This window comes from uncultured Pontibacter sp., assembly GCF_947502515.1.
Taxonomy (GTDB): Bacteria; Bacteroidota; Bacteroidia; order Cytophagales; family Hymenobacteraceae; genus Pontibacter.
Genome location: NZ_CANNAI010000004.1, coordinates 173,014 through 288,356, shown reverse-complemented (window position 1 = coordinate 288,356; position 115,343 = coordinate 173,014). Strand labels below are relative to the sequence as shown.

Sequence of the window (115,343 nt, the reverse complement as noted above, 5' to 3'; positions counted from 1 at the left end):
GAGCTCAACAGCTGCCGAAGAGGAACTAGAATATTACCGATTGGATACGATTGACTACTAATTCACACATGAAAAGATTGCCCTTTATTTTACTTCTTTTTTGCGCATTCACGTTTGGCACCACGGCAGCCATGGCACAGACGGGCCGCCCGCAGGACAAAAACGTGGAAGCCGCCAAAGTGGCCTTTCTGACTGACAAGATGGAACTGACCGCCGAACAATCGCAAAAGTTCTGGCCGCTCTACAACGAGTATGAAACCAAGCGCCGTGAACTGGTGCGCTCCTACCGCAGCGGCTACCGCGAAGACGTAGACCAACTGAGTGATCAGGAAGCGAAAGCTCGTCTGGATGGTATGTTCAGCACCCGCGAAAGAGAACTGGAGTTGGAGAAGGAGTATGTGGCGCGTTACCAGCGTGTGATCTCTTCTAACCAGATCATCAAACTCTACCGCAGTGAGCGCGAGTTTACAAAGCTCCTCCTCAAAAAGCTGGAGGCCAACAACAAAGCACAGTAGTTTTTTTGAATAGATAATTATAGTGAGAACAGCAAAAGGACCTGGCATTTTGCCTTGTTTTTTTCAGCAAAAAGCCCCTGCTAATGGTATAGCAGGGGCTTTGCATTTTTACCGGGCTTGTGCTTAGTAAGCCTCCAGCAGAAAGCTGATATCATCGGTCGGCTTAAACTCCATTGCCGGTTTCCCCTGCAGGAAGATGCGCGCAGCGTGTGGGCCCAGCAGGTTTATCTTCTCCCCTTTTATACGCAGCATGCTGCCTTCCCGCAAACCGACTACAGGCTGACGATTGTGCACATGAAACTCCTGAATGCGGGTCTCACGGGTCTCGCCCATGTGTGTCGAGTCAGGCAGTGGATCAAGGTAGTGCGGATTGATATTGAATGGCACGAGTTGCAGCGCATCAAATGATTTCGGGAACACGATCGGCATATCGTTGGTCGTACCGATTGTTTTGCCTGCCACATTGGTGCCAGCACTGGTGCCCATGTAAGGCATCCCTTGCTCTACCCGCTTCTGTAATGGCTCGATTAATTTATTGGCGTAGAGTTGGCGCAGCAGCAGAAAAGTGTTGCCTCCCCCTATAAACACGGCCTCCGCCTGCTCTACCGCTACAACCGCATTCTCCGACTCATGCACACCACTTAAACTGATGCCCATCGCTTCAAATGCTTCGCGTGCTTTGGCGGTATAATCGGTATGGGAAATGCCACCCGGACGGGCATAAGGTATAAACAGGATGCTCTTGCGGTCACCCAGCAATTCTTTTATCTCACTCTGGCAGTGCTCCAGGTAGCCGGTGCCGTGGGTGGTTGATGTGCTGATTAACAGAATATCTTTCTTTGGTAGGGCTTTTTTCATTTGTCTGTATTTTAGGTGATACGGGTCGCGTATACCTACAAAAGTATCAAATTCCGGCGAACCCCTCTCCTTTCAGCTTTTATTCAGTTGCTATACCTGCCCGGATCAGCTGTATAAACAAAGCATACCTACACCTATTCTTGCTGCTATACCTGTTATCAGGTCTTCACTCTTAACTTGATTGTTTCCAGGTAAGGATCCAGGGAGGCTTTATTGGTAAGGGCGCGCACCAGACCAATGGTTTTGAGATCGTACAGGAACCACACCTCCACATAGTAATTATGAAACCAGTACAAATCAATTTTACACCATCCGCGGATGATGTGATGCAGATATCGCCCTTGCTCCAACACCAATGCGGCTTGCTCCCGGGGCGAAAGCGAATTAAACTCAGAAATATTCAACATAAATCTACTCCATACCTTTGGCAATGAAAAAAGGCTGCCGGGGCAGCCTTTTGGTTAACGAAAATATCAGCGGTTTTGATATTAATTCAAATGTAGGGTGTATAACTCAAACCTGGTGGAGGCAAAACTCCAGTGCGAAGATGACGGATGAATCTCGACGCCGTCCTCATCCATGATTGTCACGGCAAAGCCGTCACCCTGGTTGAGGGGCTCGGTAAAGTGCTTCACAGGATACACTCTCCCTTCCTCGATCCATTCTTCCGGTTCGAAAGCCGGCATCGACGCATCCACACACTTCGCGTAGACAGCCATATAGCTTGGGGGAACAAATAAATTTACCATGTGTATGTAACGTTTTCAGAAAGATAAATAATTCCTGCCAATCAGGAAACATTGCCCACATTAAATTTAGTGAAGGCCTGCATAGAATTAAACACAAAAAGTGTGCCTTTGTTTTTACACGCCGCCGCCATCAGCAGCAAGAAATTTTATGCCACCATATTGTCAGCAAAAGCAGCCGGCTGACGCGTCAATTGTGGCAGTTGACCATGCAGAGGCCTAATCTGGCGGTTTACTGCAGCCAAATATGGCGGCAGCCGTACTATAGTATTCCGCCCGTAATATCATTTCACAAACAAAAAATGGTGCATGCCTATGGAAACTACTTATCGTACCTCAACACACGAAAGCAAACAGGCTTTTCCAGTTGCTCCGGGAGTTTGGGGACTTAAGACCGTCTTTGTCAATCTCTTCTTTATCACCTCCCCGGATGGTTCCTGGGTATTGGTAGATGCCGGCGTGTACGGCGCCGCTCCCAAGATCAGGAGTGTGGTGGAGGAACTGTTTGGCGGGGAGCGTCCCAAAGCCATTCTGCTCACGCACGGCCACTTCGATCACATTGGGGCTCTAAAAGAGCTGGCGCACGACTGGGATGTGCCGGTCTATGCTCACCCCCTCGAAATGCCCTACCTGAATGGCAAGTCGTCTTATCCACCACCAGACCCAAGTGTAGGAGGTGGCGGCATGGCCTACATGTCATTCCTATACCCTAAAAAGCCAATAGACATACACGAGAACCTCGAGCTACTGCCAACCGACGGCTCCGTGCCCGGTCTGCCTGGCTGGCGCTGGATCCATACACCGGGCCACACAGCCGGACATGTCTCCTTCTTCCGTGAAAGTGACCGCGTGCTGCTGGCGGGCGATGCCTTCATAACGCGGCACGGCGAATCGATGCTGGCGGTGATGACGCAGAAACGTGAAGTGCATGGGCCGCCCAAATACTATACCTCCGACTGGGGCGCGGCGCATCATTCCGTGGAAAAGCTGATGGAGCTGAATCCGAGTGTGGCTGCCACAGGGCATGGTTTGCCTATGGAGGGTGCGCAGCTAATGCAGCAGCTTGAAAGCCTGGTAAAGGATTTCTGGTCTGTGGCTGTACCCGGGCATGGCCGCTACGTGCACGAGCCCGCTATTGCTGATGAGCAAGGGGTGCTCTCTGTGCCGCCCGCCCCGGACAACACCATCCCCAAGGTACTGGCAGCTACTGGCATTGTCGCCCTGGCAGGTGTAGCACTGGTCGCGTACTCACGCCGTAATAACAAAACTAACAGAGGGAAGCATACATCGCCTGATATGAGAGAGCGGCCTTTCTCCCACAATAGGCCACTGCAAGGTATACCACCTACAGTGCCGGCCTCTCTGGAGGAGGATGATCCGCATGCACATACCAACAATTACCCATAGACGGGAAAGGCCGGGAGCAAACGCTTCCGGCCTTTCTTCTATACCTTTTAAATTCGAATTAATTACTTGCCTCTTCCGGAGCCGCTTTTCTTACCGCCTCCGTCCTGCTTGTTTACAGTAGCCCAGGCTCGCTTCTCAGCTTCGTCGTGGCTCACGCCCTTCTTTTCATAGCTTTCCTCGATGTGCTCTGCTTTGCGTTTTTGCTTATCTGTGTAAGATGATTTATCTCCTTGTGGCATTTGATCCTCCTTTTTAAAGTTCAACATATAAAGCCGGTCTATTTACCAGCCTTCCATTTTTATACGCAAGGCGGGCAGGCAAGTATAAATGACATTGGTGGATTACTGCAGCGATTGAGCCTTTTTCACGTTATGATAGAGAAACGATAAGCTATGGAACAGGTACAGTATAACTTTCAGGACAAGGTGGCGCTTATAACTGGTGGCACATCAGGTATAGGACTGGCCACCGCCCAACTGCTGGTAAAGTCAGGTGCGCAGGTTATTGTGACAGGTCGCGATAAAGAACGAGGAGACACTGCACTGGCAGCTCTCCCTTCGTCCACGCTTCAACCCATTTACATACAGACTGACAACAGCAATAACGACACGATCTTTGCTCTCTTTCACGAGATCCAGAACAGGTTTGGCCGCCTGGACATAGCCGTCAACAATGCAGCCCAGGAGTCAGGTATAGGTAAGCCCCTGCATGAGTTTGAACCACATGAGTATGAGGATGCCATGGGGGCCAACTTGCGTGGAGTGTGGCTTTGCATGAAACAGGAAATAAAGCTGATGCTCGAACGGAAACCCTCTGGAGGAGCCATTGTCAACGTAGCCAGTGTCAATGGACTGGGAGGAGCTGCCATGGGATCGCTTTACTCAGCAGCCAAGGCGGCAATCATTGCGCTTGCAAAATCAGCCGCTCAGGAAGTGGCAACGGCTAATATCCGGATCAACGTGCTCGCCCCTGGCGCCCACCGCACGCCTATGCTGCAGAAGGCTTTTGAATCGCAGGTAAACGGAGACCTGTCTAAAGTGCCGGAAATTGAGCAGATGTACCTTTCATATATTCCTCAAAAAAGAGTTGCAGACCCGCAGGAAGCAGCTGCCGCCATACTCTGGCTTTGCTCAGACGCCGCAAGTTATATCACAGGTCAAACCACTATAGTGGACGGAGGTATGAGTGCCATGCTGCGATAGCTTCCAAAATTGCCTACCTTTGCGGCATGGTATCATTGAGACAGCTGTTTTTGCAGCATCAGGCACAGACAAGCGACTTTCCGCTGATGATCGAAGTGGAGAAGGCAGAGGGGATTTACATGTATGGCAGCGAAGGCCATCGCTACATTGACCTCATTTCAGGTATAGGCGTAAGCAACGTGGGGCACCGGCACCCGAAGGTACTGCGGGCCATACACGACCAGCTGGACCGCTACATGCACCTGATGGTATACGGGGAGTTTGTGCAGGCGCCACAGGTGCAGCTGGCTCACGCCCTCAGCGGCACACTGCCTGATCGACTCAACAACACCTATCTGCTCAACTCCGGAGCGGAGGCTGTCGAAGGTGCCCTGAAACTGGCCAAACGCTACACAGGCCGCACCGAGCTGATCTCCTGCTATAACGCCTACCACGGCTCTACACAGGGTGCCCTTTCCATGAACGGCAGCGAAAGTTTTAAGAATGCTTTTCGCCCGCTCCTGCCTGACGTGCGCCATATTCATTACAATAGCATCGCTGACCTGGAACAAATTACGAAGCGCACGGCCGCAGTTTTGATAGAGACTGTGCAGGGTGAGGCTGGTGTTCGTGTGCCGGATCAGGATTATCTGAAGAGACTAAGGGAGCGCTGCAACCAAACGGGCACGTTGCTGATTCTGGATGAGATACAATGTGGCTTCGGCAGAACCGGTACCTTCTGGGCCTTTGAACAGTTCGGCATAGAGCCTGATATTTTGGTATGCGCCAAAGGGATGGGAGGCGGTATGCCGATCGGTGCTTTCATCGCACCACAGGAAATCATGGCCGCTTTCAAGACTGATCCGATCCTGGGCCACTGCTCTACCTTTGGCGGACATCCGGTCAGCTGCGCTGCCTCCCTTGCAACACTACAGGTGATTCAGGAAGAAAACCTGCTGGAAGGCGTCGCACAGAAAGCCGAGCTGATTAAGCAGTTGCTCGTGCACCCGCGTATCAAACAGATCCGCAACCAGGGGCTGATGATGGCCGCAGAGTTTGAGTCGTTTGAGGTACTCAAAGCGGTGATTGATCAGGCCATCCTCAACGGTGTTCTGACTGACTGGTTCCTGTTCTGTGACAACTCCATGCGCATTGCGCCGCCGCTTACCATCACAGAGGAGCAGATTCATGAAGCTTGCCAGATCATCCTGAGGTCTATTGATGAAGCATTGGCTTAGTTTTCCATACCTGGCAGGTATACCAGCAGACTGCCCTGATCAGGTGTAAGCAAAGGAAGGCGTAAATATTTTCTTCTGAGTGACTATCGGGAGCGGCTTTGTCACGTAAAAGCCGTTGCTACACCTTATATCCGGTGTGACTTCCCAATTATCCTCTATGGAAATAGCCATTGTACTGACCTTGCTGGTGATAGCGGTTGTGCTGTTCGCGACCGAAAAGGTGTCTGTTGAGCTGGTCACCCTGCTCATACTTATCATCCTGGCGGGTTTGCGCATCATCAGCCCCGAAGAGGCCTTTGCCGGCTTCAGCAGCGACTTTATCATCATCATCGCCTCCATCTTTATACTCAGTGCCGCCCTTGAAGAAACAGGTATCCTTGACTTTGCAGTGGTGCGGCTCGTGCGGCTGGCCCAGCAGAGCAATAACCTGATGCTGCTGACCATTATGCTGGTGACAGGGGTGGTTTCGGCTTTCATGAACAATACCACCGTTACGGCTATGTTCATCACACCACTTATTGGTCTTTCAAAGCGGATCAACATGAGTGCCTCCAAACTACTCATGCCACTGGCTTATGCCGCCATCCTGGGGGGTACCTGCACCCTGATCGGCACTTCCACCAACGTAGCCGTGAGCGGCTACATTGCCAAGGCAGGCCTGGAGCCGATCGGGTTGTTTGAGATATCAGGTATAGGCTTCATCATTTTCGCGGTGGGCATGGTCTATATGATGACCGTGGGGCAGCGCATGCTGCCAAGCCACGTAGACCAGGAACTGGCCGAAGAGTACAAGCTGCAGAAGTATGTCACCGAGGTGGTGGTGCTACCTGACTCGCCACTCGTCGGACAGCTGGTGTTTGCCTCTGACCTGACCACCCTGAACCTGCGCATGCTCAATGTTATCCGTGCTCAGGAGAACTTCCTCCCCGACTTCCGTACCCGTATCCGTGCCAACGATATTTTGCTGGTGGAAGGAGATGTGGACACGCTGATGAAGGTAAAAGAGACCAAGGGGCTGCAGATCATGGCCGATGCACTTATCTCCAAAGACCTTGAAACAGAAAACATCCGGCTGGCAGAGATCATGATCACACGACAGTCCAACCTGATCAACCGCACCATTAAGGAGTCGGAGTTCTTACGGCGCTTCGGCTTGGTGGTGCTGGCCGTGTCGCGGCATGGCGAAACGCTGCGCAGCAAGATAGGCAGCATCAGGCTGCGCATGGCCGATGTACTGCTGGTACAGGGCGCGCCAGAGCGCTTCGAACAAGTCCGCAACTCAAACCACATTGCCGTGCTCGACGAATTTGAGCCGGTGCTCTACAAAAAGAAGAAGGGCCTCATTGTGATCATCAGCTTTGCCTTGGCTATACTGGCAGGTACGTTGCAAGTGCTCCCACTCTCCATCGCTTTTCTGTCCGCGGCAGTCGTGAGTATCCTGCTGCGGGCGATCAGTACCGAGAAGGCCTACAATGCCATCGACTGGCGCTTGCTTATTCTGATAGGAGGTATGACGGCTTTCGGGGCAGCCATGGAAAATTCCGGTGCAGCCGAATTTCTGGCGCAGGGCATTGTGCAGGTGATGGAGCCTATCGGTGGCAGAACAGGTATATTGGCGGGCTTTGTGATTCTGACCGTGCTGCTGACACAGCCTATGTCCAATGCGGCGGCGGCGCTGGTGGTCATACCGGTGGCCTTGCGAGCCGCCATGGAGCTTGGCGCCGATCCACGTTCCTTTGCCATTGCCATCATGCTGGGTGCCTCGGTATCATTGGTAACGCCTTTTGAGCCGGCCTGTATCCTGGTTTACAGCCCGGGCAAGTACCGCTTCTGGGATTTTATCAGGATCGGCTCGCCGCTTACCTTACTGCTGGTGATCGTGATACTGATGCTGGTGCCTGTGTTCTGGCCTATGTAGAATTACTCCTGCAGTCCGCTGAGCGTCACGATGACTACTGCGAATAGGGCTGCAGAGAGTCCCATAGCCAGAATCAATTTACCGGCCTGCATGGCCACGACTTTTTCAGGACGGGGCAGCCAGAGGTAGTTCAGGCTCAGGTTGAGCAGGTATACCATGATTGTCAGCAGAAAGCTGATAAACCAGAAGGCAAAAAAACGCAGAATGAAATCTTCGGAAAGTAAGGTAGCCTCGTAGGAAATAAGGTGTAGCTCGTGGGCAAAAAAGAAGTAAGCAAGTAGTAACAGTGCCATGGCATAAGCAGCCAAAATAGCCCCGTTCCACACACGCAGATTTTTCATGCGATCATTATTTAGTAATTCAGGAAGGCTTGCGCATCCTGCCGTATCTCCTCACGGGAAAGGCCGTCTTTTACTCCAATGGAGATCTTGCGCACCAGCACCCCTACGATGGATTTCTTAAAACCGAGCCGCACAGCCATGTTGACGCAGAACTCCATTTCACTTTCATCGACTATGCCATCGGCCAGCATCATCTCCACCAGGTCGTAGATCTGGTCGAAGCGCTCCGTGTCATTAGAGGGCAATTGAGGTTTTACAGCTTGCACGTTCGAAAGCAGGTCACGCACTTCACTGGATTTCATGCCATGGCGCTCACCGATGGCAATTATAAAATCCATTTCGGTGGGATCCACATGACCATCCGCCTTGGCTAGAGCACCGAGATTGGTGATGTGGCTCTTTAATTTTTTCTCTGCCTCGCTTTCAAAAAAACTAAACATACAATTCCCTTTTTGACTTGTTTACTATTTCATAACAAATTAATAACGAATGCAATAAGTATGGCTATACCCTGCCGGTTATTTTTACAGCACCTATAGTAGAAACGCTTTTTTCTTGTTTGCAGTCTGCAAGCGATGATGCTTTTACATACGGTTTTTACTATCTTATTAGTTATGCTTTTGTATTCTTTTTTTATTTCCACTTAAATTAACAAATGTATACCTTGCAGATTCATAAAATCGCACACGTGTACTGTAGCGATCAATCGAAAGAGGCCGGAACCGGGCCTCGACAGGGAACCCATTAAAAAGCAACTCTTTATGAAGAGGATTGGAGTATTTACATCAGGAGGCGACGCGCCGGGCATGAACGCATGCATCCGGGCGATTGTACGGACAGCCGTATATTACGGATTGGAAGTTTACGGTATCAGAAGAGGATACAGCGGCATGATCAAGGGCGACATCTTTAAGATGGAGTCCATAACTGTGAGCAATATCATACAGAAAGGCGGCACCCTGCTTAAGTCGGCACGCAGCAAAGAGTTTCTGACAAAGGAAGGCAGACAGGCAGCTTACGAACAGCTCAAGGCCCATGGCATTGAGGGACTGGTGGCCATCGGCGGTGACGGCACCTTTACCGGGGCCAACATCTTTTACGAGGAGTACGGCATCCCGACCATCGGAGCACCAGGCACGATCGACAACGACCTTTATGGCACGGACTATACCATTGGCTACGACACAGCCGTGAATACAGCCCTCGACGCCATTGACAAGATACGGGACACAGCTGACAGCCACGAGCGTGTGTTTTTTGTGGAGGTGATGGGCCGTGACTCAGGCTATATTGCTATACCTTGCGCTATTGGCGGCGGTGCTGAGATCGTGATGATCCCGGAAACTGACACGTCCATTGATTTTGTGATAGAGCAGTTGAGAGCTGGCTGGAGCCGTTCCAAGACTTCCTTTATCGTGATTGTGGCAGAGGGCGACGAAGAAGGCAGCGCCACCGAGATCGCAGCGAAGGTATCGCAGCAGATACCGAACATGGATGCCCGCGTGACGATACTGGGCCATGTGCAACGCGGCGGGGCGCCCACTGCGGCCGACCGTATGCTGGCCAGTCAACTTGGTATCGCTTGTGTGGAAGGCCTGATGGCAGGTCGCACCAACGAAATGGCCGGTATCATCAATCGCGAGCTGGTATACACGCCTTTCATCGAGACCATTACCAAGCAGAAACTGATCAACCCGAACTTCACCAAAATGGTGGATATACTGTCGGTATAACCAGGCTATACCTGAAAACGGCGCGGCCGGCTATTGCAATAGCCGGCCGCGCCGTTTCTATACCTTCCCTTGTGCTGCCTCCTGCATCTGCTGCCTGATAAAACGTAGTATCTCATCCCACTGCCCCGGATGAAACCAGGTATAGTCGGCATGTTTGTGAAACCAGGTGAGTTGCCGCTTGGCGTAGCGGCGGCTGTTGCGTTTGAGCAGGCGCACCGCTTCCTCCCAGTCATACTGCCCCTCCAGGTAATCAAATATCTCTTTGTAGCCCACTGTTTGCAGCGCATTGTGCGCACGGTATGGGTATAGGCTTCTGGCTTCTTCCAGCAGGCCTTGCTCCAGCATCAGGTCCATGCGACGGTCGATGCGCTCGTACAGTTCCTGTCGGTCGCGCGTCAACCCAATTTTGATAATATGAAAAGGCCGCTCCTGGGTACCTGCTTTCCGGAAAGCCGAGTAAGGTTGTCCGCTTGAAAGGCATACCTCCAGTGCGCGTATAACACGCTGCGGATTGGCCTTATCTACCCGCTCATAATACGTGGGATCAAGCTCCTGCAACTGCTCCAGCAATGGCTGTAGTCCCTCCTGCTGGTGACGGGCGGTCAGGTTTTCGCGCACGGCAGGATCTGTCTCAGGCATTTCGTCCATCCCGTCGGTCACCGCTCGCACGTACAGTCCTGAGCCACCTGTCAGGATCACGGCCTCGTGCTGCTGAAACAGCTGCCCGGCCAGGGCCAGCACATCCTGCTCATAAGCGCCTGCATTGTAGGTTTCCGTGATCGGGTGCGAGTCCACAAAATGATGCCGTATACCCTGCTGCTCCTCCTGGGTGGGTTTGGCCGTGCCGACCGACATCTCCTGGTAGAACTGGCGGGAGTCAGCCGAAATGATCTCGGTGCCGAAATGCTGCGCCAGGCGCACGCAGAGGTCGGTTTTACCCACGGCAGTAGGACCAACAACTACGATCAGAAAATGGGGGGATGGCGTTGCAGACATGGGCGGGACAGACAATATACTTCGTGTTTATGCCACAAATTAACTCCCTTTCTTGTTATTCAGGAAGCAAAAGTGCCATTGCTTTTGTTTTTTTACTAATTTATGGGTTTAAACGACAACGGAACCACACCAGATGCCACTGATACCTAGCCAACAAACTACTGAAAGCCTGACAATGCTTGCTGAGAACCTGCTCCAGGTGCTTAGTCAGCTCTATCCTGCTGACCATGCCCTGCTTGTTGCTTCCGCTGCAGGGGAGCTGCTTGCTGCCAACCCCAAAGCCGAAACCATACTCCCTGTAGAGCAGGGTACAGCTATACGTCCGCTGGTTGGCCTGGCTGATGAAGATGATTTTGCGGCCTTTAAGGTTTCACTGGCTCAAAAAGATAAAGCGACGGGCAAAATAAAAGACCGTCAGGACAACCTAAGCACCTTCCACTGTCAGCAACTGCAGTTTCAGGGGCAGACTTTCCTGTGCTTTGACATCCCGGAGAATGCAGCCACAGAAGCTGATGACGCAAGTTATCATAACCTGTTTGACGATAGCGCAGAACCTCTGTTTGTCCTCGACCACGATGGCATTTTCATCGACATTAACCAGAGCGCTTCGGACCTGGTGCAGTTGAGGAAAGAGGAGATCATTGGAAAATCTCTGTTCAAGCAGTTTGAACTCAACCTGTTTGAGCGGGTAGCCCTGCGCAACCAGTTGCAGACTACCCTGAAAGGGGAACCACAGCGCTTTGAGTGGTGGCTTCGTGAAACAGAGCAGGAACTGATGCCAGTTGAGATCTCTCTGAAGAAGGGCAGCTTCAATGGCCAGACCGTCATCTTTGGATCAGCCAAGAATCTGTACGAAGCAGTTGGTGCGGAACGCAATGTGCGCTTCCGCAATCACCAGCTCGAATTCGTCAACCACCTGATTACGAATCTGTCGGGCTCCGAGAGCCGCGAAGATGTGCTGCGCTATACCTTGAACGAATTGCTGGACAAGACCGATGTTATCGGTGGTGCCGTCTATACCTACGATGCTACCTCTGGCAAAGCACTTCTTTCCTATAACACAGGCGAAACGCCATCCGGCTACCTCCCGACCTCTATTCCGTTGCCGGTGACGCAGGCTGAGCAGCTTGCCAAACCTGAACGCCGCAAAGCCCTGCAAGACACCGTTCAGCAAATGGAAGATTTGCTGGGTCAGCACCTGACTGTGCTGCCTGTCAGTTCAGAGGCCGGCCTAACGGCACTCCTGCTGGTATGGCCAGGGCATGATGCCAAAATCACCCAGTCGTTTATGTCGCTGCTCGACTTTATCGGGGGCGCCATTGGCAACTACATCGCCAAGCACGATCTGCAGCTCAAGCTCTCCCATACCGAGGACAAGTACAAGATCATGTTTGAGTCTACTTACGACGCCATTCTGCTATTCCGTGACGGTATTGTGGTAGACTGCAACGAGAAGGCACTGGAGTACTTTAGGTGCAACCGCGAAGACCTGGTAGGCAAAACACCGAATGATTACTCGCCGGAGTATCAGCCGGACGGCATGCGCTCGACAGAGAAAACGGCCATGTTGATCGAGCAGCTGATGGCGAACGGGAAACCGATCACTGTTGATTGGAAGAACATCCGTAAAGATGGCACCACCATGGACACGGAGCTCAATCTCAACCGCGTGATGATCGACGGCGCTTACCACATTCTGGTGTTCAAGCGCGACATTACCCAACGCAAGCAGGTGCAGAACTCCAAGCGACGCGAGGAAATCGCCCGCGAGTCGATGGCCCATTTCCGCAGCTTCCTGGAGAAAGTAAACCTGATCTATTACAGCCTCGACAAAAACGGCAACATCGCCTACGCCAACGATTACTTCCTGACTTATGTGGAGTACTCACGCGAGGAGCTGATCGGGCAGAATTTCTACGAGTTGCTGGTGCCTGAGTCTGACCGCGAGACACGCTTTAATGACTTCAAGCGATCCATCGAAACCAGGCAGCTGAACTCATACTATGAGCGTGACCTGATCACCAAGTCTGGCCAGGTGAAAACCGTGCGCTGGAACTGCATGTTTGAGTACGGTCCCGAAGGTGACCTGATTGGCCTGACCAGCGTGGGCAAGGACATGACCGATAAGCGTATTGCCATGGAGGCTCTGAAAGACAATAAGATCCGTCTGCAGGACCTCTTCGACAATGCGCACGACCTGATCCAGAATATCTCGGTAGACAATAAGTTCATCTTCGTGAACAAAGCCTGGAAAGACCGCCTGGGCTATACCGATCATGATATTGAGTCACTCACGCTCAACGACATCGTGCACCCTTATTACAAGGCCAAGTTGATCTACCAGCTGCGCAATCTGTACAAGGGTGAGAATGTAAACAAGATGGAAACCGTGTTCCTGACCAAGGCCGGCAAGCCCGTACACCTGATCGGCTCCATTACCTGCAGCTGGCAGGACGGTCGTCCGGTGGCAACGCGCGCCATCCTGCACGATATCACCGACCGCATCAAGGCCGAGCGCCTGCAGAAGGTATACTACAGTATTGCAAACCTGGCGATCAGCAGCAAGGACCTTAACTCACTTTACTCGGCTATTCACCGCGAACTGAGCAAGATCATTGAGACGCGCAACATCTACATTGCGCTCTGCGATAACGATCACCGCCACCTGCATTTTGCCTACCTGGTCGATCAGTTTGTGGACAAATCGTCCAAGACGCAAATGCGTCGGCAGTTCTCACACGGTCTGTCAGAGTATATCATCGAGACAGGCAAGCCGCTTTACATGCAGAAGTCGGAACTGCTGGACCTAGCCCGGGAGCAGGACATCACCATACATGGCGCTATACCAGAGGTCATCCTCTGCTCCCCGCTAGCCATCGGCGATCGCATCATTGGGGTGATCACGCTGCAGGACTACCAGGACCCGAATGCCTATGTGCATACCGACATCGAGATCCTGCACTTTATCTCGAACCAGGTGGCGCTTGCCATTGAGCGTAAGCGCAACGAAGAGCAGATCAACAACCAGAACGCCCGCCTCAACGCCATCTTTGAATCCGGTACGCACCACATGTGGTCGCTCAATCGAGAGTTGGAGCTCACCTCATTCAATCAAAACTTTGCGACAGCCTTCTTCAACAGAAGCGGGCAGGAACTGGAGCTTTACACCAGGCTCAACGACAACAATGTGGTGAACTTCCACGAGAACTCCTTTGAGTTCTGGAAAGAGAAGTACGTACTCGCCTTCAATGGGCAACCGCAGCATTTTGAAGTGCACCTACACAATCCGGAGAGCTGGCGTGAGGTATACCTGAACCCGATCTACCTGGAAGACGGAAGCTTTGAGGAGATATCAGGTATAGCCCTTGACATCACAGACAAGAAACGCTCACAGCTGGCACTGGCCCAGAGTGAGGTGAAGTTCCGTAGCATATTCGAGTCCTTCCAGGACGTGTATTACCGCACGACCATGGGTGGTGCCTTTGAGCTGGTCAGCCCTTCAGTGTACAGCTTACTGGGGTATAATGAACAGGAAGTCCAGCGTATTTCATCAGAGCAACTGTATGCCAATGCAGCTGATCGGGTGCTGGTAAAAGAGCGGGTACTGGAACAGGAGAGCATCCGTGACTTCGAGATAGAAATGGTCTGCAAAGACGGCTCCATTAAAACCGTACTGCTCGATGCACGCCTCAACTACGACCAGCAAGGACAGCCTGCCGGTATGGAAGGTGTGCTGCGCGATGTGTCCGAACTGAAGCGCACGCAGGTCGCGCTGCTTAAAGCCAAAGAAGAAGCAGAGAACCTGCTCAAGGTGAAAACACAGTTCCTGGCCAACATGAGCCACGAACTGCGCACACCTATGAACGGAATCATCGGCATGATTGACCTGCTGAGTCAGATCGTGAACGACGAGGAGCAGAAGGAGTATATCGATACGCTGCGCAAGTCTTCGGATGCCCTGCTGGCGATCCTGAACGACATCCTCGACCTGTCGAAGATGCAGGCTGGCAAACTGGTGCTGCACGAGAGCGGCATGGACCTGCACGACACGCTCAACAAGATACACTCGCTCTTCGCGAATCGGGCCCAGCAAAAGGACCTGCACTTTACCTACACGATAACGCCGGAGACACCACGCTATGTGCTCACCGACGAAACACGCTTCCTGCAGGTACTTTCCAACCTGACTTCCAACGCCATTAAGTTTACGAACGAAGGCGAAGTGAGTATACACGTAGATGCTGAACCACTGAAGAAGGGTCAGGAGTATATGCTGAAAGTGCGTGTGAAGGACTCAGGTATAGGTATAACCGACGAAGACCAGAAACTGCTCTTCACTGACTTCACCCAACTTGATAACTCGTCTACCAAGACCTTTGGCGGCACCGGTCTCGGACTGGCCATTTCGAAGCAGCTCACCCACCTGCTTGGTGGTGACATCGGGGTGGAATCGATACCGAATGATGGCAGTACCTTCTGGTTCACGATAAAAGTGAAGAAAGCCAACAGCGAAGAAGTGGAAGCACAGCTACAGCGCATGCAATTGCAAAACGCCGAAGCCGAGGTGCTGGACTTCACACCTTATGTACTGCTGGTAGATGACAACCAGATCAATCAGAAAGTGGCCTTCAAGCTGCTGGAGCGACTGGGATGCCGCACCGATGTGGCATCCAACGGATACGAAGCCATAGACAGGGCGCTTAACAATGGCTACGACATGGTGTTCATGGACATTCAGATGCCAGAAATGGACGGCGTGACGGCTACTTCAATTATCCAGGAGAAGTTGGGCAATGACAGTCCGCCGGTAGTGGCCATGACCGCCTACTCTATGCGCGAAGATGCCGAGAAGTTTATGAGTCAGGGTATGGATGATTATATCTCCAAGCCGGTGAAAAGTTCAGACCTCTACAAAGTGATCATGAGATGGCATGAGCTGAACTGGAAGCGCGACAAAGCCGGTGGGCTTACTGCTGCCATAGACGATGATTCGGAGGCCGATGCTATACCTGTGATCGACCTATCCATAACAGAGCAACTCAAAGAGATTGGAGGGGCGGAATTTGCACGCCAGTTGTATGTGGAATTTGAACAGGAAGCTGGTGAATTGCTCGAAGAGGCCAAAAAAGAGCTGGAGGCACAACAATACAAAAGTATTTTAAGTACATTGCACCAACTTAAGGGGACCGGCTTTACACTTGGCATCAACCAGGTGGCCGAGCTAGCCAAAATCCTGGAGCATGACATAAAACATGACCAGTACGATAACGTAAGAAATAACTTCGCAAAGCTGCTGGCCCAATACGAAAACTACCGCAAAACTTATAAAGAGATCATTTTATAGTTTATTAAACCCATGGCAGACAACAAAACCATCCTGATTGCAGAAGACAGCTCTGTGATCCTGAACCTGACGAAGAAAATTCTCGAGCTTCAGAACTACAAGATCCTGACCGCCAAGAACGGTAGTGAGGTGATCAAGCAGGTAGAAAACAATAAGATCGACGCCATCCTGATGGACCTCAACATTCCGATCAAAAACGGTATGGAGTGCTCTAAGGAAATCCGTGCGCACAAAGATGAGCAGATCTCCAACATTCCGATCATTGCGGTAACAGGCAACGCCAACAACTATACCATGGAAGACTTCAAGGAAGTGGGCATCAACGAGTACCTGCCGAAGCCGCTTGATTTCGACATGCTGGTACAGACCGTAAAGAAGCACACCGGAGAGTTGTAAATGGAACTGAAGTACACGCGGCCATTTTTAAATAAGCTGGAGGATATTTTTGCGGAGTCAGATTTTGTACTGCGCTACGAGAAGGGGAATTTTAAAGCAGGCTACTGTGTGCTCAAAGACATGAAAGTAGCTGTCGTGAATAAGTACTTCAGCCTTGAAGGAAAAATCAATTGCCTGTACGACATTCTGAGAACCATTACAGTGGATGAGAACCTGCTGAGCGAGAAGAACCGACAGCTCTATCAGGATATCCGCAATCAGGAAAGAACCAATTGAAAGTAACGCTTTTAGGCACGGGCACTTCGCAGGGCGTACCGGTAATCGGTTGCTCCTGCGAAGTGTGTCGTTCTGTTGATTACAGGGACAAACGCCTGCGTGTATCGGTACATTTGCAGGTAGGCGGCAAGAGCATCATCATCGACTCTGGTCCCGACTTCCGCCAGCAGGTGCTGCGCGAGCGCATTCGCACGCTCGATGCCCTGGTGTTTACCCACGAGCACAAAGACCATACTGCCGGCCTCGACGACATCCGCGCCTATAATTTCTCGCAGCACAAGGACATGCCGCTTTACGGCGAGCAGCGTGTGCTGGAGCAGCTCAAGCGGGAGTTTGCCTACATCTTCTCAGGTATACAATACCCCGGCATTCCCCGTGTGGAGTTGCACCCTATTACCGAAGAACCTTTTGAGATCGAAGGCGTTCCTTTCATCCCAATCCGGGTAAAGCACTATAAACTGCCCGTGCTGGGCTATCGTGTCGGAGATTTCACCTACATCACCGATGCCAATTACATCTCGGAAGCCGAAAAGGAAAAGGTACGCGGCTCGAAGGTGATCGTGCTCAACGCCCTGCGCCAGGAGCCGCACATTTCGCACTTCTCATTACAGGAGGCTGTTGAGCTGCTCGAGGACCTGCAGCCGGAGCGCGCCTACCTGACGCACATCAGCCACTTGCTGGGTCTCCACCGCGAGGTAGAGCTCACCCTCCCCGACTTTATCCGACTAGGCTACGACGGCCTGCAGATTGAGGTATAAATGCACCAGAATTACTACTTTTTAAGGCAACTATCCGAGCAGCTGCGCAGCCGGCTGGTTGGGATGGAGCTTGTCACCTGCTTCAGTCAGAACAAGGACGAACTGGTGATAGGCTTTGCTGATGGGGAGCGCGAGTTATATATCCGTGCCTCACTGACAGCCCACTTTTCATCGCTTTCTTTTCCGACAGAGTTTAAACGGGCCAAGGCCAATACGATCAACCTTTTTGGGGAGCTGTCAGGGCAAACCGTACAGGATGTGGTGCAGCACCTGAACGAGCGCAGCTTTAACCTGACGCTGAGCAATGGCTATACCTTGCTGTTCAAGCTTTTTGGCAACCGCTCCAACATCGTGCTGTTTCAGGATGAAGAGCCGCTCAAGCTTTTCCACAAAAAATTCGGCGCTGACCTGGAGCTGAATCCACTGCAGATGGACAGACCTATCCGCCAAAACTTCGAGGCCTTTGCTGCGGCTGATGGTAATCTGAAGAAGGTATACCCTACTTTCGGCGATTTGCCCGCCCTGTACCTGGAGCAGCGTGGGTTTAGCGATGCTACACTCGAAGAGAAATGGGAACTGGTACAGACCATGCTCGAGCTACTCGAAGCACCTGCGGCCTATTATCTGATCAGGCTGAACGGAAAGCTGCGGCTCTCGCTTATACAGTTGGGAGAAGTGCTGCAGGTATACGACAATCCGATGGAAGCCCTAAACGGCTTTACCCGCAGTTATCTGAGCGAAACCGGCTTTGAACGCATCTTTGAGCAGACACAGCAACAACTTCTTAAGAAGCAACGCGCCACACAGGCGATACTGGAGCAAACAGAGGCTCGACTACACGAGTTGCGCCATGGCCGCTCCTACTCCCAGATTGCCGACATCATCATGGCCAACCTGACCAATATTCCGCCCCGAGCCACCGAAGTAGAGCTTTATGACTTCTATACCGACCGCCAGCGCAAGTTCAAGCTCAAGGCCACCGAAACGCCCCAGAAGCAAGCCGAACGCCTGTACCGCAAAGCCAAAAAGCAACACGTAGAAATCAGTCAACTAGAGGAGCGGCAGGAGCGAAAACTCGAGGAAGCCATTGTGCTGGAAGACGCTTTGCAAGCGCTGGAGGAAGCCAAGACCTATAAGGCGCTCAAGCTATACCTGAAAGAGCACGCCCACCTGCTCACCACGAAGCAGCAGGCCCAGCAGGAAGCACCTTTCCGTTTGTTTGAGACCGAAGGCTTTAAGATACTGGTCGGCAAAAGCGCCCAGAACAACGACTTGCTCACGCAGCGCCATACCTACAAAGAAGACATCTGGCTGCACGCTAAGGACGTGTCAGGTTCGCATGTGGTGATCAAGCACCAGGCCGGCAAAACCGTGCCCACCTCCGTTCTCGAGAAAGCCGCCCAACTGGCCGCCTACTATAGCAAGCGCAAAAGCGATTCCCTTTGTCCGGTGCTCTATACCCCAAAAAAGTGGGTGCGCAAACCCAAAGGCGCCCCTGCGGGTGCCGTGGTAGTAGAGCGGGAGCAGGTGATGCTGGTGAAGCCGGAGAACCCGTTTGAACGGAAGGTATAGGAATGGAACCGCTGGATTAGAAAAGACACTACCAGGCCTTTACTAATCTTGATTCATCGCACCTCTCAAAAGCATTCCTATAGAAGACATATCATTACAAAATCATCTTGATCAATTACTTACAAGCAATTGAGTGACCCAGATCACCTAAAGATTCTAGGTCACCGAATAGGTCACTAAGATATGGGCTAAAGAGAGCTTAAAACAGCCCCTAAAAACAAAAAAGCCCCGTTCAGTTAAGAACAGAGCTTTTGATGTGCGCGCGGGGAGATTCGAACTCCCACACCCGAAGGCACCACCCCCTCAAGATGGCGTGTCTACCAGTTTCACCACGTGCGCAGCTGATTAGGTTTGCAAAAGTATATCGAAGAGTTGAGAATTGCAACAGCCATCCATGCTCAAAACTGATTTTTTGCGGCTATTTTCCTGCAAATCCTGTCACTTAACTCGAACTACACTCAAACTGTTCACACAGTCAAACACTTAACTCACTGCGGCAAAGTATAGCGAACGCCCATGAAAAACCGCCGCCCCTGCATAGGTGCATAATTATACTCCGTGTCGAAGCTGTAGCCATACGGATTATTCACTTCCACCTGCCTGTCAAATGGGTCGAAGGGGCGCATGAGCGGGTGCTTGGGCATGAAGTTCAGCAGGTTTTTAACGCCGCCGTACAGTTCCAAGCCCTCTCCCATCGCTTTGGTGACTTGCAGGTTTTGCAGACTAAACAAAGGTGACTTTTCCGGTCTGAAGTCATTCTCCTGAACCGGCAGGTACATCGGGCCTTTCACACTGCCTGTGTAGTCCAGCGTGACACCAAGTTGCCTGAACTGGTACGATGCAGTAAAGGTGCCCGAGAACCGGGGTGCGTGCAACTGCGGAATGCGCTCTCTCCGCCCCTCACCACTATCTTGCACCTGGTATACATCCATCAGCGTAATACCGGTGTGCAGGCGCAGCGGAAAGGTAAAAGCCAGCTCCGTATTCAAGGCTATACCTTTGGAAATGGCATGGCCGCTCAGGTTGTCGTAAATGATCTGCGTGTTGTTGGTCAGGAAATCAGCGATGATCTTGTTCGTGAAATAGGTATAGAACGCCGCTCCCTCCAGATTCAGAAAGCCACTGCCAAGCGGAATGTAGCGCTGGTAGTTCAGGTTGACGTTATAGGACTGCTCTGGCTTCAGTTCATTCCGAATAACAACTTCACGGGCGCCAGTGAGGGCGGCGTGGTCTTCGGTGAACAGGTTGACCACACGATAGCCATTGCCCATACTCAGGCGGAAGGTATTATCTTCGTTTGGAGCCCAGCGCATGCTTAGCCGCGGAGAAAAGATACCCCCATGTGCCGAATGGTAATCGTAGCGCAAGCCAGAGAGCACGGTGAACTTATCAGAGGCTTTGTACTCGTGCTGTGCAAAGGCCCCGGGCAACGAAATGCGGTCTGGCCGGTTCCGGGCAGACTCTCCCTCTCCCGACTCAGTGGCAGGAGTGTTGTCATCATACCAGGTATAGCGGTAAGTGGCTCCCAGCAACAGCTTCTGTCTGGCTCCCAGATCACGATCCCAAACCAGTTGCCCGAAGCCCACCCGCTGATGTCCTTTGTAAACGGTTTCACCGTAAGCGGCATTCTGCTGGTGATCGTTGTAAGAGAAGCTGAACAACAGATTTTCAGGCACAGGCAGTTGGTAGCTTCCCAGCACTTCATAGCGACTTGTGTAGACTGATTCTCCGTATACCTGGTCGCCGCCCCTGTTTACGGGTTGCCACTGCATTTCCCCACCAAAGCGATCTTCATAGTAGTAACGGGCCGCCAGGTTGGCCACCCGGTTTTCCGGTCGGTTCAGGCTCCACTTATTAAATACGGAAAAGCGATGCTGCAGCGGAATATCCGTAAAATTGTCGTGGTTCACGTCCCGTCGGTCGGCAAACCGGAAATAGTTTGTGCTTAGCATAGTCGATGCCCGGTTCCAGCGCTTGCTATACCCAATGTCGGCGTTCAGTTCCCGGTGGGAGGTATAGAACAGGTCAGCGGAGAGACGTGGAGCCGTTGCAGGACTTTTGGTGATGATGTTGATGAGCCCCGCCACCGCTTCTGATCCATACAAGGTAGAGGCCGGTCCTTTTACCACCTCTACCCGTTCGATTAAGCTATTCGGGATGCCACTCAACCCATAAACCGTAGACAGGGCACTCACGACCGGCATACCATCGATCAGCACCATGGTATAAGCGCCTTCCATGCCATTGATGTGGATGTCGCCGGTACCGCACACGCTGCAGTTGATCTGCGGCTGTACCCCATTCACCATCTCAAGTGCTTCGAAAATAGCCGGTGTCGGGTTCTTCTGAAAATATTTGGGAGTATAGACCTCAACCGGCACAGGCGACTCCAGCAGGTATGTCTCCCGCATGGTGCCTGATACCACCACTTCGCGTAAACGGGCATCCTGAGGCTGTAAAGTTAGTTTTACTGTGCTCACTTCGCCTGCCTTTACAGTCACTGACTGCTCCTGCGTCCTGTATCCGATAGCAGAAACATTAAGTTTATATGTACCTGCCAGCACTTGCCCTATCTCAAAGTTCCCATGTTCATCGGCAGTCGTGCCGATACTGCTTCCAGCCAGGCCTATACTGGCGTAAGCAGCAGGTTTGTCTCCCGCAAGTGCCAGTCCTCTGATTTTTCCGGTTTGCGCACTAACCAGATAGGGAATTGTCAAAAACACATAAATCAGGTATAGGTACTTCATTTTTATTATCAAAGCTTTTCATCCTTATTACGAGACAAACTTAAATAAAAGTTTAGATTTACTTACATTATATTTTAGATTCGTCTAAAGAACATAAATACAGTTCTCCTGTTGATGCTATATAATTATGGCAAAGTTTTGGCTCTTAAAGGCTTGCGCGACTGCTATCAAAAAAACGCAAAACATTTGAGAAACGCCGAAACCTTATGCATAGCTACCAATGTTGCTTTAGCACAGAAACGCATAAGATTTTAGGGATGCCGATGGCATTTAGCTTAAGTTTCGCACATAAAGTTTGGACTATTTCGGGGGTATAACTAAATTTATACTTCTATACAAAATAGTTATATTACTATATTTAGCCAGGGGAAGAATATGAGCATCGAGATAAAAGGACTATCGAAAGCGTATGGCAACAAATATGTGTTGCAATCGCTTGACCTGACAGTAGAACAAGGCCAGTGCTATTGCCTGCTTGGCAAAAACGGCGTCGGTAAAAGCACTTTCCTCAACAGTATTCTCGACCTCATTAAACCTGACGATGGCACTATATCGCTATATGGCAAGGACTACCTGAGCAATGCACTGGAAGTGAAGCAGGACCTTGGCGCTTTGTGCGAAGACAACCCCCTGATCGAAGAATTCACTGGTCTAGAGTATCTCAACTTTATAGCAAAGCTTTACAAATTGCCTGAAGAAGAGGCGCAGCAGCGTATCAATAGCCTGACCAATTACTTCTTCACCGAGCGTGAGTCGCTGCACAAAAACATTGCGGGCTACTCTACCGGTATGAAAAAGAAAGTGGGTATTGTGGCCGCCATCCTGCACAAACCGCGCGTGCTCATCCTGGATGAGCCTTTCACAGGCCTTGATCCAATCGCAGCGCAGTTGCTGGTGAAGTTGATCCGCAACTACAGCACGCCAAACCGGGTAGTGCTTATCTCGTCGCATGACCTGAACTATGTAGAGCGTGTTGCCACACACATCGGGGTGCTAAACGACGGCCAGCTGATGTACAATGGCTCGGTACAGGATTTCACCATGAATGGTGAAGCCCTGATCGACCAGGCCCTGTTCCAGCTCCTACAGCCACACCACACTACTACCGACGCCGACATCGACTGGATGTTGAATTAGTTAGAGCGTTTTAGAGTTTAGGAGTTTGAGATTGTAGAGCACTCCTAAATTCCCTGACTCTCCAACTCCTAAACTCTATTACATGGATCTGATTTTATATTCCTGCAAGGCAAGACTGAATAGCTATTTCCGGCACAAGAAGATGCAGCGGGTGCTCCTGCTTGCGCTCGGCATTGTGCTGTCGGCTTTTTATGCCTGGCTGTTTACGTATCTGCTTCAGCAGGCCCGTGATGGCGGACTGAATATGGACGTCAGCCAGATGCTGGGCTATACCAACCTGCTGCTGCTGGCCTTCACAATATTGCGTGGCTTTTTTCCGGCCTACATCCCCAAAGCAGACTTCATTAACCGCATTTACCCTGTCAAACCGCTCAAGCGCTTCTGGACGGAGCTGGTAGTGGAGCTGGTATCGCCATTCTACTTCGTGCTGCTCAATTTCCTGCTTCTGCTCTTCATGATGTCATCTGACTATACCGTGCTGCATCTGGCGCAGAGTTTCCTGGTGTTCCTGACAGCGCATATTACAAGGCGATCACTGCAGGTGTTTATTGAGCGTCGCATCAACTGGCGCAGCAGTGCATTCTGGGGTGCCGTGATCATGGCAGGTGCATTTATAGCTTTGGAAGCGCGTGCGCCTATGTTTGAGCCTGTGAATTCGGTGATGATGCTGGTGGTACACCTGGCGTCGCTGACTTCGTTTCTGATAGCGAATTACTTGCTCGAGCAAGCGGCCTTCGAACCAAAGCGCCGCACCGTGAACTACAGCCACAATGCCCGGCGCAGCCTGGGCTGGCGCCTGTTCAAGAACCACAAAATGGCGAAACAACTGCTCATGTTTGGCTTGGGCTTTAAAGTGCTCATGCTCGGCATCGACGCGACCGTGTACACAGCCAAGGGTATCCATATGCTGGACAAGAACGCAACACTCTGGTTTTTTGTGGGTCCGCTTGTGATCTATACCTATGTGTTCAACAACGTGTGGGGCTTTTATAAAAACCTGTGGCTGACGACGGAGCGTGCTACAGGAAGCTACAAGGAATTTCTAAAGGCCAGCCTATTGCCCTTGCGCATGCCTATTCTGATAGATGCGGCCCTTGTGGTGCTGTATGTGGCCTTCTTCAACCACGAACAGGCAACTTTTATTTTGCTGATGTATGCTGCTGCCGTGATGGTCCTGACGCCAATCGGAATCATAGCATCGTTCACCAGTCCTAAGATGGTAAAAGGCGGTATTCTGAGTTTCAGTGCCAAGACCTCGTACCTCTACAGTTTCTTATCTATGTTGCTGTTAGGTCTGCTGTTTTTGCCGCTCCTGCACCCGATGCTGTACATGGTATACCCTGTTGTGATTGCTCTGACCTTGTTCGCCATGGTCGCAGTGCTGCAGGAGTACAAGCAGTTTAAATACAAGCTGTTTGAAACGCTTTATAAAACTGAGTAAAACTCGCATACCCTATACCTGAAAGCCCCTGACTACGCAAGTAGCCGGGGGCTTTTTGTTTGTTGGGGGTAAGTTTATGTCACTGCGTTGGTGATGGGCCATACCCGTGCGGAAGGTATGCTGAACGCAACTAACCTTGAGACAAAAATGAAGAGAGGGCTAAAAGTAAAAGAGGCTGCTTACTTGCGTAAACAGCCTCTTTCTTTTCAGTGATCCCGCTGGGATTCGAACCCAGGACCCATACATTAAAAGTGTATTGCTCTACCAGCTGAGCTACAGAATCAGTACTCGTATTTCCCCGTGTTGGGAGTGCAAAAGTAGGGCTTTTTCCTTAATTGCCAAAACCCACTGATACTATTCACGCTTCCAAAGGTATCTGTATAGAACGAACCGACACCTTTTTGGTTTAATCTTCCTAAGCATCAACCCTTTAACAGAACAAGAAAAAATTATTTTAAGATGAAAAAAAATATAGCTGCTATACCTGTATTCATCTCTTCCTGGATAGTTTGGCGCAGGTTAGGCAGGCAGCAATTCGCTTAGGTCAAACACATCTACTTCCACTTTTGCCTGCACCTCCAGGTTCAGGAACAACTGGTTTGATTTTGGCATGATGTCCTGCACACGCACCTCTTCTACAGCGCCTGTGAGCTTTAACCCTTTCAGTTCCATACCCGCTTCCAGCATCCCGTTAGCCTTCGTCAGTTCGCCCAAGATGATTTCAGACAGATTTACTCTTGCCTTCTGAATGATCTGATTATAGGCTACTTTATTGACCAGCACTTCGAGCGAAGAATTATAAAAACGGCTGGAGGTCTGGGCCTGCATGTTGAACCTGCGGATGTATACCTGCTGCGTGGCATTGTCGTAGGCTGGCGTAGCCTGCACATACAGGTCCACATTATCGCGCTTGAGTATGGTCCTTAAAATCCGTATCCTGACTTTGAGGATGATGTCGCCGGCGCCTGCACTGCTGCCTGCCAGGCCAACGTCCAGAATCTGTGCGTAGGGGTTTGAATCCGTATCTTCGGAAGGCTTCGGTATGTATTCGCCCACCAGTTGCTTTTGGAGTACGCTTTCCAAAGCAGGGTAAGAAATAGTTACCGGCACCTGAATCTTGACAAAGTTTTCCATTGATCGACTTTAGGTAAGCTATGGCATTTAAACTCGAAACAGCCCAAAGGGTTTGGAATTGGCAACAGGGGAAATAAAAAAGCCCCAAACATAGGTTTGAGGCTTTCTTGAAGTGATCCCGCTGGGATTCGAACCCAGGACCCATACATTAAAAGTGTATTGCTCTACCAGCTGAGCTACAGAATCGGTAATAAGTTAGTGAAGAAAAGCACCTCCTTACCTATAGAAGGGAGGTGCTTTTTGTGATCCCGCTGGGATTCGAACCCAGGACCCATACATTAAAAGTGTATTGCTCTACCAGCTGAGCTACAGAATCTTTTTACTAACTTGCATTCTCAAGGGCGATTCCCTTAATTGCGTTGCAAAAGTAATATCTATCTGTTTAAATGCAAAATCTTTGGTTCAAAATCTCTGGTTTTTTGCTCCTTTTTTTGGCGCTAAACACCGAACCAGTTTATAGTCAGACAGATAATAAAGCCCTATCCCAAGCTGATTCTCTCTTTAACAGCCTGCAGTACACTGAGGCTTTCACGCTCTACGATTCGTTGCTGCAGCACCAGCAGGTATACACGCCGCAGATGCTCCTCAAGATGGCCTACATCAAGGAAAGCGTGCGTGACTATACCGGAGCCATGTACTACCTGCACCTCTTCTACAAAAAACAGCCTAGTCGCTCAGTTCTCAAAAAGATGGAGGAACTCGGGCAGACGCATCGCCTGAGCGGCTACGAGTACAACGACCTGCAGTTCTTCAAAACCCAGTTCAGCAAGCACTACATGCGCATTCTGGAACTGCTGTTGCTTGTGGCTGTGGTGACCGTGACGGTGATGTTTGTGAGCTGGCGCAAAGGGCACCGCTTCAGCCAGACATTTAAAGTAGGCTTTGTGGTATACCTGCTCTTCATCCTGTATTACATCAATTTTCTTGACCTGGGTGACGAAGGCATCATCCGTAACGACCAGGTGGCGATCATGTCGGCACCCTCAGCCGGTGCTACCTGGCTGGCTACTGTTTCACAGGGACACAAGGTACCTATTACAGGGGAGCAGGACATCTGGTACGAGATCCGTTGGAAAGGCGAAAAAGCTTACGTGCGCAAGCACAATCTGCTGGAACTGCCGTAGTTTTTTGGCTAAAGGAAAATGCCCTTTTGAAAAGAGAACTTTGTGCTAGACATCAATGAAAAGAGAAGCCCGAAAGCTTCTCTTTTATATTTTTTCACACTATCAAAAGCCCTTTGAACAAAGTATTTACTTCTTTAATGGTGAGTCTTTTTCCTTCGCCATCACGTTGTACACCAGCTTATCGGCCAGACTAGGGAAGAGTTTGTTGACCCATACCGCCATCTTGCCCTGGGTGGTCATCACGAGGTCACGCTTGCGTTTGATAGTCGCCTGCAGGATGCGATCAGCTACTTCTTCGGCACTCATCATTTTCTGCTCGTCACGCGGAGTCTCCCCCTGCTGTTGTCCGTCCGCAGCCAGGGCCGTGTTGCGGATGTTGGAGGCCGTGAAACCCGGGCAGGCAATCAGGACGTGCACGCCAGAGTGAAGCAGCTCGGTGCGGAGCGTTTCCAGAAAGCCGTGCATCGCAAACTTAGAAGCCGAGTATCCTGTGCGTGCAGGCAGGCCACGGTAGCCGGCGATAGACGAAATGCCAATGATGGAGCCTTTCGCCGCTTGTATGTAAGGCAGCGCAAACTTGGTGCTGTATACCGTGCCCCAGAAATTGATGTCCATCACTTTGCGCAGCACGTCGAGGTCGAGGTCTTCAAAAAGCGCCCGCATCGAGATGCCGGCATTGTTGATCAAAATGTCCAGTTTCCCGAACTTACTAACAGTCTCCGCTACCATACGCTCGCAGTCGGCTTCCACACTCACATCTGCGTTGATCGCCAGGTTGTCTATACCTGCCGCCGTCAGTTCCTGTGCGGTCTGGTCGAGGTTCTGTTGGTTACGCCCGGAGTAGGCTACCTTCGCTCCTGCCTTGCCAAACGCAAACACCAGCGCCTTGCCTATACCTGACGTACCGCCCGTTACGAGTACTACTTTATTTTTCATCTTTGTCAAATCAGCTTATACATTGTCCGCTTTGCCAGGCAGACAAATATTCGGATAGCTTCCCACTCTTTGCAGGAACCAGTTACAAAACTACTATTTCTAAGGTAAATATCGTGCAGTAATTCCGTGATGGGTGGATTACTCCTATACCTTATAAATTGCGTACCTTTGCAGGTATAAAGCAGAAACAAGATGAGCAACTATACCTCACTAAGTGAATTAGGCGAGTTTGGCCTGATCAAGCGCCTGAACGAAAAGATTGAGCTCACGCAGCCTTCTACTATCAAAGGCATCGGTGATGATGCAGCCATTCTGGAGCCGGGCGAAAAACAGATTGTGGTAACGAGCGACATGCTGCTGGAGGGTGTGCACTTTGACCTCACCTTCTGCCCCCTGAAGCACCTGGGTTACAAAGCGGTAGCCGTGAATGTATCGGATATTGCAGCCATGTACGCCAAACCAACTCAGATCACAGTGAACATCGCACTGGGAGCTAAGTATACTGTGGAGGCCGTAGAGGAACTCTACGAAGGGATGCGCCTGGCCTGCGAGAACTACGGTGTGGACCTGGTGGGCGGTGATACTACCTCTTCCCGCACCGGTCTAGTGATCAGTATCACGGCTATCGGTGAGGTGGCCAAAGGCAATGCGGTGCTGCGTAGCGGTGCTAAAGAAAACGACCTGATCTGCGTGACCGGTGACCTGGGCGCGGCCTACCTCGGACTCCAGATTCTGGAGCGCGAAAAGCAGGCATTCATGGCTGACCCGGAGATGCAACCGCAACTTGAAGACAGGCAATACATCGTGGGTCGCCAGCTCCGTCCGGAGGCACGCATGGATGTGATCCATGACATGAAGGAGCGTGACATTAAGCCAACTGCCATGATCGACGTGTCAGACGGACTGGCCTCAGAGCTCTTCCATATCTGTGCGCAGTCCGGTGTGGGTGCCACGATTTACAAAGACAACCTGCCCGTAGATGAGCAGACATTGGAAGCTGCCATGGAGTTTAAACTCGACCCGATCACCTGCATCCTCAACGGTGGCGAAGACTACGAACTGCTGTTCACGGTGCCAATTTCAGATTACGACAAGGTGAAGAACCACCCCGACATCAGCATCATCGGTAAGATCACCGACAAGAGTGAAGGTATCAATCTGGCCAACAAACACGGACAGTCCTTCCCGCTCCAGGCACAGGGCTGGCAGCATTTTTAGATCTGCGTATCAAGTATCTATCATGACCTTGAAAACAAAAAAGGAAAGCTGCCTAGCTTTCCTTTTTTGTTGGGTATGAGTTACTCCTGCTGCTGATTAATTCCTTTTATTTTTATCAATATCAGTAACATAACTTAGTCGTGTTACTGATACTTGTGCGTCAGGATACGAAATTTGCAACGCAAGTTTAATCCTCCGGATAAGGTATGAACACAAAGTTGGTGAAGTTCTCTCCGTCTACCACAAAGAGGCAGCAAAACTCGTCCGGGTCTTTGTAGGCTGCCACGAAGTCTTCTATTTTCTCCGGGTCCACCAGGCGGTGTTTGATAAAGTCCTCCAGGTAAGAAGCGTTAATATTCCACTCCAGCGCCAGCTCTTCTTTGGCCAGGAAAAGTGAGCCAATGGGTACCTCCGTTCGGGCAAAAACAAAGATCGGGTATTTGGAGATATGGCGTTTGCGCACCTGGTACGATGCCTCACGCAGGGTCTCAGCCACCACCACAAAGTCTTTGGAAATGGTGCCGAGGTATTTACCGTTTAATTCAGGATCGTTTTGCATTCGCTTTTATTTAGCTGTTAACAGAACAATATTTTCAACGTGGTGCGTCTGTGGGAACATATCCACCGGCTGCACACGTGTTACATCATACTTCTCAGAGAGCAGTTCCAGGTCACGGGCTTGTGTGGCCGGGTTGCAGCTCACATATACAATGCGATTCGCATGCACCTGCAGAAGCTTCGCTACCACCTTCTCGTCCATACCTGCACGCGGTGGATCCGTGATCACCACGTCCGGCCTACCATGGCGCTCGATCAGTTCATCTGACAGGATGTCTTTCATGTCGCCTGCATAGAAGGTCGTGTTGGTAATGTCATTGATCTGCGAGTTGATCTTGGCATCTTCAATGGCGCTTGGCACATACTCTATACCGATGACCTCACGTGACTGACGGGCCACGAAGTTAGCGATCGTTCCGGCTCCGGTGTAGAGGTCATACACCAGTTCATTCCCGGTCAAACCGGCAAACTCGCGGGTGAGTTTATAAAGCTCGTAGGCTTGGTCACCGTTGGTCTGGTAAAAGGATTTCGGTCCAACCCTAAAGCGTATACCTTCCATTTCCTCGTGAATGTAAGGCAAGCCCTTGTAGCACACTACTTCCAGGTCATGGAAAGTCTCGTTGCCTTTGCCGTTCACCACATACTGAAGCGAAGTGATCTCAGGGAAAGTTGTAGCCAAATGATCTAGTAAGCCTGTCAAAGCTTCCTCGTCCTCGTGGTATACCTGCACGATCACCATCAGTTCGCCGGTATTAGCTGTGCGGATGATCAGGTTGCGCAACCAGCCGTTCATGCGGAGCTTGTCAAAAAACACCAGCCCATTGGCGCGGGCGTAGTCGCGCACGGCCAGTCGGATGCTATTGGAAGGCTCAGGCTGCAGGTAACAGTTCTGGATGTCAAGAATCTTGTCGAAGCGGCCCGGCATGTGGAAGCCCAACGCCCGGCGCTCGTGCTCCTCCCCTGACTTGATCTGCTCGTTGGTCAGCCAGCCGTAGTTGGAGAAGGTGAACTCCAGTTTGTTGCGGTAGAACTTGTCTTTGGCAGAGCCCAGGATCGGGTCGAAAGACGGAAGTGCCACCTTGCCGATGCGCTCCAGGTTATCCTGAACCTGCTTTTGCTTGTAGTACAACTGCGTGTCGTAGCCAATGTGCTGCCACTTGCAACCGCCGCAGGTACCGAAGTGCTCACAGAATGGCTGTACCCGCACCTCAGAGTAGCTGTGGAAGTTGATGGCCTCCGCCTCCATGAAGCTCTTCTTCTTGCGGGTGATGCGCAGGTCTACCACGTCGCCGGGAGCCACACCGCCCACAAACACTACCATATTATCGTGGCGCGCCAGGCACTTGCCCTCCGCTACCATCTCCTCGATTCGAATGTTCTCGAGTACTTCGAAATTAGTCTTCTTCTTATGCTTTCTCACAATACTGCAAAATTAGCTAAAATTCGGGAGATGTGGGAATGAACAAAAAAAGGCCGCTCCTTCCTGGGAGCGGCCTCTCTGTACCTAATCAATTTGCAGCTTAATAAGGCTTCGCTTTGTGAGACTTCTTTTTAGCGTCCTGCACACCTTCTTCGCCGGTTACATTACCTGACGGGCCATCCATGCCTTCGATTTTCTTATGCTCCATCATCATCTTCTTCATCTCCTTCGTAGCACGGTCGATGCTTTCTCGCACTCTGCGGCCATAGTCTTCGTCGGCCTGCGTGAAGTACTCCAGCATCTTGTCCTGTATGCGGCTATCGCATTTGGCCAGGTCGTTGCCCAGGTTGTTGATCAGCTCGTCACGCTCCCAGTCTTCGAAATTGCGGTAGGTCTCACCAGCCTGCCCGAACGGGTTCGGTCGGTCGATTGGCTGACGCACCAGGTTCGCTTCGTAACGCGGAGAATACTCCTTCGGCTTTTCAGCCTGCTGCAATCCTCCCAGTATGGACGGCTCGTAGTTTACGTGGATGTTCTGCCCTTCTGCAAAGTCTGTGTCGAAGGCCATTTGTCCGCCGCGCTGGTTAGTGGCCACATGGGTCTTCGGTGCATTGATCGGCAGCTGCAAGTAGTTGGCTCCAACACGGTAACGCTGCGTATCGGAGTAGGAGAAGGTACGGCCCTGCAGCATTTTATCGTCCGAGAAGTCCAGTCCATCTACCAGTACACCCGTACCGAAGGCGGAAAGCTCTACCTCGTTGAAGTAGTCCACAGGGTTGCGGTTCAGGGTCATCTTACCTACCGGATGCCAAGGAATTTGGTCTTTCGGCCACAGCTTGGTGTCGTCCAGCGGATCAAAGTCCAGCTCCGGATGATCGTCGTCGCTCAGAATCTGCACGTTCAGTTCCCACTCCGGGTAGTCGCCGCGCTCGATCGCCTCATACAGGTCCTGCGTGGCGTGGTTGAAGTTCTTACCCTGTATCTCCTGCGCTTCTTTCTGGGTCAGGTTGCGGATACCCTGTTTCATCGGCTCCCAGTGGTATTTCACCAGCACCGCCTCGCCATCTTCGTTTACCCACTTGTAGGTGTTCACACCCGAGCCCTGCATCTGACGGTAGTTGGCAGGTATACCCCAGGGCGAATACAGGAAGGTAACCATATGAGTTGCCTCCGGTGTACCGGAGAAGAAGTCGAAGATACGCTCGGCACTTTGTATATTGGTTACCGGATCTGGCTTCTGGGAGTGGATCAGATCCGGGAATTTCATGGCATCGCGGATGAAGAAGATCTTAAGGTTGTTGCCTACCAGGTCCCAGTTACCGTCTTCGGTATAAAACTTCACGGCAAAGCCGCGTGGGTCACGCAGCGTCTCAGGTGAGTGCGTACCATGGCCTACGGTAGAGAAGCGCACAAACACGGGCGTTTCTTTTCCTTTCTTAAACACCTTGGCGCGGGTAAATTTTTCAATAGGATCATTGCCTACTGTACCATACGATTGGAACACACCGTGTGCTCCGGCACCACGAGCATGCACTACGCGCTCCGGCACGCGCTCACGGTCAAAATGCGATATCTTTTCTATGAAGTGGTAGTTCTCCATGGTAGCCGGACCACGGTTGCCTACTGTTCTAATATTCTGATTGTCAGTGACAGGGTGCCCCTGGCGGGTAGTGAGGGTTGTGCCTTTGCTGGCGTTACGGGATTTTTCGGCTTTGGAGTACTTTGACTTATCCTGTCCATTGCCTTTCATGCTTTCTTTTTCTTTCATGACCTGTTGATTTTGGTAGATTTACAGATAGTATTTAACGAAACCAATAATGAAGAGTTGGTTTAAATTCGTCTAAATAGGTATCTCCCCTCTAAATGTCCTCTGTTATTTATTCTCGTATATCTCTTAAGTAAGTACCACTCCCTGAGACAATCTGATGAAAATAATTTCTGTTGAACTGCACACCCGCCAGCCTGAAGAGCTAAAAGCTTTTTATACCGAAACCCTGGGGCTACCTCTGCTGTCAGAAGAGCAGCAGGCTTTCAGTGTGCAGGTGGGGCACAGCACCCTGACTTTCCGTACAAACCGGGAGCGGCCAGTAGGTGGCTACCATCTTGCTTTTAATTTACCAGGCAACCGGATTGCGGAAGCAGGCAAATGGCTGCAGGATCGTGTGGCTTTTCTGTATGCACCCGGTTCCACTTCGCCTGTCGTATACCACGAGGCATGGCAAGCCCAGGCACTTTATTTTTATGATCCGGAGCTCAACCTGCTGGAGTTCATTTCACACCGCACAGCCCCAGCCAGCCTGGCACCCTTTGGACCAAAGCAGCTTATAGGTGTGGCAGAGGTGGGCTTGCCTGTGCGTGATGTAGCATCCTTTGCGCAGGAACTGCGCGAGAAGCTGCAACTGACCCGCTGGAAATCGGCCAATGCGCTGTTCGAAGCTGTAGGAGGCCCAGAGGGTATGTTCATTGTGGTGCAGGAGCAGAGGCCCTGGTTCCCTACCCAAAACCCCTCCCAGGCACTGCCGCTGCGTCTGTCCGTACAGGCACCGGGCAAAGGGCGCATTGAGCACGCTCTTTTCGAGATCAGCCCAGCAGCAGCGACTCCTCAGGTATAGCCTGGCTTTTATACTTCGTCCTTTCCATACTGTACCGAGTTGAATCACCACTTGAGCGTATGCAAATGATGCCTTAACCAAACACTGCGGCTTGATGCTCGTTTAAAAAGCATAGTTGAACATGAATCTATAAAACATAAAACTATGAGACATAACGAAGATTTTGGTAGAAGCTACCGTGAGCAAGGAAGACGATCCGGCGACAGGTATAACCAATCAAGCAATCTATCTAACTACCAGTCGCGCTACGAAAACCGCGGCAACTACTACGGTATGCCGGACCAGCACCACGAGTACCGAAACGTAAGCAGCCAGGGCAGCACAAGCTATGGCAGTAGTGGCCCGGTGGGTGGCTATGGCGCCAGCAGCTGGCGCAGCAACCGCGATCAGGATGACCGCCATACGCAGGGGCAGATGCACCAGAATGAATGGGGTGGCAGTGGCAGCAACCAGTACAGCAATCGCGACAGAGACAACTACAACTACGGCTCTGGCAGCGGCAGTTCACAGGGCGACCACTACCGCTACGGCGACCCGAACCCATACATGAACTACGAGCGGCAGGGCGGCTATGAGAAAACCCGTGGCACCGGCTGGCGAAGAGAAAGCGATGTGGACCATACCAACCGCCGCTATGACCGCCAGGAGAACAGCTACCGCCATACCGGCCATGGACGCCGCTTCGACCAGTACGGCCAGGACGAGCGCTATAATTATGCGCATGGCCGGCAGGACGGACGCCGAAGCATAGAAGATTCAGAAAGCCTGGACGACCGCTACTACGACCGTGGTGAGCACCGCAGCAGCAGCAGCGACAATGACTACGGTCGCCAGTATGGCAGCAACTACGATCACCGCAATCAGGATCGTGAAGGCCGCAATGACAACTATGAAACACGTCGCTTCCGTGACCGTGACCATGATGACTCTCCAAGTCGCAGCCCACGTGGCTATGGTTACCGATCGGGTCCGGATTATTCGGCCGACTCTCCTATTTCGAGTTACGGCCGAAGCGTACGCGGCTACCAGAAGTAAAATCTAAAAGCGAAGTCCACCTCCCGGGTGGACTTCCTGCTTTAGGGTGCCATGCTACCTAATTCCGGTCTTATGCGTATGCAATTCCATACCTGGACAAGGCATCCGATAAACTTATGCCCTTAATGAAAGACACTATGAAAAATATGGTACGCACCAGTTGGCTCTTACTACTACTCCTGTGCCTGAACGCCTGTAACCTTGGCGAGAAGAACAGACAGTACGGCGTTGAAGGAGACACAGAGCTGAAGAGCTCTTACTGGATTCTGCTCTCTTTGCAGGATCAGCAGTTTCAGGATAATCCTGAAAACCGAACCGCTTACATCCGCTTTGAAGCTGGCGAAAATGAGCTAAAAGGGTACACAGGCTGCAACCGGTTGATGGGCAGGTATAGCGTTAATAACGGCTCTCTGAAGCTGACTAACCTTGGCACCACACGGGCCATGTGCCCCATCATTGAGCAGGAGAACCTCCTGATGGCTGTACTCGAAAAAGCAGACTCCTACCGCATTGCCGGCGAAATCCTCACCCTTTTCTACCAGAACAGAGCCATCGCTACATTCAGAGCAGGCGCAGAACCCAACATGCCTCCCAATCCCTGAGCAAATAACTGCCAGATTATAACCCTATTACCTGTGATGCAGTATGCTAAAGGCACTGGCACCCATATATAGTCAAACAAATTAAAACCACTTATACCTATGGCAACAACTAAATGGATCGTAGACCCGGCACACAGTGAGGTGCAATTCAAAGTACGCCACCTGATGATTACAACCGTGACCGGCTATTTCGAAAAATTCAATGTAGAAGTGGAAACAGAAGGCGAAGATTTTCACAACACCAAGAGCATTGTATTCACGGCAGATGTTGACTCCATCAGCACTAACAACGAGCAGCGTGACACGCACCTGAAGTCAGCTGACTTTTTTGATGCCGAGAACCATGAGCAAATCAGATTTGAAGGCAAAGACTACGAAGAGCTGAAACCCGGTTTTGAAAAACTGAACGGAGAACTCACCATTCGTGGCACCACACGGCCCATTACACTCAATGTGGAGTATCACGGTACCGTGGTGGACCCTTATGGACAAACCAAGGCAGGATTCAGCGTGGAAGGCAAGGTCAACCGTAAAGAATTCGGATTGATGTGGGACGCAGTAACCGAGGCCGGCAGTGTAGTTGTGAGCGATGAGATACGCCTGCACTGCGAGATACAGCTCGTGAAACAATAATAAGTTAACTGCGCTGGTCTGCGACACCCGGCCCGGCGCAGCTATTTTACTTCCCTTAACACCTTAACAGAATACTCCCGTTCGCTTAGCCCCTCACCACGGGCAAGCGCCTCTACCGGTATTTCCTTTCCGGTAACCTTGCTCCTGCTTCAACCGGCTGTATGACCGTCCTACAAATCAGGCATGCCTGTTTGTATGAACCTTCTATTAATATGCAAAAGAAAAGCGCCAGAAAAGCAATTAAAGACACCTTAAATATTGAGCTGAGTGACAAGGCGGCTCAGGAGTTATACCTGAATATCTGCAACTTTCTGCTTCACAACGATGACAAGTGTTACATCAGTGTCATCAGGTATAAGTACCTGCTGCTGTGCGATGAGATCAGCACAGCTGTTAGCGATTACCTGGTCATGGAACAACTTTTAGAGCAGATGCAGGCCAAGCACCCGCTGGTGCTCTCGGCCATTGCTTACATCGCACGCTACAAGTCCTGACACAAAAAAAGGTATAGCTTACCGTTGTTCTGGCAGGCTATACCTTCTATTCGATTGCGCAGGCAGGCTATTGTTTCAGCAGCTTTTGATAGTCCGGATTTTTGTGAATAAACTTTTTCACGACCGGACAGGTAGCGATCACTTTCTTCCCGTTTTCTTCTGCGTAGCACAGACCTTCTTCTATCAGTTTGTTGGCTACTCCTTTACCTCGTGCCGACTCAGGCACGAATGTGTGTGTAAAATCTATTACTTCCTCTGAAGGTGTGGCATAGGCCAGTTCAGCATCTTCATTACCCATGTTGGCGGTAAATTGCTGGTATTTTTTATCGTGTTTTATATCCAATTCCATTTCTGTTTTATTTTAAGTGACATAATCAGCTCACCAATTGTCCTGCCGGGTGATGCAACAGCACAACTGAGCGACTTCCGATGCGTATAGTCTCGCCAGCCTCCACGGTAGGTCCTTCATCCTTGATCTTCGTGTTGTGGGTATCCAGTATTTTGGTCCACTGGGTGCCGTATTTAGCCTCCGGCATAGTATAGTCCATGTCTTCGTGGTGAGCGTTGAAGATCAGGTAGAAACTATCGTCAATGATCTGCTCTCCTTTAGGGCCGACAGAATGCAGGCCACGACCATTCAGAAACACCCCCAGTGACTTGGCAAAGTCGTGGTTCCAATGCTCTTCCGTCATCTCCGAGCCATCCGGCTGAAACCAGGCAATATCCTCTACGCCCACCCCTTTGATCGGCTGCCCCTGGAACCAGCGACGACGACAGAATACCGGGTGGTTGCGACGCAGTTCAATCAGTTTTTGGGTAAAAGCCAGCAATGATTTGTCAGCGTTTATCCAGTTGATCCAGGATATTTCGTTATCCTGGCAGTAGGCGTTGTTATTGCCCTGCTGCGTTCTGCTTATTTCGTCGCCGGCTACCAGCATGGGCACTCCCTGCGACAGAAACAGCGTGGTAAGAAAGTTGCGCTTCTGCCTTTCGCGCAGCTCAATCACCTTTTTGTCTTCCGTTATACCTTCTGCCCCGCAGTTCCAGGAGCGGTTGTGACTTTCGCCGTCGTTGTTGTCTTCGCCGTTAGCCTCGTTGTGCTTTTCGTTGTAAGACACCAGGTCGTTCAGCGTGAAGCCATCGTGCGCCGTGATGAAATTGATACTGGCAGTAGGGCGACGCCAATCGTCGCGATAGAGATCGGAGCTGCCTGTAAAGCGTTCCGCAAACTCACCCAGCATACTTTCGGCACCGCGCCAGTAGTCGCGTATGCAGTCCCGGTACTTGCCGTTCCACTCGGCCCAACCCGGCGGAAACTTGCCCACCAGGTAGCCGCCTTCCCCAATGTCCCAGGGCTCAGCAATCAGCTTCACCTGCGAGATAACCGGGTCTTGGTGGATGATGTCGAAGAAAGAGCCGAGTCGGTCTACCTCGTGCAGCTCTCGGGCCAGGGTGGCTGCCAAGTCGAAACGGAAGCCGTCGACGTGCATCTCCAGAATCCAGTAGCGCAGGCTGTCCATGATCAGGCGCAGCACCGGTGGCATCATGGCGTTAAGCGTGTTACCTGTGCCGGTATAGTCCATGTAAAAGCGCTTGTCTTCCTCTACCATGCGGTAGTAAGACGAATTGTCCACACCGCGGAATGACAGCGTCGGGCCCATATGGTTCCCCTCTCCGGTATGGTTATACACCACATCCAGAATCACTTCTATACCTGCCCGGTGCAGCGCTTTCACCATGTTTTTAAACTCCACCACCTGCTCTCCCAGCGTGCCACTGCTTGAGTAGCGCACATCAGGCGCAAAGAAACCGATGGAGTTGTAGCCCCAGTAATTGGTCAGGCCCTGGTCGGCCAGGTGCCGGTCGGTGATGAAATGATGTACCGGCATGAGCTCGATGGCGGTAATGCCCAGCTCCTGCAGGTACTTGATGGTAACCGGATGACCGATGGCTGCATAGGTTCCGCGTATCTCCTCCGGTATATCCGGGTGCAGTTTGGTCAGCCCTTTGACGTGCGCTTCGTAGATGACCGACCTGTGGTATGGGATCTTGGGTTGCTTCACACCTTCCCAATCATAGTTCGGGTCCACCACCACGCTACAAGGTATAAAAGGAGCACTGTCGAGTGTGCTCATCTTGAGGTCTTCTTCAGGACCGCCTATTTCGTAGCCGAAGAGGGAGTCGTGCCAGTTTATCGTACCTGAAATAGCTTTGGCATACGGATCAATCAGGAGCTTATTCGGATTGAAACGATGGCCGTTGGATGGCTCGTACGGCCCGTACACCCGATAGCCGTACAGCTGCCCCGGCCTGATCTCGGGCAGGTAGGCGTGCCATACCTGGTGGGTACGCTCGGTCATCTTTATCTTTACCGATTCACTCTCGTCTTCGGTCGTGTTAAAAAGGCATAGCTCTACGCCAGTCGCATTGTCGGCGTACAGGGCGAAATTAACGCCTTCACCATCCCATGTGGCACCCAGCGGGTAGGGATTGCCAGGGTATACGGTAATATTCATAAGGATTTTGTAACTTAGGTATCTGATATGTCCTTTTCAGGACTTCTTCATCTACGCAGAAAGCTTATAAAGAGTCACGCCATACCTTATTTATTGTCAACTGCTGGTCAGGCCGGGACGGTGACCCCGTCATCTTTGAATGGCACCTGTCCGTACTACCACTAAAAAGACCTGGAATGAACGCCCTTGATCTTCTTCTCACCCTTATTGTGCTGTTCAGCGCCTACATGGGCTGGCGCCGTGGCTTTGCCTTCAGCCTGCTCGACCTGGTGCGCTGGGTGGGTACCCTGATTCTGAGCTTCCGGCTATACCCTTCCCTCGCCGACTGGCTCAGCCGCGCCACTGACTGGAGTGTCTACTGGATCCCGCCCATCTCTTTTTTTATCATCGCGGTCTTATCAAGTATGCTCATACAGTTCGTAGGGTCGCTCATACTGGATCAGTTCTCGGACGAACTGCATGAGCACCACGTGAACAAAGCACTTGGCACCATGCCAGGACTGATGAGCGGCATCATTACCATCGCAATCATTTCGATTCTGCTGCTGTCTTTTCCCTTTCCGGAGCGTTTTCAGAGCTATGTGCAGGAAAGCAGTATTGCTGGCAGATTCGGAACCTATACCCACCTGGCAGAAGATGAACTGGCCCCTGTGTTTGACCGGGTAGTGAAGCGCACCCTCAACAAACTTACCATTGCGCCGGAGTCGGGGCAGTATATCGAGTTGCCCTTCACAGCCGATGACTACCAGCCGAAGCCAGCCCTAGAGGCCCGCATGCTGGAGCTTGTGAACCAGGAGCGTATCGCCATGGGCTTGCAACCCCTGCAAGCGGACACTGCGCTCACAACCGTCGCCCGCCGGCATGCAGCCGATATGTTCACGCGCGGCTATTTCTCACACATAACGCCTGAGGGAGCCAGTGCCGCTGACAGGATCCGGGCGGCCAATATTCCGTTCAGGGCAGCCGGCGAAAACCTGGCCCTGGCTCCTACCCTGACCATTGCCCACAAAGGGCTGATGGAGTCGCCGGGTCACCGGGCTAACATCCTGCATGTGCGCTTCGGGCGGGTAGGTATAGGCGTGCTGCAAAGCAGGAGGCATGGCCTGATGATCACACAGAAGTTTAGAAACTAACGTATACCTGAGCAGATCAAGGTATAGCCATGCAGCACGTGAACAGCGACTTTTTAACCATACAGCTTGGCAGCGACAAAACGCCTGCCGTCTTTGTGGTGGATGTCAGCAAACTGTGCTTTGCCTACTTCAAACCAGAGACTGAGCAGCAGACCGCTAAACTTGTGCTTGACTTTGGATCCTCTCAGAAAATATTCGAAAAACAGGACGCAGAGCAGGTATACCTGGCGCTTTCCCATCATCCCTCTTTCAAGGTATAGGTATAGCTACAGCGTTGTTGCAGCGCAGGCAATTTCGTCTCTTCCTATTTCGCCTATACCCACTTAAGCTCCCCTTCCTCCCTTAGGTATGCGAATTACTCAAGTACCTGATTATAAGCTTATATATCCTTCACTAAATATTTTTTTAAAATAATTTGGTATTGATAAAACAATATCTACATTTGTAGTGTACTATGTAACTAATACACTAAAACAAACGGATATGATACAGATCAATAACCTCAGCTTTGGGTATAGCCGCAAGTCGCTGCTGTTCCGAAACCTGAACCTGAAGCTACGGGAGGGCCACATTTATGGACTGCTGGGCAAAAACGGTGCAGGCAAGTCTACCCTGCTCAAAAACATGGCGGGACTCGTTTTCCCGTTGGAGGGTAGCTGCCAGGTAAACGGCTTTGAGGCTGGTAAGCGCTATCCTGCCATGCTTGAGGACCTGTATTTTATACCTGAAGAGATTTACATGCCTTCGCTTACAGCCAGGCAGTTTGTAGCGAACACCGCCCCTTTTTACCCCCTCTTCGACGAAGGAGCTTTTTACCGCTACCTTTCGGAGTTTGATGTGCCGCAGGATGCCGTTTTCAACAAAATGTCGTTTGGGCAGCAAAAGAAAGCCATTATTGCTTTCGGTCTGGCTACCAACACCAGCGTGCTGATCATGGACGAACCGACCAACGGCCTGGATATACCTTCCAAGGTACAGTTTCGCCGCATCATCGCTTCTGCCCTTACGGAGCACCGCTGTATCATCATCTCCACGCACCAGGTACGTGACCTCGACAGCCTGATAGACACACTGGTGGTCGTACATGACCGGGAAATCGTGCTGAACGAGTCGCTTGATGCGATCAGTGAGCGTCTCACTTTTACCACCCTTTCTGAAACGGAAGCACAAAGTGCGCTTTACGCAGAAGACGCGCTGCGTGGCAAGCAGGCCATACTGCCTAACCTGATGGGCAACTACAGCAAAGTGGACATGGAGCTGCTTTTCAACGCCATTACCAGTGGCAACACATCTGTAACCGAAATCCTTCAAAGACCTCACTATGAACAATCACTTTAATCTGAGTCGCTTTGCCCTGCTGTTCCGCAAACACACCGTGGAGCAATACAAGACCTACCTACTGTCGCTAGGGGTACTATTGGGCGCCATGTTCATCATCATGGGCACGGCCAGTTACCTGGCTGCAACACCTATGGAGTCTGAAGAGCAATCCATCTTCTTCATGTTTTTTTTGATAGGGGCAGGTATGGTGTTTTCGAGCACTGTGTTTGCGCAACTGGGCGACAAAAAGAAGGCTATCGCATTTCTGACCCTGCCCGCCTCGCAGCTCGAAAAATACCTGGTGGGTTGGCTTTACGCGTTTCCGATTTACCTGCTGCTGTTTATACCTTCCTTTTACCTGATCCTCACCATAGTGCTCAGCATTGATCCGCGGGTTGGTTCTGATCCGGAAATGCTAAACATTCTGACTTCTGATCCGCGACTACACATTTTGTTGATCTTCTATGCCTTGTTCAATGCCTTGATGCTAGTGGGCTCAGCTTATTTCAACAAGCATCATTTTATCAAAACGGCTTTTGCTGGCTTTGTAGGCATCCTTCTGTTTTACAACCTAAACAAGCTTTGGGTACAGGCCATGCTCGGGCGCGACCTCGTATCGGCGGGGCCTTTTTCAGCGGCCTATTTTATGGAAAACGAAAAGCGATTTGACGTGGGTGCCTATGAGGGAAATGAACTACTCATCGTCTTGCTGCTGGTCGTGCTGGCCCTGATCAGTTGGGTAGTAGCTTATTTTAAAATAAAGGAGAAGCAAGTTTAGTAGGGAGGAGACAATATGGAATTTAAAGAAAACGAACCCATCTACCTGCAGATCGCGGCGCACGTGTGCGACCAGATCCTACTGGGCAAGTGGGCATCAGAAGACAAAATACCCTCTGTGCGCGACCTGGCGGTGAGCTTTCAGGTAAACCCCAACACGGTGATGCGCACTTACGAGCAGCTGCAGAACCAGGAGGTAATCTACAACAAGCGCGGCATCGGCTTTTTTGTGACGCCCGATGCTGTCAGGAAAGTGAAGGCACAGCGTAAGGAGCGCTTTCTGCAGCAGGACCTGCCCGCGTTTTTCCGCAACCTCTTTTTGCTGGAGATAGACCTGGAAGAGATCCAGCAGCGCTACGAAGCTTTTAAAACAGAAAATTACGAATCAGAAATCGAGCAGAAACCATGAAAACCAGCAATAAACTTTTACTCTTCGCCTTTTTTGTGCTCTTGAGCGCACTGGCTACCTACAACATTGCGCTGAAAGCGGAGTACAACACGAAGTCCTATCAGGACCCATATCGCAACTACATCGCCATGGACTTCAATGGCTTTGAGGAGATTGAGGTAAATGCGGGCGATATGCTCAGTGTGGTGATAGAGCCAGGCGACGAGCATGCGGTATACCTTTACAAAGGCAATGACGAAGTGGTACAGATCAGCCAGGAAGCCAGCACGCTGCAGATTGACGTGACGACCCATGATAAACAAAAAGGCGTACGCGGCTGGGGCTCTCCACACCTGATCATCAAAACCCCGATGCTGCACACGCTGCGCGCCAATGCAACACATACCTTAAATGGTGAACCGGTGACAAACGTGCAGCGACAGAATACGGCCAATTGGCTGAACACAACATTGAAAGGATTTAAACAAGACAGCATCAGGCTGGAGTTGGACAATGGTGTAATGGTGCGACTGGACGGCAACGAGTTACAGCGCCTGTATGCCGTCACTGGCACCAGCCCAGGAAGCGAGTCCAAGCTGCTCATTTATCCAGACAATAAAATACAGCAGGCAAACCTGGAGATCGGCAACCGCAGTCATCTGGCTTTGATCAATGTGTCTATACCTGCGCTGCATTACAATTTATCTGAACAAGCACAGGTAGAGCTTTCCGGCGAAGCACTGGCAGTATTGCGCAAATAATCCTTTACAGCTATGAAAAAAACAGGATTGATCTTTTTAGGCGGGCTTCTCCTAGTAAGTCTTTTCTACAGCAGCGATAGCAGGTGTACCGTGGAGCTGTGCTACCCGACCTATGAAACTGCTCCTCATATAGAGCCACCAATTACAACAGCATCATTAACTGAAAGTGCGATGCCGGAGCATGTAGAAGAGCAGCAGGTGGCGCTCACAAACAGGTTGCTGCAATTGGTGGATGCATTTGGAAAGCTTGTGATGGTAATATAAGAAGCTAACCTGCTCGGGAGAAGGCCTGGTTTTAAGACCGGGCCTTTTGTTTGCATACCTGCTTACAAGGTATAGCTCAGCCCTAGCATAGAGGTAACCGTGTGCATCGGTTGTTTCAAAGTGCTTTTCCCTCCTTGCGCATCCATAACTTCGAAAGTAGGTCGGGTGCCGAGCACGCCAACCTCCACGGTGAGAAGGAAACGGCCCTGCTGTATAGCGAATCCGCTTGCAAGGCCATAAGCCAGTGCTGCAGCCGAATCAGAGGTACGGCGGATCGGGCCGAAGGAGGTATCGACCTGTACCTCGGGTGATTTATTGTAAGCAGCACCCAAAGAACCTTTCACGAAGCCAAACAAAGAAGAGGAAGGGCTTTGCAGGTATAGATCAGCCAGTGCATAGGTACTTTTCCAGCCGCTTGCCTCCCGGCGTAGTACTAGCACATCGTCAGGTGATGCAAAGGCGTTCAGGTCAAAGCTGTTGAAACGGAAGCCCGCTGTTGCACCTATTGCCAGATAAGGCTTCACCTCCACCCGATAAGCTGCCTGCACGTTCACCCCTCTCCTGGCCATGGGCGGGTACTCGTCTTCAAAACGGTCGTGCTTAAAATTCCCAATTGGAGTAGCGGCTCCCACATGCAAGCCTACACGTTTAACCAGCTGCGCCTGAGCCATAGTAGAAAGCCCCAACAGAAAAGCAAGAAAGATAAAAATACGGTGTAGCGTATAAGGCATAGAGCTTGGCATTTTAGGGAGGTACAGCCACCTGAGCAGGTGCTTTAGTCGATCAGAAAATTGTGCGTGAAGGTTGTATCGCGCTTCAGCTCATCCCAATACAAGGTATAGCTTTGACAATTCACCTGGCTGCAACCTCTTCCCTGAGGCGCTACCTCAATGTGCCCCTCCTCCATTTCATCATCGCGCAGCAGGAAGCGCAAGGTATAGTTCCCGCTGTCATCAGTATAAGCTACAGCCTTTTTTCGAATAATGCCGCCTCCGCCTCCTTTGAATGGTCGCAGGTTTTGCCAGGTCACAAGCAATTGCATGTTTTTGATGGGCTGCCCACTGCCTCGCAGCACCTGTCCACTTACCTCTGTGCAGGAACCGGGGCAGTATTTACTGATGTAGTCATCCTCTTCTTTGGTGCAGCTGCTTAGCAAGCAGACGAGAGCCAACAGCAAAGCATAAGGGTATATCTTTGTTTTCATATTCTGGCGGGGTTATACATCAAGATAATAAAAAACCACTATACTTCAACCACTTGCTATACCTGCTTCACCATTTTGATATGGTCGATACCGTCCTCGTCGTATACCTCGCTTGACTGCTCAAAGCCGAAGCGTTCGTAAAACTTTCTGGCATAAAGCTGTGCCCCGATCCGGATCGGGCCTTTCCCAAATAAGCGGTAGCACTCCTCAATCGACATCTCAACTAGCTCTTTGCCTACTCCTGTGCCTCGCACCAGTTGGCTCGTCACTATGCGGCCGATCGACATCATATCAGGATAAGAAACTCCGGCTGGCACTAAGCGGGAAGTGGCTATCAATACCTTCTCCTCATTGTAAAACAGCACATGATGGCATAGCTGATCCTTGTCATCCATATCGAGGAACACACAGGTCTGCTCCACCACAAAGACTTCGCTGCGTAGTCGCAGCATGTCATACAGCTCGTTCGGGGTCAGTTCGTGAAAGGCTTTGCAGATTTTGGTTAGGGCCATAAAGCAAGGAGGTCTTAAGTTATTCGTATTGTTTAGACCCAAAGATACTGCTGCCTGTCATTTATACCTATCTTTGCAACATACCCAACAAAATAGAGCAGTACCCATGGCTAATGACATCCTCGAGATACTTTTCAATATCATTCCATTGGCGTTATTTCTATACCTGTCCCTAACGCTTATGGGCGTCATCAAGTACAACCAGCATACGGCCTTTCTCTCCAACGCCTCTCCCATCACTAAATTTGCCGTGTATGGCGGCACCGTTGCCTTCGCTATCATGGCGATAGCTGACCTTACAAAATAATTAAAGCCTTACTCCCTGCCCCCATTTACCTTCTCATACTTCTCTGCAATTTCGGAAGGCTCCACTTTACGTCCGTGGTTGTTGGCGTAAGCTTTGGTGACTTCAGCACCAAGCATCAGGATAACAGAGGAGTAGAATACCCAAAGCAAAACCACAACAAACGATCCTGCAGCAGCATAGAAGCCAACCACTTTTACACTGCTCAGAATATAATCAATAACCTCTTTGCCGATCAGAAACAGGATGGAGGTGATGATGCCTCCTGCCAGTGCGTCGCGCCACTGTACTTTGGCGTCAGGAAGTATCTTGTGTATGGCCGTAAAAAAAGTGAGCACAACCAGAATTGAAAAAGCAGTCTTGATCAGTTTTATGGCTGAGGTCAGGTGCTCCTCCAGCAAGTCGTAAAGCTCCTCGTTGAACACCATCAGCGCAGCATCCAGTATCAGACTCGTCATTAGCAGGAATCCCAGCCCTGCTACGATGCCCAGTGTCACAAGGCGATGGCGAAGCAGCTTCAGGTAGTTGACATCATGTTTCACCCTGATCTGCCAGACTGAGTTCAGGGCTTTCTGCATGATGAAGAAAATAATAGTAGCGCTTTTCACGACCACGGCCACCCCGATCAGGACGCTCCAGAACCCAATGGGTATCTGTGTCACATTATCCAGCAAGTCACTTACCTGCTTGCCAACCTCTTCACTCATCAGATCTTCCATTTGATTGACGATCTCTGCCTGAACAGTCTCTTCGGAGAAGAAGATAGAGCCGGCCAGCGTCAGCACAATCAAAATAGCAGGGAGAGAGAAGATCGTGAAAAAAGCAATGGCCGCACTGTACACAATAGGCTCGTCCCGCTGAAAGTTCTTGTATGAGTCCTTCAGTATCTCTTTTATCTTTACCCAAAAGCTTTGTTTTTGCTCCATGTTTAGTAATAGCGTTTGGCTTGTTTTAAGTTAACGACCAGGCCTCGCTTTGGTTAAAAGGAGCTAACTGCAGAATTGTTCAGAACACAATGATCAGGCGGCCTTTTTGATACCTCATGAATCAACAGACATAAAAAAAGCCTGTCCTTTGCAGAACAGGCTTTTGATACAAAATATAGTAGTGGTTAGTAAGCGCGTACAGCCTTATTCTCCACAAAGTTCATGAAGGCGCGGTTTACGACACGGGTTCCTCCCGGAGTCGGGTAGTTGCCAGTAAAGTACCAGTCACCTTTGTGGTTCGGGCAGGCCAGGTGCAGGTCTTCGATGCGTTGATAGATCACCTGTACTTCGGCGTTCACCTCTGGCGCTTTTACGATCTCCGATACTTTTGCCGAGAGTTCATCATGTGTGAACAGGTCGAAAAGTTCTTGCACATAGTTGGTCTCCATAATAGCTGGCGTACCCTGCACGGCCTGTATCTTGTCGTATACCTCGTCTACTTTGTAGTACATGTCTCTGTCTTTCAGGAGAGCCAGCATGGCACGGAAAGCAACGAACTCCTTCACACGCGACATATCAATACCGTAGCAGTCCGGGTAGCGGATCTGCGGTGCGCAGGACACAATAATGATCTTCTTCGGCTCCAGTTTGTCCAGCATCTTGATGATACTTTTCTCCAGCGTCGTGCCGCGTACAATGGAGTCGTCGAGCACTACCAGTGTGTCGATGCCCTTCTTAACCACCTCATAAGTCGTGTCGTACACGTGCGTTACCAGATCGTCGCGGCTGTCGTTGTCCGTGATGAAGGTACGCAGCTTCACGTCTTTGATCACAAGCTTTTCGGCACGCGGTTTAAACTGCAGAATCTCGTCGAGCTGCTCTTCACTAAGCTCCTGGTTCAGGATAGCTTGCTTGCGGTAGGCGCGCAGGTGATCCTCTATTCCTTTCATCATCCCCAGCCAAGAGGTTTCAGCTGTGTTCGGGATGTAAGAGAACACCGTGTTTTTCAGGTCGTAGTCAATTGCTTCCAGAATCTGCGGACACAGACGGCGACCCATGTTCTTGCGCTCTTCATAGATCTCAGGGTCGTTGCCACGAGAGAAGTAGATGCGCTCAAAACTGCAGGATTTTTTCTCGAGCTGTGGCAGGATCTCTTTCAGGTCCGCGTTACCGGCCTTGTCTACGATCAGGGCGTGACCCGGCGTGATCTCCCGGATCTCACTGTACTCTATATCAAAAGCGGTCTTGATGGCTGGCTTTTCAGAAGCCACCACGATCACCTCGTCATCCATATAATAGTAAGCCGGGCGGATACCGTTCGGGTCGCGTACCACAAAAGAAGCGCCATAGCCCGTAAGGCCTGCCATAGCATAGCCGCCGTCAAAGTCCTTGCAGGCACGCTTGAGTACACGCTGCAGGCTCAGGTTATCTTCGATCAGGGAAGTGATCTCCTTATTGGAATATTCGTCTTTGTAAGACTCGAACAGCATCTGGTTTTCCTCATCCAGGAAGTGGCCGATCTTTTCGAGCACCGTGATGGTGTCAGACTTTTGCTTCGGATGCTGGCCCAGTTCGATCAGTTTGTGGAACTGCTCGTCCACATTGGTCATGTTGAAGTTACCGGCCACGGCCAGGCTTCGGCTGCGCCAGTTGTTTTCGCGCACCATCGGGTGGCAGTTGTCCACGCTGTTGATGCCGTGCGTACCGTAGCGCAAGTGGCCCAGGTATACATCACCGAGAAAAGGCAGGTTTTCCCATACCCAATTTGTATCAAGCGCTTTCTCAGGCTTATCTTCTTTCAGCTTCTTGAACTCCTTGCCGATCTTCCCGAAAATACTGTCGATGGCACGGGTCTTTACAGAGCGGAAACGGCTGATATACTCCATGCCGGGACCGGCATCTATCTTAATGCTGGCTACCCCTGCCCCGTCCTGTCCGCGGTTGTGCTGCTTTTGCATCAGCAGGTATAGCTTGTTGACACCGTACATGGGAGTGCCATACTTTTCAACGTAATATTCGATTGGTTTTCGGAGCCTGATCAGGGCTATACCGCATTCGTGCTTAATTGAATCGCTCATAGGGTTGTAAAAGTATCTAGGCCAGTAGTTTCTCTATCCAGTGCAGCAACAGGTCCGGCTTAAAGAAGAAGACCAGTAGCGGCAAAGCAAATAAAACCAGCAGCAGCTTATTTGACAGTGAAATAACTAAATTTTCGTCAGTATGATTCCTTTTCAGGAAAAGGTAATATGGTATTTTGATATAGTAGAACAAAGCCACCCCTGTGAGCAGGATGCCCGCTACGAGCAGTACCAGCAGCATGGGCTGCCCGGTGGCGGTATAAGCTTCCCAAACATTGCTAAAAACAAGCAGCTTGCCCATGAATCCGGCCAATGGCGGAAGTCCCGTGAGCGACAGCAGGTATAGCAGCGCCAGAACGCCGGCAAACGGAATACGGGCTCCCATCCCCTGAAAATCCTCCAGCGTGCGCACCTGCCAGTTTTCCTCGGCCATCTGCAGAAACAGAAACATGCCGAAGTTCATAAACACCAACACGGTCATATAAAACAGCACGCTCACGGTATAGTCGCTGCCAAAAGCCAGCAGTGCCATCAGCAGAAAACCAGCATGCGACACCGACGAAAAAGCCATCAGTCGACGTGGCGTGCGCTGCCAAAGTGCCGTGAAGTTACCGACCGCCAGCGTTGCGAGAGCGGCTATACCTAAAAACAGCTGCACATCAGAGAAGGCACTGGCAATATTCGGGTCTGCAAAGGCGGCCACAAAGCGCAAGATCACGATAATGCCCGCCATCTTAGGACCGGTGGAAAAGAGTGCTACTATCGGCATGGGAGCGCCCTGGTAGACATCCGGCGTCCAGAAGTGGAAAGGAGCAGCTGATATTTTGAATAGGAAACCCGCAAACACCAGTATCGCCGCCACCGTCACCATCAGCGGACTGGCATCGAGTAAACTGCGCCAAAACGAAACCAAGGTATAGTCCAACGAACCGGTGAGTCCGTAGAAAAAGGACATGCCATAAAGCATCACCCCGGCTGACAGCGTACCGTAAAGCACATACTTCAGACCCGCCTCTACGGCTCTTTTCTCTTCTTTGAGCGTAAGGGTAAGAATGTAGGAAGCAATAGAAACGACCTCGATCGCCAGGAAAACCATCAATAGGTTTACGGACTTTGCCATCAGGTTGAGACCCAACACCAGCATCAGGATCAGGGCATAGTACTCGCCACGACCCTCGCCCTGTTTGCGCTTTTCTATTTTCGGGTTTTGCAGCGAGAGCAGGATCGTGAAGATGCCTGTCAAACTGAAGAGTATACCTGCGTAGCGGGCAATACCATCGGAGCGCAGCAGATTCAGAAACTGCACCTCCGCCAGATTACGATCCAGTACTAGCAGCACCAGCACCGAGAACAAGCCGGTGAGTGCCACCCAAGGCAGCAGTCGTTTAATCGTTTTGGATTTGAACAGGTCGAGCGTAACCAGCAGCAGGAAGAAAATGGCCAGCAGCAGTTCGGGCAGCAGTGAGCCTGCTCCAGCTAATATGCTGTCGATGGCCTGGGTGAGGTATGCTGCCTGTTCTTCCACGTGTAGGTATAAGGTATTAAGTCAAGGCGCCTGAAGGGACATCCCGCCAGGCGCATCTTTTATCTGTGTAAAATCGCTTGCAAAATGTTCAGCTGTTCCTGTCCGTTTCGCAGCACCAGCTCCGTGAAGCCGGTCACCGACATACCTGTTTTGTCGAGCAGCAGGTGCGGGAAAATGCCGAAGAGCAGCGCCAGTATAGCCAAAGGCACCAGCATCAGGTATTCGCGTTTGGTCAGGTCTGAAATAATGGCCTTTTCGCGCAGTTCCGGGAAGATCCAGTACTTGCCGAAGAACATGCGCTGCAGCGCCCACAGGTAATAGGCCGCCGATAGCAGCAGACCGATCACGGCTACCACTGCCATCCAGCGCGGTAGCATGCCCGTTGCCTCCGGTGCACTGAAACTACCCAGCAGCACCAGCAACTCGGCGATAAAACCCGAGAAGCCCGGCAGACCAAGTGAGGCAAAAAATGCGATGACGACAAAGGCCGTATAAGCCGGCATCCGCTTAGCAAGCCCCCGGAAATTCAAGATCATGCGGTCGTGCGCGCGGTCGTAGATCACGCCCACCACCAGGAAAAGCATTGCTGAAATAAGGCCATGGCTGAACATCATGTAAATCGCGCCGTTCACGCCTTCATTCGTCAACGAGGCCAGCCCCAGCAGCACAAAACCCATGTGCGACACAGAGGAGTAAGCGATCAGCTTTTTGAGGTCGTTCATGGCCAGCGCACAGAGGGCGCCATAGATAATGGAGAGCACACCCAGTCCGCCGACAAAGGTCGAGAAGTACGCACCTGCATCCGGGAAAACAGGGTATACGATACGAATCAGACCATAACCGCCCACTTTCAGCAGGATAGCAGCCAGCAGTACCGAGATCGGCGTAGGCGCCTCCACGTGCGCATCGGGTAGCCAGGTATGTACCGGCACTGAAGGCACCTTGATCAGGAAGCCCGCCAGCACCAGCAGGAAAGCCACAAATCGAATCGGGAGATCAAAGAGCGAAACCCCAGAGAAAATATGCAGCAGACTACCCGGTATAAAGTTAGCCGGCTCCATCATGGCCGGGATGCTGAAGGTGCGCACCAAATCCGCCTGAGCGATCGTACCCTGCTGCAGCATCTGCTGTACCTGACGGATCAGGTCCAGACTTGCGGGTACGTTCTCCCCCACCAAGCCCATCTGCTGCGCCGTCGCCTCCGGATCGATCACCGAAGTGTATAGCCCGATCATCACGATCAGAATGAAAAGCGAACCGATCAGGGTATAAATGAAAAACTTGAGTGCGGCATACTCCCGTTTTGGACCACCCCAGATGCCAATGAGGAAGTACATCGGCAGGAGCATGAACTCAAAGAAGAGGTAGAAGAGGAAGAAGTCCAGGGCGAGGAAACAGCCCATCACGCTGGTCATGAGCAGCAGGTATAGCAGGAAATAGCCCTTCACGTTTTTGGCAATGTTCCAGGACGAGATCACCCCGATCACCCCGACAATACCGGTGAGCAGCACCATACCGATACTCACACCGTCCACTCCCACAAAATACTCGATCTGGAAACGCCCCAGATTGCCTAGCGAAAACCCGATCCAGTTGAGCTTCTCCACAAACTGGTAGCCTATCTGTCCGTTTGCCACCGAAGCGCCGTCGAAGCTCAGGTATAGCCACACGGCTACGGCCAGCTGCAGTACAGTGCCACCCAGCGTTACAGCTTTTATACCTTGCTGCATGCGCGTCGGCAGGAGCAACACCACAAGCGCTGCCAGCAGGGGAAGAAAAATAAGGCTGGAAAGAGTATAATTCATCAATATGTTACGACACAAGTATCACGTATCAAGACATATGACTACGCGAGTCCATGTCTGCACTGGTATGTTTCTCCTGGTGCCAGGCCAGGTATAAATTTGTTTTCAGCCTCAGCTCGTCCTGAGCACGGGTACAGACTTGCGTAATTTACTTTACAAACCGGAAGCAGTACTTCGCATGAAGGCCGCAGGTATATCTTTCGCCCTGCTGATCCGATCATCCGGTAAATCCAGATTGCGAAATTAACATCAATTCAGCATGATGTATAGTATTATCAGAATAAATCCAAAAAGGGAGTAAGCGTAGTATGACTGCACCTTGCCGTTCTGGAGTCCGCGCCCGAAGCGGCCCAGCACCTTTGCCATTGCCCCGATCAGCCACACACTGCCATCCACGACCCACTTGTCAAACCACTTCACGATCTTGGAGAACACCACCAGCCACTTGCTGGCATACTCCAAGGTATAGTCAATTACCCGTTTATCGAAGCGATAGAGCATGCGGGCCATCCACAGCACCGGCTGCACCAGTACCCTGCCGTACACCGCATCCAGGTAAAAGTGATGATAAGAGAGACGTGCCAAAGCTCCTTGTGGCTGCTCAAACCTGAGTGTCTCACTGCTTTTGCCTTTATACCTGCCAATAGCCAAGGCTATACCTGCTATACCTAGCAAAGCGGAGAGCAGTCCGATCACGAGGTGAGCCGTACCGTTGGCGGCATCCTGCACCGTCACGGCTTCCACCAAACTGTTGGCCAGCAAAGCACCTTCCTGAGACAACTGCTGCAGGCCAATGCCCTGCATCACCCAGCTTCCGGCAAAGGAAAGCGGATTGAGCGAAAAGAAAAAACCCAGCGAGAGCACTGCCAACAGCAGCACAGGTATAAGCATTACCCGCTCTATCTCCTGACCTGCCGATAAGCGAAGCGCCTGCACATCGAATGGCAGCCGAAAAGAACCGAAGAACATGAACCATAGATGCCGTCCCATGTAGTAGGCAGTCAGTAGCACTACCGTAAAGCCAATTATAGGCACTATAAAGTATAGGCTGTTCCCGTTGGTTTGGCTCATCGTCTGTGCCCATGCCCAACTGCCCGAAAGGATGGCATCTTTCGAAAGGAAGCCGGAAAACAGCGGCAACCCGACCAGTGCTGCAGCAGCTAGCAGGTAGGTATAGAAGGTGAGCGGCATGGCCTTGCGCAGGCCACCCATGTTGCGGATATCCTGCGGATCGACAGCAACTGGCTGGTGCGTATGATGCAAGCCGCGGTGCATGGCATGGATGATGATACCGGCATTGAGGAAAAGAGCCGCTTTAAAGAAAGCATGTGTAGTCAGGTGAAAGAGCGAAGCATCGTGCGCTCCGGTCCCCATGCCCATCACCATGTAGCCCAACTGTGAGATCGTGGAGAAGGCCAGCACCGCCTTGATATCATATTGCGTGAGTGCCGCAACAGCACCAAGCAGCGCCGTGATGGCTCCAACGATGGCAATGACCGTGAGGGCATCCATAGTGAAGAAAGCGTAGCAGCGTGCCACCAGGTATACGCCAGCCGCCACCATGGTCGCGGCGTGAATCAGCGAGGATACCGGTGTCGGGCCCTGCATGGCATCAGGCAGCCATACCTGCAGCGGAAACTGGGCCGACTTACCCACGCAGCCCATAAACAGGCCAAGCCCGGCCAGCGTCAGAAACAAAGGGCTCAGCTCAACAGACCAGGCCATTCCCTGCAAGGTATAGCCTGTCACAAAGGTGCCGTTCAGCCACTCCCCTGCTCCCACCATGGTGCGCAAGGCTTCCAGGTCAAAGGTTCGGAAATAGGTATAGAAGGCAAACAAACCAAGCAGCAAGCCGATGTCACCAACTCTGTTAACTAAAAATGCTTTTTTGTTGGCGGCAATGGCAGCAGGCCGTTCGTACCAGAAGCCGATGAGCAGGTAAGAGGACAGCCCGACCAGCTCCCAGAACATAAAGAGTAGCAACAGGTTGTCGACCAGCACAATTCCCAACATGCTAAAAGTAAAGAGGCCCAGGTAGGCGAAGTAGCGGCTATACCCCTTGTCGCCGTGCATGTAACCCACCGAAAAGAGCTGCACCAGCATGGAGATGAAGGTAACGATGACCAGCATTAGCACCGTCAGGTTGTCGAGTAGTATACCTGCTGTGAAGTCTGCTATAAAACTACTCGGCAGACTAAACCAGGTGGTCCGGCTATGGTAAACTTCTGTGTTCCAGGTTTGGGTATAGAGGTAGATCGAAAATGCAAAGGCTAGTCCAGTGGCACCGATCCCCAACCAGTCGCCCTGACGGGGCAGCTTACTGCCCGCCAGGTATAGCACCGCAAAGGCAAGCAGCGGCAGCAGGAGCACTGCCAATGCCAGATAGGTTTGGGGCGTGCCGGCCAGCGGTTCAAGAAGTGCGGAAAGCTCCAAAATATAGGCTATCTATTGGGTTCGATCTCGGGAAAAGGGCAACCTGTGGCCTTCCTCTGTTTCAGGCTGCCAATTTACATATATTGTTGCAATAATATAGTGTCTGATGGCCCTCCCTGGCTGCGTATACCCCATATTTTTCAATTTTTGCAAACAATCATGGTTCTATTTCGTTCTGTATGGTATTGTACCATCTAAACAAAATAAGAACTATGGACACACAAGATCTTAAAAGAGACGCACAGGATTTGAAAAACAAAGCTGACAGAACTAATCCACAGCATAAAGAAGGACCAGTGGCTGCAGCCATCGAAGACTATACTTCTCGTATCCCATCAGATGTATTCCTATGGGCAGCATTGGGCTCTATGGCCGTTTCAGCGACACTGAAAATTATGAAGAAAGACGAAGAAGCTTTGTTCGTAGGTCAGTGGGCTCCTTCCTTCTTACTGTTGGGTAACTACAACAAGATGATCAAGCTGGTTGGCTATCAAAACGACAAATAAGAAGCGTCTATTATAATCTCTGCATGAGAAACAAAAAGAGGGAGCCAAGGCTCCCTCTTTTTGTTATATTTCCTTGCTCTTTACTGATTCAATCTCAATCTTTAAGCATCACGCAAGTCAGATTAAATAACATTACAACAGGAAAGTTCAAAAATATTATTTTTTTTCACCAATAGCACCGGATATAGGTATAATTATCTCTATATTTGCAGCGGCTAAAAGTTGAAGGTTGCCTATGTGGCAATCCTTTGAAGAGGCAGGGCTCCCCACAAAGGAGCCTTTGCTTTTTTATAAGCTACAACTATCCAGGAAACACGCTTTGGGGGCTGTTTTTCTGAGAGCAATAAAAAAGCCTGGATGTCCGATCGCTAGACCGGCTCTCTTGAACTTTCCGGCTTTATACCTTCGCTTGAATGCAGCGCTTCACAGTATTTTTTACGAAGGTTTTGTACGCCATTCCAATCGATCACATCTTCCTCACTGCTGAGTAGTGTCAGGTTTTCCTTTACAGAGACATCTGATATAAACATTCTGTCCTGATAAAGGCCATTCGCATAAAAACGACAATATGTTCGGGTTTCGTCCGCTTCTGTCAGTACAATCAGATCGCAAGTTTGCAGCTTGCTGGTAAATAGAGAGAATTCATCCATAATTGGCAATCGGTAATCTGGAAGCACACAATGTAAACCGGATAACATATCCTGCCCTGTTAATGCCATTGGTGCTTATTAATCTCAGAAATTACGCCCATGTTATCGAAAGGTTACGAAACAGATCCTAATTGCTGAAATTATTTTTAAAAAAGCTGTCACAGCCCTATTCAGGCAATCCCGCATTGAATTTATTTTATCACCTCCTCAGAGTAAACCAGCCACAGCGGCACGTTAATATCTGAGTTATAGATCTCGGTGGGCACACTCCCAAGACTTAGGGACGGAATCGGGTTATTGCCTTTCAGGCCCAGCACCAGCATGCCATGTCTCCCTTTTTCGAGATGAAGGCTAATGCGCTCAGCTACACTCTTATTAGCCGCTCGCACCAGGGTATAAGGTATACCGACTATCTCCGGATGCTGCTTCTGCAGGACATTGAACTTCTCCTTGACCACTTCCTCTGCCTTTTTCACAGCTTTTTCTTCCGAGATCAGAGGAAAGAACTGACTTGGCAGGCGGTACACATGCATGATCTCGAGCTGCAAGCCTAACTGGTCTGACAGATTCTTGCTGAGCCTTAATGCGTGCACTGAGGTATTGGAGAAATCGATGGGAATCAGCACCTTTTCAATGTTGAACGCACCAGTCTCCGGGAACACCAGTATACTGCACGGCAGGATACGCAACAGTTTGGTGCCTAATGCATTCGTACTTTTCCCTTTCGACTTCTTTCCCAACAGCGTCAGCTTCACTTTATAGCGTTTGACCAGATCGGCCAGAATAACCTCTGTGTTGGGCTCTTCGCTGACCAGGATTTCATGTGGGGCGGCATTGGCAAAATGCTCAGCTACGATATCGGATATGTTCCCCTCGATCTCACTTGCCAGGTCCACCTCGCCAAACCACTCTCTGAAGTCTTCGCTTAGCTCGGAGGTTTTGATATTGTGCACGAAGTATACCTTGTCAACAGGCAGCCGCTCACAGATCGCGCGTGTAAAAGCGACCAACTTTTCATCTATATCACTAAGGTCCAGGCAGACCATCATGGCATTAATTGCAATCATAGCGCTTCTCTATTCTAATGGTTTATTTTGATTACTCTCCCCCCCTGCTGTTTTAGGCGCATGTTGTTTCTGAGCCCTCTTGGCCAGCATTTCGGCCACCAATTGCTGATAAGCCTTCCGCTCACTCGCCTGTCCCAGTTTCAACTCTTCCTCCAGTTCTTCGCTTAACCCCCGGTACAGACTATAGCACATCAGCAACAGAATAATAGCGAAAGGCAGCCCTGTTATAATAACGGCAGTCTGCAGGGCTTGCAAGCCGCCTCCCAGCAACAGCACCGCCGCAATAGCCCCTCCTGAGAGCGCCCAGAAGATGCGCGTACCCACCGGAGGGTTAGGAATACCTCCTGAAGTAAGACTCACGACCACCAATGAACCGGAGTCAGAGGAGGTAACGAAAAAGCCCGCAATGAGCAGAATGCCGATCACGGAGAGTGCAGTTGAAAAAGGAAGCTGCTCAAAGAACACGAAGAGGGCTGTAGAGATGTCAGCTGCTACGGCATCCGCTATAGCGGTGTTCCCAGACAGTATATCGCGCAGCGCGGTACTCCCGAAAGCGGTCATCCACAGAAAGGAAAGCAGCGATGGGGCTATGAGCACGCCGAGCACAAACTCTTTAATGGTGCGCCCCTTTGAAACCCGCGCAATGAATATGCCGACAAATGGCGCCCAGGAAATCCACCAGGCCCAGTAAAACACGGTCCAGGAGCCCTGCCAGTTATTTGTTGAGAAGGCTTCGTTCCAGAATGAGAGCTGCAGGAAATTGCCCAGGTAATAGCCCGTGTTCTGCACATAGGAGCTCAGAATAAAAACCGTAGGACCTAGCGCAAGCACAGCTACCAAAATCAGGAGCGCAATGCGGATGTTCCACTCACTGAGAATCCGCACGCCTTTGTCCACACCCGTTACCACCGAGACAGTGGCTATACCTGTGATGACTGCGATCAGGATGATCTGGGTCGTGATATCGTTTGTGATGACCGGAAACACATGGTTGAGACCGGCCGCCACCTGCTTTACTCCTAATCCTAGCGAAGTAGCCAGACCAAACAAAGTCGCGATTACTGCCAGGATGTCGATCACGTGGCCAATGATGCCGTGGATACGTTCGCCCAAAAAGGGATAGAAGGCCGACCGCACCGTAAGCGGCAGCTGCCGGTTATACGTAAAGAAAGCCAGCGCCAGGGCAACCAGCGCATAGATCGCCCAGGCATGGAGACCCCAGTGCAGAAACGTAAAGTTCATGGCTTGTCTCGCAGCTGCCGGTGTACCTGGCTCGCCCATCGGAGGCGTTTGAAAGTGGTTGATCGGCTCGGCTATACTCCAGAACAGAAGCCCTATGCCCATACCTGCACTGAAAAGCATCGCAAACCAGGCAGAGGTTGAAAACTCCGGCTTGGCATCTTTGCCGCCTAACCTGATGCTCCCAAACCTCCCGAAGGCGATAAAAAAGCAGAAAGCCACAAACAAGTTGACACTCAATATAAAGAGCCAGCCTGCATTAGCCGTTACCGCCGTCTGCGCAGCGGCGAAAAAGGTCTCTGCCCCTTTCCTGAAAATAAGTACAAGCGCAATAATGATGATCAGGATCACGATAGATGACCAGAAAACAGGGCCATTTACCTCCAGTCCAAATGATTTCTTAATATGGCTCTTAACTTTACTCATACTGTTCGGTTTAAGTCTCAGAAGTAATACCCCATGTTGATATTGAAGCGCATATGCCACTTTGTATCACCTGGGGTTCCGGTGGTGAAGGCATTTGTCCACTCCGGCCCCAGCCAGGGATGGTTGTAGCCAAATGCCGCATCGGTGTAAATGTACATGGGTCCTGCAGTAAACAGCGCACCCAACACGTTCATGTGTGCGTTTTCATAGTCGCTTTCCCGCTTATTGTAGTACCCATAATTATTGTATAGGTCTATACCTTGCAGAAGCTTGGTTTCAACCGGTATATGATAGGCTATACCTGCCGTGTAGATCTCTCCCCGGTTCGCCACATTGTAGTTGGCGCCATAGGCCCCCATCTCCACAAAATCGAGGTCGGCACCATCTGCGTAGGCTGGCTGAAAGCGGTAAAGCATGGCTTGTAGTTTGATGTTCCAGGGGCTGTAGGATGATTTGTATTCGTAATGCACCGCACCTGCATAGCGTGTACCGTTACGCTCTGTATCGATGTTGTAAAGCAGTCCGCCCTGCAGGGAATAGCCTATTTCGTGTGACAGGCTGTCGCCGAGCCGGCGCAACAGTTTGAAGTCAAGCTGGTTGTTCTCTTTATTGCGGCCCGTCACGTCATAAGAGTAGCGGTTGGGGCTAGGTTCAGCCAACCCAAACACAAACTCTTCGGCACTCTTATAATAAGCCGCCTGCCACTTCCATAATCCAGTGTCGCGTATGTATTTCACGCCCATGTCGTGGTCGTCCTCAAAACCGACGTAATAGGTCATGTTGAAAAACCAGTTATTGGAGTTGTATTGCTGGATGCCGAAAGGAACCTGATTAAGCCCAACCTGCAGCTGGGAGCCTTCGTCGAAATCGTACTGGAACCAGCCTTGCTTTAAGAAAGCGCCACCAAAGGCTTGTGAGTAATGGCGAAACTCGGCATTAAGTTTAATGCCTTTGTAAGCGGCTTCTGCATTGATGCGAAAGAGATCGAAGCCAAAGTCACCGCCCCGCTCCAGCTGATCTTTCTTCCAGGTAGAGAGATTGTAGTTAAAACGCAGTGCCCCTCCCAATTTGAGCATGGGTTTGTCCTCAGGTTTCTCTTCAGGCGCCTGTGCCAGACTCACCTTGCTGAAAATAAGCAGTAATGGCAGCAACAGAAGTAAGCAGTATTGTAGCTTTTTTCTCAATAGGATCAGCGGTCAGTTAACGTACAATACAATTATGACGGTGCAGGTAATTAAAGGTTGCCCGGGAAGCATAGGGCGAGCTATACCTCTGTAAAACAAAACGGCCGAGGCCACTGCTATGCAATGACCCCGGCCGTTTATATGCCGTCTGATAAGGCGTAGGTAGGCCTTACCGGCTAAATTATTTCTTGCCTTGCTGGCCCGGTACCGGGAAGCCACGGTCGCGCATCAGTGCATCGATCTTGGCGTCGCGGCCACGGAACTGACGGTAAGCGTCTGCCGGGTCCATGGAGTTGCGTGGAGCAAACAGATACTTCACCAGTCTGGCGGCAACCTCAGCGTCATAGAACCCGCCTGGTGCTTCTGCAAATGCTTCAGCGGCATCAGACGTTAGCACGTCGGCCCACAGGTATCCGTAGTAACCGGTAGCATAACCTTCGCCAGAGAATACGTGCCCGAAGTGTGGTGAGCGGTGACGCATCACGATCTCTTTCGGCATACCTAACTTAGACAGGGTTTCTTTCTCAAACTTGTCTGGGTCCAGGTTGTTCGGATCAGCCAGGTGGAAGTGCATGTCCATCAGGGCTGATGCCAGGAACTCAGTGGTACCGAAGCCCTGGTTGAAGGTAGAGGCTTTCTCGATCTTAGCCACCAGCTCTTTCGGCATCGGCTCACCTGTTTTATAGTGCTTCAGGAACTGGTTGATCACTTTGTCAGTAGACAACCAGCGCTCCAGCAACTGCGACTGGAACTCAGTGTAGTCACGCACGCCGCTGTTCAGCGTCGGGTACTTCACGTTAGAGGCCAGGAAGTGCAATGCGTGGCCAAACTCGTGGAAGAACGTCTCGGCATCATCCCATGATACCAGCACTGGCTCACCCGGAGCAGGCTTCACGAAGTTGGAGTTGTTAGAAGAAAGTACTGTCTTCTTGCCATCAAATGTTGTGTGGGCACGGTACGTCGTAGCCCAGGCACCGGAGCGCTTGCCCTGACGCGCAAATGGATCGAGGTACCACAGACCGATGTGGTCACCAGTCGTTTTGTCGGTTACTTCCCATACCTTCACGTCTTCGTGGAATACAGGCACAGAACCCTCTTTCACTGGCGTGAAGTTGAAGTTGAACAGCTCACCCGCTGTAAAGAAGATCGCCTGTGTTAGGTTACCCAGCTCTAAGTATTGCTTCACCTCATCTGAGTTCAGGTCGTACTTCTGCTGACGTACTTTTTCAGCGTAGTAGCGGTAGTCCCAAGGTTCAATGGTGATCTTGGTTTTGCTGGTTTTGTTTGCCAGCTGCTGCATGTCAGCCACTTCTTCCTTAGCACGGGCAATGGCCGATGGCCATACCGCCATCATCAGGTCCATCGCGGCCTCAGGCGTCTTAGCCATGCGGTCCTGCAATCTCCACTGAGCATAGTTGTCGTAACCCATCAGCTGCACTCGCTCGCGACGCAGTTTCAGGATGTCCACGATGTTCTGCTTGTTGTCGTTTTCGTCGTTGTTGTCGGCACGTGAGTAGTAGTTCTTCCATACCTTCTCACGCAGCGCACGCTCGTCAGAGTAAGTCAGGAACTGGTCCATGGAAGAGCGGGTGTTGGTCACGGCGTACTCACCCGACTTACCACGATCAGCGGCAGCTTTGGCAGCAGCCTTCACAAACGACTCCGGCAATCCGCTCAGCTGGTCTTTGGTGAAGTATACCACATACTTCTCCTCGTCCGCCAGGATGTTGTTAGAGAATTTGGTGTAAAGTGTCGAAAGCTCCTTGTTGATATCGGCATAACGCTTCTTCTTCTCAGGGCTCAGGTTAGCGCCTTCCATCTCAAAGCCTTTATACACCAATTCCACGACACGCTGCTGATCTGCTGGCAGCGGATTTTTCTGGGCATTGTCGTACACCACCTTGATGCGCTGGAACAGCTTCTCGTTCTGTGAGATCTTCGAGTTGAACTCAGATATCTTCGGCGCCATCTCCTGCTGCACACTACGGAACTCAGGAGTAGATACGTTGCTGCTCCAGATACCGTAGTAGGTGAACACGCGGTTCAGCTCCTTGCCGGCACGCTCCATCTCTTCGATCGTGTTCTCGAAGGTGGCAGGCTGTGTGTTGTTAGCAATCTTTTCAATCTCGGCCAGGTTCATCGCCATGGCCTTTTCCATAGCTGGCTTCAGGTCGGCCAGGTTCATCTTATCGAAGGCAGGCACGCCACCGTATGGACCTGTCCACTCCTGCAGCAATGGGTTGGTTTCAACGGCCTGTTGCGGTTGGGTTGTCACCTGCGTATCCTGAGTCTGAGGCGTCTGCGACGAAGTACAGCTTGCCAACGCTAACAGGACCGCGACACCGGATGCCTTACCGGCTAATATGATTTGGTCTTTCATAGAGTTTTATATGAATGAGAAAATTTCAGCCCAAGATACAAAAAATTGCCCACATGACCCACTCAGCAATTATTTGGCCTCACCGCTATACCTGTTATGCCATCTGCATACGTTTGTAAAGTATCCTTCTCACGGGGTGGCAAAAACTGCAGCCTGCTCGTATAAGAAGGACTGAATACCCCTTTACCATGCAAGGATCCCCAATCAAAGACAAGCAGGCTTTACGTAAGCTTTATGACACTGTTCTGCCCGAACTGGCGCAGCACATTCACCAGCACCTGGCGGATGTTATTCCGCTTTTTCATGACTTCAAATTAGAGAAATTAGTTGACACCTGGACGCGCGAACCAGGCTCTGATGCCAAGACTGAGATCAGCTTGGACAAGGGAAACGTGAACCAGATGGGGCTGCGACTGCGGCTGGAAGGATTTCAGCGGGTGGGCGCCGACAATTTTGATCTGACCAAAGACCTGTTGTTTAAACTGGACCGGAACTTCTATACCATTGGCCCGAACCAGGACAATGTGTGGCTCGAAAAAGACTACTTGCAAAACTGGGAGGTGGGTGATTACGAACTTGTGGCTGAGAAGTGGACGGAACAGTTGATAGACGACCTGACCCAGCGACTAGAAAAGTATACGGTATGATAAAACACCCAGGATTTCCAGGCTCCACGGTTCTATTTACCTTCCTGATCGCCCTGTGCCTGAGTAGCTGCCACGCCTGCCAGGCCCAGCAACCTGACACCAGCACGCAAACCGATGGCTATACCTATAAAAGGCCGTCGTCAGGAGGTACAGGAAAAGTATACATGGGCCGGGAAATCGCTGCTATCATGACCGCCACTGGGGGCAACTGGCTCGACCGCGACACACGTCAGGAAGAAGAGAACTCACCACGCACCATCGAAAACATGAACCTGGAGCCCAATACTGTGGTGGCTGATATTGGGGCTGGCACTGGTTTCTATACCTTCCAGATAGCGCCCAAAGTACCTGATGGCAAGGTATACGCGGTTGAGGTGCAGGACCGGTTCATTAAATCTCTGACATCGCGCCGAAGTAATGAAGGAGCAGATAACGTGGTGGTGGTAAAGGGCGACAGCCAACAAGTGAATCTGCGGGATGGTAGCATTGACATTGCCCTGATGGTAGACGTGTACCATGAACTTTCCTACCCAAAAGAGATACTACAGGCCATCCATCGTGCTCTGAAGCCTGACGGTAAACTGCTGTTGCTGGAGTACAAAGCCGAAGACCCGGATGTACGCATCAGGGCACTGCACAAGATGACAGCCGAGCAGATCAAAAAAGAGCTGGAAGCAAATGGATTCCGTTTGCAGCGTCAGGAAGATTTCCTGCCGATTCAGCATTTTATGCTGTTTGAGAAGGTTGAAAAGACTGAAGGCAATTAGACCTTTATTTTGCCACACAGGCAGGTTCATAGCAATTATTCACTTACAAGTTTCAGCACCTGCTGCTGATCAGCCGTTGTGACTTTCAGAAAGTAAATGCCGCTCGCCAGATCAAGCTCCGTCAGTGAGATGGTGTTAATTCCTCTTTTCAAAGTGTTTGCCTGCGACCGGATAATCCGCCCCTGTGCATTGTAGAGGACAATGACGCTCCCCTGTTCTTCATTCGAAGTAACCTGTACCTCCAGAAAGTTATCAAAAGGACTTGGGAATGCCTTGAGTGTGATGGCATCCGGAAGACCTGGCGACTGATCCAGCTAAATAGCATTCCACATACCCTCAGATAAATTTTCAAAAACCCAGCTTCAAATCATAACAACTTACGTAGTATAAGGTATAGCTGTAAAAATTGTAGTTTATGCATACTACCACATTTAAATTCGAAGAAGGGAGCCCGTATATAGGGAGTCGGCGCCCTGTAGGACAGGAAATACACGAGCGGTTGATGTGGCAGGCAAGGCGTTTGCATCGGGAGGACATGCAGAAAATTGGATGGGAATTGATCATCTACACGCCTATACCTGCTTACCTGGATAAGCCTGCTACTATCGAAGTTTATTGGGATTATGACAACCCTGACGAGCCCAGCAACGATTAAAACTGCTTTTTCACCCGAATACTTTTAGCACAGTATGAGTCTCAGTTTTTTTAACACCCACACACTGGCTGGCAGATTGGAGATGATATGGGCGCATGGGACCTTGCTGGCTGAGCGGGGTCGCCGGGGCTATCGTATACAGCTCTATGACATGGGCGAGTTCTTTGCTGAAGTATGGAGCAACCCCGAAACCAATATCATCGGATTGATCAGAGGGCTTGCCACGAAGCGGGCACTTGAGCCCTACACTAATAAGATCAACCTGGTTGATATGATGTGCTGGTAAAGATTTATCCCCTATTTTTGAGGCGTGAACTCAGTCAAGCTTAGCTCCTACTGCCGCCTCTACGCCTTCTCTGATTACCGCAGCATGAAGTCGGCTCTCCCCTACATGCGCCAGGTAGTGCTTGCCAAGGCTCTCACCGAAGTACAGGAGTCAGACGCCCGGCGTATCGTGATGCGCCTACCAGGGAGCGGCTTTCAGAACTACCTCCGCCCGCTTGGTGGTCAGCAAAACAAATCCACAGGTATAGCCTCCCTTATTACCGCCCTGCAGCTGCTCTACAAACAGAACGGGTTCTCAGCCAGGTACATTGTAGTCGAGCGAAGCTAGGCGCTTTACAAAAAGGTAATGTTCAGATCTTGCTACAGCTTCATATTAATCGTAATATTGCAATGAATATAACTTCTACGTATACGACACGATGACTAAAATAGCGCTCTTCAGTGACATACACGCCAACCTGCCTGCCTTAGAGGCCTTTTTTGCAGATGTAGAGACCCGCAAACCCGACTTCATCTACTGCCTCGGTGACCTGGTAGGGTATAACATCTGGCCAAACGAGGTGATCGATGAGATACGCCGTCGAAACATCCCCACTATAGCCGGCAATTATGATTTTGGCATTGGCAGAGAGAGCGACGACTGCGGCTGCGCCTACAAAACAGAGGAGGAAAAAGCCAATGGCGCAGTCTCCATCTCCTTCACTAACAAGATCATCAGGCCTGAGCAACGGCGCTATCTCCGCACTTTGCCTGCGCACATCAAAGTAGAGTTTCAACTGAACAACGATAAACTGAACCTACTGCTGGTCCATGGTAGTCCCCGCAAGATCAACGAATACCTGTTTGAGGACCGAGACGAAAAAAGCCTGCTGCGCATCATGAAGGATGCTGATGCCGATATCATGTGCTTCGGCCATACCCATAAGCCCTACCACCGCATTCTTAACTCAGGTGAGGGAGACCAGAGCCATTTCCGACACGCTATCAACATTGGCTCGGTGGGAAAACCCAAAGACGCTGATAACCGGGGAGGCTATGTGATGCTGACCATAGACGAGCACAGCTCGGTGCTGAACAAGGACAGTATAGAAGTAGAGTTTATTCGCTTTGCCTACGACTACGAGAAAGCCGCAAGAGCAGTGGAGGAGTCAGAGCTGCCAAACGCCTATGCTGAAAACCTGCGCAAAGGTTGCTGAAACTTTCATTGCCAAGGCACGAGGCGACCATTCCCTATTCATTCCAAAACAAAAGGAGTTTGCCCCTTAAAAAACGATTGTGAAAGTCGTGCCTTTGTCTAATTCACTTTCAACCTTTATCTCTCCCTGCACCCTATCCACCATTCTTTTTACAATGTACAGACCTATGCCGCTGCCCTCCACATGGTCATGCAAGCGCTTGAACATTGTAAAGACATTGTGTTGTTTTTTGGCTGGTATACCTAGTCCATTGTCCTGCACCGACAAATAGGATTTGCCATCAGACTTTTCGAGTTTCACAATTACCTTTGGCGTTCTGTCAGGTGAGCGGTACTTGATGGCATTACTGACAAGGTTGCTGAGGATGCTCTTAAAATTCTTTAATGAAAAGCCCGTTAATCGACTATCCGTAGCGATAACCTCAATCTTTGCATCAGACTCGACGATGAGGCTTTGCAGATCCTGCTTCACGGATTCCATGATATCATAGAGATCAAGAGCCGCTGCCTGTTCGTCTGCACCTGTTTTGTCAAGCTCTACAATGGTGGTCAGATCCCTGATCGTGGTAGAGAATCGTTTAAGGGAGGCTTTCATCATGGCAGTGATCTGTTTGATCTCCTCCCGGTCCATTTCATCCTTCTCTACAGCGTCTGAGAGGATAGAGATCAGGCCTTCGATGTTGGCCACCGGTGACTTAAGGTCATGTGAGGCGGTGAACACAAAGCTATCCAGGTCAAAGTTGGCATCCCGCAGCATACTATTTTTACGCTGCAGTTCCAGGTTAACAACGTAGCTGCGCTCCAGCACGCTACGGCTCTGCAAGTGGAAGGCCAGCAGGTCGGCAAACATCTTAAAAGTATTTACCACCTTAGGGTTGTTCACTTTGGCAGGCTTTGCGTCTATAGCGCAAAGTGTCCCGAAAAAAGTACCGTCTTTCAGGATGATAGGAACCGAAATGTAACTTTGGAGGCCATAGGTCTTGGGAGTATGATGCTCCTTGTAAATGGGATCTTCTGCTACATTGTCAATAACGATGGGTTGGCGATGATCCCTGATTTCATTGCACAGGGTGGTGGCAATCTCAAGTTCCTCACCCTCCTTTAGTCCGAAATGCACCTGATCACGCACGCTGCAGGCCAGCCATCTATCCTCTGTTACACGTGCAATTGCCGAAAAGCCCATTCCTGTAAGCTGACAGACCGTTTCAAGCATGTTTGGGACAATGGGGATTTGCCTTACGGCTTCCAAGTCTTTCAGGAGGTTGTCTTGGATTTCAATCATATAGAAAAGCCTTTTTCTGATTAGCGGATTTTCTAAATGCTGAAACCGCTGCTTCTTAATTCTTTAAAATTAAAAAAAAATAGTTAAAACAGAATTAAAACCGGGCAGAAATGAGTCATCCCTCTGTTACAGGGTGAGCCGATACAGCTCTCTCTGCGCTCCGCGTTCCTGTTTCAGACACTGACGAAGCAGCACGTCCAACACTTTGCTTTCTGTCTTGCTCACTGTTCCAGAATTTGCGCTCCCATCACGAACTTCCATCTAAAAGGGTTGCCTTGGGTTATAAAAAAAAAACAGCAGTCCATACCTACATTTTACGTTTATAAACAATTGTTAATCAATGATCAACAAGAACACCAAGCATCTAGTGGCTAAGCAGATGCGAAGCAGCTTCGGCGAGTGCGGTCAGCAACAAAAAAATCCCTGCAGATTTTCATCTGCAGGGATCGCTTGCTCCGGGGAGCCTATAAATACTAGCTGTTTAGAAACGCTGGCTAAGGTTGCATGAAGTATGCTCTGACTAAAGCAATCACGGCAACAAGCAGGAAGATCGTATTCAGCACCGAGCTTGCATGCGCCTTTTTAGATGCAGCATACAGAATCATAAAAAAACATCCGACGATGTTCATCCCCAGATACACCAGTGACTGTCCGTGTGTAAGGCCCATGCTGTTCAGGCTAAAGGCCGAAAGCGAAAAGAAAGCGCCTGTCCAACCAACCGCCTCTCCCATGTATTTTCGTAGTGTGACCATTGTTTTACACATTAATTGTTGATTGCAAATTAAACTGGTGCAAATGGGCTTAAAAATGCTTTTATTCGCTTGACTAATGCAAAAAACGAATCACAGCGGATGGAGCTACAACAGATCAAGTACTTTCTTGCACTGGCGCAGGAGTTGCACTTCTGGAACACAGCCGAGCGCATGTTCATCACGCAGTCTGCCCTCAGCAGGCAGATCAAGGCGCTGGAAGACGAAATGGGAGTACAGCTTTTTGAGCGGACGAAGCGGAGCGTAAAGCTCACCGAGGCCGGTGCTTTTCTGCGGGACCAATGGCTGCCGCTGCTCGATGAGATAAACCGCATTCACCTGCAGGCCCGGAAAATACACGAGGGTGCCTTTGGTTTGGTGCGCATCGGGTATCCCGGCTCCATCGTTTATGGCTTTATGCCAGACCTGATCACCAGCATCTCCCAGGCCCTGCCCGAGCTGAAAGTGGAGCTTGTGGAGCCCACTGACATCAGCTTTGAGCAACTGCTGCTCAACTACCAGATGGACTTGGCCTTCCGCCGTGATCCTGCCGAGAATCCTGCGCTGCAGTCGCAGTGCCTCTACTCGGAGCCTTATGCATTGGCCGTGCCGCAAAGCCACCGACTCACCGAGCAGAACTTCACAGGACTGCACGACCTGGAAAACGAGAAATTCATCTTGTCTAATCTGGCTCAAACGACGTTTTATACCGCGGGACTACGTCAGATATTCGAAGACCATCATTTCACACCTGATGTGCGCATCGAGACAGATTTCGGGGGCATGGTGTTGGGTCTCGTATCCAAGGGGCTCGGCGTGACTATCCTGCCCTACTCCTACTCTTTCAGTGCTCTGCCCAATGTGCGCTTTATCAAACTGCCTTACCAGATGAACCTCTATGTTACCTGGCGGAAGAATGACAATAGTCCCGTCCTGAAAAACATCCTGAAACTGGTATCTGAAACAGCGCACAAGTATATGCATGTGTACATCTAGTCCCTGCGCAGAAATCATTCTGATCAAGTAGCGTCTTTCCGTTCCCTGCAGAGCACATCACCCTGATGCAGAAATCCGATGCCTGCTCTGAGCTATACCTTAGCACAGGCACTCAACTCATTGCCTGTGGCTAATCCTCCATGCGTAATGGCGATCCTATAAACTCATTCCCACTCTTGTGTTTCCTACCATTCAGCTTCCAGGACACTTACAAACTGCTATATATTGAAATATTTACTGCTGATACTGAGCACCTGATTATTGTTTAGAATTAATCTAAATAATTTTGAACCTTAAATTTTCTGTCATAGCTTTGCCTCAATTTAAAATCAGTCTAAATAACACAGGCATTGCAGCAGTTTATCAAATTAATCGGTGCGATTGTACAAGTTCTGGTGCTGGTATGCTTTACCAACGCAGCCTGGGGCCAGGAGCTGACCAAAGCAGTCATCTCCGGAAGCGTGCGTACTTCCGCCGGTGAACCGCTGGCAGGCGTGAGTGTGGTACTCAAAGAGGCTCAAAAAGGTATTACCACGGATGCCGCTGGCCGTTATGAAATCACCAATGTATCCCCGGGTGAATATACCTTGTTGATCAGCTTCCTGGGCTTTGAGACACAGGAAAAAAGCATCTCGCTCAAGCCATCTCAATCCTTAGAACTAAACGTCAGCCTCCGCGAGAAAACCTTTGAAATGAAGGGCGTGGAGATTGTTGGCAAATCTGCCACCCGAGAGGTAAACGAGCAGCCTTATGCCGTTACCGCCATCTCCACGAGGGAGCTGCAAAACAGTACCTCAGACGCCAAAGAAGTGCTGAACCGGGTGGCTGGTGTGCGTGTGCTCGAAGAAGGCGGTCTGGGCTCGAATCTGAGCTTCTCACTCAATGGCTTTTCAGGTGATCAGGTAAAATTCTTCCTGGATGGCATTCCAATGGATAACTTTGGCTCCTCACTTCAAATGAGTGACATACCTGTCAATTCCATCGATCGGATTGAGGTATACAAAGGGGTGGTTCCGGTGTGGCTGGGTACGGACGCACTGGGCGGAGCCGTCAATATCATCACCAACCGAAAAGCTAAGTTCCTGGACGCCTCCTATTCAGTAGGTTCCTTCAACACACACCGTCTGTCGCTGAATGGCGCCTATACCAACCCGGCCAATGGCTATACCTTCAGGGGCAATGTGAACTACAACTACTCTGATAACAACTACCGGGTACTGGTTCCGATCAGGGAGGGCAGCAACATCATCGACACAACCGAGGTAGAGCGATTCCACGACCGCTACCGCTCCGGCACTGTGAAGCTGGAAACAGGCTGGGTGAATAAAAAGTATGCTGACAATCTCTTGTTTGGCGTGATCGCTTCCGGCAACGACAAACAGGTGCAGACCGGCGCGACCATGAACAGCGTGTACGGAGGCATCATGCGCAATAGCCGTTCGGTGGTACCTACCCTCCGATACAGCAAAGACGATTTGCTGGTAGACGGACTGAATGTGAGTCTTTACACAGCTTACAACATCACCCAAAGCGAAGTGATCGACACCCTGCGTGGCGTTACCTACAACTGGCTGGGACAAGCTACTTACACGCCTGGTTCCAACAACGGGGAGCTGCTCCGCACCTACACAACCTTTGACGACAACGACTTTAACAGCCAGCTGAATGCGGGCTATACCTTGAGTCCCAAACATTCACTGGCATTCAACTACGCTTACTCCTATTTCCGCCGCAAGGCTTTCGACTCCGAGAACCCGGACAGAATTGAGAACCAGTTTCCGAGATCGCTCAACAAGCAGGTACTGGGCCTGGCTTACAAGTTTGACCTGAACGAGAAGTGGAGCACGACGCTGTTTAGCAAAGCATATTTCCTGCATGCCAGAACAAGCAAGCAGTATGATTTCGCCCTTGAAACCCAGCGCACCGAGGCCCTTGAATCGAGCAAGCAGAACTTCGGCTATGGCCTGGCTACTACCTATTTCCTGTTGCCGGACCTGCAGCTGAAGGCGTCGTACGAGCATACCTACCGCATGCCCTGGGCCACCGAGATTTTTGGAGACGGACTTTTTGTGCAGCCAAACCCTGACCTGGGTCCGGAGCAGAGCGACAACTTCAACGCCGGGGCTGCCTATGGCTTTAAGCTAGGTCAGGATCATCAGTTTAACCTCGAGAGCAGCTTTGTTTACCGCGAGGCAAAAGATCTGATCTACCAGGTAGTAAGAGTAGCCAGTCCGCAGACCTATTACGACAACCTGAGCGATACAAGAACGCTGGGCGTGGAAGGCAGTCTGCGCTACCAATGGCGCGACATGCTGCGACTGGGCGGCAACTTCACCTTCCAGGATATCACCGACCAGGCTGACTTAGTGTTTAACGATTCCTATACCAACACCGGGTGGCAGCGAAACTTTCAGAAAGGCTTCCGACTACCCAACACCCCTTATATGTTCGGCAACGCCAATGCCGGTTTTACCTTAAGGGATGTACTAGTACCGGGTGCTGTCTGGAACATCAACTACTTCTACAACTATGTGGAGCAATACTTCCTGAGCTGGGCAGAACTAGGGTCCAGAGACTCTAAGAAAGTAATCCCGACACAGTCATCGCACAACCTCGAACTCTCCGGCAGTTTCCGGGAGGGCAGGTACAACATCGCGATCGAGTGCCGCAACCTGACTGATGCCCTGCTTTACGATAAATACTATCTGCAGAAACCTGGTCGTGCTTTTTACTTGAAATTCCGATATGTCCTTTAACTATTATCTAAATCCAAACAATTCATATGTTTTCATTTAAATACGCCAGCAAGCTGGCATTGCCAGTCTTGGGCCTTTGCTCTGCCCTCCTGTTCACTTCCTGCGACAGTAATGACGAAAACCCGACACCAGACGCGGACAGCTCTTTTGCCATGTCACTCGCTGTTAGAGGCAGCGACGGAATCTTTACTTACTATACTGTTCCTTTTGGTGATTTAATGACCGGAAACATCTCAGCCAAAGGACAAGGTATAGAGCAGTCGGGTTACTACGACTTCACGCAAATCGGCAAAACTATTTACAGCATTGGCGGTCTTGATGACGTGAATGTGGTGGGTATCTCTAAGAATGAAGCCGGCGAACTGAAGCAGATCGGCAACGTCTCTTTCCCAAACAGTCTGTCTGATATTATTAAGGCTGACAACAATACGCTGGTGGGCGTGGAAATGGCATCGACATCCGACGTGATCAAGTTCCATACCTTCAGCGCCAACACGGTAACGGTTACCGCCACCAAGCAGCACCTTGTTTCTGCCATCACCAACCTCAAGGCACCCTCTTATTCAGGCATGGCCATCAGTGGCAACAACCTATACCTGAGCTACTACATCAGCGACCCGACCACGTATGCAACCCAGCATACTGACAAGGCGCAGATCGCAGTTTTCTCTTACCCGGGTCTAGAATTCCAGAAAGTGATAGAAGATACCCGCACCGGTCCGATCGGTGGCTTTAACACCAAGTCAGGTTTGACGGAAGATGAGAAGGGAGATGTTTATGCGCTGTCGCATACCAATCCGGCAAACGGCTACAGCCAGGTGACCAACAAGCCAGGCATCCTGCGTATCAAGAACGGCGAAACGACCTTCGACCAGACTTACTTCTTCGATGTGGAGCAGCTGACCGGAGGCAAAACCATTTCGCACCTGAAGTACCTGGGCAACGGTAAAGCATTTGTTGAGGTCAACACAGCTGCCAGAAACCAGCAGGCCGCCTGGTCTGACGGACCGCTTCGCTCTGCCATCATCGACCTGAACAATAAGACGCTGACTTACATTGATGGCTTGCCGGAGCATGCTGGCAGTGGCCGCAGACTGGCAGCACTGCAGGATGGTAAGTACGTGTACATGAGCATCCCGGAAGGTAACGCTATTTATGTATACAGAATAGACACTGAAACCAACACGGCTACGAAAGGCGCTGAAGTAGAGGCCAACTTTGTGGCTGGTATTTCAAAGCTGTAGCAGAGAACATGAACTCTTTTACCCGCTTCATCGGTGCACGATGGAGCGGGTATTTTCTCTTTAAAAACTCCTTTCTGTTAAGATGAAAAGCAAGAAGAATAGCGGCAAAAGTGTGTTGAGGCGGGTGAATGACTGGCTGCACCTCTGGCTTGGCCTTGCCTCGGGCATTGTGGTGTTCATCGTCAGCATTACGGGCTGTATCTATGTTTTTGAGTCGGACATAAAAGATGCCCTGGAGCCCTGGCGCTTTGTAGAGGCGCAGGATAAACCCTTTGTACCACCCAGCCAGCTACTGGACACGGCAGCAGCCTATATGCCTGGCATAAAGCCGACCGGTCTCACCTATAGCAACAAAGAAGGAGCCGCAGCAGTCGGGTATATGGGTGCGGGCAACGGGGAGGCAGACTTTACCGCCATTTTCATCAATCCTTACACCGGGGAGTTCCTGAAGAAGCAATCGCACGGTAACGGGGAATTCGACTTCTTTCATTTTATCATAGACGGTCACCGGGCCCTGTGGCTGCCTTATGAGATCGGTCGCCCGGTGGTAGGTATAGCCACGCTTATTTTTGTACTGCTGCTCTTTACCGGTCTGGTAATGTGGTGGCCCAGGAAACTGAGCAAGTCTGAACTTAACAAAAGTTTCAAGATTAAGTGGAACGGCAAGTTCAAGCGGGTAAATTATGACCTGCACAATGTCGTAGGTTTCTACAGCCTGATCCTGGCTTTTGTGCTGGCCGTAACGGGTCTGGTTTGGAGCTTTGAATGGTTCGGCAATGGTTTGTACTACCTCACCTCAGGCGGCGAGGAGAAACCCGGCCACCACCATCCGCACTCTGACGTTTCTAAAGCAGGTCTGTTTGCCAACGACACAGTGTCGATGCTGGACAAAGCCTGGTACAAGACGCTGGCCCTGGAGCCTAATGCACAGGGCTGGTACATGACGCCGATATTGGAGGACGAGGAAGATGCGATCGAGCTTACGGCTTACCAGGACTTTGGCTCATGGTATAACCGGAACGAATACTACTACGATCAGCATACTCTGGAACTCTACCGCGTGCAAGGCGACAGATTCTCGGAGGCGAGTCTGGCAGACCAGCTCGTGATGCTCAACTACGACATGCACGTAGGCATTGTGTGGGGGATGCCGGGCAAGATCCTGGCCTTCTTCATTAGTCTGATCTGCGCCAGTTTACCGATCACTGGCTTCCTGGTGTGGTGGAACAAAAAGAAGAAGCCGAAGAAGCAGGTTAGCCGCGAGAAGAGATTGGCTAAGACAGCCGGAGCTTAAACTAAGAATGTAATTAATGAAATATAAAAGGTCGCCTATTGCTAGGCGACCTTTTTGCTTTTTATGGTTCAGGTAAATTAATGCGTCACCTTCTCGGGGGACCGCTTGAAAAGTTTACTGCCCAGGGAAACCACCTGCGCAATGACCGCCCCGAGCAGTACTCCGCCCAGCGCAAGCACCAGCACTTTCACCAGCCAGCCAAGCGCAGGTATATCAGGGAATAAGTGGTCCAGGGTTTCCATCGGGTGGTGCATAAACGGCAGTCCATGCGCGATGATCTCGGCTCCTACCCATAGCATGGCGGCAGTACCCACATACCCCAATACTGTCAGAAATTTCGGCATGGACTTCACAATACCCCGCCCGATCTTTTGGGTGGTCGGGTGGAATTTGTCCTGCGCCATGTGCACCCCAATGTCGTCAGCTTTCACGATCAGGGCCACAAAGCCATACACTGCGATAGTGATGAAGATTGCTACCGCAAACAGTACCACGATCTGGTTCACCAGCGGACTCTCAGCAACCGTGGCATACGCTATGGCCATGATCTCTGCCGAAAGGATAAAGTCTGTTCTAATTGCACCGCTCACCCGCTGTTTCTCCAGTTCCTGTGGGGTGATGATGTCCATTTCCTCTGTAGGCTCGTCGGTTGGTTCGTGTGTTTTGCTGAACATGGAGTGTACTTTCTCGTAGCCCTCAAAGCACAAAAAAGCACCCCCTATCATCAGCAGGTAAGGTATAACAACGGGTAAAAAGTAGCCTAGCACCAGCGCGGCCGGCCCCAGAAAGATCGCTTTGTTGATGAGCGACTTTTTAGCGATTTGGAAGATGATGGAAAGCTCCCGCTTCGGGTCGAGGCCCACCACATATTTAGGCGTCACGGCCGTGTCGTCGATCACAATGCCGGATACTTTACCAGTGGTTTTCGCCACCTGAGTGGGCACATCATCCAAGGTTGCCGCACTGACTTTCACCAGCGCTGCCACGTCGTCTAAAAGCGCAAGAAGTCCTGTCGCCATGGTGTATTTTTATTTTAAGGTGAGGTAAGTTCATATTGCCTGCTTTGTACGCATGAAGTTCCAAAGCAGGCTGATACAAGGTCGTAATTTAAGCGAAAGAAATGGGATTGTGCTAGAGTGGATTTAAGAACTGATAAAAAAAGGAGGCCCCTCTTTTAGGTAGGGGCCTCCTTTTTCGTGTTTTGTATGTTTATGGTCAGGAACTACTGCACCGTGTATAGTTCGGTCTTGCGGTGTGCTTTGCCCTTACCCTGGAGTACCTCACCCTCCACTTCTACCCTGAAGGCCTTATCCGCAAAGTAAAGCTGGATATAGGCCTTGACGCTCTGAGCGCGCTGCTCACTCACACGCTGTTTTGCCGCAGGCTCCCCGTAGCCGTCGGAGTAGCCTTTTATCACAAAGGATGCTCCTTCTGGCTGCAGACGCAGGAAGCGGGACAAACCGGCCAGTTCGCTCAGGCTCAAGTGCACCCGGTTAAACTCGTTGTAGAGCACCAGCGTAGGTGTCGCGGCTCGCACGGGAGCTTTAACGGCCGGTTCCTCAGAGATGGGCTCCACTGTTTGTTTAAGCACTTTCTCTACAGCTGGTTCAGAAACAGCTTGCTCAACTGGAGCCTGCTCAGCCTCCTCGACGGTGGCTGTGGCAACTGGCACAGACCGTTCGCCTAGCATGTAAGCAACATAGCGCGGCGCCTCTTTACCGGTTCCGGTCACCCATAAGGTATAGTCAGCACGCTTGCTAAAGTAGGCGTTATAAGTCTCCTTTCCATTTACCACACCTGGCAGTCGCACAGCCTCTCCCGGCTGCCCGTTCTGCAAAGCGGCTCCGTAAATGTAGGCGGCCTCTCCCTCCTGACGGGAAAAATACAGTGAATCGTTGCGCACAAAAGGAGCGAACTCTGCCTGGTCGGAATTGACCTGCTTGCCCAGGTTGCGCGGGCGGGACCACGACTTGCCGTTCCACTCGCTCAGGTATAGATCGTCGTAGCCCTGTGAGCCTCCCAGTTCGGCGGCGATATAGAGCTGGCGCTGGTCCTCGGTCAGGTATAAGCCCAGATTGTAAGAGTGGTTGCGCAGGCGGGGAACACGCACTTCCTCACCCTTTACAAACTCTCCGTTTGTCCACTTATACCTGGTTATCCGTTCCTGTTTCCTGCCCGACTTGTGGTAGACAAACACCTCTCCTGCTGCCAGGTCACCTCCAACAATGGCGTTGATGCGGCCGGCATTCAGAACAATGGCCCGTTCCGTGGCCTTTGCTTCTCCGAGACGGGCAGTGTAGAGGTACTGCCCGTCGCCCTCTTTTTTGGTCACGAGTAGAATATCCTCTCCTAACAAGGCCACGCCGGCCATTTCAGCATTCGTTTCCAGGAGTTTCGTCTGAGCCTGACCCACTGTCAGGGCTCCTAAAATCAATCCAATGGTATATATAATCTTCTTCATGTTCGCCTTGCTTTACCAGATAGTCACTTGTCTTCCGTACTTGGGATACTTCACCGGAATCAGGTTATAGGTGAGGGAGATCTCGTTGGTGCTACGGCTCACGTGGCGGGCGTTCTGAATCGGGATCTCGTAGGCATAGCCAATGCGGAACTGATCCAGACGCAACCCGGCAGTGGCGCTCCAGGCCAGATCCTGGCGGTAGCTGCCTCCCAGCCAGAGCATGTTCTGGTAGATCGCTTTGAGTTGTAGCTCGGCGCTCTCCTTCAGCTTGTCGTCGTACTGCAGCATGGCATTGGCCACCAGCCCGAACTCATCGGAAAGGGCAGTGCGGTAGCCTGCCTGCAGCAGATGCTTGCGGGTATAGAGGTCCTGCAGAAACTCATCTCCTCCTGACACGATGCCGCCCTTGGTCACGTCCTGCATAGCATAGCCAATGTAAAAGTTATCAGCCGTCAGCGTCCAGCCCAGGTTCAGGTCGAGCTTGCCCTGGCGCAGGCGCTGGCCCAGCACACCCTGAAACTCCGGGTCGCTTTCGTTGTCAACCGTCAGCCTGTTGCCGTCCAGGCGCTGGGCATTGTAAACGATGGCTCCACCCCAGCGAAGGCTCAGACTTTCTGAAAGGCGCACCCGCGAGGCGTAGCCCAACTGCACCTGGCTTTCGGAGAAGGGTCCGAACTCATCCTGCAGCACCGACAGACCGAAAGCATGCTTGGCACCAACCTGGCGGTTGTAGTAATCATCCTGCCGGGTGCGGAGCATGTCACTTTTTCGCCAGGCAGTCATGTCTGCCAGGTCCAACTCTGCGGAGGCGAAGTAGGTGCGGGGCGCTCCCTCAAAGCCTGTCCACTGGTTGCGGTGGAAGCCCTTGAACATAGAGCCCTCGTAGCCTGTCAGCGAGGGGTTGTAGTATTGCTGAAACAGCTGAAAGTTGGCAATGTGCTTTCTGTTCTGGGCACTCACGCCCAGAGCAGAAGCAACGAATAGTATAGATAGGATTAACTTTTTCATGTTGATTACTTGCTAAGGATTGTCACCACGCCACGCTTCACCCAGTTGATGTCCTTCACCTCCACGGTGAAAAGGAAAGGGCCTTTTAGAATCTGTCCGTTCGGACCTCGTCCGTCCCAACCCTTCTCCGGATTGGTAGTTTCGAATACACGCACGCCGGAGCGGTCGAACACCTGGATGTAGACCTCGTTGTAGAACCGCAACTCAGGTATGGTCCAGTAGTCGTTGATGCCGTCTCCGTTCGGAGAGAAGGCGTTCACGATCTTGAGCTGGTCCACCGTGCGGTCATAGGCCTGCTTGGTGAGCGTAAAGGTGCGCTCGATCGTGTTCAGGTATGGATCTGTGCTGCGCACGCGGATGGAGAAGCTTGTCATACCTGACAGCCCCTTGTTTGACTTCAGGTATACCTGATCGCCACGGATCTCAAAGAGCGCATTATGTGTGTCTCCCTCGCCGCTTGCCAGGGTATAGACAAACTCGGTATCATCCGGGTCGGTGGTCCTCAGGGTACCGATCACCTCGTCAGCCGTGGCCTCTGGTTTGAAGGTGGTAGCGCTGAAGGCAAGTGCAGTCGGCACTTTGTTCGGCTGTACTTCCACAGTCACTTTAGCGGTCAGGTTGCTCAGGTTAGTGGTCATGTCAGCCAGTTCCAGTATACCAGTCAGCACATAGGGCCCAGCCTTGGTGCCATCGTAGGCGCCGGCTTCCCAACGTACGTTCACCTGTGCTGCCTCACCAGTAGAGTAAGTAACCGCTACAGTCACTGGCAGCTGAACCTGCTCAAACTTTGTGCGGATCGGCACCTGGATCATGTCCGGAGCTGTCACGGAAGCGATGTTGCGGGTAATTTTAACTACCTGCGCCGTTGCTTCCACTCCCTTGTTGCCGGCCTTGTCTGTTAGGTATAGCTGCACGGTCAGCGTACCATCCTTGAGTTTTTCCAGGTCAAGGTTCGCAATGCTTAAACTCTCCTCCGTCACCTCTCCTGTGCCGGTTACTACGGTGCTTTCCTGACCTCTTGTGATGCGGTAAGTAAAGGTAGTACCCGGTTCAGATCCGGAGAGCAGCAGTGTCATCTCCTCCAGGTTCGACACATCCACGCGGGCAGCTCCCCAGGCGATGGCGTAGCCGGCAGGTGCCGTGCCGTCGTAAGTCAGGGTCAGCTGGTTAGAGGCTGTGTTGCCGTTCGTAGCAGCATCCGCTACTCTGTTTTCGGAAATACTGATGCTTACTTCTCCGTCAAAGGCTGGCGTTACCAGAGCGTTATACCTGGTTTCACTTTCTCTCGTCAGGTCAGACGCTGTGCCGTTAGTGACGGTGATATTGGCCAAATCGAGGCCTGTTACCGGTTCACTGAATGCAATCGAAACAGGTATAGCGGCATTGGTCAGGGCCGGAGCCGTGGTAGTCAGTGCGACTGCCGGACCTGTTTTATCATACTGCAAACGCAGCGTATTAGAAGCCAGGTTACCGTTACCGGCTCTATCCTCTGCCACATCCGCAGCAACGTTTATGGCTACCTCCCCTTCTGTAGTTGGCGTGATCGTGGCGGTGTATACCTTGCCGGTTACAACTGGTGCCAGGTTCGACACAGAGCCGCCAGCCACTTCGATGTCTGCCAGGGTGAAACCGGAAACTGGCTCATTGAAAGTAAACACGACGTCAAAGGCAGCGTTTATTGGGCTATTGGCTTCTGTACTCAGCACAAGCGTTGGCTTGGTGGCATCGTATATTCTGGTTAGTGCATCGGCTTTCTGGTTACCGTTTCCGGCAGCGTCGCGGGCTACATCAGCCGTCACGGCTATACCTACTTCGCCATCCGACATTGGTGTTACCAGGGCGGTGTATACCTGAGCAGATACTTGCTTGAAGGTCGAAGCCGAGCCATTCGTCACGGCAATATCCTGCACGTCAAACCCTGTCACGGCTTTGCTGAAGGTAAAGGTTACCTCATATGGGCTGTTCACCACATCCGCAGCCGTCGTGGACAGCACCAGCGTTGGCTGTGTTACATCGTAACTTAGCTGCAGGCGATTAGATGGCAGGTTGCCGTTACCGTATGCATCCTGGGTCACGTTCTCAGCCACGGAGATGGTGACCAAACCATTTGCAGTTGGTGTCACAAGTGCGGTGTATACCGTGGCGCTTTCCTTGGTCAGGTTAGAAGCGCTTCCGTTTTCTACCGAGATGTTAGTTAACACCAAGTTTTCTACAGATTCAGAGAAGGTAAGGCGCACAGTAAAGGCAGTATTGATTGGGCTTGTCACTTCTGTGGCCACTTCCACTACTGGCCTTGTGGTGTCGTAGAGTCGGGTGAGCTGCTCAGAGGCAAGGTTCAGGTTACCGGCTGCATCCAGCGCCACTCCGGCTGCAAGGGATACCTGCACTTCTCCGTTCGCTTGTGGCGTGATCTGCAGGGTATACTCCTTCTCATTCTTGACCGAGAAGGCTGTCACCGTACCGTTTATAAGCGTCACATCAGCGCCTATAATTCCGGTTACCGCTTCGCTGAACGTGACAGCTACCTCAAAGGCTGCGTTCAGCTTCTCAGGAGATTCTGAAGCCAGCACGACGGTTGGCTGTGTCTTGTCAATATTCAGTTTCAGGGCTGTGGCTGCTTCATTTCCGTTGCCAGCTGCATCACGGACCACATTTTCAGTCACGCTCACGATCACTTCTCCCTCGGCAGTTGGTGTAATCAGGGCAGTGTATACCTGCGCGGAAACCTGCGCAAAGGCGGAGGCCGATCCGTTGCTCACCGCAATGTCTCCTACTTCAAAGCCGCTCACTTCTTTGCTGAAGGTGAAGGTCACCTCAAAAGCAGCATTGGTCGGGTTAGTTGCGCTGGTTGACAGGGCAAGTGTCGGTCTGGTCGCATTGAAGGTTCTGGTTAGCGTTTCAGAAGCCGTGTTACCATTGCCTGCCGCGTCCTGCGCTACATTAGCCGATACTGAAAGTGTTACCAGTCCGTCAGCCAGCGGGTTTATCTCGATGGTATACTGCAGGTTATCTGCTGTGGCCAGGCCGGAAAGCGTGGCGTTAGCTACCGTTATACCTTGCGTAGAGAATCCTGTCACAGGCTCGGAGAACGTAACGCTCACCTGGAAAGACCTGTTGATCGGATCCGGGGCAGTGCCTGCCAGCACTACGCCAGGGCGATCGGCGTCATACACCAGCGCAAGCGAGTTGGAAGCTAAATTGCCGTTCGAGGCTGCATCGCTCGCCGCGTTGGCAGGTACCTGTACGGTTACCTCACCCGCTGCCGAAGGAGTTATCAGCGCACTGAAGCGGCGTCCGTCCACCTGATTGAATTGTGTAAGTGTACCATTCGTAACGGCTATACCTGTCGCGGTAAAGCCTGACACATCTTCGCTGAACTCCATCGTAATGGAGAACCCACTGTTGACAGGATTGGAAGCGCTTGTTCGGACCACTACAGTTGGTCGCGTGGTATTGTAGCGGCGGGTAAGCGTATTCGAAACTTCATTGCCATTGCCAGCGCCGTCCTGGGCTGCATTGGCGGCCACGCTTACGCTCACCTCCCCATCGGCTGCAGGTATCACCTGCACAGTATAGGTTTTCGGGTCGACTACCACGAAGTCAGCGGCTGCGCCATTGGTTACGGCAATATCACCGATAGCAAAACCAGTCACATCCTTGCTAAAGGTGAGGCTCACGCTGAATGGCGCATTTACCGCAGCCGTTGCAGTAGAAGCCAGTATTACAGTAGGCTTGGCTGTGTCAAAAGACATTCTGAGTACATTGGAAGCCAGGTTATCATTGCCAGCTGCGTCCTTTGCTATGCCCGCTGCTACGGCAACTGTCACTTCGCCGTTAGCGGCTGGCGTAATAAGAGTTGTGTAGGTTGTAGCGGACACTTTTACAAAATCAGAGGCAGCTCCGTTGCTGACAGTGATGTCCGACAGATCAAATCCTGCTACGTCTTCTGTAAAAGTAAACTGTGTTGTGAAAGCTGTATTAATTGGGCTGGTGGCAGTGCTGGCGACCGTTACCTGTGGTCTTGTGACGTCGAAGTTCCGAACTAGCTCAGTTGAAGCCAGGTTCTGGTTGCCTGCTGCATCAACCGCTACACCTGCTGCCACGCTGATTCTTACTTCTCCCTCAGAGGCAGGCGTTATAGTCGCCTTGTATACCTGGTTGTCAGCAGTCATCAGGTTGGAAGCCGTGGCATTCAATACTGTCAGGTCTGCAAGTGCAAAACCGCTTACGGCTTTGCTGAATGTGAAGAGGACCTCAAAAGATGTGTTGGTAGCGGTTCCTACATCGCTGGAAAGTGTAAGGGTGAGCGGCACATTGTCCACTATGATCTGCGCCTCGGCAGCACCAATGTTGCCGGCACCGTCGCGCAACTCCGCGTATACCTTGCGATTGCCATTACCGGAAGACAGAGTCCAGGTATGGCTTGCCGCAAATGGCATCCAAGCATCCCAGGTAAGATTATCGTTGGAGAGGCGCATACCCGTTACGCCAGTCAAGGCATCGGTTGCTGTAAGGCTAAGCGCCACCTGCGAGGAAGCGGTATAAGCAGCCCCGCCGTTGATGGCAAGTGCTCCGGTCGGCGCGGTCTTATCGAAGGTGACACGGCTCCCGTTGGTGGTAGCGCTGACAGCTACGCCTGCATTGCCTGCCAGATCGCTGAAGCTGATGCTGAACGGTACGTTACCTTCGTTACTGGCAGCAGACATGGTATAGGTCGCGCGATACTCCTGGCCCGACACAGCCACTACTGTTGCCGCATTGCCTGCGATCAGCACCGTTGGCTGCCGGATGGCTTCACTTGCCACGAAATGCAGCGTGATCACATCTCCTGCTTTTGCCAGTGCACTGTTGCTATTGTTAGAGGCTATGCTGACAGACTGCAGCGTTGGAACAACGGCATCTACCAGCACTCCAGTGGTAACTGGCACCTCATCAAACTCCAGATCAGAGGCTTCGTTACCCGCCAGGTCGGTAATGGTGAATATTCCGGTAGGCAAGGCTCCCATAGGCCTAGGACCTGGTATGATGTTACTGGCGACCACAATTCCCGGGGCAACTTCAATTCCATCCATGTCCAGTTCTCCTTCCTGTACGGTATAGCGGAAAGCTATCTGCTCGGTGCCGCTTCCTCCGTTATAAAGCGCCAGCACCACTTTGTTTCCGATCTTCAGTGGAATAAAGGGTTTCCCGTCCTCTGGTAGCTCAGGCATTTCCGGCATCTCCTCAGTTGCTGCGCTTGCGCTCAAGGGACCAAATATTGGCCCTGCCTCACTCAACTCTACCTTCTCACTGAAGCGTACTGTGAAGTCTAGATGCTCGCCTTGCTTGTAGATTTTATCTGCTGGCACCGTTAACCCCAAGAGAATTGGACGAATACCATCTACACGCACATTGCTGCGCGAAATGGGGAACGTGGCACCTGTCTCCAGTCTGTTGCCTTGCATATCGGTCGGCATCGTAGCATCCGACTTCAGGGCCAGCACCTGTAGACCTAGTCCCTGCTCACCTTCCTGCACCGTATACTCATAGCTGGCATAGTTTTCATAAGACCAACTTCTGGTCGCTTTTCTTATTGCCGTACCCACCCGTAGTTCGAGGTAGGAATTCTCAAGGTGCAGCATGTTTTCGCTGAACTCCAAACTGAAGAATAAGTAGCGTTCCCGCTCCAGATTATAAGTACCGTCGTCGGGTAGATTAATAGATGTAATGGTTGGCGCAACGGCATCTATTAAAACACCGGCTGTAGATGGCACACTGTTCAGTGACAAGATTGCCGCATTGCCAAAAGCATCGGCTAACGTTCCGCCATTCAGTACAATGGTCCCAAGAGTGATGCCGTTCATATCCTGATCGCCTGGCTGCACCGTGTAGCGGAAACTCAGCGCCGACGAGCCGGAGCCGCCCAGGTAAACCGCCTGTCGGGAAACTGCGCCTATGGTCAGGCCCAGCGTTGGGGTCCCGTTATTTGTAGCTACTGTTACGGCTTCAGTGAAGTTGATCGTGAAATCCAGTTGCTGACCTGCGCTGTAGGTACTGTTGGCAGGCACAGAAACAGAGGCAACGGCTGGACTTGTGGTATCTATTGTATACGACTGGCCAGAGGTATAGCCTCCACCAAGTCCATTCCCGACCACATCCGTGATGCCGGTTCCATTCGCATTCATATCCAGGCGCATGGCGCCGCTTCCACTAATGTCAGAGACAGTTATCTCGTATCTATTTCCCGATCCGCTTACACTTACAATGTTCCCTGTTGCCATTCCCATGGAACTCAGGGTGAAATCATCTGCAGTTACGCCCGTAACGGACTCGCTGAAAGAAACCAGGTAGGTAACGGTTGTTGCGTTCGTGTTTTCAGTTGCCGGGTTGTGACGGGTGATGCTTGTCACGACCGGAGCTGTCGCATCTATCCTCCAGGTATGGGTTGCGGGTGTAGGATCCACATTTCCGGCTACATCCACAGCCCGCACTTGTAGTGCATGCGTGCCATCGCTCAATCCCGTCGCTGTCAGCGGCGAGGCAGCGGAGGCAAATGAACTGCCATCTACACTTGCCTGGAAGGAGCTGCCAGCCTCGGTGCTTGTGAAGGTGAAAGTGGCGCTGGTTGAGTTTGAAACAGTGGCTGGGCCACTGACTATAGTGGTGTTAGGCGCCGTTGTATCAATCGTTACACTCAATCCAGCTGAAGAAGGGCTCTCGTTTCCTGCCCCATCTGCTGCTTTTGCCGTGATGGTATAGGCTCCCTCTGCCAGAGCACTGGTTGTTATTGTCCAGTTACCAGATCCATTGGCCGTTGCAGTACCGACCACAGTCCCATTGGCATACAGCTTTACAGTTGTGTTGGAAGTTGCTGTTCCTACGAAGGTAGGCGTGTTATCATTAGTGATGTTGTCGTTATTGCTCAGCCCCGAATCACTGGCGCTCGACAGGTCTGGAGTGGTAGGAGCTGCAAGCGAAGGAGCAGCACGTGTTACTGTAACTGCATAGGTTTTAGTGCTGCCATTTTGCGCAGTGACAATAACAGTAATTGTGTTGGAGCCAACATTCAGATTAACTGCTTTGGAGGTCACGCCACTGGCCAGCATGGTTCCGTTGATACTGACAGTTGCATTGGCGTCTTCCTTGGTGGGGGTTGCTGTAACCGATGTTGCTGCATTTGCTACGCTAGCTGTATAGCTGGTTGTATTGACATTGAAATCCGGTGACAAAGTAGTGCCTGAGAGGGCCAGGTTGGAGAGATTGGCATTACTGGATAAGGCGGTTCCGACAGGACCTACTACAAGGTTGTCTATATTTAGCTCAAGAAGCCCTGAAAACATAAATGTGACAGACCTGACCTCCACATCATTTGATACAACTAGGCCTTGCCGGTTGCGCTCCTGATATTCTTCCTGCGGCAAAGTAGTCTCATTATAGGCTACTCTCAAATGAGGAGGTAAATATAATCCATCGCTAGAGCAAGTATAAGTAAGCCATAGGCTATAAAACCTGAATTTCTGGTTGTCTTTGCGCCTTATAGTAAAGCTGGTTGTAGCAGCAGTATTAAAGTGCAAGCTGGCACTATTATTAGCGCCGCCATCATTCTTGTTCTCCCAGCTATTATTAATTAAACCGGTTAGCTCATACTCTACTCCCCCCACGTTGATCGTAGCAGTCGTATTCCATGGCCATGAATCTGTCTGACCACTTAAGACTGCAGGGGTTGAGAAATCGTGCGTGAACTGGCTCTGGGCATGGACAACCTGCGATAAAGTGAGCCCTCCCAAAATGAAAAGAAGCAATGACAGCCTTTTCAAATAAGATTTGAAAACGTCAAAGCCTGTCCCGCTCCTTGCCGAGCCGGTGAAAGCAATACTGGGTTTCATAAACTAACTGGTTAGAAGAATTTTATCAATAGAAATTCCGTGTTGTACCAGCAAATTTATAAACTTGATATATAGCTTGTTAGCTATATATTGATCATATTAGAATATTATAATCTGGAAACTTATCTAGCTTTTTTCATAGCAAGCATTAATCCATAAGTATTAATACTGAATGATCGACTAAGTACTTATAAAACAAGCTTCAATGATGTTTTAACATAGAAAGGATAAATTCCACTAATAAAACACTTCAGCCAATCTCCAATAATTTCAGAGGCGGCACATTCTTTTTTTCTTTGAAAAATATAGCATAAAAATTATGATGAATGCCCGCGCTCTACTCAATAAGACATTAGCCCTTAGGGAGGTATACGATCTGTTATATAAAGCCAAGCAGCTCCGGCAAGAAACTGATCCAGGGCAGGCAGCTGTTTTTCTATGGTATAGCAGGTATAGCTTCCGGGCAAAAAACAAAAGAAGAAAGCCATACTTGGCCTCCTTCTTTTGTTTGTATACCTAAGACAGGTATTTACTTTCTCAGTAGCTTAAGACGGTGCACGGTACCGTTGAGTTCTACCGTAAGTACATACATACCTGTTTGGTTAAGCGCATCAACCTTAAGTGGTAAATGCGTAGAACCTCCCTGCACGCTTTGCTCGGCCGACAACAGCAGTTTGCCAACTGTGTCATACATGTTAATACGGGCTATACCTGCATCAGGAATAGCAATGGAGAGTGTCAGGCTGGTGTTAAACGGATTCGGATAAGCAACAACATTAACTTTCTCTACTGCGCCAAAATTTACGAATTTTGGGCTGTAGATTTTCTCGTCACCATTGTGATCTACTTGTCGCAGTCGGTAGTAACGCACGCCTGTTTTGCCGTTCTCTTTATCGGTGTAGCTATACTTCTGCGTTAAAACAGTATTCCCATTCCCACTTTCTACAAAACCAAGCTGCCTGAACCTATACCCGTCTATTGATACCTCTACCGCAAATCCCTTGCTATCCTGCTCCGAAGCCGTTGCCCAAGTAAGCAGTGCGTCAGGACCTGAACGTACAGCCTTGAAGTACATCAACTCTACTGGTAGCGGCGTGATGGTCCCTCCCAAGGTATATTGCCGCTGTAAGGTTTGCTCACCGAACATGGACACCAGGTTATCAGTTTTGGTTTGTTCTTCCGTTCTAAGCTTCCAGTTACTGTCATCATTTGAGGTATAAAAGGACATCATTCCTTCGTCCACGTTGTTTAGCTCATGGTCGAAGTAAGCCATTTCGACAACCGCGTTCAGATTGGTGTTAGAGCCAAATGGCATCACTCTAAAATTGCGCATAATACTGTTCTGGTTTGCACCCACGGCCGTCCCCGTATTGCGGATGACTGTTGTTAGGCCTGGTGCGCCAGCTCTCGGGGTAATCGCCAGCCCCATGCCGCCAAAGTCTTCGCGTGCGGTAGTCAGTTCGCGTTGCGTTACAACAGCGCCTGTTACATAAGCGGTTTCTTTCTCGGAGATGCGTCCTTCTCCTCCCAGGGTTATCGCATTGCTACCAGTTCTAATCTCCCCTGCCGTCAATGTTAAGTTCTTCTCTACGGAGGCATCACCAGCCAGCGTTTTTATACCTGTGCCCGCTGAAGTTAGGTTATAATAGTCTAGCCCTGGTATTTGCTGTGCCCGGTTACCGTTAAAGGATATCGTATTTTCACCGGTAAGATCTGCAGTTGCTCCTTCGAGCAAACTGAAGGCAGCAGCTATACCTGTGGTCTCCGAAAAACGTTTGGTACTTGCGTTGCGCAGTGTCAGATTGTAGTAGTTGGTTGGCAGCACTTGCTGTGGACTGGCTCCATTGTATGTTACCGTTACGCCGATTCCGGCAGCATTCAACCCCGTAGTATCAGCCAGCAAAAACTGCTGCGCTATACCTGTTGTGCCGGCATCCAGTGTTTTAAAACCGATATTGCTCAGTATCACGTTATTATAATTGAGAGCGGCCACCGTTTGTGCCAGGGCACCATTGTACTCCACTACCCGAGGGGCAACCACGGCCACATCCCTGGCAACAGTTAGTGCTCCGGCTATGCGGGCAGTATCGCCGGCAAACGTCTTCGTGCCCGCATTCAGCAGTTGCAGGTTGCCATATTGTACGCTTTTTACCGCCTGGTCGCCGCCCTCGAACACCACGGTGCTTTCCGGATTAAACTTATACCTTACAAACTCCGGAAACGTATTGCTGCCAGCTACTCTGTAAGATGCCCCTTTGTCGATCGAAAAATAGGATGAATTACTTAACGCATCCGTTGTAACTTCTTCTGTTGTAGCTATAGTCTGTTCTTGTGTGTCAAAAACGCCACTTTCTACCATGAGAGTACTTATGCCTTCCAATGGCGCGCGCAGTGTTACAGCAACGTCGTTTTCTTTGGCAATGTGCACGTGCTGAATGTTGATCGGTTGATTTCCTTTTGCGATGATCGTAGCCGGAGCAGCACCCTTAAACTTAAGCTCTGTCTTAGTTCCGTCAAAATCAGCCCCGTTGTGCACAAAGTCTTTATAGATATTTACGACTTCCTGTGTCAGGTTTACCCGGGCGTTGTCGCCCACTATAAAATTCTGAACAGTGGCTGTACCTGCACCGCTCACCTGCGCAATTTCAGGCTTACCATCCGGGCCCACTTTTAATGCCATAAAGGTGAAGTCGGCTGCTTTGGCTTCTACTATACCGTCGTTGTTCACACCACCTTCCAGGGTATAGCGCTTGTTGCTTCCGTGCCAGACTGTGCTGCTTCCTATTACCACATTTCCTTTCACGTGCACGTCATTGCCCGTCAGGGTTGCCATATCAATGCCCTCTTGGTGAGAGTTGTCGAGTACCAGGTTGTTAAAAGAGGCAGGCAACATACCCATTGGTACAACTTTGCCTGTTCCGCTAACGCGTAGCGTGCCCATACTTTGGAATGCATCTACGCTTGAACCAAAGTTAAAGGTATGATTACCTGTGTTTTGCCCAACAGAAATAGCATCAAAGTGGATAATACCTTCGCTGACGATGGTACCGCTGTTGTTAATGCCTGTGTGAATGGTATGGGTCAACATACCTCCATCAAAAGCAGCGCCTTCATGCACAGTTAATGTACCGTATACACGCCAGTTCATACTTGTTCTAACACCGCCTGTGTTCTTGATTATTAGATCAGCAAACTCTGCATCAGATTTAGAATTGAAAACAGGAGGCTCGCTGCCATCAAACACGATGGTTGCAGCTCTGCGCTGGTCATCAGGTATAAGTGGAGCATTAAGTCGAATATGCTGTACACGTGTACCCACAAACGTTCGTAAACCCGCTCCTACCAATATACCATCGTTTGTCATGTCGCCAGCTAGGTATACTTTTACGTCAGGTGTATTAAGTAAACCGTTGTTAGCTAAGTCAAAGCCTTTATCTCTATCTGATGGATCCAGGTGTATCTGCTGGTTGCCATTTATATCCACGTTTCCGTTTACTATCAGGTCTGTTGTTATAGTATAATTAGCGCCGGCTTTTACGACCAGATTGTTTAGTGTCAGGGTGTTTCCAGAAATCACTTTGTTTGTGCCATCAGCCCGGTCCAGTACCAGTGTGCCACTTGGCGGATTTGGCGCCGTATACGCGCCGGCTGAGAAAGCCCCGTTGTGCTTAAAGTTGCCGTGCAGGGTCAGCGTTTGTTCGTTCGCGTTCAAAGATGCGTCGTTGTAAATGGTCAGGTCGCCAGCCACCTTGGTAGCTCCCAGCAGGGTCTTTGTGCTTCCGTTTTCGATCTCCAGGTTGCCATAGGTAGTAGCCGTGATATTTTGGGCTGTGTTGCCCTGGTACTTCACCGTGCTGAGCGGGTGCAGTATCATGTTGTTATACCTGGCCGGGAAGTTATTGCCACTCAGGAGTAAGGCAGCCTGGCCGCCCATTATAAACCTGCCACCTGCAGCACTTCTGTTCAGCGTACCGGTTCCCAGGTCTACTGTGCCGCTCTGCAAATCCAGGATATTGTTCACGAGCACGTTGCCTGTTACCGTCATTGTTGTTCCGGGTACTTTGGCTACGGTCAGGTTGTTGAAGGTTAGCGGCGAAGCAGCTTCCAGGTGGCTACCCTGCAGCGTAATGTGGCTGGTATTGGCCTCAAAAGTACCTCCACGCTTTGTCCAGTTCCCCATCACGGTAATTTCAGAATTGCCTACTTCCAGCACACCTCCATTCTGGATCACATTCTTTTCCAGATTATAATTTCCGCCAGGTATAGAGAAACGGCCACTGTTTACAGTAATATCTCCGGCTACCCATCCTTCGGCAGGGGCCACAAGCGTTGCAACACCAGACGGCTTGTCAATGGTCAGGTTATTGTAATACACCACTCCAATCACCTGTGCATTTGAGCCTTCGTATGTGAACGTGCCTGTTCCCTTATCAAAGAATTCGAGGGGGCTGCTAAAGTTATAATTGCCGCTTAACTTAATGTGTCCGCTGCCCAATGCTATAAATCCTGTACCTGCATGATTTAAGTCGCCGGTGATCGTTGTAGTACCAGAGCCCATTAGCAAGCTGATGCTATTTCCCTGGCTACCATCATTAAGCGTCAGGTAACCGCCAATGTTCAGGGGCTGGTTACCAGTAGTAATCCGGTGCTGCACGTTTGTTCCGGCGCCGGTGGCTGCCAGGTTACCCTCTACAGCCAGGCTTCCGGAAACAAGATCCAGTGTTATAGGAGCGGTTCCTCTAAACTGAACAACTTTCACTTTTGCAGCCGAGTTGATCTGTGGCTGGAAAGCAGGTGTTATGCCACCCAACTCCACGATATCCATTTCGCCCGGAATCGCAGCCGCTGGCATTGGCGTTGTGCCTGTAATGTTTTCCCAATTGGCCGCTAGTTCCCATGCCGTGCTGCTGCCGCCCTTCCATCTGTACACACTGACTGTGGAAGAAAGCGTCCAGATGCCGTTTACATCAGCTAAGGCTTCCTGGCTTACCCAATCCTGGTCGATGTTGTTCGTTTTTTTGCCCATCGGCGTCCAAACGTTGCTTACCCGCTTATAGAGCTGCAGGCCTGCCTCTGTGTTGCCGTTCAGTTCTGAGTCCAGGTACTGTAACTGCAGGGTGGCCCCTGAATAGGTGCCTAAAGGAACAGCGACGGTGTAGGTACCGTTAAGGGCCGCACCGGACGGAAAACCTGCAACTGTTTGGTACTGCAGGTTAACTGATACACCCGAAACACCCATCGCAGTTGCGAAACTCAACTGTGTATATGGTCCATTAAAGGCGTAGGCTTTGCCAGCCTCAAAAGAATGGGTCCTGGTTAATTTGCCTACTACCCAGCTGCTGCCGGTACGGTCGCCTGTCAGGTATACCTGGCTTGCTCCGGTTATGAGCAGACCGTTGTTCATGTGGAGTGTTCCGGCGGTGATATCTGTGATTAACGTAACAGTATTGCCTGCAGATGCCTTCTGCAAGGTAAGGGCACTGAAAGTGGTAGGCCCGGCCATGGTCGTGTTCGCACCGCCCGCCAGTATAATGGTGCTCGTGCCAGCAGTAAATGTCCCGTTGTTAACCCAGTTGCCGTTTATGGTGTGGTTGTTAGCGCCTGCTACAAAGGTTGCGCCATTGCCGATGCTCAGGTTGCCGTTGGCAGTGATGCTGGCGCCAGCTGATTTGCTGCCCACGTTAGCAAAAGCGATATGATGGTAGACTACCCCTGGCATAATTTGTGCCGCCGCCCCATTAAACGTAACCGTGTTGGGGCTGTTTGTAACGGCATCAAAAGCTGGGCCTGCAGTAAAATTGCCGGCTATACCCAAGTTTGCGTTTGCAGCCATGCGCAGCAAACTGCCCGATACGGTAACATGGTATAAATTGTGACTGCCGTTAAAGGTAGAGTTGCCAGAAAAGTTGATGGTACCTGCAGTGGCGCTAAGATTGCCCGCCCCACTTACATCTGATTTGATGTGGAAGGAGCTTGTCGTCCCGATAACACCATTTACTCTCAGGCCAAACAACGTGAGGGCACCGGCGTTACCGATCGTTTTTGCAGTACCAGTCATATTGATCGCTCCTGCAGTTGCCGTAAAAGACTTGCCTGCATTCACAGCCAGGCTTCCCTGTATCTCAAACGAAGCAATGGTGCTCACGGAACCATCTATAACGAAATCCTGGAGGGTTATGCCGCTGCCGCCAATGCTTTTAGCACTGCCCGTCATGGTTAGCCTGCCGCCACCGGCATGTGCAAAAGTGCCGGCTCCCGTAGTAGCCAGGTCGCCGCTCACACTTACTTCAGGCGCAGCAATGCTGGTGCCTGCGCCGCTTATGGTCAGGTTATGGAAGGAAGCAGTGCCACTTACCGTTCTGATGATTGATTTCCCTGCTCTGGACAGTATAACAGTACTGCCCTCACCTGAAAAAATAGCATTGTTTGTCCAGTTGCCCCCAATGGTGTGGGTAAAGTTTCCACCGCTAAAGGTAGCACTACCGCTTAATACCACATCGCCATTTATCGCCATGTTGCCTCTTGCTGCAAAGGCTGCACTGCCGCCACCCGTTAGCATGCCGCCAATGGTCATGCTAGCAGCGGGCATTGTTTTGGTGCCGGATCCGCTCAGGGTTACATTACCGTAAGCTTCATTAGTCACAGTTTGGTTAGCGCCGCTGTACTCAACAGTACTGTTTATGCTTAGGTCGCGGCTAGCAAAACCCGACGGGAATGTACCTGTGCCGCCTATCTTTAAAGTAGCCCCGTTTGCTACTGTGAGAGCACCACCCGCCACTGCACCTGTCCCTGTCCTGTTTAGCGAGCGGCTACCAAGATCCAGAGTGCCGGCTTGCACATTCAGTTGCGTTTGCGCAGAATTTGCAGCTATTGTGGTATTATCTGTCTGTGCCAGCATTTTCACTCCGCCACCGCTTATGTGTAGCCTCTGGTAAGTAGCTGCATGAATGGTCTGGTTACCGGCAGCCGCATAATCGATTACGCTGGTCGGGAACATACTGGTAGGAAAAGCAGCACTCCCAGCAAGGGAGTAATTGCCTTCGAAAGTAGTCGCTTTTACCTTGAGCACCGCACCATCGCCAAGTGTAAAGCCATTAGAAGGAGCGGATGTGAACGTTACTTTATGCCCTTCCGGATCAAATGTGCCTAACACCTCAAACTTGGATAACACACTTGCTAAGGGTGTAAGATTGATGTTGTTACCCAGTGTTATAGCACCTCGTATGATCAGGTAATTGAAGGCATTGGCTGAGGAGCCACCGATCGACTTATTTATGCCACCAAACTCTATTGTTGGGTAATAAGTGGTAGTACCTATGGTGATCCGGTTTTCGGCATAAGTACCATTGTTGGTCCAGTTGCCGTTTACAACCATGTCGGAGCCGTTGTTGGTGAGCGTACCACCGCTATTAATAGAGAGATCACCGGTTACTGTAACTTTTAGCAGCAGGTTGCGGGCATTAAGACTAGCCCCGCTGGCTATAGTTAAAGAACGCACCGTAACGGCATTGCTGACCGCAATTATGGGTTGGTTTGTTGTTCTGCCAATAGTAACGTCGGTGTTAGCATCCGGCACACTGCGTGGCGACCAGTTATCCGAATTATTCCAGTCGGTAGTATTTACCTGATCGGACCAAAATGGCCACAAAATCCATCGCGTTGTTCCTTCTCCTGTCCAGGCAGCGGTTTTGGTTTGGGCCGTTGCATCAAATGCCTGCAGGCACAACAGAAGAAGTAATATAGCAGAAATTTTGAATGGAGCACGAATTGCACTCCAGCAGGGTAAAGGTATTCCCATACACACGGTTGATTATAGGTAAACGATACTTTTGTTATTAATTATTCAGTATGATGTGATCTGTTTGCTTCCGGGTTACACACAACAGTGATCGCCTTATTACCAAAACATAAAAGTGCAAATTCCCGCCTGCTTCAATTTTAAAACCCTTAAAGAATTATACCACAATGATAATTCTTTTCGCGGGCGCAAAAAAAATGAGATATATCATATACAATTTTCAGCACCCGCCCTCAACAAACCTTTTTTACACATTTTTAAACTAGTGCAACTTGTAAAGCTATAACATTAGCATGATTATACATAAGATTAAAATAAAGTATAATCCAATTTACATTGTTCTACGCGAGACAACAAGCACCTGTAACTCATAAGAGACACAGTCCTAAAAAATTAATCTCTGAAGTTAACTTATCTGTGCTATTAGCACCTAGCAAACTGCACAGAGTAAAGTTTAGCAGGCTAGCTATATGTTGCTAATTTGCTAATGGAAATCATTGTACAAAACAAATAGTTCCAACAAGTCAGTATAAATTTTCCGAGAGATAAAGATTATAAATCGATGGTTAAACAATGAATAGGATAGGTTGCAGGGAGAGGTTGTGATGGAGCAGGGATTAGTATCATTGCAGAGACATGAATGCCAGCTATTGGGAACCTGGGTGCAGTGGAAAACACGCTTTACCTAAGCGCACGGGTACGCAGAGGCATGATTGTAAGTGGCGAAACTTTTCGGTCAGCTGTTATTTTGCTTGGATGCGGCATCTTTTATAACTGCGTCTAATTGCTGGCAGTTATCGATGAGCATGTTACAGATATTCTGTAGGTTTTGATCCAGTTCCATATGCTCCAGCACTTTAGCCAGCCCCATGATGTTTGCCAAAGGTCTTCTGACTATATGGGACTGGTAAAAAGCAATCTCTTTCAGCAAGGATTTTGCGTCCTTGAGTTGCTCATGAGATGCCGTATAATCAGTTATATCGTAACCCAGGCAGAACATGCCGGCAGGATTACCTATTTCATCTAACAAAGCCTTGTATTCCCACTGTGTAATCAGGTAGCCACCTTTGCCATCATGCTTGCGGATCGTGGCCGGGAAGGTACTATCGGGCTGCGCAAAGCATTTGGCAGCAACCTCTGCACAGACTTTGGTATCGTCCGGGTGCATCGTAACTTCGTAGGGCTGCCCGACAATACAGCCATGAATGCCCTGAAAGGCATTGTTGTAGCAGTTGTTCACATAGGTATACCTTCCCTCCATGTTGGTGGTAATAATGTAGTAGAAGGTGGAGTTCTCTAGCAGCTGTTTCGTTTCTTCAAAACTCGTCATAAACAAAAATAAGAAAACTAATATATAGAGTTCAGGCAGCTTAGGCAATTTTGAGTAGAAGATTTTATAACGGGTACCCATTGTTTCCAACTTGAAAAGCAATCGTTCCATGTTGCCACAATCAATTCGAACAAGTTATCTAAAGAGTAATTCTTTAAGATGCTGAGTGTTACATTAGGGGCACAGATATTACACAACCAAAGTTTTTTTTGAGACAGCTGTTTACAGGGAGACGCGATGTACAAATGTGGAGATCAAAAAAACTTAATGGTTCTGGCTATTACAGGTATACCAAGCCATCCATTTGGATAGGTTTTTGCTAATATTTAACAGAGCCTTATGCATTATACCTATGAAAAATTTATCCCTCGTGTTCGCTCTTTCTACCCTGGTATATACCGGGAGTTATGCACAGGCAGTACCTGCCTCTCTTCCTACAACTACTACTCAACGAACTGAAGCGTACTGTGAGATAAGGTTCTTTGTGAAAGCTCTTTTCAGTACTAAAGTGCATGCACATGTTGATTTCGGCAACGGAGAAGAGGTATTGAAAGACGCCCAAGGAAATAATATTGATTTCGTATCCCCTATGGCTGCTCTGAACTACATGAATAGCAAAGGCTGGAAATTAGTCGATACCTATCCCAGGGTTCATGAAGGAAGTAGTTGTACCTACTATGTGATGAAACGGAGTTTGCAGTGAAAGTAACTCCAGCTAATCGATGGTATTCGGATTTTAAAGAAACAAAAAGCCCTGTAGATTCTTATCTACAGGGCTTTTTTAGTTTATATATACCTTGGACCGGACTTAAAAGAGTTCTTGATAGCTGCAAGTGGTTTGAAACATGCGTTTGTAGAGTGTATAGTGACGTTTTAATATAACATTATTAATGTTAACAGATCTTAACTGATGTTCTACCACCTAATTTAACACTACTAACATAACCTGATCATGAGTATGTCTTCATATTAAAGACTATAGCACCATCAAACTTTATTAGAATTTATATATATTTAGTAGAACCACCAAGAAATTCATATAGTATGAGAAGTATCATAGTGCTCTTGTTTACTTTTTTTATAGCAGTATTAAATGCAAATGCGCAAAGTGAAACCAAGTCTGACTCGTGGGAAGATAACTATAGTGAAGCGAAGCTCGCATTAGAAAACGCTGAGTATTCTATAGCTTTTGAAAAAGCAATCGCGGCAGAAAGGCTGTTGAAAGAATGGGATCCTGAAGTTGCTTTAGTGAAAATACATGCGCTTCACAATCTCGCTCAAATTAATGACTATGTAGATAGTAACCTAAATAATTCCTTACTATCCGAAGTAGATAGGTACATCATGTTTAACAGGGGCAAAAAAGAAAATCAGCAGGGTATTGTGCAGCTTAATACAGAACTAAAAGCACTTCCGATATATATCAAAGGTAACTCTGCCAAAACGGAAGAGATGTATGGGGAAGCGATGCAGTATTACTTTAAAGCTGCTGAAATGGGGATATCAAACGCAATGCTTCAAATTGGCCGGTTATATTCTGAAGGGTTAGGTGTAGATCAAAACGCTAAACAAGGATTCAAGTGGTATCTTAAAGCAGCAGAAAATGGTAATTCAGATGCAATGCTTATTGTAGGAATATGGTACAGTAGAGGCATTGGTGTAGAGACAGATACTTCTGAAGGATTAAGATGGTTTAGAAGAGCCGCAGAAAAAGGCAACGGTAGCGCTATGGCTAATTTAGGAATCGCATACTTAATGGGTCGTGGTACTGAAGTCAACTACAAAGAAGCTTTAAAATGGTCATTGCTTGCGTCCAATAATGGTGAAGTAGGAGCATATCATAACCTAGGGGTTCTTTATGCTAACGGACTGGGAGTTGATAAAGATTTCACAAAAGCAATTGAGTGGTATGAAAAGGCTGCAGCGGAGGGATTTGCTGATTCTATGATTAATTTGGGTAACTTATACTCAAGAGGTGGCCCAGGTGTCACAGAGGATCAAAGTGTTGCTATGAATTGGTATTTAAAAGCAGCTGAACAAGGAAAAGCGGTAGCTATGCATAACATAGCATCAATGTACGTTAAAGGACTCGGTGTAAGTGTTGACTACTGTGAAGGTCTTACGTGGTATAAAAAGAGTGCTGCCTTGGGCGAAGATAAATCTATGCATGCAGTTGGTTACATCTATTTAGATGGCAAAGCAGGAAAAAGGAATTATAAAAAGGCAAGAAATTGGTTTTTACAAGCAGCGGAAAAGGGCAATGTAGATTCAATGGTGAACATGGGGGTACTTCATGTCGAAGGTAATGGTGTGAAGAAAAACTATGTAGTTGCTTTAGAGTGGTTTCAAAAAGCGGCTGAAATGGGAAGCGTTAAAGGGATGCTGTATTTAGCAAATCTTTATGAAAAGGGGGGCAAAGGCGTTAGAAAGGATAAAGATCTTTCGGATCAATGGCGCCAAAAAGCAGAAAATTTAAAAGATGTAAAATCATAAAGATTTTGCCATCGTTTCTGCCATCTTTAAACGAAAAAACCCACTGACAATCAGTGGGTTTTTTCGTTTTTGTACCTTGGGCCGGAGTCGAACCGGCACGAGTGTAACCTCATTGGTGTTTGAGACCAACGCGTCTACCAATTCCGCCACCAAGGCATTTTGTTCTCTCTGGTTTCAGGTATAGCACCCTAGGCCGGAGTCGAACTTTTGTTCCTGATCGACTATCAGGAACGGGTTGCAAACTTAGATAAAGTTTCCTGAATACGCAACAAATATTTTTTCTTCAAATAGTAGGTTTTTACCTCCTCCAGGGCCTCTTCTTTGGTAACTCCATGAAGCTCAGGGTATCGCTGCAGCACCGGCAGGATATCATTTTCTAAAGCGGCCATCGTTCCAGTGCTCTTCTCACCTATTTCATGCAGCTTGGCGGCGTCGAAGTCGAACTCCAGCTCCATCAGCTCCTCGTTGATCTCCATCATCTCCATCAGGAAATCGCCCGGCAGCTCGTTCTTACCTTCCTCCAGCAGACCGTGCTCTTTCAGGATGTACTGCATGCGCAGGTCGGCATCACTGAGGGTGCGGTAGGCGTTGGTATTGAGCGTGGAGAGCTCCAGGATCTTCTGCTGCGTGCCCAAGTCCTCGTTCGCGTAAAAGTCGGGGTGGTACTCGCGGCTCAGCTCGTAGTAGCGTCGCTTGATCGCTTTCTCGTCGGGCAGGAAACTCTCAGGTATATGGTAAAACTCGAAGTAATTCATAGTTCAGTTATCAGTAAGCAGTTATCAGAAAGCCGGGCACCCTTAGTTTTGAACAGGTTGGGATGTCCGGTAGCGGTACCCATCAGGTATACGTAGCAAAAGTACAGGAAAAGCGGAAGGATTGTTTATCTCTGTCCAAAAAAGGCAGTGACACGAACCGCTATACCTGTTCACTCCAAAAGAGAAAGCCTGTGCCGCTCCCGCAACACAGGCCATTCACCCCTTAAACACAATTAAGGGCTATTGCAACAGCTTCATGCCTTCTTCGTTGCCCTGCTGCCGGGCCAGGTCGAGGGCGGTGAGGCCGCGCTGGTCTTTGCTATTTTTGTCGGCGCCATGCTTCACCAGCAGCCCGATCAGATCGTTGCGGCCGAACATACTGGCAAACATCAGGGCGGTGCCGCCGTTGCCGTTCTGCACATTCACATCGGCACCTTTGCTGATGAGCAGCTCCGCCAGGGCCGGGTATCCTTTAAAGGCCGTTCCCATCAGGGCGGTATTGCCCGAAGCATCCTGCTGGTTCACGTTCGCACCGGCTTCCAGCAGCACATCCACTGCCTCCTGGTGACCGCCATACACGGCGATGATCAGCGGCGTAAAGCCTCGTTGATCGGCTGCATTCACATCGGCTTTGTTTTGCAGGTGCTGGCGTATAGCCGCTACATCGCCTGCCCTCGCTGCCCCGATCAGGTCAGTGGTCTGGGCAAAAATTGTGGCAGGTATAAGTAAAAACAGGAGGTTGATTATTAATGATCTAAACATGGTATTCAGGTATAGGTTATTTGTTGAATGTTAATTTTCGTAGGCCCTTGCCGGTGCAGGTATAGCCAGCGGTGCGGCTTGTTTTATAAGCTTATCTTTTCTTCGGAAGGAGTTGTTCTGAACAGTTGCTGCATGGCCTGCAGGAGTTGCTCACGGGCTATTCCTTCTGTAGTGCGTAGTGCGCCCGCCGGACGCCGGATCAGCCTGTCGAGCGTGGCCTTGGCGATGGCCTGAGCTGCTCCCTTATTGGCAGGGCCTATGTGCCTCTGGAGCTCGCTGCCGAGCACCTCCGCAAAAAAGCTTTTCAGTTCGCCTATAGCATGGGCAACGGGTTGGTCCTGCAACCACACGGCAAAGGATTCTGTTTCCTCGGCCACGATCTGCTCCACGGTTGTAATTGCTGCTTGCCGCGTCGCCAGAACCGCCTGCGTACGGCTGCTGATCTGGTCGATATTTACCAGTGTAGTGTTGGCCAGCTGTCCTGATCCAGGGGCTATACCTTGGGGCACCGACAGGTCAAGGAGCACACGCTTGCTTTTTGCTTCCCCGAAAGCCGCTGCCTGCAGCTGCGCACCGCTACCCACACAACTCACTACTACATCAAAACTGCTGAGCGCCTGCTTGTAGTCACTAAAAGGCAGGTACTTTAAACCCAGTTCCTGCGCCAGTGCTTCGGCGCGGGCATCGGTGCGGTTCGTCAGCACGATGTCCCGGAAGCCAAAGGAGCTGGCATAGCGGGCAATGTCCGTACCCATCTGCCCGGTCCCGATGATCAGCATGCGTTTGATGACGAATTCTTTGCGCGGGAAAAAGTCAGTCAGGCGCTCCAGGGCGGCATAGCCCACTGAGGCGGCCCCTACCCTGAAGTCGGTTTCGTTGTGTACCCGCTTGTGCGCCCGGAACAGCGTCTGCAGTGCCTGGTGCAGCAGCGGGCTCCCCAGCTTCTGTTCGTTGGTCAGGCGGTAGCTGTCTTTCAGTTGCCCGATGATCTGGCGGTCGCCGAGCACCCGCGAACGCAGTCCAAGACCAACCTCCAGGAGGTAGAGCAAAGTGCTTTCGCTGTAGCTGTGGTGTGTGAAAAGCGACGAAAAGGCAGCTGCCTCTAAGTTTTTAAATCGAAGTAGCGCCTGTTGTATAGTAGTTGGTTCGGCTGCAGTTGTTTCATAGTATACCTCGGTGCGGTTGCAGGTTGTCAGCACCAGCACGCCCTCCACCTGTCCCGCCGCTTTCAGCTCCTGCATAAAGGCCGCGGCCTCTTCTCTGCTCAGTTGCAGGGCCTGCCGCTGTTCGAGGGTGGCGGTTTGGTGTGAAATGGAAATAACCTGTAGAGCATGCTTCATGGCAAAAGGGAAAATGGTTTTACGGAGGAAATCCGGCCTGTCAGCCGTTTCGCTAACAGACAGGGTTCAGGAAAGGCAGGCTGAGCCTTTTATACCCAGCCTGATCCTGTTGTTATTTGTTTGCCACCAGGGCCAGCACTTCGGTTTTGTTCAGTTTCAGCGCTTTCATCAAACGGGTGCCGTAGTCGGCGTCAGCCTGATAGAAATGGCTTACCATTTTGTTCACGATCACTTTGTTGCGGATCTGCCCCAGGTCACCTGCCAGGTTGCTGATCAGGTGCTTTTTGTCGGCCTCCGAAAGAGAGCGGTATAATTCACCGGCCTGCGCAAAGTTGTTCTGCTTGCTGATGGCGCGCTGCATGGTCTCGGCGTCGATCTTGCGGGTAGCGTATTCGTGCTGCTTGCTCTCCACGTAAGTACCGTTTTTGGTCATGCTCGGCTCATAGTTGACATTGGAGTTCTTGCCACGGTTGCTGAAAGCGCCGTTCTGGTTGTTACTGTTCACATCCACTTTAGGAGCGTTTACCTCAATGCGCTGGAAGTTAGCACCTAGGCGGTAACGCTGCGTGTCAAAGTAAGAGAACACACGGCCCTGCAACAGCCTGTCTTCTGAGGGCTCTATACCTGGCACCAGCGTAGCCGGCGAGAAAGCCGACTGCTCCACCTCCTCAAAGAAGTTGCCCGGCACGCGGTTCAGCGTCATTTTACCGATCTTGATGCTCGGCGCCACCGACTCAGGCCAGATCTTGGTTGGATCTAGCGGGTTGAAATCGAACTTGTCCAGGTCTTCCGGCTTCATCATCTGTACCGTCAGCTCCCAGCTCGGGAAGTTGCCTTTGCCGATCTGCTCGTAGAGGTCGGTGGTTGCGTGGGTATGGTCTTTAGCCTGCACCTGCGACGCCTCAGCTGCTGACAGACTTCTCACGCCCTGCAGCGACTTCCAGTTGTACTTCACATAAGTTACCTCGCCCTGAGCGTTCACCCACTTGAAGGCGTGCACCCCAAAGCCGTCCATTTCACGGTAGCTGGCTGGCGTGCCCAGGTTAGAGTACAGATAGGTTAGCATGTTGGTAGACTCCGGCTGGTGCGACAGGAAGTCGAACACGCGCTCTTGGTCCTGCTTGTTGTAGATAGGCGATGGCTTGAAAGAGTGCACCATGTCCGGGAATTTCATGGCATCACGGATAAAGAACACCGGCAGGTTGTTGCCCACCAGGTCGTAGTTGCCCTGGTCGGTGTAGAACTTCACGGCAAAGCCACGCGGGTCACGCAGGGTTTCAGGAGAGCCCTGCTCGTGCACCACGGTGGAGAAGCGTATGAAAAGAGGGGTTTTCTTTCCTTTGCCGTTGAACAGAGAGGCCTTGGTGTATTGAGAGAAGTCACCGTAACTTTCGAACTCGCCATAAGCACCGGCACCACGGGCATGCACAACACGCTCCGGTATACGCTCACGGTCAAACGAGGCCAGTTTTTCGATCAGGTGCACGTCCTCTAGCAATACAGGACCGTTCTCACCGGCTGTCTTGGAATTTTGGTTGTTGCCCACTGGCGCACCTGTGTTGGTGGTGAGTGGCTTCTGCTGCGCCATAGCAAACTGACCGCTTGCAACAATGGCTAACACTAGTAAAGATTTCCGTAACATTTGTGGAATTTGGGTTGATTAACGCCACAAAAGTCAGCGGAAAGCCTATATAGATCAAATCAATAAAAACTAACTGAATATAGCTAAACTCTATAATACTTCTTAAACTACTTGCTCCTAATAAGTTAATTCGATCCTAAACCAACTCTACAGATCGAAAAGAAGTCCATCCTCCAAATGAGTTTTGCAAAGTAAAGCTTAATAGATACAGCAGCCCGATCAGACATAAATCAGCCTTAACTGCTTACTGGGAATTGATAAGTGCCTAAATGTTTACGGACACATGCGACCAAGCCTGCGGCTTATCAGCAAACAGCGCCTTGGTGGCTTTCCATACCTGCCCAAAGAGCTCGGAGTCGCGGTAGTTGTTGAGGTGCTCCTCGGAGTCCCAGAGGCTGTAGGTGCTGTAAATATTGGGGTGGTTCAGGTCCTGCAGCAGTTCTACGTGGTTACAGCCGTCAAAAGCCCTGATCTTATCTTTTGAGTTGCGGAAAATTTCCAGAAAATCGGCTGTCTTCTCTGGCTGAAAGGTCATGCGTACTATGCGGATTAACATGGAGTGAGTTAGTGAATGAGTGATTTGAAATTGTATTAGTGTTGGGTGGACTCGCCCTTCCTGAAAATCGAGACAAGCGCTATGATCAGGTATACAGTAGCACTTAGGCCGAAAACATAGGGCAGATACTGTTTTTCTTCCTGGTAAAACACGATGGCCATACCTGCCAGAGCCGCCGACTCGATCAAAAAGCAAGCGATCTTGACACTTCTGTGAGACCAGTGGTAAACCTTCTCCAAAATTAATAAAATGATGATCAACAAACCCAATCCTACAAAAAAACCACCACTCAACACATGCTGCTGGCTCAGCTTGTCCGCCCCCTTCAGGAGCAACATAAATACCGTGAGCACATGCACCAGCAGGCCAAGTTGGTGGTTCCTATCTTTCATGCGAAAGCATCATTAAAAATCACTCAATCAATCACTCATTCAAAAATAAAACTAAGCTCCCGGATAAAAGCGCACATCTACCTGCGAGTCGAAGTCAAGGCCGAGCAGTTCGGCGGCGTTGCCTTTGTTGATGCCGATGCAGAGCTGGCCGAGGTGGTTGTAGAGGCAGCAGCAGTCGCCGTCTTCTACCTGGGTATAGTTCTGGTGGATGCGTCCTACGGTTTCGCGCCCGAAATGCACGGTGTAGGTGCGGCCATGGGCAATGGTCTCGACACTGTCTTCGGTAATGTTGGTGATCAGGTTGCCATAACGGTCCACATGAATGACGTGCCCTGTTATGGAGTGATCGTTGAGGCGCAACTGGCGGTTAAGCAGCTGCTTATAGGAGGTAGTTCGCTCGCCCAGCACGTCGATGTCGCCGCCTTTAGCCAGGTATAGCGCAGCAGGTGCCAGCAGATTCTTGGCTGGAAAAGGAAGCAGTTCCTCGTCCGTCTGCAACTCCACTACCACTTCCGGCTCCCCGTCTGTCAGCAACGAAAGCAGCCCGTTGTCAGCGAGTAGAAAGTAGTGGCCCTTGTACTTTGCAGCATGGTATTTGCCCTGTTTGCAACCGTGCGTGTCTACTGCCACCAGGTGCACCGTGCCTTCCGGGAACTCCCGGAACACCGAACCGATGATGTACTCGGCCTGCGGGATGTTAAATGGTTCGATCCCATGGGAAATATCCACGATATGGGCCTGAGGCTGCAGGGACAGCATGGCGGCCTTTACAGCAGCTACGTAATGATCGGTGTAGCCAAAGTCTGAGGTAAACGTAATTACAGCCATAGAGCGAACTATAATTTGAGTAGATTTGTAATCTATATGTAACAATTTTAGCTAATTTACAGAATATATTACCAACGTACTATATATAACATAAACATTTGGTAGAGAAAGTAATAACATTAGAGAATATCTCTCTTATCGATTTTCTGGGGACAGAGAATCAGAATATAAAGCAGCTTGCAGCCGCTTTTCCGAGTAGCAAGATCATTTCCAGAGGCAACGAAATCAAGATTCAGGGCCAAACGCCTGAGATCACCAAGATACACGAGATTCTTTCTTCACTGATCGATCACTATCACAAGTTCGGGAAGATTACGCATAACAGCGTAAATAGATACCTTTCTTCTGATCCTTTTACGGATGAGGAAGTAATCGTGACTTCGCCGGATGTGATCGTGTACGGTAGCAAAGGGGGCATCATCAAGGCCAAAACACCAAACCAGAAAAAGCTGGTAGACCTGGTGGAAAACAATGACCTGGTGTTTGCGCTGGGGCCTGCGGGCACCGGCAAGACCTATATCTCGGTGGCTATGGCCGTGCGTGCGCTCAAAAACAAAGAGGTAAAAAAGATCATCATCTCCCGCCCTGTGGTGGAAGCCGGCGAAAACCTGGGCTTCCTGCCAGGTGACATGAAGGAGAAGGTGGACCCGTATCTGCGCCCGATCTATGACGCCCTGGAGGACATGATCCCGATGGAAAAGTTGAAATACTACCAGGAAAGCAAGATCATTGAGATCGCACCGCTGGCTTACATGCGTGGACGTACCCTGAGCAATGCCTTTGTGTTGCTGGACGAGGCACAGAACACGACGCCGGCTCAGATCAAGATGTTCCTGACCCGTATGGGCCCGACTTCGAAGGTAATGATCAACGGTGACCGCTCGCAGATCGACTTGCCGCACAGACAGAAGTCTGGCCTGATCGATGCCCTGCATACCTTGCGCAATGTGAAAGGTATCGGTTTTATCGAGATGCAGCCGGAGGACGTGATGCGTCACCGCCTGGTGCGTGACATCGTGGACGCCTATACACAGGCTGACGAGGCACGTCTGTCTGCCAAGCTGGAAGCTGAAGCCGCCGAAGAAGGCAAGCCTGTTTCGGTGAACGGCCGCAAAAAGAAGGTATAGCTGCTGATCTGATAACACAAGATGATTGAGGTAATACGTGCTGAGCGCGAGCAGGATAGGTCTGCCGCGTTCAACATACGTGAACAGGTATTTGTAGAAGAGCAGCAGGTACCGCGTGAGGCGGAGCGTGATCAGTTCGAATCGACTGCCCGTCACTACCTGGCCACCTGCGAAGGTATAGCCTGCGGGGCTGCCCGCTGGCGACAGACTGATCAGGGTATAAAGCTGGAGCGCTTTGCCGTGCTGGCCAGCTACCGCAACCGACAGGTAGGTGCTGCGCTGTTGCAGGCCGTGCTACGAGACGTGCAGGCCGACCATGCGGATAGCAAGGTATACCTGAATGCGCAGTTACCGGCTGTTAATTTCTACAAGCGCCACGGCTTTGTTGCCGAAGGTGATATGTTCACCGAGTGCGACATACAGCACTACAAAATGGTCTATAAGGGCTGATGAAACGGTGGGCTCCCTACCCATTCGTTCGCATTACCTTTAGCTTTATAGCAGGTATACTCGTGTACCTGCATACAGGCAAAGAGTTCAGGTATGGCCCGGAGCTCTTTGCCTTTTTTGTTGCCTTATACCTGGCGCTATACCTGATCGCACGGAAGGTGAAAACGGTAGAGGCCAACACGCTGGCAGGTATAGCCGGGCTCCTCTGTTTCGCGGCCGCTGGCATGTGGGCCACGCACCTGCACACTGATTCGCACCACCCGCAGCACCTGCGTAATTTGTCCGGCCAGCCTGCTTACTACGTCGGTGTGGTAGATGATTACGTGGTGCAGAAACCTGGTTACCAGAATACGGTGCTGCAAGTAGAGCAGGTGCAGGTAAACGGACAGTGGCAATCCGCAGAAGGCAAGGTGCAACTTTCTGTGCCGCATGATTCACAGCGGGAGTACGAGCTTGCCTATGGTGACCGGCTTTTGATCAAAGGCACACCGCTACCTGTCGCGCCGCCCGCCAATCCGAACCAGTTTGACTACCACGCCTTTCTGGCGAACAAGCAGATTCACCACCGTCATTTTCTGCAGGCACACCAGTTTCAAAAAGTGGAATCCGACCCATCAAACCCACTGCTGTACTTCAGTATATACCTGCGCCGCCAACTCGATGCTTTGCTGAAAGAGTCTATCGACAAGCGACGGGAGTACGGTATTTCCTCTGCCCTGATCCTGGGTGTGAAAGACGAGCTCGACAATTCCATCCGCGATGCCTACGCTCAGACCGGCACCATGCACGTGCTGGCGGTGTCGGGTCTGCATGTCGGGCTGATTTATGGGATACTGGCCTTTCTGCTGGCTGGCTTTAAGCGAACGCCTAAGCAACGGGTAGTTTACGCCACTGTCATCCTGAGTGTGCTCTGGCTTTACGCTTTCATTACGGGCCTCTCCCCTTCCGTGCTGCGGGCTGCTTTCATGTTCAGCCTGATCACGCTGGCGATGGTCTCCAGGCGGCAGCACAACATCTACAACACCCTTGCTATTGCCGCTTTTGCATTACTGTGGTACAACCCTTATTTCCTGCTGGAGGTAGGCTTTCAGCTCTCGTTCTTGGCGCTGCTTGGCATCGTATACCTGCAACCAAGATTTTACAAGCTGCTGGAGTTCGACAACAGGATTCTGGATAAGGGATGGGCACTCTTTACAGCGGCTTTGGCGGCACAACTGGCTACTTTTCCGCTGGGGCTATACTACTTTCACCAGTTCCCGGTATACTTTTGGCTGGCTAACCTGCTGGTGGTGCCTGCCGCTACGCTGGTGCTTTATTCTGGTGTAGCTGCTCTGTTCTTTTCTTGGGTGCCGCTGCTCAGCACGTTGCTGTTTAAAGTAAACTTTGCCATCACCTGGGGCATGAACGAATTCAACCTGCGGGTTAACCAGCTGCCACAGGCTGTCATCAACGGCATCGACATCAGCGTCTCCCAAGCCTGGCTACTCTATACCTTGCTGCTCTTGCTTATCCTGTTCTTCGCCTATAAACAGCTACGCTACTTTGCCCTGGTAACTGTAGTTGTGGCGGTATTGGCGGTGCAGGAGGTCATGGAGATTACGGCTCAGCGCGACCAGCGTAGTCTCGTGGTATACAACATGCGCAGTGCCACCGCTTTCAGCTTTCTGCAGGGGCAGCAGGCGACTGTTGTGAGCAGTCAGCCGCTAGCCGAGCAAAATTATACCTTCAACATACAACCCTACCTTTGGCACAAAGGTGTGTCGCAAGCCGCTACCTATACCTTCGCAGATGCTTCAAAGACAGGTATAAGCCACACAGTACTGCCCGACAGCAATAGTCTGCTGGTATGGCAAGGTAAGCGCCTGCTGGTGGTGTCAAAGCCCATTAAAGTGCAGCCGCTGCCGGACTTTGAAGTAGATTACCTGCTGCTCACGCAGAACGTCCGTGTAAAGCCAGAGGAGCTACAGCCTTTCCGCTTCAAGCAACTCGTGCTCGACGCCTCCAATGCGCCCTGGTACCTGCAGCGCCTGAAGCCACAATTAGCAGCAGCAGGGATAGCATTTTATGATGTGACGGAGCAAGGAGCATTGGTGGTGGAGTTGTAAAACAAAAAGCGCTGCCCCAGCAGGACAGCGCTTTTCTATTTAAGGTGAGAGAAAATAAATCTTTATTTCTGAGCTTTTGGACCTGTTGTTACAGGCTCTTCAGTCTGGTACTTGCCGTTGAACTTCTCATACAGGTACTTCTGCTTGTCGTTCAGGTCGATCTTGCGGCCCTGAATAAAAGCGTGTGTTACGTTATTGGTGCGCATATCCAGGATGTCACCGGCTGAAACCACGATGGTCGCGTCTTTGCCAACCTCTACGGAACCAACCTCTTTGTCTACACCCAAAATCTTAGCTGTATTCAGCGTGATCGCCGACAAAGCCTGCTCCTTATCCAGACCGTGCGCTACAGCAGTTCCGGCTATGAAAGGCAGGTTGCGGATACCGTGCGTGCTTAGGTCGTAGTCCAGCGCGAAAGGTATACCGGCCTGCTGCAACAGGTATGGCGTCTTGTAAGGCATGTCCACATCCTCGTCAGAACGGGAAGGCAGGGCATGCACGCCTGAGTAGATCACAGCAATGTTGTTTGCCTTCAGGAAATCGGCTACGGCAACCGCGTCACGGGCACCTACTACCACGATGTCCTTCACGCCATGCTGCTTCACGAAGTTCACGCCTTCGATGATCTCTTTGCCATAGTTGGCATGCAGGTATAGCTTTTTGGAACCATCGAACAGACCCGTCAGCGAAGTAAGCTTCAGGTTCTCTTTCTCGTTTTTAGCTTGCTTGTATACCGAGGCGTCGCGCAGTAACTGGCCCAGTTCAGCAATGGCTTCTTCGCGCTGCTGGCCCATGTTGGCCATGCGCGGGTTCGGGGCGCCCCCTGTGTTGATGATCATGTTTGGCCAGCTCAGGTGTATACCTATGTCAGCTTTCACAATGGCATCTTCCCAGTTCCAGGCATCCAGCTGCACCACCGAAGACGAGCCGGAAATGGTTCCGCCCACCGGTGTTACCTGCGTCATCAAAACGCCATTGGCACGAATGGTTGGCACAATATCAGAGTCGGTGTTGTAGGCCACCACAGCACGTACGTTCGGGTTAAACTGCCCTACTTCGCGCATGTCGAGTGTAGCTCGCACACTCTCAATTTCGTTCAGACCCAGTTGTGCGTTTGGCTGGATCAGGCCCGGGTAAATGTGCTGCCCGGCCACGTCGATCACTTCGTGTCCGTTGCGGTTCGCACCACTCAGCGGACCAGCGTAGGTAATCTTGCCATTATCAAAACCAACGGCGGCATTCTCTACCACTTTGCCGTTACCCACGTGCAGGGTGGCGCCTGTCAGCAACACAGGCTTGCTTTGCTTCGCAGCCGGCACTGGCACCTGCGCAAAGGCAGGCACGCTCAGCATAAACGCCACGATCGCTGAAATATATCTCTTATGAATTTTCATCTTTTGTATTGTTAGATTGCTGCATTGTTAAATTGTTGACTCGCAGCGCGATTTTTACAATCCCCAAACAGCAATTTAGCCATTTAACAATTTAACAATTTAGTAAGCCAAATATTCCTCTTCCTCGTGGTGCTCTACGTCCTCGCAGTGTACCACAGCGGCTCTGCTTCTTGGAGGGGCCTGTGTTCTGGCGCCGGATGTTTTGGCCTGCAGCATTTTCTGCACCAGGCGCATACGTTCTTTCTCCAGTTCGGTGCGCAGTTGCGTGTCACGCTCTAGGTCATAGTAAGCGATGCCGTCCACAAAAGTCTTCTCGGCACGGGCGTAGATAGACAGCGGGTTGTTGTTCCACAGTACCACGTCGGCGTCTTTGCCTACTTTGATGCTGCCCATGCGGTCATCCAGGTGCAGGAGTTTGGCCGGGTTCAGGGTCACCATTTTGAGGGCGTCCTCTTCACTTACACCAGCGTACTTCACGCTCTTGGCAGCTTCCTGGTTCAGACGACGGGCCATCTCAGCATCATCAGAGTTGATGGCTGTCGTTACGCCCAAGTGGTGCATGATGCCAGCGTTCTGCGGAATCGCATCTTTCACTTCCATCTTGTAAGCCCACCAGTCCGCGAAAGTTGACCCGCCGGCACCATGGTCGCGCATTTTGTCAGCTACTTTATAACCTTCCAGGATGTGCGTGAACGTGTTCACTTTGAAGCCCATCTGATCGGCTACTTTGATCATCATGTTGATCTCGGACTGCACATAAGAGTGGCAGGTGATATGGCGCTTGCCGTTGAGGATCTCTACCAGTGTCTCCAACTCAATATCGCGACGCGGCTCACCGGCAGCAGCTTTCTGCTTCTTCGACATTTTGTTGTAGTTGGTCCAGGTCTGCTGGTACTCTTTCGCACGCTGGAAAGCATCTACGTATACCTGCTCCACACCCATACGGGTCTGTGGGAAGCGTACATTGTGCGAAGGAGCGCGGTTGGAGTGCTTCACGTTCTCACCCAATGCGAATTTGATGAAGCCATCGGCATTCTCTACAAACAGCTCCTCCGGGCTCTTGCCCCAGCGCAGCTTGATGATAGCCGACTGACCACCGATCGGGTTAGCCGAGCCGTGCAGCAATTGTGAAGTGGTAACACCACCAGCCAGCTGACGGTAGATGTTCGGATCCTCGTGGTTCACCACGTCCATCATGCGTACTTCAGCAGTTACCGCCTGCGTACCTTCGTTCACACCCTGCAGCGCAATGTGCGAGTGCTCATCAATGATACCGGCTGTCAGGTGCTTGCCAGTGCCGTCGATCACACGGGCGCCCGGTTCGCTCAGGTTCTTGCCTACTTTCGCAATCTTGCCGTTTTTCAGAACTACGTCAGTGTTCTGCAGAATGCCTTCTTTCTCGCTGGTCCATACAGTGGCGTTTTTAATCAGCACCGTTTCCTGCTTTGGCAGTTCAGCCTGACCGAATGCCTGGAACGGATAAATCATGTTGCCAAGCTCCAGTGCCTGCTTTGCTTCTTTAGCCGCGTCTTTCTTTGCCTTCTCGGTCATGGCTTCAGAGAACTTCGCGTTCCATTTCACCGGCGTCGCGTCCGGCAACTGGCCTTCGCCCTGCATGTTCTTATCAGCATACCAGCCGCTGAGACGGATGGCTTCTTTGCTCTTCTTGTCTTTGTTGAACGACAGGGTTATCAGGTTGCCGCTAACAGAGATCTTACCCGTTACGGTGTCCTGACCGATCACTTTCAGCTCCGGCTTCTCAGCAGTGCCTGCAATCTGCAGTCTGCGCTCCGGCTGCTGCCCGATCTTCAAGGTATACACACCTCTATAGTCAGCCGGCACCTCTGTGATCTTGTATTGGTTACCCTGCACCCAGTTTTCCAGTATCACATTGTCTTCGGCGAACAGGTTGCCGCTGGTGATGATGAAGTTAGCCAGTTTGCCTTTATCGAGGCTACCCACGTGCTTGTCAGCTTTCAAGAGCTGAGCTGGAGTAGCGGTCAACGCTTTCAGGGCTTCTTCTTCTGACAGACCGTACTCAATGGCCTTGCGCAGGTTTGGCAGGAAGTCTTTTTTGTCTTTCAGGTCGGCAGTGGTGAAGGCAAACGGTATACCTGCCTTCTGCAGTGCTGCCGGGTTGGATGGGGCCATTTCCCAGTGCTTCATAGCATCGAGCGGCACACGGCGGGCATCATAAGGATCTTCCACATTGTAAGCCTCCGGGAAGTTAAGCGGCACGATGATCGGGGCATTGGTCGCCTTGATCTCTTTGATCATCTGGTACTCGTCGCCGCCACCTTTGATGATGTACTGCTTTCTGAACTCATCGCCTACCTTATCGGCACGCAGTAAGTTCAGTTTGCTGTTGGCTTCGAATATCTGCGGATAGTTGTTGGCACCCGTAAAAGCGGCCAGCGAAATGTTCTGCTCACGGCCCGGGTTCAGGTTATTCCACTGCGCATCGAGGTAAGTCTGGCGCAACAGGGCAATAGAGCCCATCAGCGAGTTCGGGTAGTCCTGCGGCGAAGAGCCTTTCTCAAACGAAAGTGCAGCTGCTGCCTTGTCCAGCAGGATCACTTCGTTTTCACGCTTGTCAGCCAGTGTTACCAGCGTCGCAGTACCACGGGCTATACCGTCGCGGTGCACGGCCAGTACGGTTCCGAAGCCCAGCTTGCGCATTTCCTCCGCCTGCTTCTTGTCTACTTTGAAGAGTTCCACGGCATTGGTTTCCGGACGGATGGCCTGGTTCCAATTGAAGGCTCCCTGCTTCGTGGACTCCTCCTGCGGTGGCGACATCCAGCTGCGGCGCTCCACTTTCACCTCTGGCAGACCATAGCTCGTGAACATATCCACCAGACCCGGGTAGATGTGCTTGCCTTTGGCGTCTACTACCACGGTGCCGGCTGGTACCTGCACTTTGGTGCCCACAGCCTCTACCTTACCATTGCGGATCAGGAGCGTAGCGTTTTCGATTTTGGTTTTGTAATCGGTGTGGATGGTGGCGTTGGTGAGCGCGACAAGACCGCTGCGTTCATCATACACGCCATTGCGCGGAAAGGTCTCCTGCGCCATCGCACTACCTGCTGCTCCCAAAGCGAGACAGGCTGCAATGGTTAAGATTTTTCTCATGTGTCAGATTAAGGTGATTGAGTAGTTTAGATTTAAACACACAATATAGCCATCTTCTGTCTAAAATTCCACGCGCAAAGCTGTTAAAATATTCACAATCACTATAAATAGATCTATTTCAATGTATAGACATTAACAAAACAAGACCGTTCTCATCTGGTTTATACCTGAAAGAGTACTTTACGTATGTACTCCTAATATTTTGAACTCCTATAGAACCAAGGCCTGCATGCGCTTATACCTATACTTCATTCTCCCACTGCTTTTATTCACACTGCTAAAACCTATAACTTCCCTGGCGCAGGAGCATACCACCGAAGAAAAAACGCCGAATCCGCCAGAGCCGGAGCGACGCAGCGTCAAAGGGCTTATACCCGCGCCTGTGGTCTATTATACCCCGGACACGCGTCTTGGCTTTGGAGCCTCACTGTTGGGTTACTTCCGCCTCCGCAGCTACACCGACACCACCTATACCCGTCTTTCTTTGGCTCGACTGGTGGTGGATTACACCCTGAACAAGCAGACCGACCAATGGCTGTACTGGAACATCTTTACCAGAGAGGAGCGCCTGATGCTGCGCGGCGAACTGCGGCACCGCATCTATACCGACCGCTTCTACGGCATCGGCAACGATACGCGAGAAGAGGATCGTGAACTGTATGACTATGACATGATCAGCGCGAAAATAGCGGTGCTCAAAAACGTGGGTTTCCGTAGCTTTCTGGGTCCTGATTTGCAGTTCACGGAATATTATAATGTGGAACTGGAAGAGGGTAGTCAGCTGCTTTCCCAGCAATTACCGGGATACAAGACGGGCCGCAATGTAGGTCTGGGCGCGATTTTTCTGATCGACCACCGCAACAACACAGCTTACCCGAGCAAAGGTTTTTACCTGGAGATCTCAGGCTATCACTTCGGCAAGACTTTTGGCAGCGACTTCCGGTACAACAATTTCAACCTGGAATTTAACCGCTACTACGGTCTTGGCAACGATCGCGTACTGGCCACCAACACCATGCTGCGCCTAAACGAAGGAGATGTGCCGGTACAGCGCCTGGCCACCGCCGGCGGCGACAAGTTACTTAGAGGCTACGCCCGTAACCGCTTCCACGACGACCACTTTGTAGGCTCCCAGGTAGAGTACCGCTTCCCGCTTTTCTGGCGACTAGGAGCCGCTGCTTTCGCAGGTATAGGCGACGTGTTCGACAAACCAGAAGACATCAGCCTGTCCACGATCAAATACTCCATCGGCACTGGTTTGAGGTACGCGATCAGGCCTGACCAGAAATTGAACACCCGTGTGGACGTTGGCTACGGCCGGGAAGGGTTCAATGTGTACCTGATGATCGGGGAAGCATTCTAGGGTCAGGATTTTCAGGATTAAAAGATTTACTGGATTCCCATGTACGATTAATACAGGCCTACCCCTCTCAAGAGGGGAATTAACCATTGCCGTTGTGAAGGTATAAGTGTTATAGCCAAAGTTGTCGTGAATGGTTGTCACCCCGAGCTCCCCTTTGAAGGAGACTCTTATGCCATTGTCTATATCAGGTATAAGCTTCGAAGTTTTTGTCAAATATTAAACGGACCATTGGCAGGTACAACAAGACTCACTCGCACGCTCACAATGAAATAAGCAGCAGTTCCAAGTGCACAAACCGACACTCCACTGTTCGAGCGTTCAGCGAGTTTGGAGGGTCTTGACTTTTTTGCTTACTTTTTGTGTCAAGACAAAAAGTAAGTGCCCGCCGCACAGGCGAAACGGCAGCCCGCCCGGCCAGGGCAAGCAATGAAACAACTCAGGTTGCTATACCTGCAACTGCATAGGCTATACCTAGGCCGGAGGCCCCACCATACCCGACACAAGCGAGGACGCTCGCGCCATACCCCTCTATACCTGTAACAGCAATTGCAACAAACCTCCACAGAACAGGCAAAAAATTCCCTCATACCACTAGCAAAAATCCCCTAAACTTCATTACATTTCTACAGGCAAAGTCCTGATTTATACCTGTTATAACACAGAACCCGCCCTTCACCTTATATCTTGCTGGTTTTATGAAACGACATGCAATTGCCAGCTGCTTGCTGGGACTTTGTTTGCTATTGGGCGCGACTAACCGTGTGCTGGCACAAGACCAACCGGCCGACGCTATACCTGACACCACACCTCCCAAAGCTGAGAAAACCCGGGGTCTGATCCCGATTCCGGTTCTCTACTATACCCCCGACACCCGGCTGGGATTTGGCGCAGCGCTGCTCGGTTTTTTCAAACTGAAGAACAGCGAAGATGAGGGTTATACCCGCCTCTCCCAGATGCGACTGATCGTCGACTATACCTTGCGAAAGCAAACCGACCAGTTACTCGACTGGACCATATTCACACGTGACGAAAAATTCCTGCTGCGAGGCGAACTTCGCCACCGGGTTTATACCGACCGCTTCTATGGCATCGGCAACGACACGCCCCTATCTGACGAGGAAATCTATGAATACGATTATGTAAGCGCTCGTTTGGCAGCTTTGAAGAAACTGGGAGCAAGAACTTTTCTGGGTCCTGATTTTCAGATCGCCAATTACTACGATCTCCAGCTCAACCCTATCAACGAAGACCGCGAGAGCCAACTTCTCACGCAAAGGATTCCGGGTTACCAGGGAGGAGTAAACAGCGGGTTGGGACTGATTTTTCTGCTCGACAGTCGTGATAACGTAGCCTTTGCCAGCAGCGGCACTTACCTAGAGATGTCCGGCTACCACTTTGGCAGCACCTTTGGCGGGGACTTCGGCTACAACAATTTCAACCTCGACTTCCGAAAGTATTTCGAGCTGAAGCCTAACCACATTCTGGCACACAACACCAGCTTCAACCTCAACAATGGTGATATACCTGTGATGCGCATGGCCATGGCCGGTGGCGATCGCATTTTGAGAGGCTACGCCAAAAACCGCTTCCTCGAAGACAACTTTGCCGGTACGCAGCTGGAGTACCGCTTCCCATTGTTCTGGCGCTTTGGTATGGCAGCATTTGCAGGTGTTGGCGATGTGTTCGACAAGCCGAAAGACGTCAGTTTCTCTACTTTGAAATACTCCATCGGCTCGGGATTGCGCTACGCCCTTAACCCGGAGCAAAAGCTCAACATCCGGGCAGATATCGGGTATGGGCGCGAAGGCATGAATTTCTATGTAATGATCGGAGAGGCTTTTTAGTTATGCGACAAAAGTCACATACTTAAATTGGAAAGAAGCGTAGATTTGTCTGCGATAAGCCAAACGCCGCTACAAGCATGCCCAAACTTTTCCCGCTGCCTTCTCCCCTGCTCCAGAAAACGATCTTTGCTGCTTTTGTACTCCTGATTCTGTTCACATCGCTGCTTAACTCGGCGATGGCGCTGGGAGCTGGTTTGGTGGTAGGTCTGCTGCTGGGTAATCCGTTTAAGGCGCATACCGGAAAAATTTCAAACTACCTTCTGCAGGCTGCGGTGGTAGGATTGGGCTTCGGCATCGACCTGTACCAGGTAGCTGAAACCGGACTAATGGGCATTATCTATACCTTAGCGTCGCTGGCCGCTACCATGGTCATCGGACTGCTGCTTGGCAAACTCTTCTATACCCCTCCCCGGCTTACGCACCTGGTTTCATCGGGCACGGCCATCTGTGGCGGCAGCGCCATTGCGGCGGTGGCACCGGCTATTAAGGCCAACGATCAGGAGATTTCCGTAGCCTTGGGTATTGTTTTCGTATTGAATGCCGTTGCGCTTTTCGTGTTCCCACCCATCGGGCAGGCACTTGGGTTGTCGCAGGAGCAGTTCGGCATCTGGGCGGCCATCGCCATTCACGACACCAGTTCGGTGGTAGGTGCCGCTACCCGCTTCGGCGACGAAGCTTTGCAGATTGCCACCACCCTCAAACTAACCCGGGCGCTGTGGATCGTCCCGCTGGTCCTGATCTCGAGCCTGATGTTCAAGGACGGGAAAAAGAAGCTGAGCATCCCGACATTCATTCTGCTTTTTGTGCTGGCATCCGTGATCAGCACGTTTATACCTGCCATGGAGATCGTTTCTCCTTCCATCGTTATGCTGGCAAAGAAAGGGTTACTGCTCAGTCTCTTTTTGATAGGTGCCAACATCAGTTTGAGCGCTTTAAGAGCCATTAGTCCAAAACCCTTCTGGCAAGGAGTGATCCTGTGGCTGATTATTTCTACTTCGTCGCTGGCAATTATCTACAGTTTAGGCTAACAAACCCATTTCATAAACATAATCTATCACATCAT

General features: G+C 50.8%; 93 protein-coding genes and 5 tRNA genes (1 of these 98 running past the window's edge). 47 read left to right on the top strand and 51 right to left on the bottom strand.

Going from position 1 to position 115,343, the window contains the following annotated elements; genetic code table 11:
* Together Q1A54_RS12465 and Q1A54_RS12460 are read left to right on the top strand one after the other, a co-directional pair.
* Positions 1-61: the end of a hypothetical protein gene (locus Q1A54_RS12465; protein WP_007658196.1), read on the top strand. 374 nt of this gene lie to the left of the window's left edge; the window shows 61 of its 435 coding nt (coding positions 375-435); its start codon lies beyond the left edge, outside the window; the stop codon is at positions 59-61.
* Positions 62-68: 7 nt separating this feature from the next.
* Positions 69-515, top strand: coding sequence for a hypothetical protein (locus tag Q1A54_RS12460; protein ID WP_299988523.1), 447 nt, complete (start codon positions 69-71; stop codon positions 513-515).
* A 123-nt stretch (positions 516-638) separates the two neighbouring features.
* On the opposite strand, the gene pepE is transcribed toward Q1A54_RS12460, so the two are convergent.
* The 3 genes from pepE to Q1A54_RS12445 all read right to left on the bottom strand — a co-directional run bounded on the left by pepE (position 639) and on the right by Q1A54_RS12445 (position 2,122).
* Positions 639-1,373, bottom strand: coding sequence for a dipeptidase PepE (pepE, locus tag Q1A54_RS12455; RefSeq protein ID WP_299988520.1), 735 nt, complete (start codon positions 1,371-1,373; stop codon positions 639-641).
* 158 nt (positions 1,374-1,531) lie between these two features.
* Positions 1,532-1,780: a hypothetical protein gene (locus Q1A54_RS12450; RefSeq protein WP_196115425.1), complete on the bottom strand. Its 249-nt coding sequence runs from the start codon at positions 1,778-1,780 to the stop codon at positions 1,532-1,534.
* A gap of 81 nt (positions 1,781-1,861) precedes the next feature.
* Positions 1,862-2,122 (bottom strand): hypothetical protein, encoded by a 261-nt coding sequence (locus Q1A54_RS12445; RefSeq protein WP_007658204.1) that lies wholly within the window; start codon positions 2,120-2,122, stop codon positions 1,862-1,864.
* Between the two features lie 312 nt (positions 2,123-2,434).
* On the opposite strand from Q1A54_RS12445, the gene Q1A54_RS12440 reads away from it, so the two are divergent.
* Entirely contained in the window at positions 2,435-3,526 is a 1,092-nt protein-coding gene (locus Q1A54_RS12440) for an MBL fold metallo-hydrolase (RefSeq protein ID WP_299988513.1), read from the top strand.
* Positions 3,527-3,588: 62 nt separating this feature from the next.
* Here Q1A54_RS12440 and Q1A54_RS12435 read toward each other — a convergent pair whose 3' ends face one another.
* Entirely contained in the window at positions 3,589-3,792 is a 204-nt protein-coding gene (locus Q1A54_RS12435; RefSeq protein WP_007658208.1) for a hypothetical protein, read from the bottom strand.
* A gap of 126 nt (positions 3,793-3,918) precedes the next feature.
* Here Q1A54_RS12435 and Q1A54_RS12430 point away from each other — a divergent pair, with 126 nt between their 5' ends.
* The 3 genes from Q1A54_RS12430 to Q1A54_RS12420 all read left to right on the top strand — a co-directional run bounded on the left by Q1A54_RS12430 (position 3,919) and on the right by Q1A54_RS12420 (position 7,863).
* Complete coding sequence (locus tag Q1A54_RS12430; RefSeq protein ID WP_299988509.1) at positions 3,919-4,728, top strand: SDR family oxidoreductase; 810 nt, start codon at positions 3,919-3,921, stop codon at positions 4,726-4,728.
* A 26-nt stretch (positions 4,729-4,754) separates the two neighbouring features.
* Entirely contained in the window at positions 4,755-5,945 is a 1,191-nt protein-coding gene (locus Q1A54_RS12425) for an aspartate aminotransferase family protein (protein ID WP_196115419.1), read from the top strand.
* A gap of 157 nt (positions 5,946-6,102) precedes the next feature.
* Positions 6,103-7,863: an SLC13 family permease gene (locus Q1A54_RS12420; RefSeq protein ID WP_299988504.1), complete on the top strand. Its 1,761-nt coding sequence runs from the start codon at positions 6,103-6,105 to the stop codon at positions 7,861-7,863.
* 2 nt (positions 7,864-7,865) lie between these two features.
* Here Q1A54_RS12420 and Q1A54_RS12415 read toward each other — a convergent pair whose 3' ends face one another.
* Both Q1A54_RS12415 and Q1A54_RS12410 read right to left on the bottom strand, forming a co-directional pair.
* Positions 7,866-8,204 (bottom strand): hypothetical protein, encoded by a 339-nt coding sequence (locus Q1A54_RS12415; protein WP_007653770.1) that lies wholly within the window; start codon positions 8,202-8,204, stop codon positions 7,866-7,868.
* Between the two features lie 11 nt (positions 8,205-8,215).
* Positions 8,216-8,644 (bottom strand): TerB family tellurite resistance protein, encoded by a 429-nt coding sequence (locus Q1A54_RS12410; RefSeq protein ID WP_007653771.1) that lies wholly within the window; start codon positions 8,642-8,644, stop codon positions 8,216-8,218.
* Positions 8,645-8,965: 321 nt separating this feature from the next.
* On the opposite strand from Q1A54_RS12410, the gene pfkA reads away from it, so the two are divergent.
* Entirely contained in the window at positions 8,966-9,937 is a 972-nt protein-coding gene (gene pfkA, locus Q1A54_RS12405; protein ID WP_299988499.1) for a 6-phosphofructokinase, read from the top strand.
* A 57-nt stretch (positions 9,938-9,994) separates the two neighbouring features.
* On the opposite strand, the gene miaA is transcribed toward pfkA, so the two are convergent.
* On the bottom strand, positions 9,995-10,933 hold the full coding sequence (gene miaA / locus Q1A54_RS12400; RefSeq protein ID WP_299988496.1) for a tRNA (adenosine(37)-N6)-dimethylallyltransferase MiaA: 939 nt from the start codon (positions 10,931-10,933) through the stop codon (positions 9,995-9,997).
* 133 nt (positions 10,934-11,066) lie between these two features.
* Between miaA and Q1A54_RS12395 the strand changes: the two genes are divergently transcribed.
* From Q1A54_RS12395 to Q1A54_RS12375, 5 genes are read left to right on the top strand one after another with little or no spacing between them, the layout of a single operon-like run.
* Positions 11,067-16,277 carry a PAS domain S-box protein gene (locus Q1A54_RS12395; RefSeq protein ID WP_299988494.1) on the top strand — a complete coding sequence of 1,737 codons (5,211 nt, stop codon included), beginning with the start codon at positions 11,067-11,069 and terminating at the stop codon, positions 16,275-16,277.
* Between the two features lie 12 nt (positions 16,278-16,289).
* Positions 16,290-16,673: a response regulator gene (locus Q1A54_RS12390; RefSeq protein ID WP_007653774.1), complete on the top strand. Its 384-nt coding sequence runs from the start codon at positions 16,290-16,292 to the stop codon at positions 16,671-16,673.
* Entirely contained in the window at positions 16,674-16,949 is a 276-nt protein-coding gene (locus Q1A54_RS12385; RefSeq protein ID WP_007653775.1) for a hypothetical protein, read from the top strand.
* A complete protein-coding gene (locus tag Q1A54_RS12380; protein WP_196115409.1) occupies positions 16,946-17,707 on the top strand; it encodes an MBL fold metallo-hydrolase in 762 nt (253 codons plus the stop codon). The genes Q1A54_RS12385 and Q1A54_RS12380 overlap by 4 nt, the downstream gene beginning before the upstream one ends.
* A complete protein-coding gene (locus tag Q1A54_RS12375; protein WP_299988487.1) occupies positions 17,708-19,279 on the top strand; it encodes an NFACT RNA binding domain-containing protein in 1,572 nt (523 codons plus the stop codon). It abuts the gene before it with no gap.
* A gap of 257 nt (positions 19,280-19,536) precedes the next feature.
* Here Q1A54_RS12375 and Q1A54_RS12370 read toward each other — a convergent pair.
* Positions 19,537-19,618 (bottom strand) — tRNA-Leu (locus tag Q1A54_RS12370).
* 149 nt (positions 19,619-19,767) lie between these two features.
* A complete protein-coding gene (locus tag Q1A54_RS12365; protein ID WP_299988484.1) occupies positions 19,768-22,026 on the bottom strand; it encodes a TonB-dependent receptor in 2,259 nt (752 codons plus the stop codon).
* Between the two features lie 375 nt (positions 22,027-22,401).
* On the opposite strand from Q1A54_RS12365, the gene Q1A54_RS12360 reads away from it, so the two are divergent.
* Together Q1A54_RS12360 and Q1A54_RS12355 are read left to right on the top strand one after the other, a co-directional pair.
* Complete coding sequence (locus tag Q1A54_RS12360) at positions 22,402-23,163, top strand: ABC transporter ATP-binding protein (protein ID WP_299988482.1); 762 nt, start codon at positions 22,402-22,404, stop codon at positions 23,161-23,163.
* A gap of 82 nt (positions 23,164-23,245) precedes the next feature.
* Positions 23,246-24,604 (top strand): hypothetical protein, encoded by a 1,359-nt coding sequence (locus Q1A54_RS12355; RefSeq protein WP_299988479.1) that lies wholly within the window; start codon positions 23,246-23,248, stop codon positions 24,602-24,604.
* Between the two features lie 210 nt (positions 24,605-24,814).
* Here Q1A54_RS12355 and Q1A54_RS12350 read toward each other — a convergent pair.
* The 4 genes from Q1A54_RS12350 to Q1A54_RS12335 all read right to left on the bottom strand — a co-directional run bounded on the left by Q1A54_RS12350 (position 24,815) and on the right by Q1A54_RS12335 (position 26,054).
* Positions 24,815-24,887 (bottom strand) — tRNA-Lys (locus tag Q1A54_RS12350).
* Positions 24,888-25,123: 236 nt separating this feature from the next.
* Positions 25,124-25,738, bottom strand: a complete 615-nt coding sequence (locus Q1A54_RS12345; protein WP_299988476.1) for a DUF4403 family protein — start codon at positions 25,736-25,738, stop codon at positions 25,124-25,126.
* 113 nt (positions 25,739-25,851) lie between these two features.
* A tRNA-Lys gene (locus Q1A54_RS12340) sits at positions 25,852-25,924 on the bottom strand.
* Positions 25,925-25,981: 57 nt separating this feature from the next.
* Positions 25,982-26,054: transfer RNA gene (locus tag Q1A54_RS12335), tRNA-Lys, on the bottom strand.
* A gap of 115 nt (positions 26,055-26,169) precedes the next feature.
* Between Q1A54_RS12335 and Q1A54_RS12330 the strand changes: the two genes are divergently transcribed.
* Positions 26,170-26,862: an SH3 domain-containing protein gene (locus tag Q1A54_RS12330; RefSeq protein ID WP_230392018.1), complete on the top strand. Its 693-nt coding sequence runs from the start codon at positions 26,170-26,172 to the stop codon at positions 26,860-26,862.
* A gap of 126 nt (positions 26,863-26,988) precedes the next feature.
* On the opposite strand, the gene Q1A54_RS12325 is transcribed toward Q1A54_RS12330, so the two are convergent.
* Positions 26,989-27,798: an SDR family oxidoreductase gene (locus Q1A54_RS12325; RefSeq protein ID WP_299988472.1), complete on the bottom strand. Its 810-nt coding sequence runs from the start codon at positions 27,796-27,798 to the stop codon at positions 26,989-26,991.
* A 192-nt stretch (positions 27,799-27,990) separates the two neighbouring features.
* On the opposite strand from Q1A54_RS12325, the gene thiL reads away from it, so the two are divergent.
* Positions 27,991-29,016, top strand: coding sequence for a thiamine-phosphate kinase (gene thiL, locus Q1A54_RS12320; protein ID WP_299988469.1), 1,026 nt, complete (start codon positions 27,991-27,993; stop codon positions 29,014-29,016).
* A 187-nt stretch (positions 29,017-29,203) separates the two neighbouring features.
* Here the strand turns inward: thiL and Q1A54_RS12315 are convergent, their stop codons facing one another.
* From Q1A54_RS12315 to Q1A54_RS12305, 3 genes are all read right to left on the bottom strand, one after another.
* Positions 29,204-29,575 (bottom strand): hypothetical protein, encoded by a 372-nt coding sequence (locus Q1A54_RS12315; protein WP_196115389.1) that lies wholly within the window; start codon positions 29,573-29,575, stop codon positions 29,204-29,206.
* Between the two features lie 6 nt (positions 29,576-29,581).
* The gene (gene rlmD / locus Q1A54_RS12310; RefSeq protein WP_299988464.1) at positions 29,582-30,994 is read right to left on the bottom strand and encodes a 23S rRNA (uracil(1939)-C(5))-methyltransferase RlmD; all 1,413 of its coding nucleotides are present in this window, start codon (positions 30,992-30,994) and stop codon (positions 29,582-29,584) included.
* Positions 30,995-31,094: 100 nt separating this feature from the next.
* Positions 31,095-32,762 (bottom strand): catalase, encoded by a 1,668-nt coding sequence (locus Q1A54_RS12305; RefSeq protein WP_196115386.1) that lies wholly within the window; start codon positions 32,760-32,762, stop codon positions 31,095-31,097.
* 157 nt (positions 32,763-32,919) lie between these two features.
* On the opposite strand from Q1A54_RS12305, the gene Q1A54_RS12300 reads away from it, so the two are divergent.
* From Q1A54_RS12300 to Q1A54_RS12280, 5 genes are all read left to right on the top strand, one after another.
* A complete protein-coding gene (locus Q1A54_RS12300; RefSeq protein WP_299988460.1) occupies positions 32,920-33,606 on the top strand; it encodes a VOC family protein in 687 nt (228 codons plus the stop codon).
* Positions 33,607-33,750: 144 nt separating this feature from the next.
* Positions 33,751-34,641: a hypothetical protein gene (locus tag Q1A54_RS12295; RefSeq protein ID WP_299988457.1), complete on the top strand. Its 891-nt coding sequence runs from the start codon at positions 33,751-33,753 to the stop codon at positions 34,639-34,641.
* Positions 34,642-34,778: 137 nt separating this feature from the next.
* Positions 34,779-35,243 (top strand): META domain-containing protein, encoded by a 465-nt coding sequence (locus Q1A54_RS12290; protein WP_299988455.1) that lies wholly within the window; start codon positions 34,779-34,781, stop codon positions 35,241-35,243.
* Between the two features lie 99 nt (positions 35,244-35,342).
* Positions 35,343-35,876: a YceI family protein gene (locus Q1A54_RS12285; protein ID WP_196115377.1), complete on the top strand. Its 534-nt coding sequence runs from the start codon at positions 35,343-35,345 to the stop codon at positions 35,874-35,876.
* 212 nt (positions 35,877-36,088) lie between these two features.
* Positions 36,089-36,370 (top strand): hypothetical protein, encoded by a 282-nt coding sequence (locus tag Q1A54_RS12280; RefSeq protein ID WP_196115374.1) that lies wholly within the window; start codon positions 36,089-36,091, stop codon positions 36,368-36,370.
* 67 nt (positions 36,371-36,437) lie between these two features.
* Here Q1A54_RS12280 and Q1A54_RS12275 read toward each other — a convergent pair whose 3' ends face one another.
* Together Q1A54_RS12275 and glgX are read right to left on the bottom strand one after the other, a co-directional pair.
* Complete coding sequence (locus tag Q1A54_RS12275; protein WP_299988451.1) at positions 36,438-36,719, bottom strand: GNAT family N-acetyltransferase; 282 nt, start codon at positions 36,717-36,719, stop codon at positions 36,438-36,440.
* Positions 36,720-36,744: 25 nt separating this feature from the next.
* Positions 36,745-38,886 carry a glycogen debranching protein GlgX gene (gene glgX, locus Q1A54_RS12270; RefSeq protein ID WP_196115369.1) on the bottom strand — a complete coding sequence of 714 codons (2,142 nt, stop codon included), beginning with the start codon at positions 38,884-38,886 and terminating at the stop codon, positions 36,745-36,747.
* 176 nt (positions 38,887-39,062) lie between these two features.
* Between glgX and Q1A54_RS12265 the strand changes: the two genes are divergently transcribed.
* The 7 genes from Q1A54_RS12265 (at position 39,063) to Q1A54_RS12235 (ending at position 43,529) form a co-directional block, all read left to right on the top strand.
* Positions 39,063-40,019 carry a CvpA family protein gene (locus Q1A54_RS12265; RefSeq protein ID WP_299988448.1) on the top strand — a complete coding sequence of 319 codons (957 nt, stop codon included), beginning with the start codon at positions 39,063-39,065 and terminating at the stop codon, positions 40,017-40,019.
* Positions 40,020-40,048: 29 nt separating this feature from the next.
* The gene (locus Q1A54_RS12260; RefSeq protein ID WP_299988445.1) at positions 40,049-40,279 is read left to right on the top strand and encodes a hypothetical protein; all 231 of its coding nucleotides are present in this window, start codon (positions 40,049-40,051) and stop codon (positions 40,277-40,279) included.
* Between the two features lie 223 nt (positions 40,280-40,502).
* Positions 40,503-41,357: an ABC transporter ATP-binding protein gene (locus Q1A54_RS12255; RefSeq protein WP_299988442.1), complete on the top strand. Its 855-nt coding sequence runs from the start codon at positions 40,503-40,505 to the stop codon at positions 41,355-41,357.
* On the top strand, positions 41,341-42,117 hold the full coding sequence (locus Q1A54_RS12250) for a hypothetical protein (protein ID WP_299988439.1): 777 nt from the start codon (positions 41,341-41,343) through the stop codon (positions 42,115-42,117). The genes Q1A54_RS12255 and Q1A54_RS12250 overlap by 17 nt, the downstream gene beginning before the upstream one ends.
* A gap of 15 nt (positions 42,118-42,132) precedes the next feature.
* Entirely contained in the window at positions 42,133-42,525 is a 393-nt protein-coding gene (locus tag Q1A54_RS12245; RefSeq protein WP_299988436.1) for a GntR family transcriptional regulator, read from the top strand.
* A complete protein-coding gene (locus tag Q1A54_RS12240) occupies positions 42,522-43,265 on the top strand; it encodes a hypothetical protein (protein WP_299988433.1) in 744 nt (247 codons plus the stop codon). Before Q1A54_RS12245 ends, Q1A54_RS12240 begins: the two co-directional genes overlap by 4 nt.
* Positions 43,266-43,277: 12 nt before the next feature.
* Positions 43,278-43,529, top strand: coding sequence for a hypothetical protein (locus Q1A54_RS12235; protein WP_299988432.1), 252 nt, complete (start codon positions 43,278-43,280; stop codon positions 43,527-43,529).
* A 62-nt stretch (positions 43,530-43,591) separates the two neighbouring features.
* On the opposite strand, the gene Q1A54_RS12230 is transcribed toward Q1A54_RS12235, so the two are convergent.
* From Q1A54_RS12230 to Q1A54_RS12220, 3 genes are read right to left on the bottom strand one after another with little or no spacing between them, the layout of a single operon-like run.
* Complete coding sequence (locus Q1A54_RS12230) at positions 43,592-44,260, bottom strand: hypothetical protein (protein WP_299988429.1); 669 nt, start codon at positions 44,258-44,260, stop codon at positions 43,592-43,594.
* A gap of 44 nt (positions 44,261-44,304) precedes the next feature.
* Complete coding sequence (locus tag Q1A54_RS12225; protein WP_196115344.1) at positions 44,305-44,733, bottom strand: carboxypeptidase regulatory-like domain-containing protein; 429 nt, start codon at positions 44,731-44,733, stop codon at positions 44,305-44,307.
* Between the two features lie 56 nt (positions 44,734-44,789).
* Positions 44,790-45,245 carry a GNAT family N-acetyltransferase gene (locus tag Q1A54_RS12220; RefSeq protein ID WP_299988426.1) on the bottom strand — a complete coding sequence of 152 codons (456 nt, stop codon included), beginning with the start codon at positions 45,243-45,245 and terminating at the stop codon, positions 44,790-44,792.
* Positions 45,246-45,351: 106 nt separating this feature from the next.
* On the opposite strand from Q1A54_RS12220, the gene Q1A54_RS12215 reads away from it, so the two are divergent.
* Entirely contained in the window at positions 45,352-45,552 is a 201-nt protein-coding gene (locus tag Q1A54_RS12215; protein WP_196115338.1) for a hypothetical protein, read from the top strand.
* Between the two features lie 8 nt (positions 45,553-45,560).
* On the opposite strand, the gene Q1A54_RS12210 is transcribed toward Q1A54_RS12215, so the two are convergent.
* From Q1A54_RS12210 to nuoL, 5 genes are all read right to left on the bottom strand, one after another.
* The gene (locus tag Q1A54_RS12210; protein WP_196115336.1) at positions 45,561-46,475 is read right to left on the bottom strand and encodes a YihY/virulence factor BrkB family protein; all 915 of its coding nucleotides are present in this window, start codon (positions 46,473-46,475) and stop codon (positions 45,561-45,563) included.
* Between the two features lie 185 nt (positions 46,476-46,660).
* Positions 46,661-48,553: an amidophosphoribosyltransferase gene (locus Q1A54_RS12205; RefSeq protein WP_299988421.1), complete on the bottom strand. Its 1,893-nt coding sequence runs from the start codon at positions 48,551-48,553 to the stop codon at positions 46,661-46,663.
* 16 nt (positions 48,554-48,569) lie between these two features.
* Entirely contained in the window at positions 48,570-50,078 is a 1,509-nt protein-coding gene (locus tag Q1A54_RS12200; protein WP_299988417.1) for an NADH-quinone oxidoreductase subunit N, read from the bottom strand.
* Between the two features lie 59 nt (positions 50,079-50,137).
* Positions 50,138-51,883: an NADH-quinone oxidoreductase subunit M gene (locus Q1A54_RS12195; protein WP_299988415.1), complete on the bottom strand. Its 1,746-nt coding sequence runs from the start codon at positions 51,881-51,883 to the stop codon at positions 50,138-50,140.
* 249 nt (positions 51,884-52,132) lie between these two features.
* Positions 52,133-54,316, bottom strand: a complete 2,184-nt coding sequence (gene nuoL, locus Q1A54_RS12190) for an NADH-quinone oxidoreductase subunit L (protein WP_299988413.1) — start codon at positions 54,314-54,316, stop codon at positions 52,133-52,135.
* Between the two features lie 212 nt (positions 54,317-54,528).
* Between nuoL and Q1A54_RS12185 the strand changes: the two genes are divergently transcribed.
* Positions 54,529-54,822 carry a hypothetical protein gene (locus Q1A54_RS12185; protein WP_007655342.1) on the top strand — a complete coding sequence of 98 codons (294 nt, stop codon included), beginning with the start codon at positions 54,529-54,531 and terminating at the stop codon, positions 54,820-54,822.
* Positions 54,823-55,190: 368 nt separating this feature from the next.
* Here the strand turns inward: Q1A54_RS12185 and Q1A54_RS12180 are convergent, their stop codons facing one another.
* From Q1A54_RS12180 to Q1A54_RS12160, 5 genes are all read right to left on the bottom strand, one after another.
* A complete protein-coding gene (locus Q1A54_RS12180; protein WP_299988409.1) occupies positions 55,191-55,541 on the bottom strand; it encodes a hypothetical protein in 351 nt (116 codons plus the stop codon).
* Positions 55,542-55,663: 122 nt separating this feature from the next.
* Positions 55,664-56,539, bottom strand: coding sequence for a universal stress protein (locus Q1A54_RS12175; RefSeq protein WP_299988406.1), 876 nt, complete (start codon positions 56,537-56,539; stop codon positions 55,664-55,666).
* Positions 56,540-56,548: 9 nt separating this feature from the next.
* Complete coding sequence (locus tag Q1A54_RS12170) at positions 56,549-58,204, bottom strand: BCCT family transporter (RefSeq protein ID WP_299988404.1); 1,656 nt, start codon at positions 58,202-58,204, stop codon at positions 56,549-56,551.
* Positions 58,205-58,221: 17 nt separating this feature from the next.
* A complete protein-coding gene (locus tag Q1A54_RS12165; RefSeq protein ID WP_299988401.1) occupies positions 58,222-59,355 on the bottom strand; it encodes a hypothetical protein in 1,134 nt (377 codons plus the stop codon).
* Between the two features lie 214 nt (positions 59,356-59,569).
* On the bottom strand, positions 59,570-61,768 hold the full coding sequence (locus Q1A54_RS12160) for a M3 family metallopeptidase (protein ID WP_299988398.1): 2,199 nt from the start codon (positions 61,766-61,768) through the stop codon (positions 59,570-59,572).
* Between the two features lie 188 nt (positions 61,769-61,956).
* Here Q1A54_RS12160 and Q1A54_RS12155 point away from each other — a divergent pair, with 188 nt between their 5' ends.
* Complete coding sequence (locus Q1A54_RS12155) at positions 61,957-62,415, top strand: hypothetical protein (RefSeq protein ID WP_196115312.1); 459 nt, start codon at positions 61,957-61,959, stop codon at positions 62,413-62,415.
* Positions 62,412-63,182 carry a class I SAM-dependent methyltransferase gene (locus Q1A54_RS12150; RefSeq protein WP_196115310.1) on the top strand — a complete coding sequence of 257 codons (771 nt, stop codon included), beginning with the start codon at positions 62,412-62,414 and terminating at the stop codon, positions 63,180-63,182. Before Q1A54_RS12155 ends, Q1A54_RS12150 begins: the two co-directional genes overlap by 4 nt.
* Before the next feature lie 35 nt (positions 63,183-63,217).
* On the opposite strand, the gene Q1A54_RS12145 is transcribed toward Q1A54_RS12150, so the two are convergent.
* Positions 63,218-63,466: a T9SS type A sorting domain-containing protein gene (locus tag Q1A54_RS12145; RefSeq protein WP_299988998.1), complete on the bottom strand. Its 249-nt coding sequence runs from the start codon at positions 63,464-63,466 to the stop codon at positions 63,218-63,220.
* A 405-nt stretch (positions 63,467-63,871) separates the two neighbouring features.
* Between Q1A54_RS12145 and Q1A54_RS12140 the strand changes: the two genes are divergently transcribed.
* From Q1A54_RS12140 to Q1A54_RS12130, 3 genes are all read left to right on the top strand, one after another.
* The gene (locus Q1A54_RS12140; protein ID WP_299988393.1) at positions 63,872-64,123 is read left to right on the top strand and encodes a hypothetical protein; all 252 of its coding nucleotides are present in this window, start codon (positions 63,872-63,874) and stop codon (positions 64,121-64,123) included.
* A 24-nt stretch (positions 64,124-64,147) separates the two neighbouring features.
* On the top strand, positions 64,148-64,450 hold the full coding sequence (locus Q1A54_RS12135) for a hypothetical protein (protein ID WP_299988390.1): 303 nt from the start codon (positions 64,148-64,150) through the stop codon (positions 64,448-64,450).
* 91 nt (positions 64,451-64,541) lie between these two features.
* Complete coding sequence (locus Q1A54_RS12130; RefSeq protein WP_299988388.1) at positions 64,542-65,318, top strand: metallophosphoesterase family protein; 777 nt, start codon at positions 64,542-64,544, stop codon at positions 65,316-65,318.
* 66 nt (positions 65,319-65,384) lie between these two features.
* Here the strand turns inward: Q1A54_RS12130 and Q1A54_RS12125 are convergent, their stop codons facing one another.
* Both Q1A54_RS12125 and Q1A54_RS12120 read right to left on the bottom strand, forming a co-directional pair.
* A complete protein-coding gene (locus Q1A54_RS12125; RefSeq protein WP_299988385.1) occupies positions 65,385-66,599 on the bottom strand; it encodes a GAF domain-containing sensor histidine kinase in 1,215 nt (404 codons plus the stop codon).
* A 494-nt stretch (positions 66,600-67,093) separates the two neighbouring features.
* Positions 67,094-67,351, bottom strand: coding sequence for a hypothetical protein (locus Q1A54_RS12120; protein WP_299988382.1), 258 nt, complete (start codon positions 67,349-67,351; stop codon positions 67,094-67,096).
* Between the two features lie 99 nt (positions 67,352-67,450).
* On the opposite strand from Q1A54_RS12120, the gene Q1A54_RS12115 reads away from it, so the two are divergent.
* The 4 genes from Q1A54_RS12115 to Q1A54_RS12100 all read left to right on the top strand — a co-directional run bounded on the left by Q1A54_RS12115 (position 67,451) and on the right by Q1A54_RS12100 (position 73,638).
* Positions 67,451-68,344, top strand: a complete 894-nt coding sequence (locus Q1A54_RS12115) for a LysR family transcriptional regulator (protein WP_299988379.1) — start codon at positions 67,451-67,453, stop codon at positions 68,342-68,344.
* 350 nt (positions 68,345-68,694) lie between these two features.
* The gene (locus Q1A54_RS12110; protein WP_299988376.1) at positions 68,695-71,100 is read left to right on the top strand and encodes a TonB-dependent receptor; all 2,406 of its coding nucleotides are present in this window, start codon (positions 68,695-68,697) and stop codon (positions 71,098-71,100) included.
* 26 nt (positions 71,101-71,126) lie between these two features.
* Entirely contained in the window at positions 71,127-72,344 is a 1,218-nt protein-coding gene (locus tag Q1A54_RS12105; RefSeq protein ID WP_299988373.1) for a DUF4374 domain-containing protein, read from the top strand.
* Positions 72,345-72,426: 82 nt separating this feature from the next.
* The gene (locus Q1A54_RS12100; protein WP_299988371.1) at positions 72,427-73,638 is read left to right on the top strand and encodes a PepSY-associated TM helix domain-containing protein; all 1,212 of its coding nucleotides are present in this window, start codon (positions 72,427-72,429) and stop codon (positions 73,636-73,638) included.
* A gap of 77 nt (positions 73,639-73,715) precedes the next feature.
* Here the strand turns inward: Q1A54_RS12100 and Q1A54_RS12095 are convergent, their stop codons facing one another.
* The 6 genes from Q1A54_RS12095 to Q1A54_RS12070 form a co-directional block, all read right to left on the bottom strand.
* Positions 73,716-74,657 (bottom strand): DUF808 domain-containing protein, encoded by a 942-nt coding sequence (locus tag Q1A54_RS12095; protein ID WP_299988368.1) that lies wholly within the window; start codon positions 74,655-74,657, stop codon positions 73,716-73,718.
* Positions 74,658-74,860: 203 nt separating this feature from the next.
* Positions 74,861-76,099 carry an OmpA family protein gene (locus Q1A54_RS12090; protein ID WP_299988365.1) on the bottom strand — a complete coding sequence of 413 codons (1,239 nt, stop codon included), beginning with the start codon at positions 76,097-76,099 and terminating at the stop codon, positions 74,861-74,863.
* Positions 76,100-76,111: 12 nt separating this feature from the next.
* Entirely contained in the window at positions 76,112-77,107 is a 996-nt protein-coding gene (locus Q1A54_RS12085) for a PorP/SprF family type IX secretion system membrane protein (protein ID WP_299988363.1), read from the bottom strand.
* Positions 77,108-77,112: 5 nt separating this feature from the next.
* Positions 77,113-84,534: an Ig-like domain-containing protein gene (locus Q1A54_RS12080; RefSeq protein ID WP_299988360.1), complete on the bottom strand. Its 7,422-nt coding sequence runs from the start codon at positions 84,532-84,534 to the stop codon at positions 77,113-77,115.
* A gap of 967 nt (positions 84,535-85,501) precedes the next feature.
* The gene (locus Q1A54_RS12075; RefSeq protein ID WP_299988357.1) at positions 85,502-92,620 is read right to left on the bottom strand and encodes a T9SS type A sorting domain-containing protein; all 7,119 of its coding nucleotides are present in this window, start codon (positions 92,618-92,620) and stop codon (positions 85,502-85,504) included.
* An 886-nt stretch (positions 92,621-93,506) separates the two neighbouring features.
* On the bottom strand, positions 93,507-94,100 hold the full coding sequence (locus tag Q1A54_RS12070; RefSeq protein ID WP_299988354.1) for a hypothetical protein: 594 nt from the start codon (positions 94,098-94,100) through the stop codon (positions 93,507-93,509).
* Between the two features lie 352 nt (positions 94,101-94,452).
* On the opposite strand from Q1A54_RS12070, the gene Q1A54_RS12065 reads away from it, so the two are divergent.
* Positions 94,453-94,803, top strand: a complete 351-nt coding sequence (locus tag Q1A54_RS12065) for a hypothetical protein (RefSeq protein WP_299988351.1) — start codon at positions 94,453-94,455, stop codon at positions 94,801-94,803.
* A 341-nt stretch (positions 94,804-95,144) separates the two neighbouring features.
* Complete coding sequence (locus Q1A54_RS12060; RefSeq protein ID WP_299988348.1) at positions 95,145-96,593, top strand: tetratricopeptide repeat protein; 1,449 nt, start codon at positions 95,145-95,147, stop codon at positions 96,591-96,593.
* A 72-nt stretch (positions 96,594-96,665) separates the two neighbouring features.
* Here Q1A54_RS12060 and Q1A54_RS12055 read toward each other — a convergent pair.
* The 8 genes from Q1A54_RS12055 to Q1A54_RS12020 form a co-directional block, all read right to left on the bottom strand.
* Positions 96,666-96,749 (bottom strand) — tRNA-Leu (locus tag Q1A54_RS12055).
* A gap of 68 nt (positions 96,750-96,817) precedes the next feature.
* Positions 96,818-97,348 (bottom strand): Fe-S protein assembly co-chaperone HscB, encoded by a 531-nt coding sequence (gene hscB / locus Q1A54_RS12050; RefSeq protein ID WP_299988345.1) that lies wholly within the window; start codon positions 97,346-97,348, stop codon positions 96,818-96,820.
* A gap of 240 nt (positions 97,349-97,588) precedes the next feature.
* Complete coding sequence (locus Q1A54_RS12045) at positions 97,589-98,110, bottom strand: ankyrin repeat domain-containing protein (RefSeq protein WP_299988342.1); 522 nt, start codon at positions 98,108-98,110, stop codon at positions 97,589-97,591.
* A gap of 83 nt (positions 98,111-98,193) precedes the next feature.
* A complete protein-coding gene (gene hemA, locus Q1A54_RS12040; protein ID WP_299988339.1) occupies positions 98,194-99,450 on the bottom strand; it encodes a glutamyl-tRNA reductase in 1,257 nt (418 codons plus the stop codon).
* Positions 99,451-99,562: 112 nt separating this feature from the next.
* A complete protein-coding gene (locus Q1A54_RS12035) occupies positions 99,563-101,092 on the bottom strand; it encodes a catalase (protein ID WP_299988336.1) in 1,530 nt (509 codons plus the stop codon).
* A 265-nt stretch (positions 101,093-101,357) separates the two neighbouring features.
* Positions 101,358-101,648: an antibiotic biosynthesis monooxygenase family protein gene (locus tag Q1A54_RS12030; RefSeq protein ID WP_196115252.1), complete on the bottom strand. Its 291-nt coding sequence runs from the start codon at positions 101,646-101,648 to the stop codon at positions 101,358-101,360.
* 35 nt (positions 101,649-101,683) lie between these two features.
* Positions 101,684-102,040: a hypothetical protein gene (locus tag Q1A54_RS12025; RefSeq protein ID WP_299988331.1), complete on the bottom strand. Its 357-nt coding sequence runs from the start codon at positions 102,038-102,040 to the stop codon at positions 101,684-101,686.
* A gap of 51 nt (positions 102,041-102,091) precedes the next feature.
* Positions 102,092-102,868 carry an SAM-dependent chlorinase/fluorinase gene (locus Q1A54_RS12020; protein WP_299988329.1) on the bottom strand — a complete coding sequence of 259 codons (777 nt, stop codon included), beginning with the start codon at positions 102,866-102,868 and terminating at the stop codon, positions 102,092-102,094.
* Between the two features lie 98 nt (positions 102,869-102,966).
* Here Q1A54_RS12020 and Q1A54_RS12015 point away from each other — a divergent pair, with 98 nt between their 5' ends.
* From Q1A54_RS12015 to Q1A54_RS12005, 3 genes are read left to right on the top strand one after another with little or no spacing between them, the layout of a single operon-like run.
* Complete coding sequence (locus tag Q1A54_RS12015; protein ID WP_076422318.1) at positions 102,967-103,995, top strand: PhoH family protein; 1,029 nt, start codon at positions 102,967-102,969, stop codon at positions 103,993-103,995.
* A gap of 21 nt (positions 103,996-104,016) precedes the next feature.
* On the top strand, positions 104,017-104,445 hold the full coding sequence (locus tag Q1A54_RS12010; protein ID WP_196115246.1) for a GNAT family N-acetyltransferase: 429 nt from the start codon (positions 104,017-104,019) through the stop codon (positions 104,443-104,445).
* Positions 104,445-106,550 carry a ComEC/Rec2 family competence protein gene (locus Q1A54_RS12005; RefSeq protein ID WP_299988323.1) on the top strand — a complete coding sequence of 702 codons (2,106 nt, stop codon included), beginning with the start codon at positions 104,445-104,447 and terminating at the stop codon, positions 106,548-106,550. Before Q1A54_RS12010 ends, Q1A54_RS12005 begins: the two co-directional genes overlap by 1 nt.
* A 62-nt stretch (positions 106,551-106,612) precedes the next feature.
* On the opposite strand, the gene Q1A54_RS12000 is transcribed toward Q1A54_RS12005, so the two are convergent.
* The gene (locus Q1A54_RS12000) at positions 106,613-107,944 is read right to left on the bottom strand and encodes an amidohydrolase family protein (protein WP_299988320.1); all 1,332 of its coding nucleotides are present in this window, start codon (positions 107,942-107,944) and stop codon (positions 106,613-106,615) included.
* A 99-nt stretch (positions 107,945-108,043) separates the two neighbouring features.
* Entirely contained in the window at positions 108,044-111,073 is a 3,030-nt protein-coding gene (locus Q1A54_RS11995) for an amidohydrolase family protein (RefSeq protein ID WP_299988317.1), read from the bottom strand.
* A gap of 229 nt (positions 111,074-111,302) precedes the next feature.
* Here Q1A54_RS11995 and Q1A54_RS11990 point away from each other — a divergent pair, with 229 nt between their 5' ends.
* From Q1A54_RS11990 to Q1A54_RS11980, 3 genes are all read left to right on the top strand, one after another.
* Positions 111,303-112,436 carry a BamA/TamA family outer membrane protein gene (locus Q1A54_RS11990; RefSeq protein WP_299988314.1) on the top strand — a complete coding sequence of 378 codons (1,134 nt, stop codon included), beginning with the start codon at positions 111,303-111,305 and terminating at the stop codon, positions 112,434-112,436.
* A gap of 695 nt (positions 112,437-113,131) precedes the next feature.
* Complete coding sequence (locus tag Q1A54_RS11985; RefSeq protein WP_299988311.1) at positions 113,132-114,280, top strand: BamA/TamA family outer membrane protein; 1,149 nt, start codon at positions 113,132-113,134, stop codon at positions 114,278-114,280.
* A gap of 77 nt (positions 114,281-114,357) precedes the next feature.
* The gene (locus Q1A54_RS11980; protein ID WP_299988308.1) at positions 114,358-115,308 is read left to right on the top strand and encodes a putative sulfate exporter family transporter; all 951 of its coding nucleotides are present in this window, start codon (positions 114,358-114,360) and stop codon (positions 115,306-115,308) included.
* Positions 115,309-115,343: the final 35 nt, after the last annotated feature.

Coding starts and splice junctions, on each gene's coding strand:
- Q1A54_RS12025 (WP_299988331.1), bottom strand. CDS start 102,040: ATGAAAGATAGGAACCACCAACTTGGCCTGCTGGTGCATGTGCTCACG.
- Q1A54_RS12085 (WP_299988363.1), bottom strand. CDS start 77,107: ATGAAAAAGTTAATCCTATCTATACTATTCGTTGCTTCTGCTCTGGGC.
- Q1A54_RS12215 (WP_196115338.1), top strand. CDS start 45,352: ATGGCTAATGACATCCTCGAGATACTTTTCAATATCATTCCATTGGCG.
- Q1A54_RS12315 (WP_196115389.1), bottom strand. CDS start 29,575: ATGCAAAACGATCCTGAATTAAACGGTAAATACCTCGGCACCATTTCC.
- Q1A54_RS12435 (WP_007658208.1), bottom strand. CDS start 3,792: ATGTTGAACTTTAAAAAGGAGGATCAAATGCCACAAGGAGATAAATCA.
- Q1A54_RS12005 (WP_299988323.1), top strand. CDS start 104,445: ATGAAACGGTGGGCTCCCTACCCATTCGTTCGCATTACCTTTAGCTTT.
- hscB (WP_299988345.1), bottom strand. CDS start 97,348: ATGAATTACTTCGAGTTTTACCATATACCTGAGAGTTTCCTGCCCGAC.
- Q1A54_RS12360 (WP_299988482.1), top strand. CDS start 22,402: ATGAGCATCGAGATAAAAGGACTATCGAAAGCGTATGGCAACAAATAT.
- Q1A54_RS12220 (WP_299988426.1), bottom strand. CDS start 45,245: ATGGCCCTAACCAAAATCTGCAAAGCCTTTCACGAACTGACCCCGAAC.
- Q1A54_RS12125 (WP_299988385.1), bottom strand. CDS start 66,599: ATGATTGAAATCCAAGACAACCTCCTGAAAGACTTGGAAGCCGTAAGG.
- pfkA (WP_299988499.1), top strand. CDS start 8,966: ATGAAGAGGATTGGAGTATTTACATCAGGAGGCGACGCGCCGGGCATG.
- Q1A54_RS12150 (WP_196115310.1), top strand. CDS start 62,412: ATGATAAAACACCCAGGATTTCCAGGCTCCACGGTTCTATTTACCTTC.
- Q1A54_RS12225 (WP_196115344.1), bottom strand. CDS start 44,733: ATGAAAACAAAGATATACCCTTATGCTTTGCTGTTGGCTCTCGTCTGC.
- Q1A54_RS12180 (WP_299988409.1), bottom strand. CDS start 55,541: ATGGCATTAACAGGGCAGGATATGTTATCCGGTTTACATTGTGTGCTT.
- miaA (WP_299988496.1), bottom strand. CDS start 10,933: ATGTCTGCAACGCCATCCCCCCATTTTCTGATCGTAGTTGTTGGTCCT.
- Q1A54_RS12245 (WP_299988436.1), top strand. CDS start 42,133: ATGGAATTTAAAGAAAACGAACCCATCTACCTGCAGATCGCGGCGCAC.
- Q1A54_RS12115 (WP_299988379.1), top strand. CDS start 67,451: ATGGAGCTACAACAGATCAAGTACTTTCTTGCACTGGCGCAGGAGTTG.
- Q1A54_RS12045 (WP_299988342.1), bottom strand. CDS start 98,110: ATGTTTAGATCATTAATAATCAACCTCCTGTTTTTACTTATACCTGCC.
- Q1A54_RS12460 (WP_299988523.1), top strand. CDS start 69: ATGAAAAGATTGCCCTTTATTTTACTTCTTTTTTGCGCATTCACGTTT.
- pepE (WP_299988520.1), bottom strand. CDS start 1,373: ATGAAAAAAGCCCTACCAAAGAAAGATATTCTGTTAATCAGCACATCA.
- Q1A54_RS12030 (WP_196115252.1), bottom strand. CDS start 101,648: ATGTTAATCCGCATAGTACGCATGACCTTTCAGCCAGAGAAGACAGCC.
- Q1A54_RS12275 (WP_299988451.1), bottom strand. CDS start 36,719: ATGGAATTGGATATAAAACACGATAAAAAATACCAGCAATTTACCGCC.
- Q1A54_RS12365 (WP_299988484.1), bottom strand. CDS start 22,026: ATGAAGTACCTATACCTGATTTATGTGTTTTTGACAATTCCCTATCTG.
- Q1A54_RS12420 (WP_299988504.1), top strand. CDS start 6,103: ATGGAAATAGCCATTGTACTGACCTTGCTGGTGATAGCGGTTGTGCTG.
- Q1A54_RS12090 (WP_299988365.1), bottom strand. CDS start 76,099: ATGAAGAAGATTATATATACCATTGGATTGATTTTAGGAGCCCTGACA.
- Q1A54_RS12375 (WP_299988487.1), top strand. CDS start 17,708: ATGCACCAGAATTACTACTTTTTAAGGCAACTATCCGAGCAGCTGCGC.
- Q1A54_RS12130 (WP_299988388.1), top strand. CDS start 64,542: ATGACTAAAATAGCGCTCTTCAGTGACATACACGCCAACCTGCCTGCC.
- Q1A54_RS12170 (WP_299988404.1), bottom strand. CDS start 58,204: ATGAGTAAAGTTAAGAGCCATATTAAGAAATCATTTGGACTGGAGGTA.
- Q1A54_RS12195 (WP_299988415.1), bottom strand. CDS start 51,883: ATGAATTATACTCTTTCCAGCCTTATTTTTCTTCCCCTGCTGGCAGCG.
- Q1A54_RS12100 (WP_299988371.1), top strand. CDS start 72,427: ATGAAAAGCAAGAAGAATAGCGGCAAAAGTGTGTTGAGGCGGGTGAAT.
- Q1A54_RS12065 (WP_299988351.1), top strand. CDS start 94,453: ATGAAAAATTTATCCCTCGTGTTCGCTCTTTCTACCCTGGTATATACC.
- Q1A54_RS12280 (WP_196115374.1), top strand. CDS start 36,089: ATGCAAAAGAAAAGCGCCAGAAAAGCAATTAAAGACACCTTAAATATT.
- Q1A54_RS12155 (WP_196115312.1), top strand. CDS start 61,957: ATGCAAGGATCCCCAATCAAAGACAAGCAGGCTTTACGTAAGCTTTAT.
- Q1A54_RS12160 (WP_299988398.1), bottom strand. CDS start 61,768: ATGAAAGACCAAATCATATTAGCCGGTAAGGCATCCGGTGTCGCGGTC.
- Q1A54_RS12290 (WP_299988455.1), top strand. CDS start 34,779: ATGAAAAATATGGTACGCACCAGTTGGCTCTTACTACTACTCCTGTGC.
- Q1A54_RS12450 (WP_196115425.1), bottom strand. CDS start 1,780: ATGTTGAATATTTCTGAGTTTAATTCGCTTTCGCCCCGGGAGCAAGCC.
- Q1A54_RS12395 (WP_299988494.1), top strand. CDS start 11,067: ATGCCACTGATACCTAGCCAACAAACTACTGAAAGCCTGACAATGCTT.
- Q1A54_RS12415 (WP_007653770.1), bottom strand. CDS start 8,204: ATGAAAAATCTGCGTGTGTGGAACGGGGCTATTTTGGCTGCTTATGCC.
- Q1A54_RS12265 (WP_299988448.1), top strand. CDS start 39,063: ATGAACGCCCTTGATCTTCTTCTCACCCTTATTGTGCTGTTCAGCGCC.
- Q1A54_RS12210 (WP_196115336.1), bottom strand. CDS start 46,475: ATGGAGCAAAAACAAAGCTTTTGGGTAAAGATAAAAGAGATACTGAAG.
- Q1A54_RS12440 (WP_299988513.1), top strand. CDS start 2,435: ATGGAAACTACTTATCGTACCTCAACACACGAAAGCAAACAGGCTTTT.
- Q1A54_RS11980 (WP_299988308.1), top strand. CDS start 114,358: ATGCCCAAACTTTTCCCGCTGCCTTCTCCCCTGCTCCAGAAAACGATC.
- glgX (WP_196115369.1), bottom strand. CDS start 38,886: ATGAATATTACCGTATACCCTGGCAATCCCTACCCGCTGGGTGCCACA.
- Q1A54_RS12000 (WP_299988320.1), bottom strand. CDS start 107,944: ATGAAAATTCATAAGAGATATATTTCAGCGATCGTGGCGTTTATGCTG.
- hemA (WP_299988339.1), bottom strand. CDS start 99,450: ATGAAGCATGCTCTACAGGTTATTTCCATTTCACACCAAACCGCCACC.
- Q1A54_RS12255 (WP_299988442.1), top strand. CDS start 40,503: ATGATACAGATCAATAACCTCAGCTTTGGGTATAGCCGCAAGTCGCTG.
- Q1A54_RS12240 (WP_299988433.1), top strand. CDS start 42,522: ATGAAAACCAGCAATAAACTTTTACTCTTCGCCTTTTTTGTGCTCTTG.
- Q1A54_RS12305 (WP_196115386.1), bottom strand. CDS start 32,762: ATGAAAGAAAAAGAAAGCATGAAAGGCAATGGACAGGATAAGTCAAAG.
- Q1A54_RS12260 (WP_299988445.1), top strand. CDS start 40,049: ATGCAGCACGTGAACAGCGACTTTTTAACCATACAGCTTGGCAGCGAC.
- Q1A54_RS12300 (WP_299988460.1), top strand. CDS start 32,920: ATGAAAATAATTTCTGTTGAACTGCACACCCGCCAGCCTGAAGAGCTA.
- Q1A54_RS12060 (WP_299988348.1), top strand. CDS start 95,145: ATGAGAAGTATCATAGTGCTCTTGTTTACTTTTTTTATAGCAGTATTA.
- Q1A54_RS12385 (WP_007653775.1), top strand. CDS start 16,674: ATGGAACTGAAGTACACGCGGCCATTTTTAAATAAGCTGGAGGATATT.
- Q1A54_RS12445 (WP_007658204.1), bottom strand. CDS start 2,122: ATGGTAAATTTATTTGTTCCCCCAAGCTATATGGCTGTCTACGCGAAG.
- Q1A54_RS12425 (WP_196115419.1), top strand. CDS start 4,755: ATGGTATCATTGAGACAGCTGTTTTTGCAGCATCAGGCACAGACAAGC.
- Q1A54_RS12325 (WP_299988472.1), bottom strand. CDS start 27,798: ATGAAAAATAAAGTAGTACTCGTAACGGGCGGTACGTCAGGTATAGGC.
- Q1A54_RS12345 (WP_299988476.1), bottom strand. CDS start 25,738: ATGGAAAACTTTGTCAAGATTCAGGTGCCGGTAACTATTTCTTACCCT.
- Q1A54_RS12285 (WP_196115377.1), top strand. CDS start 35,343: ATGGCAACAACTAAATGGATCGTAGACCCGGCACACAGTGAGGTGCAA.
- Q1A54_RS12355 (WP_299988479.1), top strand. CDS start 23,246: ATGGATCTGATTTTATATTCCTGCAAGGCAAGACTGAATAGCTATTTC.
- Q1A54_RS12295 (WP_299988457.1), top strand. CDS start 33,751: ATGAGACATAACGAAGATTTTGGTAGAAGCTACCGTGAGCAAGGAAGA.
- Q1A54_RS11985 (WP_299988311.1), top strand. CDS start 113,132: ATGAAACGACATGCAATTGCCAGCTGCTTGCTGGGACTTTGTTTGCTA.
- Q1A54_RS11990 (WP_299988314.1), top strand. CDS start 111,303: ATGCGCTTATACCTATACTTCATTCTCCCACTGCTTTTATTCACACTG.
- Q1A54_RS12390 (WP_007653774.1), top strand. CDS start 16,290: ATGGCAGACAACAAAACCATCCTGATTGCAGAAGACAGCTCTGTGATC.
- Q1A54_RS12020 (WP_299988329.1), bottom strand. CDS start 102,868: ATGGCTGTAATTACGTTTACCTCAGACTTTGGCTACACCGATCATTAC.
- Q1A54_RS12230 (WP_299988429.1), bottom strand. CDS start 44,260: ATGCCTTATACGCTACACCGTATTTTTATCTTTCTTGCTTTTCTGTTG.
- thiL (WP_299988469.1), top strand. CDS start 27,991: ATGAGCAACTATACCTCACTAAGTGAATTAGGCGAGTTTGGCCTGATC.
- Q1A54_RS12410 (WP_007653771.1), bottom strand. CDS start 8,644: ATGTTTAGTTTTTTTGAAAGCGAGGCAGAGAAAAAATTAAAGAGCCAC.
- Q1A54_RS12140 (WP_299988393.1), top strand. CDS start 63,872: ATGAGTCTCAGTTTTTTTAACACCCACACACTGGCTGGCAGATTGGAG.
- Q1A54_RS12430 (WP_299988509.1), top strand. CDS start 3,919: ATGGAACAGGTACAGTATAACTTTCAGGACAAGGTGGCGCTTATAACT.
- Q1A54_RS12205 (WP_299988421.1), bottom strand. CDS start 48,553: ATGAGCGATTCAATTAAGCACGAATGCGGTATAGCCCTGATCAGGCTC.
- Q1A54_RS12250 (WP_299988439.1), top strand. CDS start 41,341: ATGAACAATCACTTTAATCTGAGTCGCTTTGCCCTGCTGTTCCGCAAA.
- Q1A54_RS12095 (WP_299988368.1), bottom strand. CDS start 74,657: ATGGCGACAGGACTTCTTGCGCTTTTAGACGACGTGGCAGCGCTGGTG.
- Q1A54_RS12035 (WP_299988336.1), bottom strand. CDS start 101,092: ATGTTACGGAAATCTTTACTAGTGTTAGCCATTGTTGCAAGCGGTCAG.
- Q1A54_RS12010 (WP_196115246.1), top strand. CDS start 104,017: ATGATTGAGGTAATACGTGCTGAGCGCGAGCAGGATAGGTCTGCCGCG.
- Q1A54_RS12105 (WP_299988373.1), top strand. CDS start 71,127: ATGTTTTCATTTAAATACGCCAGCAAGCTGGCATTGCCAGTCTTGGGC.
- Q1A54_RS12120 (WP_299988382.1), bottom strand. CDS start 67,351: ATGGTCACACTACGAAAATACATGGGAGAGGCGGTTGGTTGGACAGGC.
- Q1A54_RS12235 (WP_299988432.1), top strand. CDS start 43,278: ATGAAAAAAACAGGATTGATCTTTTTAGGCGGGCTTCTCCTAGTAAGT.
- Q1A54_RS12070 (WP_299988354.1), bottom strand. CDS start 94,100: ATGACGAGTTTTGAAGAAACGAAACAGCTGCTAGAGAACTCCACCTTC.
- Q1A54_RS11995 (WP_299988317.1), bottom strand. CDS start 111,073: ATGAGAAAAATCTTAACCATTGCAGCCTGTCTCGCTTTGGGAGCAGCA.
- Q1A54_RS12175 (WP_299988406.1), bottom strand. CDS start 56,539: ATGATTGCAATTAATGCCATGATGGTCTGCCTGGACCTTAGTGATATA.
- Q1A54_RS12185 (WP_007655342.1), top strand. CDS start 54,529: ATGGACACACAAGATCTTAAAAGAGACGCACAGGATTTGAAAAACAAA.